Here is a 115,343-nt window from a genome sequence, read left to right as displayed (position 1 = left end):
ATGCGTACCTCGGGGCGCGGTACGGCCACGGGCACGTGGCCGGGCCCGGAGACGGGCACGGGCACGGAGACGGGCACGGGCACGGAGACGGGCACGGGCACCACGCCGGTGCCCTCGACCCGGTGCACGGCGTCGACCGAGCCCGCCAGCCGGCGCGGATCGTGATCGACGAAGACGACGCTCCCCCCGGCCGCCACCCGCTCCCGCACGGCCAGGTCCAGCTCCGCGCGGGCCTCCGCGTCGAGGCCGGTCCAGGCCTCGTCCAGCACCAGCAGCTCGGGGTCGGCGAGCAGCGCCTGGGCGACGGCGACCTTCTGGCTGGTCCCCTTGGACAGCTCGGTCAGCGGCGTACGGGCGTACTCCCCCGCCCCGAACCGCTCCAGCCAGTCCCGGGCACCGCGCTCGGCGGCCCCTCGGCCGAGCCCGTGGACGCGGCCGAGGTGGACGAGATAGCCGGTCGCCGTGAACGGCAACGCGGCCGGGAACCGTTCGGGCACGTACGCCGTGCGCGGCCGCCCCGTGACGCGCCCCTCGCTCGGCGCGTCGATCCCGGCGAGCAGTCGCATCAGCGTGGACTTTCCGGTGCCGTTGCCGCCCTCGATCCGGATCAGGGTGCGCGCGGGCACTTCGAGGCCCACCCCACGCAGCACCCACGGTCCGCGAAGGCCGTAACGGCGGCCTACTTCGGTGAGCTTCAGTTCGCCGACGCCTTCTGCGGGGTGGCCTCGCTGGGCCGGACGATGACGAACCCCTCGCCCTGGAGCATCAGTTGCACGGCCTCGCCGGATCCGCCGCGGATCATCGAGCCGATGGACTGCGAGCGGTGCAGCGACGTGTTCAGCTGGGCGCTCCAGCCGACGACCGCGTCGGTGTCGACGTACACGGGCTGCTGCCCGGTGACGGGGATGACGATCGGGCTGCCCTCGCAGATGACGCCGAGCTTGCCGTATCCGGTGAAGAGGCTGTTGAAGAGGCCGCCGCCGGTCATTCCGGCGCCCTTCACGGTCTTGATCTCGTACGACAGGGTCGGGTCGAAGCAGAGGACGTTACGGCCGTTGATGGTGAGCGCGTCGCCCTGCTCGATGTCGACGATGAAGCAGTTCGCGGCCTCGTGCGCGAACCAGGCCTCGCCCTGCCCGCGTACGGCCATGAGCGGCAGGCCCTCGCCGGTGACGGCGCGCTTCAGCATGCCGCCTATGCCCTGGCCCTTGCGTTCGAACTGAAGATTGCCGCGGAAGGCGATCATGGCGCCCTGTCGTGCGAACATCTCCCCGTTGACGGCGTACTTGATCGACTTGGCGTTCTGCAGGGTCATTCCGGGTGCGGTGGCCTGCTGCGCCATGTGCTCGGTGGCAAAGAGATCGCTCTTCATGCGGGGCATGGTCGCCCGGAGGGATCTGTTCCGCCAACATCCTCAAGTAGGAGCTTTGGCAGACTGTCCGGGTGAACAGCCAAGACAGCCCCTCCAGCTCCTCCCGCCCCTCCAGTTCCTCCAGTTCCTCCAGTTCCTCCAGTTCCTCCAGTTCCTTCAGTTCCTCCGGCAGCGACGGGGACGCGGCCCCGCAGTTCGTCCTCCCCCTCGTGGTCCGTATCGAGAAGGCCGACCCGCCGACCCGTACCGACGCCCTGGAGACCGCGGCCCGCGCGGTGCTGGTGATGCTCTCCGACGAACGTTCGCTCGGCGACGGCGAGTGGGCGCAGGCCATGCGGGACTGGCAGGACGCCCGGATCCGCAAGGTGGTGCGGCGGGCGCGCGGCGCGGAGTGGCGCAAGGCGTCGGAGCTTCCCGGCATCACGGTGACGGGCGGGTCGGCGGAGGTGCGGGTGTTCCCGCCGGTGCCACTCGACGGCTGGCCCAAGGCGCTGGCGAAGCTCCAGGTGTCGGGGACGGAGCTGGAGGACCCCGATGAAGATCCCGGGGAGGGGCTGCGGGGTGCGGACGGGCTGGAGAACGCCTGGCTCTATCTCAACCCCGAGCTGCACATGTCCACGGGCAAGGAGATGGCGCAGGTCGGCCACGGGGCGCAGTTGCTGTGGTGGGCCATGGACGAGCAGGAGCGCAAGGTGTGGCGGGAGGCCGGTTTCCCGCTGAAGGTACGCACCGCGCGCGCCGAGATCTGGGCGGAGATGACCACCAGCGGACTCCCGACGGTCCGCGACGCGGGCTTCACGGAGATCGCACCGGGCTCGTGCACCGTGGTCGGCGACTTTCCCATCTGGGAAGCGCTGGGGCTGCCGTGGGAGGAACGGGACGACACCGACTAGCGCGCGTCGGCTGAACAGAACCGGGCCCCGATACGTACCTCCCAATACTGCCAAGTAGGTTGAACCACCGGTTCGGTGCCGGTTGATTCTGCGGTACGCACAAACGGCTCGGGAGGCACACTTGTTGCGGCGCATCAACGGGACAGCACTCATCATCGCGGCCCTGGTCGTCACGGTCGGCGCGCTCGCGTTCCCCGTCTGGTCCTACGCCGACCGCTCCGGGACCGGGCAGGCGAACCTCAACGCCTCCAGCGTGGCCACGCAGTGGGGCCCGCTGTCCGCGACGGACCGCGACTTCCTGGTGAAGGTACGGCTGGCCGGGCTGTGGGAACTGCCCGCCGGCCAGCAGGCGATCGAACGCGCGCCGAGCCAGGCGATCAAGGACGCGGGCGACCATCTCGTGGTCGGGCACACGGACCTGGACGAGCGGGCGCGCAACGTGGCGGCGAAGCTGTCGGTGGAGCTGCCGAACCAGCCCACCGAGCAGCAGCAGGGCTGGCTGCGGGAGTTGTCGGCGGCGAGCGGACGCGAGTACGAGTGGAAGTTCGCGAACCTCCTGCGGATGGCGCACGGCAAGGTGTTCGCGCTGATCGCCCAGGTCCGGCACACGACCCGCAACACGCTGATACGGCAGCTGGCGAGCGACGCCAACCAGACCGTGCTGGACCACATCACCATGCTGGAGGGCACCGGCATGGTCGACTTCGACGCGATCGCCAACGACGCGGCGGGCCTGGCGACGGCGAGCCCGACGGGTCCGCCGCCGCCGAACGGCAATCTGCCCCCGGCGCCGTCGCCCGCGGGGCCGACGGGGCAGGACCAGTCGTTCACGTCCCGGCCGTCGACACAGCCCGGCCCGCCGACGGCGATCAACACCGACCGCCCGGCGGTCAGCCCCTAGATCGCGTCGTCGATCGCCCTCCCCCGGAGGGGCTGCCCTCCGGGGCTGTCCTCCGGAACCTCAAATCAACCTCTGAACGTCCCCTCCTCTGGATTCAGCAGGGTCCGGCGGGGCCATGACCCCTGCACACTCACAGAGGGCAGAGGAGGGGGACCCATGAAGAGACTCGACAGGCTCGGCACCGGTATCGGCTGGCGCCCGGAGATCGCGGAGACGGTGGAGGGGCTGCCGGGCCTCGACTGGGTCGAGGTCGTCGCGGAGAACATCTGTCCCGGCCACCTCCCCGACTCGCTGCTGCGGCTCCGGGAGCGCGGGGTCACCGTGATTCCGCACGGTGTCTCGCTGGGCCTCGGCGGGGCCGACCTTCCCGACGCGGCGCGGCTGGCGGCCCTCGCCGAGCGCGCCGAGGCGCTGGGCGCTCCGCTGGTCACCGAGCACATCGCCTTCGTCCGGGCCGGTGGCCCGCTCACCGCGTCCGCGCGGCTGGAGGCCGGTCATCTGCTGCCGGTCCCCCGCACGCGCGACGCGCTGGACGTGCTCTGCGAGAACGTCCGGATCGCGCAGGACGCCCTGCCCGTGCCGCTCGCACTGGAGAACATCGCCGCACTGGTCTCCTGGCCGGGCGATGAGCTGACGGAGGGCCAGTTCCTCGCGGAGCTGGTCGAGCGGACGGGCGTCCGCCTGCTCATCGACGTCGCGAACCTGCACACCAACCACATCAACCGCGGCGAGGACCCGCTGACCGCCCTCGACGAACTGCCCGTCGAGGCCATCGCGTACGTGCATGTCGCGGGCGGCCTGGAGCGCGACGGCGTCTGGCACGACACCCACGCCCATCCGGTGCCCCCGGCGGTCCTGGACATCCTCGCGGAACTCCGCGCCCGCACGGATCCGCCGGGCGTCCTCCTGGAGCGCGACGACGACTTCCCGCCGGCGGCCGAACTGGCCGCGGAACTGGCCGCGATCCGGGCGACACCGGCCACGTCAGCCGCGGCCCGGACCACACCCACCACGCCGGCCACGCCCCGGACGACACCCACCACATCGGCCACGGCCCGGACGATACCCACCACGTCGCCCACGACCCCGGCGGCCGCCCCCTCGACGGCGTCGGGCGTGCTGTCCGGCGTGGGTACGGTCGCTGTCCTGGCCCCGGTCGTCCCGCCGCGCGCGGCGGAGCGCACCGGCCCGGCGCGGCAGCGGATCGCCGTCGCGCAGGGGGCGTTGCTGGCGGCGCTGGTCGCGGGGGGACCCGTGCCGGAGGGCTTCGACGGGAAGCGGCTCAAGGTGCAGAGCCGGGCGCTGGCCGCGAAGCGGGCGGGCGTGGTGGCCAAGGTGGCTCCGGAGCTGCCGGAGATCCTCGGTGACCGCTACCGGGCCGCGTTCCTCGCGTACGCCGCCACCCGGCCCATGCGCGACGGCTACCGCAGGGACGCGCTCGATTTCGCCGAGCAGCTGCTGATCGCCGGGCGGCCGGAGGACGACCTCGCCCGGCGGCGGCTCACGCACTGGTGGCAGGACCGGGCAGGGGCCCGGCCGCCACGACGTTCTGTCCGATTCATCCGGGCGGCCCGTGCCGCCCTCGTCAGGAGGTGACTGCCATGTACACAATGCTGAACGTACTCGCCGTGCTGGTGACGATCGCCGCGGCCGTCTCCTCGACGCTGCTGATATCCGGCCTGGCCGCCGCTCGCCGCTCCGGCCCGCGCGGCTCCGTCCACGACCTCATGGAGGTCGCGTTCCTGAACGGCGGGCCCGCCCGCGTCGTCGACTCGGCGCTCGCCGCGATGACAGAGAACGGCCGGCTCGCGGTCGGCGGCCCCGGCATCGTCTCCGTACAGCGGCCCGAGGCCCACGACCCCGTCGAGCGGGCCGTGCTCCAGGAGGCCGCCGCCGCACCCAACGGGGCCCTGCACCACCTGCGGCTCGCCGTGATGCGCAGCCCCGCCGTGCAGGAGATCGGCGACGGGCTCGCGGCGCGCGGGCTGATGATCCCGCCCGGGGCTCTACGCCCGTGGCGCCGGCGGGCCATCGCCCAGGCGGTCTGCTCCGCGCTGCTGCTGCCGGTCTCGATCGTGCTGACGGTCGTGCAGTACACGGTGGGCGAGGATGCGGAATGGAGCATCCCGTTCATCGTGAAGATCCTGCCGGCCGCCTTCGCGGGCCTGCTCGTAGGGCTCATCTGCATGGCGAACGCGAGAGCCAGGGTCACCGGGGCGGGCAAGCGGGCAGTCGCCAGGTACCGCGCCGCGTACGCGCACGCATCCGGCGCGGGCCCTCTCGTGGCGCTGGGCGGGCTGCGTGCCCTGCCCGACCCGGTGCTCTACGGACAACTCGTCGCGGCCTCCGGGATGGTACGTACCGGCCAGGCGCGGACCACCTCCACCAGCGACTCGTCCTCCACCCACGCCCCGGCCCTGGTCGTGGTGTGGTGCGCCTCGTCGGAGCCCGGCTCCGACGGATCCGGCGGCGGTGGCTGCGGGGGCGCGAGCGGAAGTGACGGAGGCGGCGGCGGCAGTAGCTGCGGGAGCTCGTCCGGCGGTGGATCCAGCTGCGGCTCCAGCTCCGGCGGAGGCGGATCCAGCTGTGGCGGAGGGGGCTGCGGCGGAGGCAGCTAGTGCTGCGGATCGGGCCGGCCCGGCGGGAGCCTGGAGACAGGCCCTGAGGGCCGGCCGGCCGCCGTACGTCCGGATCGTGAAAACCCCGTGGCGCGGGATCGTGAACTCGCGTAGAACACCGGCATGTTCTGGGTCCCCCTCCTGCTCGTCGCCTGGGCCGCGGCCGGCCTCAGCTGCGCCCGGCTCTGTCTCGCCGCCGCCGACGCCGCCCGCGAAGACGCCGCCCGCGAAGACGACGCCCACCGCCTCCATGAGCGTGCGCACGAGCGCGAACTGAGCCTCTACGAAGCCGCCTTCCTCGCCGGCGGGCCGCACCGGGTGGCCGAGCTGACGATGATCGCCATGCACCGCGGGCGGCGGCTGCTGCTCGCGCACACCGGGTGGGCCACGGTCGTCGACCCGGAGGGCGCGGACGACCTGGAGCGTTCGGTGATCGGTGCGATCGGCCCGCAGGGCCAGTCCCGAATAGCCGCGCTACGGCACGCGGCGGCCGACGCCGACACCGTACGGGCGCTGGCGGACCGGCTCGTCGTGGCCGGGCTCGCCGTTCCCGACGCGGCGCGTGCGGGGGTCGCCACGGCGGTGCGGGGCGTACGGGCCGCGACGGCGCTCAATGTGGCGCTCGCGGCCGCGGCGCTGCTGATGCTCCCGCAGGAGCAGAGCCCGCCGGGGCCCGTCGCCGCGTGGTTCGCGCTCCCGCTCGTGCTTACCCTGGGCTGTCTCGTCATCGCCCGGATCGAGGTGTATCCGTACACCCGCTGGGCCTCCCCCGCGGGCCAGCGGCTGCTGCGCCGGATGTCCCGGGAATCAGAGGGCGGGGAGCGGGCGGTGCTGACCGCCGTCGCCGTGTGCGGCGTGAGCGCGCTGGACGACCCGGCGCTGCGCGCGGCCCTAGGGGACGGCCGCATGACGCCGACGCGGAGCCGCTGAAGAACGCCGGCGCTGCACCGCGGCCCTCGGGACGGCCGCATGACGCCGGACCGAAGCCGCTGAAGGACGCCGGCGCTGCGCCGCGTCACGCGCGGACGGCCGCATGACGCCGGAGCGGAACCTGAAGGACGCCGGTGCGGCGCGCGTCACGCGCGCCGCACCCGCAGCCGGACCCGGTGTCGCTGGACCAGCGGGCGGTCGGGCGTGTGCCGCCGTCCGCTGTCTGATCTTCCGGGTCAATGGGTGGCGAACCCGCCGTCAGGCGAGTCCGGCCACCAGGTCCGCAACGCTCTTGCGACGCCCCGTGTAGAACGGGACCTCTTCGCGGACGTGCATCCGGGCCTCGGAGGCACGGAGATGACGCATCAGGTCGACGATGCGGTACAGCTCGTCCGCCTCGAAGGCCAGCAGCCACTCGTAGTCACCGAGCGAGAACGACGCGACCGTGTTGGCGCGCACGTCCGGGTAGCCGCGGGCCATCTTGCCGTGGTCCGCGAGCATGCGGCGGCGGTCCTCGTCGGGCAGCAGGTACCAGTCGTACGAGCGCACGAAGGGGTAGACGGAGACGTAGTTGCGCGGCGTCTCGTCGGCGAGGAAGGCCGGGATGTGCGACTTGTTGAACTCGGCGGGGCGGTGCAGCGCCATGTTCGACCACACCGGCTCCAGCGCGCGGCCCAGCCTCGTGCGGCGGAAGAGGTTGTACGCCTCCTGGAGCTCGTCCGCGGTCTCGGCGTGCCACCAGATCATCAGGTCGGCGTCGGCACGCAGGCCGGACACGTCGTACGTACCGCGGACGGTGACGTCCTTGGCCGCGAGCTGGTCGAACAGCTCCTGAACCTCGTCGGCATAACCGGCGCGGTTCTCGGGCAGGACGTCGCGCAGCTTGAAGACGGACCACAGGGTGTAGCGGATGACCTCGTTGAGGTCCTTCGCCTTCTTACCGGCGTTCGGGATCTTTTCGGGCGCACTCATACGGCTATTCTCGCCCGTCACGGACAGTGCCCCGCACCAGGGGTGCCGTGGCGATGATCTCGTCCGCCGCGCGCTGTCCGCTGCCGACGCAGGCGGGGATGCCCACGCCGTCGTACGCCGCCCCGCAGACGCGCAGTCCGGGCAGCTTGGCCACCGCGTCCCGGACGCGGGCGACCCGGGCGAGATGCCCGACCGGGTACTGCGGCAGGCCGCCGATCCACCGGGTCACCTCGCTCGCGACGGGCCGGGCCGTGAGTCCGGTGGCCTCGCCGAGATCGCTCAGGGACACGTCCACGAGCTCGGAGTCCTCGCGGTGGAGGTGCTCCTCCTCGCCGTAGCGGCCGACGGAGGTGCGCAGCAGGACCAGGTCCGGTGCGGCGTCCGACACCCAGGACCACTTCTGGGCGGAGAAGGTGGAGGCCTTGATCGTGCGGCCGTCGACGGGCGGGACGAGGAAGCCGGAGCCCTCGGGCAGCCGCCCGGCCAGATCGGCGCGGCGGAAGGCGAGGGTGACCAGGGCCATCGACGCGTACTCGACGCCGCCGAGCTCGGCGGACGCGGCCGGCGACTCGGCGGCGAGCAGCTCGGAGGAGGCCCAGGCGGGGGTGGCGAGGACGACGGCGTCAGCGAGGAGCGACCGGCCGTCGGCGAGGACGATCCGCCACGCGGTCGCGTCCGTGGCGGAGCCGCGGGCCGTCCGGCGCAGCTCGTTGACGGGCGCGTTCGTCAGGATCTCCCCTCCCTGGGCGCGCACCGCTTCGGCGACGGCGAGCGGCAGTGTGCCGATGCCGCCGTCGATGCCCATGAAGACGGGCCCGGTCCGTTGCTGCTCGGCGGCCCGGCGCTGGACCTCGCGGACGGCTTCGAGGAGGGAGTGGTGGGTCCGTGCGGCGTCGAAGAGGGCGGGCACGGCGGCGCGCATGGAGATGCGGTACGCGTCGCCCGCGTACACGCCTCCGAGCAGCGGCTCGACGAGCCGGTCGACGACCTCGCGGCCGAGGCGCCGCGCGACGTACGTACCGACGGCGACGTCGTCACCGATCTCGGCCGGGGGCAGGTCCCGCTCGTGGCCGATGCGGGCGAGGCCCTCGGCGGAGAGCAGCCCGGCGAGTGCCTCCGGGTTGCCGGGGACGCCCATGACATGGCCCTTGGGCATGGGGCGCAGCGCGTCGCGGGTCCACACGGACGCGGTGGTCGTGGCCGGGGGCTGGAGCCGGTCCGCGAGACCCACGGCGCGGGCGAGCTCGACGCCCTCGGGGCGGCGGGCGAGGATCGACTCGGCGCCGAGGTCGACGGGGGCGCCCGCGATCTCGCCGGCCTTGAGCTTGCCGCCGAGCCTGCCGGAGGCCTCCAGCAGGGTCACGCGCACTCCGGCGGAGAGCAGCCGGTGCGCGGCCGAGAGGCCGGCGATGCCACCGCCGATGACGACGACATGGTCCTGCTGCCCCGTACGTGTGTCCGCGTTCATGCGTCCACTCTCTCAAACCGCCTGCCCCTGGCCGTAATGAGTCCCGACCGTGACCGCTTCGGGATCGGAAAGGCGCAACCCCCACCCCGGCCCCGCACGTCGAACCGTCACCATCACCACCGATCCCTGGGGGGACCGACATGCGCGCACGGCGCCATACGTTCGTGGCAGGACTGCTCATCGCGTCACTCGCGCTCGCGGGGTGCGGCGGGGCCGACGACAGCTCGGCGCTCTCCGACAGCAAAGCGGCGGCGCCGGCGCAGGGCGGGGCGGCCGCCGACTCGGGTGAATCCGCCGCGAAGCCGGTCGACGGGTCCGAACAGGCCGGGCGGCAGGAGAGGAAGCCCGCCCCGGTTGCCGCCGGGACGCACGTCATCCGCACCGCCGAGCTGTCGGTGGAGGTCAAGAACGCCACGAAGGCCCTGGCCACGGTCCGTACGGTGGTCGAGGGCGCGGGCGGCCATGTGGCCGACGAGAGCACCGAGCGGATCGACGACGCCCATGTGACGTCCCGCATCGTGCTGCGCGTTCCGCAGGACCGTTACTCCTCGGTGCTCGCCGACCTGGCGGGCACCGGGAAGCTGCTGTCCCGCAAGGCCAAGGCGGAGGACGTCACCGCTCAGGTGGTCGACGTGGAGAGCCGGATCGCGACCCAGCGGGCGAGCGTCGCGCGGGTGCGGGCGCTGATGGACCGGGCCGTCAGGCTGAGCGATGTGGTCACGCTGGAGGGCGAGCTGAGCAACCGTCAGGCGGAGCTGGAGTCGCTCCTCGCCCAGCAGGCGTCGCTGAAGGACCGTACGACGCTGGCGACGATCACGCTGGTGCTGTCCGAACCCGACCGGGAGGAACCTGCGAAGCCCGAGGACGACGGCCCCGGGTTCCTGGACGCGCTGAAGGGCGGCTGGGACGCGCTGGTGACGACCGTCCACTGGATCGCGGTGGTGCTGGGTGCGGTGGCGCCGTTCGCGGCCGTGCTCGCGGTGCTGTACGCGGTGTGGCGGTGGCTGGTCCGGCCCCGGTTGCGGAGGCGTTCCGGCCCTCGTCCGGCGACGCCCGAGGGAGACTGAACAGCCGCCCACCCGTAGCGTGTTCCCCATGGAACGACTTGTCGTCATCGGCGGCGACGCGGCGGGCATGTCCGCCGCGTCGCAGGCCCGCAGGCTGAAGGGCCCGCGCGAGCTGGAGATCGTCGCCTTCGAGCGCTCGCACTTCACCTCGTACTCCGCGTGCGGGATCCCCTACTGGGTCGGCGGCGATGTCACGGAGCGGGACGAGCTGATCGCGCGTACGCCCGAGGAGCACCGCGAGCGGGCCATCGACGTGCGGATGCGTACGGAGGTCACAGAGCTCGACATCGCGGGGCAGCGCGTCAGGTCCCGGGATCTGGAGTCGGGCGCCGAGTCGTGGACGGGCTACGACAAGCTCGTCCTCGCGACCGGCGCCCGGCCGGTGCGGCCCGCTCTGCCCGGTATCGACGCGCACGGGGTGCACGGGGTGCAGACCCTCGACGACGGCCAGGCGCTGCTGGACACGCTGCGGCGGACCCGGGGCCGGCGGGCGGTCGTCGTCGGCGCGGGCTACATCGGGGTGGAGATGGCCGAGGCGCTGCTCAAACGTGGCTTCGAGGTCACGGTGGTCAACCGGGGTGAGCAGCCGATGGCGACCCTCGACCCGGACATGGGCGCGCTGGTGCACGGCGCGATGGACGGCATGGGGATCGCGGTCGTCAACGGCGCCGAGGTCACCAAGATCCTGACCGGTCCGGACGGGAGGGTCCGCGCGGTCGCCACCGAGCGGGCCGAGTACCCGGCGGACGTGGTGGTGCTCGGCATCGGCGTGGAGCCGGAGACGACGCTCGCGGGCGCGGCCGGGCTGCCGCTCGGGGTGTACGGGGGGCTGCTCACCGATCTCGCCATGCGGGTACGGGGGTACGAGAACGTGTGGGCGGGCGGCGACTGTGTCGAGGTGCTGGACCTGGTCTCGGGCCGCGAACGCCATATCGCGCTCGGCACGCACGCCAACAAGCACGGCCAGGTCATCGGCTCGGGCGCGGGCGGCGGCTACGCGACCTTCCCGGGCGTCGTCGGTACGGCGGTGAGCAAGGTGTGCGACCTGGAGATCGCCCGGACCGGGCTGCGCGAGAAGGACGCCCGCGAGGTGGGGCTGCGGTACGTGACCGTGACCGTCGAGGCGACGAGCCGCGCGGGCTACTTCCCGGGCGCGGCGCCGATGACGGTGAAGATGCTCGCCGAGCGCCGTACGGGCCGGTTGCTGGGCGTCCAGATCGTCGGCCGTGAGGGTGCGGCGAAGCGGGTGGACATCGCGGCGGTCGCGCTGACGGCCGGGATGACGGTGGAGCGGATGACGGCCCTGGATCTGGGGTATGCCCCGCCGTTCTCGCCCGTGTGGGATCCGGTGCTGGTGGCGGCGCGGAAGGCGGTCGGGGCGGTGCGCGAGGCGGGTTAGTTTGTACGCTTATACGCCCCTGGGGGTTCGGCGGGTGAAGTCAGGCGTCCGGCAGAGTGATCCACGCTCGGGGGCGGCGCCCGGCGGGTCCTGAGCGGTTAACAGCCACTCGTGCTCAAGAACTCACTGCGCGCCCTGTGCGCCGCCTCACTCGTCATCGCTCCTGTCCTCATGGCCTCCCCGGCCCACGCCGTCGCCGTGTGCTCGGTCAACGGGGTGTCCCAGTCCGGGACGAACATCAACGGCACGGCCGGCAACGACATCATCGTCTGTTCCGCCGTGGACGTCGGCGACACCGTCAACGCGGGTGCGGGCGACGACAGGATCATCCTCAGCGGCAACGTCGAGGGCACCGTGAACGGCGGTTCCGGCCGGGATCTGATCGTCTCCAACGGGGTGGTGTGGCCCACCGGTGTCCTCGACGGGCAGGCCGGCAACGACGTCTTCGACCTCCGCGCCAACGTGGCCGGCCAGATCCTGGGCGGCGCCGACAGCGACACGGTCCGCCTCCCGCGGCGCATCGACACCAGCGGCCTGGTGGCCGGCCAGGCCGGCAACGACGTCATCGCGGTCAACCAGAACTTCGGCACTGTCGACGGAGGTGCCGGCTTCGACGCCTGCCTGGTCAACGACAACCAGGACACCGTCATCAACTGCAACCCCTGACAGCCGTACGGGTGCCCGCCGCCGTGCCGGAGTCGGCGCGGCGGCGGGCACCCGCATGTCAGATGTCAGCCGGGTCAGCGCGCGGTGCGCGTGTGCACGTACTCCACGAGGCGGGTCAGCGCGTCCGGGTCGGTCGTCGGCAGCACGCCGTGGCCGAGGTTGAAGACGTGGCCCTCCAGCCCCGCGGCCGCGTCCAGGACCTCCTGGGTCTTGGCCTCCACGGCCTCCTGGGTGGAGAACAGGACGGCCGGGTCCAGGTTGCCCTGGAGCGCCTTGCCGGGGCCGACGCGGCGGGCGGCCTCGTCGAGCGGTACGCGCCAGTCGACGCCGACGACATCCGCGCCGGCCTCGCCCATCAGGCCGAGCAGCTCGCCGGTGCCGACGCCGAAGTGGATGCGCGGGACGCCGTATTCCGCGACCGCGTCGAAGACCTTGGCCGAGGCGGGCATCACCGAACGCCGGTAGTCGGCGGGGGCCAGCGCGCCCACCCAGGAGTCGAAGAGCTGGACGGCCGAGGCACCCGCCTCGATCTGCACCTTGAGGAACGCCGAGGTGATCTCTGCGAGCCGGTCCAGCAGGTCGGCCCACAGCTGCGGGTCGCCGTACATGAGCGCCTTGGTGTGCTCGTGGTTGCGGGACGGGCCACCCTCGACGAGGTAGCTGGCGAGGGTGAAGGGCGCACCGGCGAAGCCGATGAGCGGGGTTTCGCCGAGCTCGCCGGTGAGCATGCCGATCGCCTCGGTGACGTACGCGACGTCGTCCGGGGTCAGCTCGCGCAGCCGCGCGAGGTCCTCCCGGCGGCGGATCGGCTCGGCGACGACCGGGCCGATGCCCGGCTTGATGTCGAGGTCGATGCCGATGGCCTTGAGCGGGACGACGATGTCGCTGAAGTAGATCGCGGCGTCGACCTTGTGGCGGCGTACGGGCTGCAGCGTGATCTCGGTGACGAGCTCGGGCCGCATGCACGACTCCAGCATCGGGATGCCTTCGCGCACCTTCAGGTACTCGGGCAGTGACCGCCCCGCCTGCCTCATGAACCAGACCGGGGTGTGCGGTACGGGCTCGCGTCGGCACGCCTTCAGGAAGGCGGAATCGTACGTCTTCGTCTGCTGGCCCGAAGGGCGGCGGTTGGCACTCACGCCCAGAATCTTCGCATGTGTGCGCAAGGAGCTTGCGCGCGCAGGGTGTCCTTCCCTGCGCGGGGCGCGCGTTCCGCCTACTCTTCCCCGCATGGCTGCGGCTCAGGGACATCTCTCCGATCATTCCGACGGCACCGGGGGCGGCGCGGACAGCGCGGAGCGGAACGCCGTCCCGCGCGCGTTCCGGCTCGCTGTCGAGGCACTGGGCGCGGCGCGGCTGCGACCGGAGATCGAGGTGGATCCGACCCGCCCGCCCCAGCGCCTCGCGCCGCACGCGTACGCCCTGGAGGCGGCGGTCGTCGACGGCGAGGAGGATCTCGCGGACGGCCGTCTCGTACTGCTGCACGACCCGTCGGGCCACGAGGCCTGGAAGGGCACCTTCCGGCTGGTGACGCTGGTCCGGGCGGAGCTGGAGCCGGAGATGGCAGCGGACCCGCTGCTGCCGGAGGTGTGCTGGTCCTGGCTGACCGGGGCGCTGGAGGCGCGGGGGCTGTCGTACGAGGAACCGAGCGGGACGGTCACCCGGGCGGGGTCTCACTACTTCGGAGGACTCGCGGACCGGCGTCCCGCGACGCAGATCGAGATCCGGGCCTCGTGGACGCCCCGGGAAGGGCGGGACGGGGCGCCGGACACGGCCGCGCATCTCGCGGCCTGGTGCGATCTGCTGTGCCAGGTGGCGGGTCTGCCGCCGTCGGGTGCGGACTCCGGGGCGGGCTCGGGCACGCATACGGGTTCGGGGGCGGGTGTCGTCTCGCTGCCTCAGCGGCGGGGGCCGCAGGCGCCGTAGCGACGGGTTCTACGGGGCGGTACGGGCCGACGGGGCGGGCCGACGGGCGGCGCGGGCAGGGCAGGGCAGGGCGGTACGGGCCGACGGGCTGCGCGGGCGGGCGAGGTGGCACGGACAGGACGGGCCGCGTCGCGGGCTGTCGAGAGGGCGCGGTCCGGGGTGAGCCACGGGTTCGAGTTCATGGTTTCAGCCGTGGGTTTGCGCCATGGGTTCAGACGGGCGCACTCATAAGATGATCGATCACGCGTCCGAATTGCCGGAAATGTTACTCACCAAATCGTGATCTTTCTCTAAAGGCGGGCGGGTTTGCTGCCGAAGAGGTGGTGACCCTTCAAGCACGGTTCGCCCCGGCTTCATCCCCGAGCCGGCTCCGTCCCGCATCCTTCTCAGGAGGCCTGGTGTCCGTTCTTCTCGAGCAGCCCGCAAGCCTGGTCGCCTACCGCCCGAACAAGCCGACGGCCATGGTCGTCGTGGCCGACCCGCGCGTCCGCTCCACCGTCACCCGCCACCTGTGGGCCCTCGGAGTACGTGACGTCATCGAGGCGTCGTCCATCGCGGAGGCCCGCCCCCGCGTCGGCAACCCGCGCGACATCTGCGTGGCCGACGTCCACCTGCCCGACGGTTCCGGGCTGACCCTGCTGTCCGAGACCCGCGCGGCGGGATGGCCCAACGGTCTCGCCCTCTCCGCGGCCGACGACATCGGCGCGGTCCGCAACGCGCTGGCGGGCGGGGTCAAGGGCTATGTCGTCACCGGTACGCGCACGAACCTCGGCCACCCCACCCGCCCCGGCGCCGCCCCCATCGGCTCGGCAGCCGCCCGGATGCACCGCCGTCCCCCCGGCGCCCCGAGCCATCCGGGCGGCTACCGCGAGCTCTCCGGCCGCGAGGTGGAGGTGCTCAGGCTCGTCGCCGAGGGCCAGTCGAACAAGGCGATCGGGGTCTCGATGGGCCTGTCCGCGCTGACCGTGAAGAGCCACCTCGCCCGGATCGCGCGCAAGCTCGGCACGGGCGACCGGGCCGGGATGGTCGCGGTGGCACTGCGTACCGGAATCATCCACTGACCGCTTCGCACGAGGTACGCACCTGTCGACGGAACGTTCCGTCGACAGGTGCCTTCCGTTCACAGATACCCTTGACAGGTGACCGACGCCCAAGAGACCGCAGCCGAGCCAGACCTGCGAACCCCCGGGGGCGGCCCCCCGGACGACGTCGAACCGGCGCCGATCCCCTTGCTGGAGCCGCGCGAGGGCATTCCTCCGGTGGTATCCACCCCTGAGGCCCTCGCCTCGGTGCTGGCCGCCTTCGCCGCCGGCAGCGGCCCCGTGGCCGTGGACGCCGAGCGGGCCTCCGGCTACCGGTACGGGCAGCGGGCGTATCTCGTACAGCTGCGCCGCGAGGGCGCGGGCACCGCGCTGATCGACCCCGTCGGCTGCCCCGATCTGTCCGGGCTCGGCGAGGTACTCGCCGGCACCGAGTGGATCCTGCACGCGGCCACCCAGGACCTGCCCTGCCTGCGCGAAATAGGCATGGTGCCGAGCGCGCTGTTCGACACCGAGCTGGCCGGGCGCCTCGCGGGATTCCCCCGGGTGGGTCTGGGCGCGATGGTCGAGTCGGTCCTCGGCTACGCGCTGGAGAAGGGCCACTCGGCGGTGGACTGGTCGACCCGGCCCCTGCCGGAGCCGTGGCTGCGGTACGCGGCGCTGGACGTGGAGCTGCTCGTCGACCTGCGGGACGCGCTGGAGAAGGAGCTGGACCGGCAGGGGAAGCTGGAGTGGGCGCGGCAGGAGTTCGACGCGATCGCGTCCGCCCCGCCCGCGCCGCCGCGCAAGGATCCGTGGCGGCGTACGTCGGGCATGCACAAGGTGCGGCGGCGGCGGCAGATGGCGGTCGTCCGGGAGCTGTGGACCGCGCGCGACGGCGTGGCGCAGCGGCGGGACGTGTCGCCCGGAAAGGTGCTCGGCGACGCGGCGATCGTCGAGGCGGCGCTGGCGCTTCCGGTGAACGTGCACGCGCTGACCGCGCTGCCCGGGTTCGGGCACCGGATGGGGCGGCGACAGCTGGAGCAGTGGCAGGCGGCCGTGGACCGGGCGCGGGCGCTCCCGGACGCGGAGCTGCCGCAGCCGGGGCAGCCGGTGGCGGGACCGCCGCCGCCCCGCTCCTGGGCGGACAAGGACCCGGCGGCGGCGGCCCGGCTGTCGGCGGCCCGCGCCTCGGTCTCGGAGCTCGCGGAGCGGTTGAACCTCCCGCAGGAGAACCTGATCACTCCGGACACGGTGCGGCGTGTGTGCTGGGAGCCGCCGAAGGAGGGGACCTCCGAGGCGGTCGCGGCCGCCCTGGCGGCGCTGGGCGCCCGCGCCTGGCAGATCGAGCAGGTGACCCCCCTGCTGACCCGGGCCCTCACCGCGACGGCCTGACGCTTCCGAACGCCCCCGGCACGGTCCGGGGGCGTTGCGCGTGGGCGGGTGGGCGCGAGGGCGCCTGCGGGGGGCTTCTTTCCCCTACCGGCCCTTCCCGGAACTGGGGCTCTGCCCCAGCCCCCGTTTGCGGGGCTCCGCCCCCGGACTCCCGCTCCTCAAACGCCGGAGGGGCTCAGAATGAGCCCGTGCTGTCCCCCACGCGGCGGAGCCGCAATTCGACACTACGGGAAGGGGCGGGTAGGGGAACAACCCCGCCGCAGGCGCCCCGCCCGTGTGACGTTCGCCGCTACCACCCCAGGGACTGGGCAACATGGTTACCCACAAGTAGCATGAGGGAAGCAAGCGCGCGCTTAGCCGTGCGCCCGCAGCAGTGCCATCCCGCACCCTGGAGGAGAGCCATCGTGCCTCGTACCGTCAGGGACGTCGTCTTCGTCGACGGCGTCCGCACCCCGTTCGGCAAGGCGGGCCCGAAGGGCATCTACCACGAGACCCGCGCCGACGATCTCGTCGTGAAGGCGATCCGGGAGCTGCTGCGCCGCAACCCCGGCCTCGACCCGGCGAAGATCGACGAGGTCGCCATCGCCGCCACGACGCAGATCGGCGACCAGGGTCTGACCATCGGCCGGACCGCCGGCATCCTCGCGGGCCTGCCGCAGTCCGTCCCCGGGTACTCCATCGACCGCATGTGCGCCGGTGCGCTGACCGCCGTGACCTCGGTCGCCGGCAGCGTCGCCTTCGGGGCGTACGACATCGCCGTGGCCGGTGGCGTCGAGCACATGGGCCGCCACCCGATGGGCGAGGGCGTCGACCCGAACCCGCGCTTCGTGTCGGAGAAGCTCGTCGACGAGTCCGCCCTCTTCATGGGCATGACCGCCGAGAACCTGCACGACCGCTACCCGACCATCACCAAGCAGCGCGCCGACGAGTACGCCGTGCGCTCGCAGGAGAAGGCCGCCAAGGCGTACGCCGACGGCAAGATCCAGCAGGACCTGGTGCCGATCTCCGTCCGCCGCACCAACGCCGACGCCGGCGAGACGGGCTGGGGCCTGGTCACCGCCGACGAGCCGATGCGCCCGGGTACGACCCTGGAGAACCTCTCCGGTCTGAAGACGCCGTTCCGCGTCCACGGCCGCGTCACCGCCGGTAACGCCGCGGGCCTGAACGACGGCGCCACCGCCTCGCTCATCGCCTCCGAGGACTTCGCCCGCGAGAACAACCTCCCGGTCAAGATGCGCCTGGTCTCCTACGCCTTCGCCGGCGTCGAGCCCGAGGTCATGGGCTACGGCCCGATCCCGGCCACCGAGAAGGCCCTCGCCCAGGCGGGTCTGTCCATCGAGGACATCGGCCTGTTCGAGATCAACGAGGCGTTCGCCGTCCAGGTCCTCGCGTTCCTGGAGCACTACGGCATCGCCGACGACGACGCCCGCGTCAACCAGTACGGCGGCGCCATCGCCTTCGGTCACCCGCTGGCCTCCTCCGGCGTCCGCCTGATGACCCAGCTGGCCCGCCAGTTCGAGGAGCAGCCGCACGTCCGCTACGGCCTGACCACCATGTGCGTCGGCTTCGGCATGGGCGCCACGGTCGTCTGGGAGAACCCGCACTTCGACACCAAGGGAGACTCCAAGTGAGCACCACCGCAGAGCTCCTGAAGGGCGCGGCCGAGCTGTTCCCCGACGAGGTCGTCACCCAGGCGCACGTCCGCCACCTCGACCTGCCGTTGGGCGCCGGGCGCTTCGCGCTGATCACGCTGGACAACGGCTTCGACCACACCAAGCCGACCACCTTCGGCCCGCAGTCCCTCGCCAACCTGAACGCGGCGATCGACCAGGTCGAGCAGGAGGCCACGGCCGGCACCATCGTCGGCGCGGGCCTGACCGGCAAGCCGTTCATCTTCGCGGTCGGCGCCGACCTCAAGGGCGTCGAGCTGCTGAAGAAGCACGACGAGGCCCTGGCCATCGGCAAGGGCGGCCACGACGTCTTCAAGCGTCTGTCCGCGCTGGCCGTCCCCACCTTCGCGTACTACAACGGCGCGGCGATGGGCGGCGGCGTCGAGGTCGGGCTGCACTGCTCGTACCGGACCGTGTCGAAGGCCCTTCCGGCCTTCTCGCTCCCCGAGGTCTTCCTCGGGCTGGTCCCGGGCTGGGGCGGCTGCGCGATCCTGCCGAACCTGATCGGTGCGGACAAGGCCGTCTCGGTCATCATCGAGAACTCGCTCAACCAGAACAAGCAGCTCAAGGGCGCGCAGGTCTTCGAGCTCGGCATCGCCGACGCGATCTTCGAGGGCGCCGACTTCCTGGAGCAGTCGCTGATCTGGACGGCGTCCGTCCTCAAGGGCGAGACCGTCGTCGAGCGCGCCGAGATCGACCGCGGTGAGGCCTGGGACCAGGCTGTCGCGCGCGGCCGGTTCATCGCCGACTCCAAGGTGCACGGCGCGGCCCCGGCCGCGTACCGCGCCCTCGACATCATCGCGGCGGCCAAGGACGGCGACCTCCAGAAGGGCTTCGACGCCGAGGACGTCGCGCTCGCCGACCTCATCATGGGCGGCGAACTGCGCTCCGGCATCTACGCGTTCAACCTGGTGCAGAAGCGCGCCAAGCGTCCCGCCGGTGCCCCGGACAAGAACCTGGCCCGCCCGGTCACCAAGGTCGGTGTCGTCGGCGCCGGTCTGATGGCCTCGCAGCTGGCGCTGCTGTTCCTGCGGCGCCTGGAGGTTCCGGTCGTCCTCACGGACATCGACCAGGAGCGCGTCGACAAGGGTGTGGGCTACGTCCACGCCGAGATCGAGAAGCTGCTGGGCAAGGGCCGGATCAACCAGGACAAGGCCAACCGCCTCAAGGCCCTGGTGACCGGTGTCCTGGACAAGGCCGAGGGCTTCGCGGACGCGGACTTCATCATCGAGGCCGTGTTCGAGGAGATGTCCGTCAAGCAGAAGGTGTTCGCGGAGGTCGAGGCCGTCGCCCCGGCGCACGCGATCCTCGCCACCAACACCTCCTCGCTGTCGGTCAGCGAGATGGCGTCGAAGCTCCAGCACCCGGAGCGCGTGGTCGGCTTCCACTTCTTCAACCCGGTCGCGATCCTCCCGCTCCTGGAGATCGTCCGCGGTGAGCAGACGGACGACGCCTCGCTCGCCACCGCGTTCGGTGTCGCGAAGAAGCTGAAGAAGACCGCGGTCCTCACCAAGGACGCCCCGGCGTTCGTCGTGAACCGCATCCTGACCCGCTTCATGGGCGAGATCCAGAACGTCATCGACGAGGGCACCCCGGTCGTCACCGCCGAGAAGGCGATCGAGCCGCTCGGCCTGCCGATGTCCCCGCTGGTGCTGCTGGAGCTGGTCGGACCGGCCATCGGTCTGCACGTCTCCGAGACCCTGAACCGCGCCTTCCCGGAGCGCTTCACGGTCTCCCCCAACCTGAAGGCGGTCGTCGAGGCCGGCAAGCGCGGCTTCTACGTCTACGACTCCGGCAAGCCGGAGCTGGACCCCGAGGTTGCCGCGCTCCTGGTCCAGGGCGACTCCGTCCTGACGGAGGAGCAGGTCCGCGCCCGCGTCCTGGACGCGGTGGCGCAGGAGATCGGTCTGATGCTGGAGGAGGGTGTCGTCGCCGAGGCGCAGGACATCGACCTCTGCCTGATCACGGGCGCGGGCTGGCCCTTCCACCTGGGCGGCATCACGCCGTACCTGGACCGCGAGGGCGTGAGCGAGCGCGTGAACGGGAAGAAGTTCCTGGCGCAGGGCGTGGCGAGCGTCCCGGCGTAAGGCTTGCAGCACGGCGAACGGGCCGTACGGGAGAGATCCCGTACGGCCCGTTCCGCGTGCCGGGGGCAGGCACCGCACTCCCGCGAGTCCGCCACAGGGCCGGATCAGCGTGCCAGGTGGTCCAGGAACGTGGTGATGAGCTTGAGCCATTCGTCGGGGCGTTCGGCGAACGGCAGGTGGCCGGTCGGAATCTCGACGAGTTCGGCGCCGGGGAGGGCGTCGGCCACTTCGCGGTGCAGATCGGGTGTGACCAGGAGGTCTTCGGCCGTGGAGATCACCAGGGTCGGCACGGTGACGAGGGGGAGGTCCTCGCGGACCTCGACGCGGGCGACGAGGTCGGCGTGTTCGGCAGATCCCGACGGGAGGGTCTGGGCGGTGGCCTGCACCAGGGCGTCGAGATCATCGCCTGGGACTGCTTCCAGTACTGAGGCGCCGAGCGCCAGGGGTACGAGGAACTGCGCCAGCGCCGCGTGGGCGCCGGAGGCGTGGAGGTCCCGCCAGTGTTCGGCGTTCAAGCGCAGGCGTGCGCTGGACCGGGCGAACGGGGCGGTCAGCACCAGGGCCGTGACGCGCGCGGGGTGGCGGGCGGCGGCACGGATCGCGACGGCGGTGCCCAGGGAGTAGCCGACGACCGCAAAGGTCTCCAGGCCTTCGGCGACCGCGGCGGCCACAAGCTGGTCGGCCAGTTCGTCCAGGTCGAGGGGCGTGAGCGAACGCGGGGTGCCGCCGGCGCCAGGGAAGTCGACACCGACGACCGTGCGGCCGACGGTGAGCCCGTCGAGGACCGGTCCGTAGTTGGCCGCGATGCTTCCACCGGCGCCGTGGGCGAGCAACAGTCCGGGACCCGTGCCATGGACGCTGCGGGCGAAGACGGGCTCGGGCAGGGTGATTTCAGGCATGGGAGTCCCTTCAAGAGTTTTGTAGCGGTCACTAAGAATCTGACCGTACCAGGTTTCTTAGCGGACGCTATAAAATGGGTCCATGACGAAGACTGGAGGCCGCCCGAGGGGCTTCGACCGCGACGCCGCCCTGGAACGGGCGCTGACCGAGTTCTGGCAGTACGGGTACGAGGCCACCTCGATCGCCTCGCTGACCTCGGCGATGGGCATCAATCCGCCCAGCCTGTACGGGGCCTTCGGGGACAAGCGGAAGCTCTTCACCGAAGCGGTACGGCACTACGGGCAGACCTACGGCGCGTTCGGCGGCCGCGCCCTGGCGGAGGAGGAAACGGCCCATGCCGCGGTACGCCGACTGCTCCATGAAGCCGCACAGGAATACACCGATCCCGGCCACCCGCCCGGCTGCATGGTCATCACCGCCGCGACGAACTGCACGCCGGCGGCCGAGGACGTCAAGGCCGAACTGCGCACCCTGCGCGAGGCGAGCAAACACGCCATCCGCGAGAAGATCCTTGCCGACCAGCGCGCCGGACACCTGGCCGCCTCCGTCGACGCGGCCGCGCTCGCGATGTTCTACGCGGCCGCACTGCAAGGCATGTCCACCCAGGCCTGCGACGGCGCCGGCCGAAGCGACCTGGAACGACTCGCCGATATCGCCATGACCGCCTGGCCGTCATAACGCCGCACGTCGCGATGCCCGTCGCCGCGCAGTGTGACCGCGGGTCCGGGCACGGCGCGGATCACGCGGCCGACCTCTCGGAGTGGTGAGGGCGGCCTTCTTACGCGCCCCCGAGCGCAGCCGCCTCAGCTCATCAGGCGCGGGGGTCCGGGGGCGGAGCCCCCGCAACGGGGTCTGGGGCGCAGCCCCGGTCGTGGGCAGGGGCGGGGCGGAGAGAAGAGCCCGTCCCAGGCCGTGTCTGACAAATACCGCCGTCCGCCCGCAGGGCGCCAGGCGGGATTTGTCAGACACGGCCTAGGCCCGTGGGCGCCGGTGCCGAAGCCGGTGCCCACGCCGACGGACCCGCCCGAGCCGACCCGGCCCCGGGTCAGAGCGTCGTCCACGCCTCCATCGCCAGGCCCGACTCGGCCTTCTGGCGGGTCACCCGCAGCGTGCCGTCCGCCGCCATTGCGGCCAGCACCACACGCCCGGTCGCGTCGAGCGCGAGGGACGGGGCGCCGACGCAGGGCTCACCCGTCGGGGTCCAGTCCGCACCCGCCGACTCGTCCTCGGTCGGGTACGCGGCCAGCGCCGGGCGCCCGTCCGGACCGAGCTGCGCCATGATCGTGCAGTCGTGGCCGTCGACCGGCGTGCGCAGCAGCGCGATGGGCCCCTTGCCGCCGGTGCCGCCCAGGGCGACCGGCGCGGCCATCCCCTCGCGCCAGGCGTGCACGGTGCCGGTGCCGGCCTCGCGCCAGTAGTGCGTCAGCCGTTCACGGCCGGTGCGCTCGGCGCTCAGCGAGCCGGGCTCGACGGACGCCTCGATGTCGTCGGCGCGCTCGAACGGCGCTCCGAGGGCGTCGTGGACCCAGCGCAGGACCCGGTCCGGCGTCGCGGCGACGATCTCCGTGAGACCGGTGTCGAGGAGGTGGGCGCTCGGCAGCCCCTGGACGTCGTTGCCCTTGAGGTCGGCCCACGAGCCCCAGCGGCCGTTCAGCGACTGGGGGCGGTGGGTGACGCCGCCGTCGGCGTTCCGTATGAACACGTGCAGGGCGCCCCGGGGGTCGACCAGCGCCGAGGGGAGGCCGATGCGCCCGGCCCGCTCCTTGTCCGTCGGATACGGGGTGCCCATCGGGTGCCACTGCCGCATGGGGCGCCCGGACTGGTACTGCATCGTCGTCGTCAGCTCGCCGGCGCACATACCGGTGAGGTGCACATAGCCGTCGGCCCCCTGCGCGAGGGCGAGGTAGGGCCGCAGACCGGGGACGGGGAAGAACTGGGGTCCCTGCCAGTCGGGCCCGCCCGGCAGCCGCTCCGTCCAGCGCAGGACGCCCTCGGCGGTCGGCGCGTAGGCGGTGAGCCGGCCGTCCTTGCCCCGCAGCAGCCAGCCGGTGGTGGGGGGCAGCGAGGGGTCCGCGGGGAGCGTGGGAGTCACCTGGTCCGAGCGACGCGGCCGCTTTCCGGTCGTCCCGGCCTCGTCCGTCCGACGCTTCGACCTCCGCGCAGACCGCAATGCCATGGCCCGTTGCCCACCTTCCCCGAGCGCCATGCAAGCGCTTGATTTACGTGACGATAACACTTGCCGAATCTCGCGATCCGTTTGCCCGCAGCCCTCTCTATGACACCCTCCTGACATGCGGATTCTCTTGATCGTCGATGCCGCGAACGTCGTCGGATCGGTGCCTGACGGCTGGTGGCGCGACCGCTTCGGCGCCACCCTACGGCTACGTGACGGACTCGTCACGTTCGCCCGCGAAGGCATTCCCGGCCACCCGGGTCCGGCCGAGGTCGTGCTGGTCGTCGAGGGGCGGGCGCGGGGCGTGGAGTCGCTGCCGGAGGTACGGGTCGAGTCCGCTCCGGGCAGCGGCGACGACCACATCGTGGAGCTCGTGCGGGCGGCGCCCGACCGTATCCGCGTCGTCGTGACGGCCGACCGCGGGCTGCGCGAGCGGGTCGAGGAGCTGGGGGCGGAATGCGCCGGGCCGCGTATGGTACGCCGGCCTCCCGGTGAGCACGGGCACGATCGTACGTAGGAGCCCCGCACATCCCGCCGTAGCGCGATGTGCGGGGCCCGGATCGTACGGGGACCGGATCCTGTGGAGACGGACGGCGTACGGGGACTGGTCAGGCGGATGTGTCGGACCGGCGGTGGAGACGGCTGTGCGAGCGTCCGTACAGGAAGTACACGACGACGCCGATCGCCATCCAGATGGCGAAGCGGATCCAGGTCTCGGCCGGGAGGTTGAGCATCAGCCACACCGTCGCGGCGATCGACAGGATCGGGATCAGCGGCACCCAGGGGGTGCGGAAGGCGCGGTGCAGATCGGGGCGGGTGCGGCGCAGGATGATGACGCCGAGGGCGACGACGACGAACGCGAAGAGCGTGCCGATGTTCACCAGGGTCGCCAGCTCGTTGATGCTGGTGAAGCCCGCGACGATGGCGATGACCACGCCGAGCAGGATGGTCGGGCGGTACGGGGTGCCGAAGCGCGGGTGGGTGATGGAGAAGAAGCGCGGCAGCAGTCCGTCGCGGCTCATCGCGAAGAACACCCGGGTCTGGCCGAGCAGCAGGATCATGCAGACGGTCGTGAGGCCGACGGCGGCCCCGAAGCTGATCACGCCCGCGTAGAAGGGGTGCCCGACGGCTTTGAACGCGTCGGCGAGCGGGGCGCTCACGGACAGCTCGCTGTAGTGCTGCATACCGGTCACGACGAGGGAGACGGCGACGTAGAGCACGGTGCAGATGAGGAGGGAGCCGAGGATGCCGCGGGGCATGTCGCGCTGCGGGAGCTTGGTCTCCTCGGCGGCGGTGGCGACGACGTCGAAGCCGATGAAGGCGAAGAAGACGACGCCGGCGGCGGTGAAGATGCCCATGACGCCGAAGTCGGTTGGCGTGAAACCGAACAGCACCTGCACCAGTGGGGCGTCGAGGCCGCCGCCCGCCGCCTGGGGCCGCGCGGGCGGGATGAAGGGCTGGTAGTTGGCGCCCTTGACGAAGAAGAGACCCGCGATGATCACGATCATGACGACGGTCACCTTGATGGCGACGACGACCGCGGTGATCCGGGCGGACAGCTTCACGCCGATGACCAGGACGACGGTCAGCAGCAGGACGAGGACGAAGGCCAGCACGTCGAAGGTGCCGCCGGGCACGTCGGGTCCGGACAGCGCGGCGGGCATGTCCCAGCCGACATTGGCCATCAGGGAGCGTACGTAGCCGGACCAGCCGACCGCGACGACCGCCGTGCCGAGCGCGAATTCCAGGACGAGGTCCCAGCCGATGATCCAGGCGGTCAGCTCGCCGAGAGAGGCGTACGAGAACGTGTACGCGGACCCCGCGACCGGGACGGTGGAGGCGAACTCGGCGTAGCAGAGCGCGGCCAGCGCGCAGACGACGCCGGCGGCGACGAAGGCGAGCGCGGTGGCAGGCCCCGCGGTCTCCTTGGCCACCTTGCCCGTGAGCACGAAGATGCCGGTGCCGATGATGACACCGACGCCGAAGACCGTCAGGTCCCAGGCGGAGAGGGTCTTCTTGAGTGCGTGCTCGGGCTCCTCGGTGTCCAGGATCGACTGCTCGACCGTCTTGGTCCGGAACAACCCGGACGACTGTGACTGCTGGCCCGTACTCACCGGCGTACCTCCGTACCCATCGGCCTCTGAGGGCCTGTCTTTCGGATCGTGCCGGGCTGATCCCAAAGGTGCCCTAGCCCCATGATCGAGAGGGGTGGGTCAACGTGCCCGTCGAGGGAGCGCGATTCACACGAAAGGGCCGGTCGGGCACCCATGCGGGTGGTCCGACCGGCCCAATGCCGTGGAGGCGGTTACGTCAGTCGCGCGCGGGCTCGGGTGCCTCGGCGGGGTCGCCGTCGAGGCGGCCGTCGAGCCGGGAGACCAGTCCGGTGACCTGGCGGGCGATGTCCGGGGCGGTCAGCCCGATCTCGGCCATGACCTCCTTGCGGGAGGCGTGGTCGAGGAAGCGCGGCGGGATGCCGAAGTCGCGCAGCGGTACGTCGACGCCCTGGTCGCGCAGCGCCTGGGAGACGGCGGAGCCGACGCCGCCGACGCGGCTGTTGTCCTCGACGGTGACGACGACGCGGTGCTGGTCGGCGAGCGGGGCGAGCTGCTCGTCCACGGGCTTGACCCAGCGGGGGTCGACGACGGTGGTGGAGATGCCCTGCTTGTCGAGGAGGTCCGCGATCTCCAGGCACATGGGGGCGAGCGCGCCCACGGACACGAGGAGGACGTCGGGCCGGTCGGTGCCGGGCTCCCGCAGGACGTCCATGCCGCCGACGCGGCGGACGGCCGGGACGGCGGGGCCGACGACGCCCTTGCTGTAGCGGACGACGGTCGGGGCGTCCTTGACGTCCACGGCCTCGCGGAGCTGGGCGCGCAGCTGCTCGGCGTCGCGCGGGGCGGCCATCCGCAGGGTCGGGACGACCTGGAGGATCGACATGTCCCACATGCCGTTGTGCGAGGCGCCGTCGTCGCCGGTGACACCGGCCCGGTCGAGGACGAAGGTGACTCCGCACTTGTGCAGGGCCACGTCCATCAGGACCTGGTCGAAGGCGCGGTTGAGGAAGGTCGCGTAGACGGCGAAGACGGGGTGGAGCCCGCCGGTGGCCAGGCCCGCGGCGGAGGTCGCGGCGTGCTGCTCGGCGATGCCGACGTCGTACACCCGGTCGGGGAAGGTCTCGGCGAACTTCTTCAGGCCGACGGGCTGGAGCATCGCCGCCGTGATCGCGACGATGTCCTTGCGGTCCTTGCCGAGCTTGACCATCTCGTCGCCGAAGACGGAGGTCCAGCTCGCGGCGGCGGTCTTGACGGGCAGGCCGGTGTCCGGGTGGATCGGCCCGATGCCGTGGAAACGGTCGGCCTCGTCCTGCTCCGCGTGCTGGTAGCCGCGGCCCTTCTCGGTGAGGCAGTGCACGATGACCGGGCCGCCGAAGCGCTTGGCGCGGGTCAGCGCGGACTCCAGGGCCTCGATGTCGTGGCCGTCGATGGGCCCGACGTACTTCAGGCCGAGGTCCTCGAACATGCCCTGCGGGGCGATGAAGTCCTTGAGGCCCTTCTTGGCGCCGTGCAGGGTCTCGAAGAGCGGCTTGCCGACGACCGGGGTGCGCTCCAGGATCTCCTTGCCGCGGGCGAGGAAGCGCTCGTAGCCGTCGGTGGTGCGCAGCGTCGCCAGGTGGTTCGCGAGGCCGCCGATGGTGGGGCCGTACGAGCGCTCGTTGTCGTTGACGACGATGACGAGGGGGCGGTCCTTGGCGTCGGCGATGTTGTTGAGCGCCTCCCAGGCCATGCCGCCGGTGAGCGCTCCGTCGCCGATGACGGCGACGACGTGGTCGTCCTTCTTCAGCACCTCGTTGGCCTTGGCGAGGCCGTCGGCCCAGCCGAGGACCGTGGAGGCGTGCGAGTTCTCGATGACGTCGTGCGCGGACTCGGCTCGCGAGGGGTAGCCGGACAGTCCGCCCTTGGCACGCAGGTTCGAGAAGTCCTGGCGGCCGGTGAGCAGCTTGTGGACGTAGGCCTGGTGGCCCGTGTCGAAGAGGACCTTGTCCTTCGGGGAGTCGAAGACACGGTGCAGGGCAATGGTCAGCTCGACCACACCGAGGTTGGGGCCGAGGTGGCCGCCGGTCTTGGAGACGGCGTCCACGAGAAAGGTCCGGATCTCTGCAGCCAGCTGGTCGAGCTGCTCCGGGCTCAGCCGGTCCAGATCGCGCGGTCCTTTGATACGGGTAAGCAATGTCACCCGTGCCTCCTTGCGTATGAGCCTGGTCGAGCTTGCCGATCTGCCGAGTCTAATGTTCCGATCACGGCCGCGTTCATCGGGCGGGGGTTGTGCTCATCACCCATGGGGGTGACACCGTGGAGCACGCACTGTGCCCGGCACCGGTTCCGGTGCCGGGCACAGTGTGCGGAAGATTACGCGCGGCCCGCGGTCTTCTGCGTGCGGCGGGAGACCGAGTCGAGGACCACGGCGCCGAGCAGCACCGCGCCGGTGATCATGTACTGCATGGACTGGCTGGAGCTGCCGTTCATGTACAGGCCCGTGATGATCGACTGGATCACCAGGATGCCCAGCAGGGCCGACCAGGGCGTGCCCCGCCCGCCGAAGAGGCTGGTGCCGCCGATGACGGCGGCCGCGATGACCAGCGGCAGGGTGTTGCCGCCGCCGAGGGTGCTGTCCGCGACGCCGGACTGCGAGGCGATGAACAGGCCTCCGAGGCCGGCGAGGAAGCCGGAGATGGTGAACACCGAGATCCGGATCCAGGCGACGTTGATGCCGGCCCGGCGGGCCGCCTCGATGCCGCCGCCGACCGCGAAGATCTGCCGGCCGTAGTTCGTACGACGGAGCACGAAGCCGGCGAGGACGATCACCGCGACGAAGACCGTGATGCCCAGGGGCAGCCCGCGCGACTGGTTGAGCACCCAGGCTCCGGTGTAGAGGAGCACGGCGAGGACGGCGGTGCGCAGCACGACCTCGCTGAGCGGGCGGTGCGGCAAGTCGACGGCCCGGCGGCGGGAGCGCTCGCGCAGGGAGGTGAGGGCGAAGCCTGCGACCCCGACCGTCGCCAGGCCGTAGGCGAAGGCGATGTCCTCGAAGTAGAAGTTGTTCAGGTTGTACACGACACCGTCGGAGAGGTTGTTCAGGCTCAGGGTGTTGCCGAGGACCTTCAGCTGCAGGCCCTGCCAGCCCAGCATGCCGGCCAGCGTGACCACGAACGCGGGCACGCCGATCTTGGCGAAGAAGAAGCCGTGCAGCGCGCCGATCGCGGCGGCGGCGGCGAGGCCGAGCAACACGGCCAGCCCCTCGTTCACACCCTGTTTGATGGCGAGGACGGCGGAGATCGCGGCGGTGACACCGGCGACGGAGCCGACGGACAGGTCGATCTCGCCGAGCAGCAGGACGAAGACGATGCCCACGGAGATGAGACCCGGGCCGACGATGTACTGCGCGATGTTGGTGAGGTTGTCCGGGGCGAGGAAGCGCCCGGTGGTGAACTCGAAGATCGCCCAGATGATGATGAGGCCGCATACGACGGGGACGGCGCCGAGCTCACCTCCGCGCATCTTGCGCTTGAACTCGGTCAGATAGCCGGCGAAGCCCTCCTCACGCACGAGCAGGCGCGGGTCGACGGCGGGGATGGCGCCCGGGGCGGCGGCGGAACCGTTCGTGCCGTCGGCCGGGATGCCGGCCTCGTCGGTACTCGAAGCCGTCCCGGGCTTCGTGGCCGTCTCGCTCCGCACAGCCTGCTCTGCCTGCGCTGTCTGCGCTGTCTTTTCGAGCTCGCTCACTTCGCTGCCTCCGCGGTGCGCGCCTTGCGACGGGTCACGGCGTTGTCCGTGGCGCCGGTGATCGCGGCGATGATCTCTTCCTGGGTGGTGTCCTGGACGCTGAAGACCCCGTTGTTGCGCCCGAGGCGCAGCACGGCCACCTCGTCGGCGACGGCCTTGACGTCGGCCATGTTGTGACTGATGAGGATCACCGCGAGGCCGCGCTCACGCAGCCGCTCGACCAGGTCGAGCACCTGTGCGGTCTGCTCGACGCCGAGGGCGGCGGTGGGCTCGTCGAGGATCACCAGCTTGGGGTCGCCGACCAGGGCGCGGGCGATGGCCACGACCTGGCGCTGACCGCCGGAGAGCGAGGCGATCGGGATGCGGACGCTGGGGATGCGGATGGACAGGGTGTCGAGGAGCTCCTTGGCGCGCTTCTCCATGGCCACCTCGTCGAGGACCTTCGCCCGGCCGAGTTCGCGGCCGAGGAACAGGTTGGCCACGACGTCCAGGTTGTCGCAGAGCGCGAGGTCCTGGTAGACGGTGGCGATACCGAGGTCCTGGGCGTCGTGCGGGCGCCCGATGGAGACGGTGCGGCCGTCCCACTCGATGACGCCGTCGTCGACGGGGTGGACTCCGGCGATCGTCTTGACCAGCGTCGACTTACCGGCACCGTTGTCGCCGACCAGGGCGACCACCTGGCCGGCGTGGACCTCCAGATCGACGTCGGTGAGCGCCTGTACAGCGCCGAAGCGCTTGGAGACGCCGCGCAACGCCAGTACGGGCGCAGCGGACATGTGAACCATCTCCCTCGGCTCGTGCCCGTGCGTGCGGTGCGCGGGACGGCCGGATGAAATCGTGCGGTGGATCGTGCGTGATGAGGGGTGGCCGGGTGCCGGGGCACGGGCCGCGGCCCGGCCGGCGCGTGAAGCGCCGACTGGGATGGCGTGTGGCCGCCATGACGTCACCGATGGCGCACCCGGCCCCGGCGGCGGGGCCGGAGAGGGGCCGGGGTGCACCGGTGCGGGTCCGCTACTTGATGCCCGCCTCGGCGCAGGCCTTGGCGAACTCGGGGGTGCAGATCTCGCTCACCTTGTAGAGCTGGTCCTTGACGACCGTGTTCGCGATGTCCTTCTTGGTGATGACCTGGGCGTCGATCAGCGCGGCCGGGATGCCCTTGGTGCTGGGGCTGTCGATCTTCTTGGTGGCCAGGGAGTCGATCTTCTCGCCCTTGAGCAGCTTGACCGCGACCTCGGCGGTCAGCTCGGCCTCGGGCTTGTACGGCTTGTAGATGCTGAAGGCCTGAGTGCCCTTCAGGATCCGCTGGATACCGGCGAGTTCCGCGTCCTGGCCGCCGACCGGTATGCCCTTGACGCCGGCCGACTCGAGGGCGGCGATGATGCCGCCGGCCATGCCGTCGTTGGCGGAGTAGACGGCGTCGAAGCCGTCCTTGCCGAGCTGGGTGATGGCGGTGCCCATCTTCTGGCCCGCGACGGCCGGGTCCCACTCGCCGGTCTGCTCGTAGACGACCTTCTTGACCTGCGTGTCCAGGACCGAGTGCGCACCCTTCTTGAACAGCGCGGCGTTCGGGTCGGACTCCTTGCCGTTGATCATGACGACATCGGAGTCCTTGGCCTTGCCGCCCAGGGCGCCCACGATGCCCTCGCCCTGCAGCCGGCCGATCTTCTCGTTGTCGAAGGAGACGTACGCGGAGACCTTGCCCTCGGCGAGACGGTCGTACGCGATGACCTTGATGCCCTTGGCGTCGGCGGCGTCGACCCAGGACTTGGTGGCGTGCGAGTCGACCGAGTCCAGGATGATGACCTTGACGCCGGAGGCGACGAGGTCATCGAACTGCTGCTTCTGGGTGGAGACGTTCTCGCCGGCGTTCTTGTAGTCGATCTTGCAGTCGGAGCAGAGCTCCTCGACCTTCGCCTTGATCAGCGGGTAGTCGAACGACTCGTAGCGCGTGGTCTTGGACTCCGGCAGGAGCAGACCGATCGTCTTGTTGTCGCCGTCGCTGCCCTTGTCGCCACCGGCCTTGCCGCAGGCGGTCATCGCGAGGGCCATGGATACCGCAGCGGCGCCTATGACGACGCGGCGCGTCATTGCGTTCATGAGGGGTGCCTCCCTGACGAGGCCGCGTCCTTGCGGCCGAGGTGGTCGAAGTCAACTCGGCCGCCAGACCAGCGTCAAGGAGTAAATCCTTAACGAGATGACAACGGTGCCATCTGTTTTCTAAGTGAAGGCAGGAGTCCCGGACGGGACCGAACTGTCGAGAAGGGTCGAATCACCCATTTCGCTGAGCACGAGCGCCAGCGCCCCCAGTACCTCCGCCCGCCCGCCCAACGCGCCGGGAAGGACCGAGAGTTGACGGGCCGCGCTGGGGATCGCGTACCGGGAGACCGAGTCACGGATCGGTGCGAGGACCAATTCTCCCGCTTCGGCGAGGTTTCCACCGAGAACGACCCGGCTGGGATTGAGCAGATTGCACAGGTTCGCCACGCCGCTGCCGATGTGCCGGCCGACGTCGGCGATGACCCGGCGGCAGCCCGGGTCGCCCTCGCGCGCGAGCTGCACCACGCGCTCCATGGTCAGATCGGGGCCGTGGCTGGGCTGGAGCAGCGGCAGGACGTACCGCGCGGCGGTGAAGGTCTCCAGGCAGCCCCGGTTGCCGCAGCGGCAGACGGGCCCCGACTCGTCCAGCGTGATGTGCCCGATCTCGCCGGCCGTGCCGCCGGGCCCCCGGTAGATCTGACCGCTGATGACCAGCCCGGCGCCGACACCGCTGGCGACCTTGATGTACGCGAGGTCCCTGACCCCGCGCCCGCTCCCCCACACCAGCTCGCCCAGCGCGCCGAGGTTCGCGTCGTTGTCGACGTACACGGGCACGCCGAGCCGGCCCGAGAGCTCGGCTCTGGGGTTGATACCGGTCCAGCCCGGCAGGATCGAGGTGGAGCCGAGCGTCCCGGACTCCACGTCGATCGGTCCGGGCACGCCGAGACCGACGCCGATGACCTTGTCCCGGCCGATGCCCGTGGCCTCGATCAGCCGGGTGACCAGCCGCTCCGCCCGGTCGAAGCCCTCGGCGGACGACGCGTCCACATCGAGCGGCTCGGCCTCCTCGGCGAGCACCTGATGGGCGAGATTCCCGACGGCGACCCGCAGGTGGGTGTGGCCGAAGTCGACCCCGATGACGATGCCGGCGTCCCCGCTCAGCGAGACGCTGCGGGCCCTGCGGCCGCCGGCCGAGGTGGGGGTCACCTCGACCGTTCCGCCGTCCTTCAGTTCGCGAACGATGTTGGAGACCGTGGCGGCGGAGAGGCCGGTGCTCCTGGCGATCTCGGCCTGTGTGAGCGAACCGGCCATCCGCACCGCACGTACGACGCGCTCGAGATTGGCCCGATGCAGAGATGTCTGCGACCCCGGAGTCTCCATCGACTCACACACTCCCGCTCTTTACTCCAACATGTGAACTCTAAGGGGAGCCTTTGGGGCCGCCCCCCGTCAAGAGCTGAGCGGGCTGGAGCGGAGCGTGGCGGGGCCGGAAGAGCTACTTGAGCGCCCCCGCGGTGAGACCGGACTGGACCTGCCGCTGGAAGACGGAGTACACGATGAGCACCGGCAGCATGGCGATCATCATGCCCGCCATCAGCGCGCCCCAGTCGTTCTCGTAGCCCTGCTGGAGCGCGATCATCGCCAGGCCCTGGGTCAGGACGTACTTGTCCTCCTGCTGGTTGAGCACCATCGGCAGCAGATACTGGTTCCACTGCCCCAGGAAGTTGAAGATGCCGATGCTGATCAGGCCCGGCTTGGCCATCGGCAGCATCACCTGGAAGAACGTCCGCGTGTGCGAGGCCCCGTCGATCAGCGCCGCCTCGGCCACCGAGGTGGGCAGGGTGCGGAAGAACGCCGTCATGAAGAAGACGGTGAACGGCAGCGAGTACGCGATGTAGACCAGGATCAGCCCCTGGTACGAGGCCAGGAGCGAGCTGCCCGGGAAGTCCCGCAGGACGAAGAAGAGCGGGATCACCAGCATGAACACGGGGAAGGACATACCGGCCACGAACAGGTAGTAGATGAGCCGGTTGCCGGGGAAGGTGAAGCGGGCCAGTACGTACGCGGCCATGGAGCCGAGCACCATCGTGCCGACGACGGAGCCGCCCACCACGATCACGGTGTTGATGAAGTACTGGCCCATGTTGGCGTCGTTCCACGCGTTGGACCAGTTCTCCCAGTGGAGGACGGTCGGCAGGCCCCAGGGATCGGACAGGATGCCGTTGCTGTCCTTGAAGGCGCTCCACAGCACCCACAGCAGCGGCACACCGACCATCAGCGCCCACAGCGCGAGGATGCCGTGCGAGAAGACGTTCAGCACGCCGCCCTCGGAGGTACGGCCGCGCGTCGGCCCGAGCGTCCTGGTGACCGTGGCCGGAGCATCCTCCTTGGCCACCACTTCGATCTCTTCGGTCGTCATCGCCCGTACCCCTAGTACTCGATCCGCTCACGTCGCGCGAAGCGCATCGTGAGGACTGCGAACGTCATCGTGACCACGAGCATCGCGACGCCCATGGCGGAGGCGTAACCGAACTGGCTGTCGCGGAAGGCCGTCAGATAGAGCCTCAGCGGCATGACGTCGGTGGCGCCGTCCGGGCCGCCCATGTTCACCGACATGATCTGGACCAGCGCGAAGGCGTCGAGGGCGATGATGCCCATGTACACCCAGCCGGTCTGCACGGTGTCCCACAGCAGCGGCAGGGTGATCCTGAAGAAGGTGTGGAAGCGGTTCGCGCCGTCGAGCAGGGCCGCCTCGTACATGTCGCGCGGGATGGACGCCATCGCGGCGGAGAAGAGCACCACGTAGAAGCCGACGTGGCCCCAGACCATGACCGCGCTGATGCACCAGAGCGCGAGGCTCTTCTCCCCCAGCCAGGAATTCTGCAGGCTGTCCAGGCCCACGGCGCCGAGCAGCGAGTTCAGCATGCCGTCGGCCGGGTCGGGATTGTAGATGTTGAACCAGATGACGGCGATGATCGTGACGGAGATGACCTGGGGGAAGAAGAAGACGAACTTGTAGAACTTCGACCCGGCCACGCCCGTGACCACTTCGTTCTTTCTGCGCCGGCCGCCCACATTGAGCATGAAGGCGAAGAACAGTCCGAGGCCGAGTGTGACGACCGGGACCAGCGCCAGCATGTAGACGTTGTGGCGCAGCGCGTTCCAGAAGTCGTCGCTCTCCCAGAGCCGCTGGAAGTTGTCCAGACCCACGAACTCGGCGGTGCCCACGAGTCCGGACCAGTCGGTCATCGAGATCTGGAACGCCTGAACGAATGGCGAGATCACGAAGACCGCGTAGATGATCACGGGCAGGGCCAGGAAGCCCACGATGAATCGGTATTTGCCGTGTTGCATGGTGCTTCCCGGCCTTCCCCTCTTCTGGTCTGCTTTTCAGGGCTCGGTTCTCCTCCGGGGCGCTTGAGCGCGCGTCGACGGTCGATCGTGCTCGGTCCTTCGTTCCTCAGGACCTCCGCGCGTTCTCCCTTTCGACGCCCGCGCGCCCCTTCGGCTCACTCGCCGAGCGGTCTGGTCAGGACGTGCGCTTGAACTTGGTGACCGAGTCGTCCTTGGCGACCTTGTCGCACTCCGCCTGGGTCTTCTTGATCCAGTCGGCGGCCTTCAGCTCGCCCGTGAGCAGCTGGCCGGTCAGGCCGCCGATCTTCTCGTCGGTGAGCGCCGGGTACCACTCCTGGAGCTGAAGGCTGATCAGGTTGTCACCCGCCTCCTTGAAGGCCTTGCTCGCGGAGGCGAGGCCCGGTGAGAGCGTCATGCCCTCGGTGGCGCCCACGACACAGGTCAGCGACTTCACCTTGGTCGCGAAGTTCTGGGCGTGCTTCTTGGAGAGCATGATCCGCAGCAGCTCCATGCCGCCCGCCGGGTTCTTGCCCTTGCTGGCGACGAGGTACGGCTCGCTCGGCTCGCCGCGCAGGGTGCCGTGCGGCATCTTGTCGCCGGTGCCGTCGAAGAGCGCGCCGACGGCCATGCCGAAGTCCTTCGGCGTGGTCGGGGCAGCCTCGTTCTCGACCCAGGAGCCGTTCGGGATGAAGACGGCCTTGCCCTTGTTCCAGGCGGTCTGCGACTGGATGTGGGTCAGGCCCTGGCTGCCTTCGAGGAAGTACTTCTTGGCCGCGAGCTCCTCGTAGTGCTCCACGACCTCCTTGACCGCGTCGTTCTTCGTCCAGGCGTTGGGCTCCAGGTTGTCGATCGCGATCCACCCCTCCATGCCGCCGATCTTGGCGATCTGGGCGAAGAGGTTGAAGTGCACGTAGTACGGATACTTGCCCGCGTACGTCCAGGGCGCGATCCCGGCCTTCTTGATCTCGCCGCAGAGCGTGACCATCTCGCTGAGGGTCTTCGGGTACGTCCAGCCCTTGTCGGCGAGCAGCTTCTGGGAGTACCAGGTGCCGTAGATCGTGAAGGCGTAGTACAGCACGTCGAAGGTGTCGCCGTGCTTGCCCTTCTCGATCGTGCTCGGGTGGATCGTGTCCCGGACCTTCTTGGCCGGGTCGTCCAGGGAACCGGCGTCGAGCAGGGCCGTGAGGTCCTGGAGCTGACCCTGCGTGGACAGCTTGTTCATGTCCAGGTGGTCGGCGCCGGAGTTGTCGATGACGTCCGGCGGGTTGCCGCCCGCGAACCTCGGGGTCAGCTTCGGGCCGACCTGCTGCGTCCCGGTGTGCTTGACCTCGGCGCCGTACGTGCTCTTGTAGTCGGCCTCGGCGTCCTTGGCGTACTGGTCGCCCAGACCGCCCTTGAAGATGAACGCCTCCAGCGCGACGCCCTTCTCCACACCGAGCGGGTTCTTCTCGGACTTGGCGCCGCCAGGGGCCTTGGTCTGCTTCTCACCGCTGCCGCCGCCACCGGTGGCACAGGCCGACAGGAAACTCATCGTCGGAACGGTGATCAGGCCGAGTGCCGCGGAACGCTTGATCAGATCACGGCGGCCGAGACCGCCGTTCTTGTGTGCGGAGGTGGATCCCATGCGCAAGTCCTCGCCTTCTCCAGGACTCAGGCGGTGTACCGGTCGCCCGTCCTTCTCGCCTGAGGCGAAGGGCCCCGCCACCGCGGTCATTTGCTGAAGCTGGTCGTGCAGGGGGTGCAGTGCCCCGGCGGGGCGGACGCCGACAGGTATAGTCCACTTCTGGTCATCGGAGCAAGATCGAGAGCAAGGTTGGCCGGCAGTCTTTCCCGAGTTGAGACCTCGTGGATATCCAGGACGCGGATCGACGCGCGGTATCGGCGAAAAGTCATCGGAATGGTTGATTCCGAACCCCCACACACCGTCAACACCCTTGACATCACCGCGCACTTACCTCCCTACTGGAGCTTGCGCAATTCACTGACAACGTTGTCTGAATCGCTTCCTCGGGAGGAATGGCTCGGCATGCAGCCCAGAACCGGATCCCGGCACAGATACGTCCGGACGGCCGCCATGGCGGCGGCCGCTTCCCTGTTGATAGTGACCATACGGTCGGCCGGCGTCACACCCCACTCCGAACCCGCCGCCTCGGCCCGGGAATTCTCCACCTCGTTCGAAGCGGACGAGGCCCAGCCCGACTGGCGGAACACCGTGGAAACGGGTCCCGACGGACGCAAGCGGGCATCAGGAGTCGACGGAGGCTTCTCCACCGGAATCCCCGGCAACGTCACCGACAAGGTCGTCGAGGTGCGCGCCAGCGGCGAGAACACCGGGGCCGGGGAGACGAAGGAGAATCTGGTCGATCTCCAGCCCGGCACCAAATGGCTGACGTTCGCACCGACGGGCTGGGCCGAGTTCGACCTGTCCGAACCGGTCGAGGTCGTCACCTACGCCCTGACGTCGGCGAACGACTTCGACGAGCGCGACCCCGCGGACTGGTCCCTCAAGGGCTCGACGGACGGCAAGGAGTGGAAGGTCCTCGACACCCGCGAGGGCCAGCGCTTCGAGAAGCGTTTCGAGACGAAGACGTACGACGTCCCCGCCGCCGACGCCGCCCCGTACGCCCACTACCGGCTGGAGATCACCGGGAACAACGGTGCCCCGGACATCCTCCAGCTCGCCGACGTCCAGTTCTCGAACGGCGACACCGCGCCCCCGGCCCCGGCCGACATGCGCAGCCAGGTCGACCGCGGCCCCGCCGGCTCCCCCACGGCGAAGGCCCATGCCGGCTTCACCGGGAAGCGCGCGCTGAAGTACGCCGGTACGCACAAGCCGGACGGCCGCGCGTACTCGTACAACAAGGTCTTCGACGTCGACATGCCCGTGCGGCGCGACACCGGGCTGTCGTACCGGGTGTTCCCCTCGCTGCCCGAGACGGATCTGAGCTACCCGGCCACGCATGTGGCCGTCGATCTCGCGTTCACCGACGGCACCTATCTGAGTGACCTCAAGGCGCGCGACGCGCACGGCGGTCTGCTGACCCCACGGGGTCAGGCCGCGGCGAAGCGGCTCTACGTCAACCAGTGGAACCAGGTGGACTCCCTGATCGGCGCGGTCGCGGCCGGAAAGACGGTGGACCGGATCCTGGTGGCGTACGACTCCCCCAAGGGCCCGGCGCAGTTCCAGGGCTGGATCGACGACATCCGCCTCGCTCCCCGGGCGCCCGAGGAGCCGCTCGCCCATCCGTCGGACTACGCCTCGACGATCCGCGGCACGAACTCCAGTGGTTCGTTCTCGCGCGGCAACAACTTCCCGGCGACCGCCGTCCCGCACGGCTTCAACTTCTGGTCCCCGGTGACCAACGCGGGATCACTGAGCTGGCTGTACGAGTACGCGCGGGCGAACAACGCGGACAACCTGCCGACCGTGCAGGCGTTCAGCGCGAGCCATGAGCCGAGCCCGTGGATGGGCGACCGGCAGACCTTCCAGCTGATGCCGTCCGCGGCGGCCGGTACGCCGGACCCGGCGCGCGGCGCCCGTGCGCTCCCCTTCCGCCATGAGAAGGAGACGGCCCGTCCGCACTACTACGGAGTGACCTTCGAGAACGGGCTGAAGGCGGAGATCGCTCCCGCCGATCACGCCGCGATGATGCGCTTCACCTATCCGGGTGAGAACGCGGCGGTGATCTTCGACAACGTCACCGACCAGGCCGGGCTCACCCTCGACCCGGCGACCAGTTCCTTCACCGGCTATTCGGACGTCAAGAGCGGCCTGTCGACGGGCGCCACCCGGCTGTTCGTGTACGGCGTCTTCGACGCGCCGGTCACCTCGTCCGCCGCGCAGGGCGTGAAGGGACACCTCCGCTTCGACGCGGGCAAGGACCGTACCGTCACCCTGCGGACAGCGACCTCGCTCATCAGCGTGGCGCAGGCGAAGAAGAACCTGGCGCAGGAGATCCCGGCCTCGGCGGACTTCGCCCGGGTCAAGGACCGTGCCCGGGGCGCATGGGACGAGATCCTCGGCCGGGTACGGGTCGAGGGCGCCACCCACGACCAGCTGGTGACCCTCTACTCCTCGCTGTACCGGCTCTACCTGTACCCGAACTCCGGCTTCGAGAAGGTCGACGGGACGTACAAGTACGCGAGCCCGTTCTCGCCGCAGACCGGGCCCGACACACCGACCCACACCGGCGCGAAGATCGTCGAGGGCAAGGTCTACGTCAACAACGGTTTCTGGGACACCTATCGGACGACCTGGCCCGCGTACTCCTTCCTCACCCCGAAGAAGGCGGGCGAGCTGGTGAACGGCTTCGTCCAGCAGTACAAGGACGGCGGCTGGATCTCCCGCTGGTCCTCCCCCGGCTACGCCGATCTGATGACCGGCACCTCGTCCGACGTCGCCTTCGCCGACGCGTACGTCAAGGGCGTCCGGGGCTTCGACGCGGAGGCGGCGTACGAGGCCGCGCTGAAGAACGCGACCGTCGTGCCGCCCAGCAAGGGCGTGGGCCGCAAGGGCATGGAGAGCTCTCCGTTCCTCGGATACGCCTCCACGGAGACCCACGAGGGCCTGTCCTGGTCGCTGGAGGGCTACCTCAACGACTACGGCCTCTCCAAGATGGCCGACGCCCTCTACGCGAAGACCAAGAAGGCCCGCTACAAGGAGGAATCGGCCTACTTCCTCAACCGTGCCCGCAACTACGTCAGCCTCTTCGACGCCAGGGCCGGCTTCTTCCAGGGCCGGAACCTGAAGGGCGACTGGCGGGTCCCCTCGGAGAAGTACGACCCGAGGATCTGGGGCTACGACTACACCGAGACGAACGGCTGGGGATACGCCTTCACCGCGCCCCAGGACTCACGGGGTCTGGCCAACCTCTACGGCGGCCGCCCGGCGCTCGGGAAGAAGCTGGACACGTATTTCGCCACTCCGGAGACGGCGTCCCCCGAGTTCGTCGGCTCGTACGGCAGCGTCATCCATGAGATGACGGAGGCCAGGGACGTACGGATGGGGATGTACGGGCACTCCAACCAGGTCGCCCACCACGTCCCCTACATGTACAACGCGGCCTCGCAGCCCTGGAAGACGCAGGCGAAGGTGCGCGAGGTGCTCTCCCGCCTCTACGTCGGCAGCGAGATCGGGCAGGGCTACCACGGCGACGAGGACAACGGCGAGCAGTCCGCCTGGTTCCTGTTCTCCGCGCTCGGCTTCTATCCGCTGGTGATGGGCAGCGGGGAGTACGCGATCGGCTCACCGCTCTTCACCAAGGCCACCGTGCGTCTGGACAACGGCCGCGAGCTGGTGGTGAAGGCCCCGGAGAACAGCGCACGGAACATCTACGTGCAGGGCCTGAGGGTGAACGGAAAGCCCTGGAAGTCCACCGCCCTGCCGCACGCGCTCCTCGCCCGCGGCGGAACGCTGGAGTTCGACATGGGCCCGAGGCCCTCGGCGTGGGGCACGGGCAAGAACGCCGCCCCCGTCTCGGTCACCCGGGACGACAAGGTCCCCGCGCCGCGCCGGGACGCGATCAGCGGCCCCGGCGCGCTGTTCGACAACTCCTCCGGTACGCGGGCGGAGCTCGGGACCCAGGTGGAGCTGCCGGTCGCCGGGGGGACGCGAGCGGTGCAGTACACGCTCACCTCGTCGGCGAAGGACACGGCACCGCTGAGCTGGGTGCTGCAGGGATCACGTGACGGCACGACCTGGACCGATCTGGACCGGCGGTCGGGCGAGTTCTTCACGTGGGACAAGCAGACCCGGGTCTTCACGGTGGCGCGACCGGGGGCGTACGAGAAGTACCGGCTGGTCCTGACCGATGCCGGTACGGGTGCCAAGGGCAGCCCGGCACCTGGTGGTGCCCCGGGCGGCGGTGGTGCCTTCACGGCGACGCTCGCGGAGATCGAGCTGCTCGCGTGACGCGGACGTGAGGATGACCCGGGCCCCGGCCCGGGTCGTCCGAACGATGTAGCGACGGGCACCGCCAGGATCGGCCCTGTCGTCGATCCGCCGGGCACCCCTCGCCGCCTAGCGTGTGTGCAGGGGGCACCCCCCTCGCACACGGACGGAAGGCGGCACCACCATGCCGGACACCGACATCTCCTTGTTGCTCGACGAACTGGCCCGCGTCGCGGGGCTGCCGCTGGAGCGCGGCGAGACCCTCCCCGCCCGCGCCTACACCTCCCCCGACTTCCACCGGCTGGAACGGGAGCGGATCTTCCAGGGCGACTGGCTGTGCGCCGGGCACATCGATCAGGTCGCCGCGCCCGGGGACTACCTGCGGGTCGATCTGCCCGGCGACCCCCTGGTCATCACCCGCGACGAGGACGGCGAGCTGCACGCCCTGTCCCGGGTGTGCCGGCACCGCTTCATGGACGTACTGCCGCCGGAGACGACCCCGGACCGCGGCAGCCTCACCCGGCTGACCTGCCCGTACCACACCTGGACGTACAAGCTGAACGGCGAGTACGCGGGGCAGCTGCACGGGGCGCCGCTGATGAACCGGGTCGAATTCGACCGGGCCGCCTGCCGGCTGCCGCGCCACCGGCTGGAGGTGTGCCACGGCCTGATCATGGTCAACGCCGATCCGGCCGCCGAGGCGCTCGGCCCGCAGCTCACGGGCCTCGGCGCGAAGCTGGCGCCGTACGGGATCGACGACCTGGTCGTGGCGTACACGGTGCGCTGGGAGGGCATCCCGGCGAACTGGAAGGTGGCCGTCGAGAACGGCTCGGAGAACTACCACCACATGGGTACGCACGCGGGCTCGCTGGAGCGGATCGTGCCCGGCAAGGGCACCGTCGTCGAGGAGAGCGACGGCCGCTGGTTCGCGATGGACACACCGTTCGCGGCCGCGGCGGCGGAGCTTTCGTCACTGTCGCCGTTGATCCCCGGGCTGGGCGCCGCCGAGCTGTCCGGGATGAGGATCGCGGGCATCTTCCCGAATCTGGTCATGGCACTCCTCCCGGACAGCGTCACGTTCTTCCGCTGGATCCCGACCGGCCCGGACAGCCATGACACGCTGGCGACCGTGCTCGTACCGCAGGAGGCCAGGAAGGCCCCGGGATTCGAGGCGTACGTACAGCAGTCCCGGGAGACGCTGAAGCTGATCCAGGGTGAGGATCTCGTCGCCATCCGGGGCGTCCAGCGGGGCCTCGCAACCGATCCGGGGCCTTCGGGCGGGCGGTTCTCCCATCTGGAGCGGCCGCTGTGGCAGTTCCAGCGGTATCTGGCGGGGCGCCTTTGCTGACGGCTCGCCCAAACAGGTTGGCCGATGGCTGCCCCAAGTCCGGAAAAGGAAGAGGGAACTCCAGGTCGCCTGGCCCTCGTTGTCTGCCTGTTCTCGGCTGGAGGGAACTTTGGCGACCGGTCTGGAACGCCGCTGCGGCGGTGGGGCCTTCGGGCCTGCTACGAGAGGCGAGCTGCCAGGGGTCATACGATCTCGCGAGGGCCGCCGCATTGTCACCGATGGCCTCCCTCGACCTGCTGGAGTCGGTGGCGGAGGAGCACAGGAACTCATGACCAGCACACAGGATCTGAGCCGCGCGGCCTGGCGCACGTCGTCCTACAGCGACGGCACGGGCGGCAGCTGCGTCGAAGTCGCCGACAACGTTCCCGGCATCCTCCCTGTCCGCGACAGCAAGGCCCCCGAGGGTCCGGCGCTCGCGTTCCGGGCCGAGGGCTGGGCGTCGTTCGTCACCGCCGTCAAGGACGGCACCATCTGACCCGGCCGCGCCGTTACGCCGAAGGGCCGCACTCCCCGTGAGGGGGGTGCGGCCCTTCGCTGCTACCGGATCCTTCAGCCGCGGATCAGGCTGCGCAGCACGTACTGCATGATGCCGCCGTTGCGGTAGTAGTCCGCCTCACCGGGGGTGTCGATGCGGACGACCGCGTCGAACTCGACACCGGTGTCGGTGGTGACCTTGACCGTGCTCGGCGTGGTGCCCTCGTTCAGCTCGGTGATGCCGGTGATGGAGAAGGTCTCCTCGCCGGTCAGGCCGAGCGAGTCGGCCGTCTGGCCGGCCGGGAACTGGAGCGGCAGGACGCCCATGCCGATGAGGTTCGAGCGGTGGATGCGCTCGTACGACTCGGTGATGACGGCCTTGACGCCGAGGAGCGCGGTGCCCTTGGCGGCCCAGTCGCGGGACGAGCCGGAGCCGTACTCCTTGCCGCCCAGGATGACCAGCGGGGTGCCGGCGGCCTGGTAGTTCTGCGAGGCGTCGTAGATGAACGACACCGGGGCGTCGGCCTGGGTGAAGTCGCGGGTGTAGCCGCCCTCGGTGCCCGGCGCGATCTGGTTGCGCAGGCGGATGTTGGCGAACGTGCCGCGGATCATGACCTCGTGGTTGCCTCGGCGCGAGCCGTAGGAGTTGAAGTCACGACGCTCCACACCGTGCTCGGTGAGGTACTGGCCGGCCGGGGTGTCGGCCTTGATGGCACCGGCCGGGGAGATGTGGTCGGTGGTGACCGAGTCGCCGAGCTTGGCCAGCACGCGGGCGCCGGCGATGTCGGTGACCGGGGTGGTCTCCATCGTCATGCCCTCGAAGTACGGGGGCTTGCGGACGTAGGTGGACTGCGCGTCCCACTCGAAGGTGTTGCCGGTCGGGATCGGCAGCGCCTGCCACTGGGCGTCGCCCGCGAAGACGTCGCTGTAGGACTTGTTGAACATGTCCTCGCCGATGGCGTTGGCGACGACGTCGTTGACCTCGGCCTCGGACGGCCAGATGTCCTTCAGGAAGACCGGGTTGCCCTCGGTGTCCGTGCCGAGCGCGTCCTTGGTGATGTCCACCTTCATGGAGCCCGCGAGCGCGTACGCGACGACCAGCGGCGGGGAGGCCAGGTAGTTCATCTTGACGTCGGGGTTGATGCGCCCCTCGAAGTTGCGGTTGCCCGAGAGCACCGAGGTCACGGCCAGGTCGTGCTCGTTGACGGCCTTGGAGACCTCCTCCGGCAGCGGGCCGGAGTTGCCGATGCAGGTGGTGCAGCCGTAGCCGACGAGGTTGAAGCCGACCTTGTCGAGGTACGGGGTCAGGCCCGCCTTGTCGAAGTAGTCGGTGACGACCTTCGAGCCCGGGGCGAGGGTGGTCTTGACCCACGGCTTGCGGGTCAGGCCCTTCTCCACGGCCTTCTTCGCGACGAGCGCGGCGGCGACCATGACGTACGGGTTCGAGGTGTTGGTGCAGGAGGTGATCGCGGCGACGGTGACGGCGCCGTGGTCGATCGTGTAGGTCGTGCCGTCGGGGGCGGTCACCTCGACCGGGTTCGACGGGACGCCGTTGCTGACGGCCGGGGCGTCGGAGGCCGGGAAGGACTCCTGGCCAGCCTCGTCGGCGGTGTCGACGTAGTTGCGGACGTCCTGGGCGAACTGCGCGGCGGCGTCGGCGAGGACGATGCGGTCCTGCGGACGCTTCGGGCCGGCGATGGACGGGACGACCGTGGAGAGGTCGAGCTCCAGCTTCTCGGAGAAGTCGGGCTCGGCGGACGGGTCCAGCCAGAGGCCCTGCTCCTTGGCGTACGCCTCGACGAGCGCGACCTGCTGCTCGGAGCGGCCGGTCAGCTTGAGGTAGTTCAGGGTCTCGCCGTCGATCGGGAAGATCGCGGCGGTGGAGCCGAACTCCGGCGACATGTTGCCGATGGTGGCGCGGTTGGCGAGCGAGGTGGCGGCGACGCCCTCACCGTAGAACTCGACGAACTTGCCGACGACGCCGTGCTTGCGCAGCATCTCGGTGATCGTGAGGACGAGGTCGGTGGCGGTGGTGCCGGCCGGGAGCTCGCCGGTCAGCTTGAAGCCGACGACGCGCGGGATGAGCATGGAGACCGGCTGGCCGAGCATGGCGGCCTCGGCCTCGATGCCGCCGACGCCCCAGCCGAGCACGCCGAGGCCGTTGACCATGGTGGTGTGCGAGTCGGTGCCGACGAGGGTGTCGGGGTACGCCTGACCGCCCCGGACCATGACGGTGCGGGCCAGGTGCTCGATGTTCACCTGGTGGACAATGCCGGTGCCGGGCGGGACGACCTTGAACTCGTCGAAGGCGGTCTGGCCCCAGCGCAGGAACTGGTAGCGCTCCTTGTTGCGGCCGTACTCCAGCTCGACGTTCTGGCCGAAGGCGTCCTTGGTGCCGAACTTGTCGGCGATGACGGAGTGGTCGATGACCAGCTCGGCGGGCGCGAGCGGGTTGATCTTCGCCGGGTCGCCGCCGAGCTCCTTGACGGCCTCACGCATGGTGGCGAGGTCCACGACACAGGGCACGCCGGTGAAGTCCTGCATGATCACGCGGGCCGGCGTGAACTGGATCTCCTGGCTCGGCTGCGCCTGGGAGTCCCAGCCGCCGAGCGCCCGGATGTGGTCGGCGGTGATGTTCGCGCCGTCCTCGGTACGGAGCAGGTTCTCCAGCAGGACCTTGAGGCTGTAAGGGAGGCGCGCGGAGCCCTCGACCTTGTCCAGCCGGAAGATCTCGTAGGACTCGTCGCCCACGCGCAGCGTGCTGCGGGCGTCGAAGCTGTTCGCCGACACGACAGTCTCCTTCATCAATGTGCGCGTTACTGACCGCATCCTGCCGCCTGCGTCTTCTCAGCGATCCGCTAAGGTAAGGCTTAGTTAGGTCACCCTTACTTAGTGATCCCGGACGGAAGGTGGTGCGGTACGCCTTCGGCAGATATCTCGATGTCGAGATAACTCTAATACATGACCGCCGTCCGGTCATGCCCGGTCGCCCCTGTGTCCTGCGACACCCGCACGCGAGGCACCCTCGGATGCTCCGTCACCCGAACAGCCCACCCCCGCGCGATCACATCTCATATCTGAGATAGCCTCCAGCCATGGCAGACGACTACCTCGTACGTATCGGCAAGCTCATCCGTGACGCCCGTCAGCACCGGGGCTGGACACAGACGCAGCTTGCCGAGGCCCTCAGCACCAGTCAGAGCGCCGTCAATCGCATCGAACGCGGCAACCAGAACATCAGCCTTGAGATGATTGCCCGTATCGGTGAGGCGCTCGACAGCGAGATCGTGTCGCTCGGCTACGCCGGTCCCATGCATCTGCGGGTCGTCGGCGGACGGCGGTTGTCCGGGGCCATCGACGTCAGGACGAGCAAGAACGCCTGTGTCGCGCTGCTGTGTGCCTCGCTGCTGAACAAGGGCCGTACGGTACTGCGCAAGGTGGCCCGCATCGAGGAGGTCTACCGGCTTCTGGAGGTCCTCAACTCCATCGGCGTCCGCACCCGTTGGATCAACGAGGGCACCGACCTCGAAATCGTCCCGCCGGCCCGTCTCGACATGGACACCATCGACGCCGAGGCCGCGCGCCGGACCCGGTCGATCATCATGTTCCTCGGGCCGCTGCTGCACCGGCTGGACACCTTCCGGCTGCCCTACGCGGGCGGTTGCGACCTCGGTACGCGCACAATCGAGCCGCACATGATCGCGCTGCGCCGCTTCGGGCTCGACATCACCGCCACCGAGGGGCTCTACCACGCCGTCGTCGACCGGACGACGACGCCGGGCCGCCCGATCGTCCTGACCGAGCGCGGCGACACCGTGACCGAGAACGCCCTGCTGGCCGCCGCCCGCCACGACGGCGTCACCGTCATCCGCAACGCCTCCTCCAACTACATGGTCCAGGACCTGTGTTTCTTCCTGGAGGCACTGGGCGTACGGGTCGACGGCATCGGCACCACGACGCTGACCGTGCACGGCGTGGCGACCATCGACGTGGACGTCGACTACTCCCCCTCCGAGGACCCGGTCGAGGCGATGAGCCTGCTCGCCGCCGCCGTCGTCACGGAATCCCGGCTGACGATCCGCCGGGTCCCGATCGAGTTCATGGAGATCGAGCTCGCGGTGCTGGAGGAGATGGGCCTCGACCACGACCGTACGGCGGAGTACACGGCGGACAACGGTCGTACCAGGCTGGTCGACCTGACGGTCCGGCCCTCCAAGCTGGAGGCGCCGATCGACAAGATCCACCCGATGCCCTTCCCCGGCCTCAACATCGACAACGTCCCGTTCTTCGCGGCCATCGCCGCCGTCGCCCAGGGCCAGACCCTCATCCACGACTGGGTCTACGACAACCGCGCCATCTATCTGACCGACCTCAACCGCCTCGGGGGCCGCCTCCAGCTCCTCGACCCGCACCGCGTCCTCGTCGAGGGCCCCACCCGCTGGCGCGCGGCCGAGATGATGTGCCCGCCGGCACTGCGGCCCGCGGTCGTCGTGCTGCTCGCGATGATGGCGGCGGAGGGTACGTCCGTGCTGCGCAACGTGTACGTCATCAACCGCGGGTACGAGGAGCTCGCGGAGCGCCTCAACTCGGTGGGGGCGCAGATCGAGATTTTCCGCGACATCTGACCGGCCCGCGCTCCCCGGCGCCTCGGCCGTACGAAGGCCCCGCTCTGCGCACTGCGGGGCCTTCACGGTTCCAGGTCGACACGGTCGGCCGGGCGGCGCACGATGGGAAGGGAAGTGGCCGAGAGCGGCGCCCGTGACGCAAAGCCGCCGGGACCGAATGCGCTCAAGGGACTGTTGCCGGATACGCAGGCGCAGGCGCAGGAGGCCAAGCAGCTCGCCTACGACACCGCCTACAACGCGGCGATCAAGAAGTACTGCCCCTAGGCCCAGCCGTCTTCCCTGCCCGTGTCGACGCGCCAGGCGCCTCGGCACGGGCACCGACGCGGATCCGCTTCATTGCCGCGGCCTCATGACGCGTCCTCACGTGGCCGCCCGCCGCACCAACCAGCCCTCATCGAGGGGAACAGTCATGTATCGACGTACCCGCATCGCCGTCCTCACCGCTCTCGTCGCCTCGGCGACCGCCCTGGGCCCCGTGGCGCTCACCCAGTCGTCGGCGGCCGCCCCGACCGCCACATGCTCGCTGTCAGGTCTGCTCCCCAACGGAAAGGTGCACGTCTCCGGGGGCGGGTACGAGCCGGGTCGTGTCTTCGTGTTCAACTCGACGGAGCTGGAAGGCGCCAGTGTCGAGGTCATGAACGGCGGGTTCACGCTCAAGGACCAGACGAACGGCAAGTACATCATCTTCCAGAACAACAAGCAGACCGAGTGTCTCAACAGTCCGGCCGTCGAGAAGCCCGGCAACTGAGAGCTCGCACAGATGGGCGAGTTCAAGGGCGCCGATTCGGGCGGTTGTCCCAGCGGTGGGTTGTCCAGGCGCGTCGGATGAGGCTGCGGACGGTGATGATCACATCGGCGAGATCGAAGAAGGCGTCGATCACAGCAGCGCGGCGTTCGTAGCAGCGGGCGAGGCGGTGGAAGGTGTGCTGCCAGGCGTGAGTGCGCTCCACGCGTCAGCGCCGGCTCGCTTGGATCGGCGCTTTCTCGCTCTTGTGCGCGATGCGACCGCGCAGGCCGCGTTCGTCGAGAAGGGCGCGGGTTTTGTCCGAGTCGTGGCCGGCGTCCAGGTGCACGGTGATGTCGAGCAGGTCGTGTCAGGACCTGGAGCAGTTTGTCGAAGATGATCCGGTCGCCGATGCGAGGGCGGTGGCAGCGCAGCGGATGATCCGGGTGGTAGGTCGGCCGCTCGGGCAGGAGTGTTGAGAATTGTTCCCACAGCGGTTCGGCCGGCCAGGACGGCAATACAGGCACGGGCCTTCCAGGTGATCACTGGGTGTCACAGCCTCATGCTCGAGGCCGATGCGTTCGGGTCAGCCTCCGTACCTCTGCGGGCTGTTCTGCCTGCCGGTCGAGCGGCCCGTGGCGTGCGGGATGTGCATGGCGTGCGACCGCGGGAAGGGGCGAAGACTCCGTGCGGGTCTTCGCCCCGGGACGAAGGTCAGGCGGTTTCGGTGGGGAGGCCGGCCTCGGTCCAGTCCTGGATGCCCTCGCGGTACTTGCGGACGTTGGTGTAGCCGATGGCGGTGAGTCGGTCGGCGACCTGTCCGCTATTGGGGCACGCCGGGTTGGAGCAGTAGGTGACGATCGCGGCGTCGCGGTCGGGGAGCACGGCGGGCGCCTGGGCGTCGACGTGGGCCGGGATCAGCGCCAGGGCGCCGGGCAGGTGCTGCTGGGCGTAGTACTCGCCGCCAAGCGTGTCGACGACGGTCACGGCGCCGGCCTCGATCGCTGCTGCCAGCTCGTCGCGGGTGATGAGTGCGGTCATGTCACTACCTCCAAGGGAATCGGACTACAGTCCTGTTATGGCTCACGACAGTAACGGACTGCGGTCCGGTTCGGCAATGCCGTTGGAACTGCTGCGGACGCCGCCGCCCAAGGAGCGCGCGGACGCGGCCCGCAACCGGGTCGCGGTACTGGAGGCGGCCGCCAGGCTGTTCGCCGAGCAGGGCGTCGAGGCGGTGTCGATGGATCAGGTGGCCGCAGCCGCCGGCGTCGGCAAAGGCACCCTGTTCCGCCGGTTCGGCGACAAGTCAGGGCTGGCCGCCGCGCTGCTGGACTCCCGCGAGCGTGTGCTGCAGGAGGCGGTCTTGCACGGGCCACCCCCGCTCGGCCCCGGGGCCCCGGCGGGCGAGCGCCTGGCCGCGTTCCTCAACGCCTACTTCGACTACCTGCTGGAGCATCTGGCGCTGGTCCGGATGTCCGAAACCGCCTCCCCTGGTGCCCGATACCGGATCGGGGCCTACCGGTTCTGGCACCGTCATGTGGCGATCCTCCTGGCCACCGCACCCGACCCGGACCACACCGCCCACGCCCTGCTCGCCGCGCTGGCGGCCGACCACATCGCCGCACTCCTGCCAGAACTCGGCGAACAGCGGATACGCAGCGGCCTTCTCCACCTCGCCCACTCGGCGATGTGACGATCCCGTCCCGCCAGCCAGGGCTCAGCCCGCCCCATGACCCTCGCCCATCTGCGCAAGTTCTGAACAACGGGCGGCAGCGGGAGAGCGTTCGCCCAGCCGGCACCGTGCGCTCAGTCGCTGGGGCTACGCGAGCTGACGCGGCACGCAAAGGCTCACCTTCGCCGTCGCGGCGCAGGGGTGCCCGTTGCCTCCCTGGTCCATGCGTGGAGACTTGGATCTTCCACTCGCCTGATCAGAGAGACCACTATGGACGCCAACACCCCCGTCCCGCCGGCCGCTCCGCCATTCCCTCCGCCCCTCCCCGGCGAGAAGCCGAAGCGGAGCCGCAGCCCCTTCAAGATCATCGCGGGCTGTATAGCCGTCGCCTCGCTCGTCGCCACAGCGGTCTTCACCGGCCTCATCTACGTCCAGACCCCGGACACCATCGAGGAGATCGAGCAGGACAACCGCCTGCGCACATGCGTCTACGCCCACGAGGACCCCGAAACCTGGGGTGAGGAGACGGACGGCCTCGACTGCCACGAGCTCTACGGCATGCCCAAGGAGGCCTGGGACAGCACCTACGGCATCAAGGCCGAGGAGAAGGAAGACAGCAGCTCGTCCAGCGACGACAGCAGCTCGTCCAGTGACAGCGGCGACGATCCCCTGGACTACTAGGCCGTCCCTGGCGCACCAGGACATCGAGCAAGGGCGGAGCCCGGGCACCGACGCGGTCGAGACGGTCGCGTCGGCCCCGGCCTTCCGGTAGGGCACCGGCTCGCGCACATGCGCGCTCTGCCGCCTACCAGTTGATCCGCCCCACGACCCAGTCCCGTAGCGCCGTTTCGTCGGCCGGCAGCTCCTCGTCGGCCGGGCATGGCGTCAGGACCAGCACGAAGTGCGTGAGATAGCCGTACGGACCGTGGTCCTCCAAGGGGCTGACGACGACGGCGTGCTCCCCGCTGCGCCATATCCGGCACAGGGCGAACGGCCCCATGCTGAAGGACTCGTCGGTGCGCAGGGTCCGCTCCGGCGGGCGGCCGAGCACCTCGCTCACCGTGCCGGCCGCCTCGGCGAGCACCGCCTCGCAGTCGTCGAGCGTCGGGTCCGCCCGAAACCGCCATCCGAGCTCGTCCGCCCACGCGCGGACGTCGCCGGTCAGCCACTCCACGTTGTTCAGCCCGTCCGGATCGTACGGATACGCCTGTGCGAAGACCAGATTGAACGTCGCCTTCTCGTTGCCCAGCGGATTGTCCGCGTCGTACGACAGCACGTGCCCGTGCCGCGTGCGCTCCGCCTCGCACACGAGGTCCGTGAAATCCCAGCCCAGGACCTTCGAGCTGTGATCGAGGAACTCCTCGTCGGGCACGGGGGCCATCGTGGGGAGCGCCAGCAGCTCACGGACGGCGGTCGTGGTCAGGGTGGAGGCGGCGAGCGCTTTCACGGTCATGGCATCGACCGTACGCGCCGCCTCTGACAGTCTCCGGGTACCGAGCGGTCACCTCCGAGGGGTGTGGTCGCCGTTGAGGCGCTCGATGTCCGAACGGCGCGTCTGGATGACGAAGAGGGCGATCAGCACGGCGACGGACGCGAACACCGCACCCACGGTGAAGGCCGACGAGGCGCCGGTGGTGAGGATCTTGTCGGCGCCGGACGTGCCGAACGACGTGATCAGGATGGACAGTCCGAGCGAGCCGCCGATCTGCTGATGCGCACTGAGGAGTCCGGCGGCCGCGCCCGATTCGTGGGTGGGGACGTCGGAGAGCGCCGTCAGGGTGAGCGAGACGAACTCCATGCCCATGCCGAGGCTGAAGAGGAGCAGCGGGCCGAGGACGCTGCCCGGATAGGTGGAGTGGGCGTCGGCCCGCGTCAGCCAGGTCAGGCCCGCCACCACGAGCAGGCCTCCGGTCACCATGAACGGCTTGGGGCCGTAGCGCGGCAGGAGGTGCGACGTCGTGGCCGCGCTCAGCGCGACGACCGTGCTGACAGGCAGGAAGGCGAGGCCGGTGTGGAGCGGGCCGAAGCCGAGGACGTTCTGTACGAAGAGGGTCAGGAAGAAGAACATGCCGAACATCGCGGCGGCGAGGCAGAGCATCATCCCGTACGCCCCCGCCCTGTTGCGGTCGGCGAACAGGTGGAGCGGGGTGATCGGCTGTCTGGAGCGGCGTTCGACGAGGAGGAACAGCGCGAGGAGCGTCACCGCCCCGATGAACGCCGCCACCGTGAGCCCGTCCCGCCAGCCGTGCTGCGCCGCGCGGACGAAGCCGTACACCAGGAGCACCATGCCGGCCGTGGACAGCAGCGCGCCCGCGAGGTCGAAGCGGCCGGGACGGCGCTCGGACTCCCTGATCCAGCGGGGCGTGGCGAGCACGACGAGGAGACCGATGGGCACGTTGACGAACAGCACCCAGCGCCAGTCGGCCCATTCGATGAGCACCCCGCCCACGAGCAGACCGATGGCGCCGCCGCCGGCCGAGACGGCGGCGAAGACGCCGAAGGCCCGGTTGCGTTCCGGGCCTTCTCTGAAGGTCGTGCTGATCAGGGCGAGGGCGGTCGGGGAGGCGATGGCGCCGCCCACGCCCTGGAGGGCGCGGGCGGCGAGGAACTGTGCGGAGTTCTGGGCCAGTCCGCCGAGCAGCGAGGCGAGGACGAAGAGCAGGACCCCGAAGGCGAACACCCGGCGGCGGCCGAGGATGTCGCCCGCTCGGCCGCCGAGGAGGAGCAGGCCGCCGAAGGTGAGCGTGTACGCGTTCACCACCCAGGAGAGGTTCGCCGTGGAGAAGGCCAGGGAGCGCTGGATGTGCGGCAGCGCGATGTTCACGACGGTGACGTCGAGGACCACCATCAGCTGACAGGAGGCGATGACGAACAACGCCATCGGGCTGCCGTCGCCCCGCTCCGGGGCGGTGGCGCGCGGTCTGGTGGGAATCGGCTGCGAGCTGGGCATGGCGCGTACGCCCTTGGCGGAGGGTCGGCGGACGGCTGAGTCCGCCATTCGACCGTAGGCCGCGGCCGGAGGCCTCGCCAGTCGAGTCGCCCGTCGAGCCGCCGGTCTAGTCACCTGCCGGTCAGGCGGCCTGTCAGGCGGTCGATCACGCGGTCGGGTCGCCGGCCCGGCGGGCGGGCCCGGGACGCGGCGGCTTCACGGCAGTACGGCGATTCCGTCCAGTTCGACGAGCGCCTGCTCGTCCCAGAGGCGTACGGCCCCGATGACCGCCATCGCGGGGTAGTCGCGACCCGCCAGCCGGTGCCAGACCCGCCCCAGTTCGGCCGCGTGGGCCCGGTAGTCGGCGACGTCGACGGCGTAGACGGTGACGCGGGCCAGGTCGTGCGGGGTGCCGCCGGTCGCGGCCAGGGCGGCGAGGAGGTTGGAGAGGGCCGTCTCGAACTGGTCGACCAGGCCGGTCCCGATGACCTTGCCCTCGGCGTCGAGTGCGGTCTGCCCGGCCAGGAAGACCAGCCGGGAGCCGGTCGCGGCGACCGCGTGCGAGAAACCGCTGGCGGGGGACAGTCCGGGTGGGTTGATCCGTTCAAGACTCATCGGGCGTCGGCGTCCTTCCCTGCTGCGCGGATGCGTAGAGCTCCTTCGCGATGATGCTCAGCTGGACCTCGCTGGCACCTTCGTAGATCCTCGGCGCCCGGACCTCCCGGTAGAGGTGTTCGAGCAGATGGCCGCGCTGGAGGGCGCGGGCCCCGTGGAGTTGCACGGCGGTGTCGACGACGTACTGCGCGGTCTCGGTCGCGAACAGTTTCGCCATGGCGGAGCGCTGTGGCACATCCGCCGCGCCGGAGTCGTACGCGGCCGCCGCCGCGTAGACGAGCAGCCGGGCCGCCTCCGTGCGGGTGGCCATCTCGGCCGCCCTGTGCGAGACGGCCTGGAGGTCCTTCAGCCGCCCGCCGAAGGCGACCCGCTCGGTGGTGTGCGTGAGTGTCGCGTCGAGCGCGGCCTGCGCCATGCCGAGGGCGAAGGCGCCGACGCTGGGGCGGAACAGGTTCAGGGTCGTCATGGCGACCCGGAAACCGCCGCCCGGCTCGCCGATGACGTCGTCGCGGGTGACGGGGACGCCGTCGAAGGTGAGGGCGCCGATCGGGTGCGGGGAGAGCATCTCCAGCGCGCTGCCGGTGAGTCCGGGGCGGTCGGCGGGGACAAGGAAGGCGGTGACGCCCCGGGCGCCGGGGCGCTCACCCGTGCGGGCGAAGACGGTGTAGAAGTCGGCTTCGGGGGCGTTGGAGATCCAGCGTTTCTCGCCGGTCAGCCGCCAGCCGGTGCCGCCTGCGCCGGTGGTGGTGCTGCCGCCGGTGCCTGCGCTGGTGCCGGTGTCGGGGGCCGCTTCGAGTGCGAGCGCGGCGGCGTCGGATCCGGCGTCCGGCTCGCTGAGCGCGAAGGCGGCGACGGCGCGGCCCGCGATCACCTCCGGCAGCCAGCGTTCGCGCTGCGCGGCGGTGCCGGCCTGGACGAGCGGGTACGTACCGAGGCCCTGGAGCGCGAGCGCGGTCTCGGCCTCCGTACAGCCGTGGGCGAGCGATTCGCGCAGCAGGCACAGATCGAGGGCGCCGCCATCGCTGAACAGGCGCTTCAGCAGGCCGAGTTCGCCGAGTGCGGCAAGGAGCGGGCGGTTGACGCGGCCGGGCTCGCCCTTCTCCGCGAGGGGTCGCAGACGCTCGGCGGCCAAAGTGCGCAACGTGGCGCACCAGGCGATTTGTACCGGATCGAGAGAGAATGCGGACATCCGAGCCCCCTCTTGCGACGCGTTGACGTATCTATCGCGTACCGTTGACTGTCGTCACCATCACGATACGCTCCATGTGCGACCCCACCACGACAAGGGGGCGAACATGGAGCTGACACCCTCGGCCCACCGCGACACCTTCGCGCGCGACCATCTCCCGCCCGCCGAGCAGTGGCCCCGGCTGCTTCTCGACCCGCCCGAACTGCCCGAGCTGCGCTATCCGCAGCGGCTCAACTGCGGGGCGGAGCTGCTGGACGCGACGATCGCGCGGTACGGGGCCGACCGGCCGGTCTTCCGCGACGGGAGCACCGGGGCGGTCTGGACGTACGGTGAACTGCGCGACCACGTCGACCGGATCGCGCACGTCCTGGAGCACGACCTGGGCGTGGAGCCGGGCGGCAGGGTGCTGCTGCGCGGCCCGACCACCCCCTGGCTCGCGGCCTGCTGGCTCGCGGTGATGAAGGCGGGCGCGGTCGCCGTCACCGTACTGGCCCAGCAGCGCGCGCAGGAGCTCGCCACGATGTGCGCGATCGCACGGGTCGGGCACGCGCTGTGCGACATCCGCTCGGTCGACGACCTGGTCAAGGCCGAGGTGCCGGGCCTGCGGATCACGGCGTACGGCGGGGACGCGCCGGACGATCTGCTGCGGCTGGCGGACGGGAAACCGTCGTCGTACACCCCCGTGGCCACCGCCGCCGACGATGTCGCGCTGATCGCGTTCACCAGCGGCACCACCGGACGGCCCAAGGGGTGCATGCACTTCCACCGGGATGTGCTGGCCGTCGCCGACACGTTCGCGGCGCGGGTGCTGAGGCCCACGCCCTACGACGTCTTCGCGGGCAGCCCGCCGCTCGGCTTCACCTTCGGGCTCGGCGGGCTGGTGATCTTCCCGCTTCGGGCGGGGGCGTCGGCGCTGCTGCTCGAACAGGCGGGCCCCAGGCAGCTGCTGCCCGCCATCGCCGAGCACCGGGTCTCGGTCCTGTTCACGGCGCCGACGGCGTACCGGCTGATGCTGGACGAGCTCGACGCGTACGACGTGGCATCCCTGCGGCGGTGCGTGTCGGCCGGCGAGAACCTGCCGGCCGCGACCTGGCAGGCGTGGCACGAACGGACCGGACTGCGCATCATCAACGGCATCGGCGCCACCGAACTGCTGCACATCTTCATCTCCGCGGCGGACGGGGACATCCGTCCGGGCACGACGGGGGTGCCGGTGCCCGGCTGGCAGGCGCGGGTGGTGGACCGCGACGGCGAACCCGTGCCCGACGGGGAGCCGGGGCTGCTCGCCGTGCGCGGACCGGTCGGCTGCCGGTATCTGTCGGACCCCCGGCAGAGCGAGTACGTGCGGGGCGGCTGGAACCTCACCGGCGACACGTACGTACGGGAGCCCGACGGGTGGTTCCGCTACGTCGCCCGCGCCGACGACATGATCATCTCGGCCGGGTACAACATCGCGGGCCCGGAGGTCGAGGACGCGCTGCTGGACCACCCCGCCGTGGTGGAGGCGGCGGTGGTCGGCCGCCCCGACGAACTGCGGGGCCGGATCGTGGCGGCGTACGTGGTGGTGCGCGAGGGGGTCGGGCGCGACGAGGCGACGGCGGAGGAACTGCGCGAGCACGTCAGGGCCCGGCTGGTGCCGTACAAGTGCCCGCGCGCGATCGTCTTCCTCGACGCGCTCCCCCGCACGCCCACGGGCAAGCTCCAGCGCTTCCGGCTGCGGGACCCGGAGCCGCGGGCCCTAGAGTGATCACGTGGCCGAGCAGCACACCCCCCGTTCCCTGATCGTCACCCTGTACGGCGCGTACGTACGCGAGCGCGCCGGATCGCTGGCCGTGGCGGAGCTGATCCGTCTGCTGGGCGCGGTCGGTGTCGACGCGCCGTCCGTACGCTCGTCGGTCTCCCGGCTCAAGCGGCGCGGGCTGCTCGTCGCGCAGCGCACGGCGGGCGGGGCCGCCGGATACGCCCTGTCGGACGACGCCCGCCAGCTCCTCGACGACGGCGACCGCCGCATCTACGGGCACCCGGCGCCGGAGCTCTCCGACGGCTGGGTGCTGGCGGTCTTCTCCGTCCCCGAGGCCGAACGCCACAAGCGTCACCTGCTGCGATCCCGGCTGGCCCGGCTGGGCTTCGGCACGGCCGCGCCCGGCGTGTGGATCGCCCCCGCCCGCTTCTACGAGGAGACCCGCCACACCCTGCGCCGCCTCCAGCTCGACCCGTACGTCGACCTGTTCCGCGGCGAGCACCTGGGCTTCACCGCGACGGCGGAGGCGGTCGGGCGCTGGTGGGACCTGGCGGCCGTCGCGAAGCAGCACGAGGAGTTCCTGGACGCCCACGAACCGGTCCTGCGGGCCTGGGAGTCGCGCACCGGCGCCCCGGCCGACGAGGCCTACCGCGACTACCTCCTCGCCCTCGACTCCTGGCGTCGACTGCCGTACGCGGACCCCGGCCTGCCGGAGGAGCTCCTTCCGTCGGGCTGGCCGGGCGCGCGCTCGGCGGCGGTCTTCGCGGGGCTGCACGAGCGGCTGCGGGACGCGGGGGCACAGTTCGTGGAACCGGACGACCCGGCGGCGGCGTGAGCGGGCTCTCACCGGCGCTGCGGCAGTATTACGGCAGCGTGAGGCGCGGCTTCGGCGCGTCCGTGCGGCCCGTCGGGGGTTTGCGGCTGCCCGCGCGGTACGGGAGCGGCCAGGGGGCGGCCGGGCCGGTGTAGTTCTGGTCGGCGGCGGCGTGCAGGGTCCAGTGGGGGTCGTAGAGGTGGGGGCGGGCCAGGGCGCAGAGGTCGGCGCGGCCCGCGAGGAGCAGGGAGTTGACGTCGTCCCAGGAGGAGATCGCGCCGACGGCGATGACCGGGACGCGCAGGGTGTTGCGGATGCGGTCGGCGTACGGGGTCTGGTACGAGCGGCCGTATTCGGGGCGTTCGTCGGGGACGACCTGGCCGGTGGAGACGTCGATGGCGTCGGCGCCGTGCTCGGCGAAGGCGCGGGCGATCCGGACGGCGTCGGCGGCGGTGGTGCCGCCCGCCGCCCAGTCGGTGGCGGAGATCCGGACCGTCATGGGCCGGTCGTCGGGCCAGACGGCGCGGACCGCGTCGAAGACTTCGAGCGGGAAGCGCAGCCGGGCGGCGAGGGAACCACCGTAGGCGTCGGTGCGTTGATTGGTCAGCGGGGAGAGGAAGCCGGAGAGCAGGTAGCCGTGCGCGCAGTGGAGTTCCAGCAGGTCGAAGCCACTGCGCGCGGCGCGGGTGGCGGCCGCGGTGAACTGGCCGCGGATGTCGGCGAGTCCGGCCTGGTCGAGCTGGTGCGGGATCTGGTTGACGCCGGGGCGGTACGGGAGCGGTGAGGCGGCGACGAGGGGCCAGTTGCCGTCGGGGAGCGGGGCGTCCATCTCCTGCCACATGAGCCGGGTGGAGCCCTTGCGGCCGGAGTGGCCGAGCTGGACGCCGATGGCGGTGCCCGGCGAGCGAGCGTGGACGAAGTCGGTGATCCGGCGCCAGGCGGCGGCCTGTTCGTCGGTGTAGAGGCCGGCGCAGCCCGGGGTGATGCGGCCCTGTGCGCTGACGCAGACCATCTCGGTCATGACCAGTCCCGCGCCGCCGAGGGCGCGGGCGCCGAGGTGGACGAGGTGGAAGTCGCCGGGGACGCCGTCCTCGGCGGAGTACATGTCCATGGGTGAGACGACGACACGGTTGCGCAGGGTCAGTCCGCGCAGCCGGAAGGGGGTGAACATCGGGGGCGTGTCCGGCGCACTGCCGAAGTCCCGCTCGACGGAGGCGGTGAAGTCGGGGTCGCGCAGCCGCAGGTTGTCGTGCGTGACGCGGCGGCTGCGGGTGAGGAGGTTGAACGCGAACTGGGTGGGTGGCTGGCCGAGATAGGTGGCGAGGTCCTCGAACCAGCGCAGGCTGGCGGCGGCGGCACGCTGGGTGGATTCGACGACGGGCCGGCGCTCGGCTTCGTACGCGGCGAGTGCCTCGGGGAGTGCGGGCTGCTCCTCGATGCAGGCGGCGAGGGCGAGCGCGTCCTCGACGGCGAGTTTGGTGCCGGAGCCGATGGAGAAGTGCGCCGTGTGGGCGGCGTCGCCGAGCAGCACCGTGTTGCCGTGGGACCAGCGGTCGTTGACGACGGTGCGGAAGGCGGTCCAGGTGGAGGCGTTGCCCCGCAGGGGCCGTCCGCCGAGGGCGTCGGCGAAGATTTTGGCGCACCGTTCGGCGGACTGCTGCTCGTCGCACTCGTCGAGCCCGGCGGCCCGCCAGACCTCCTCGCGCATCTCCACGATGACGGTGCTGCGGCCGGATTGATCCTGCGGCCCGGAGAGGCTGGTCGAGGGGCGGTGGTCCGGCGACGGGCGGGAGAAGGGGTAGCCGTGCAGCTGCATCACGCCGTGCTCGGTCTCGGCGACCTCGAAGCGGAACGCGTCGAAGGCGAAGTCCGCGGCGAGCCAGATGTAGCGGCAGCGGTGGGTGGTGATGCGGGGGTTGAACGTCTCCGCGTGCGCGGCGCGGGTGAGGCTGTGTACGCCGTCGGCGGCGATGACGAGATCGTGGGTGGCGGCGAGCTCGGCGGCGGGCGGCGCCTGCGTGCGGAACCGGAGCCGTACGCCGAGCTCCGCGCACCGCCCGTGCAGGATCTCCAGCAGCCGCCGTCGGCCGAGCGCGGCGAAACCGTGCCCGCCCGAGGTGAGGGTGCGGCCCCGGTGGACGATGTCGATGTCGTCCCAGCGTACGAACTCGTCCTGGAGCGCCCGGTAGACGGCGGGGTCGGCGTGCTCGATGCCGCCGAGGGTCTCGTCCGAGAGGACGACACCGAAGCCGAAGGTGTCGTCGGGGGCGTTGCGCTCCCACACGGTGATCTCGCGGTCGGGGTCGAGCCGCTTCAGCAGGGCTGCGGCGTACAGCCCACCGGGTCCGCCGCCGATGACGGCGACGCGGAGGGGGGCGTCGTCCGCGGCGGGCCGCTGCCCGCCCCGCGCTCCCCCGGAGCTTCGCCCGGACATCGGGGACCGGGGCTGCGCCCCGAACCCCGTTGCGGGCGCCGCGTCCCCGATCCGCCCTGCGTCGGCCGCCGGCGGGGCTCCTTCTGAGCCCGCCCGGGGCGCCGAGGGCTCGCCCTCCACGCGGCGGAGTGGCACCTCGGCACTGCGGGGAGGCTCGGGTTGCGGGGTCGGCTCGCCGTCGGCGTCGGAGGTGCCGCGGGGCTCGCCCGCGTACGACGGCATCGTCACCGCCCCCGCCACTTCGGCGCGCGTTTCTCCGTGAACGCCGCGTGGAACTCCGCGTAGTCCTCGCCGTTCATCAGCAGCGCCTGCGTCGCCGCGTCCAGCTCCACCGCCGCGGCGAGCGGCATGTCCAGCTCCGCCGTGAGCAGTGCCTTGGTCTGGGCGTACGCGAGGGCGGGGCCGTCCGCGAGGCGCCGGGCGAGGGCCTCGGCCGCCTGGTGGGCCCGGCCCTCCTCGGCCAGCTCGCTGATCAGGCCGATCCGCTCGGCCTCGGCGGCCCGGACCGGCTCGCCCAGCATCAGCAGCCGCGTGGCGTGGCCGAGCCCGACGACCCGCGGCAGCAGATACGCCGCGCCCATGTCGCCGCCGGACAGCCCGACCTTGGTGAAGAGGAACGAGAACCGGGCGGACGGATCGGCGACCCGGAAGTCCGCGGCGAGCGCGAGCACCGCGCCCGCACCCGCCGCGACGCCGTGCACGGCCGCGATCACGGGGAAGGGGCATTCGCGCAGGGCCCGTACGACCTGCCCGGTCATCCGGTTGAAGTCGAGGAGCTGGGCGGTGTCCATGGCGAGCGTGGCACCGATGATGTCGTCGACATCGCCGCCGGAGCAGAACCCGCGCCCCTCGCCGCCGAGGACCAGGGCGCGCACCGATCGCTCCCGGGACAGTTCGGCGAGCAGGTCGCGCAGGTCGGCATAGGCGCCGAAGGTGAGCGCGTTGAGCTTCTCGGGGCGGTCGAGCGTGACCGTGGCGACGCCGTCCTGCCTGGTCAGCCGTAGATGTCGCCACTCGTCGGTGTGGGACGCGGAGCTGGGGAACGGGCTCATGGACGCGGCCTCCCTCGGGCTGCCGGCTACTGCCTGCCCCACGAAGCTATCACCCGGATATGACTTCCGTCACGAGAACGCGATAGGGGCATGGTGTGAGCGTGGCAGGGGCGCGATATGCCGCGGTGGCGCGGGGCGCGTGTGACCAAGGTCCCGTCGGAGACCGCCGAGCGGCCCTGGCCGGGCGATTTTCATTCCGTAAAGTTTAAGGAGAAAGCATTGCCCCGCAGCACCGCGAACGGAAACACCTGCCATGTCCGAAGCCGCCGCCACGGCGACCGCCACCACGGCCCACACGGCCGACACGTGGCGCATCGCGCTGCCGCACACCACCGCGGCCGTGCCGATCGCGCGTGCCCTGGTCCGTACGGTGCTCGCGGACGTCGAGGCTCCGGCGGACATCGACACGGCCGAGCTGCTCACGGCGGAGCTCGTCGCCAACGCGGTGGAACACACTCCCGGCCCGGAACCGGTCGAGCTGGTCGTGGAGCCGCTGCCGATGGGCTGCCAGGTCGAGGTGCACGACCCCGACCCCGCCCCGCCGGGCGAGCTCGGCCGCCCGCACGCGCCCGGCTCCGAGCGGCCCGATCCCTGGCAGGAGCACGGGCGCGGACTGCTCCTCGTCCGCACCCTGAGCACAGCCTGCGGCCACCGCCCCACCAGGTACGGCAAGGCGGTGTGGTTCACGCTGGGCGGCGCGGCACCCGTGGCCTGACCGTACGGCTGTCAGGCCGGGGCGGGAGCCGCGGCCATCGTCGCCACCAGTACCGCCTTGATCGTGTGCATACGGTTCTCGGCCTCGTCGAACACCACCGAGTGGGCGGACTCGAACACCTCGTCGGAGACCTCCAGCTCCGTCAGACCGTGGCGCTCGTATATCTCGCGGCCCACCTTGGTACCGAGGTCGTGGAAGGCCGGCAGGCAGTGCAGGAACTTCACGTCCGGGTTCCCCGTCGCCCGCAGCACGTCCATGGTCACGGAGTACGGGGCGAGCACCTTGATCCGCTCGTCCCAGACCTCCTTGGGCTCACCCATGGAGACCCAGACGTCGGTCGCGACGAAGTCCGCGCCGGCGACGCCCTCGGTGACGTCCTCGGTGAGGGTGACCCTGGCCCCGCTGGTCGCGGCGGCCGCACGCGCGGCGGCGACGACCTCGTCGGACGGCCAATAAGCCCTGGGCGCCACGATCCGTACGTCCATACCCAGCAGCGCACCGGTCACCAGGTAGGAGTTGCCCATGTTGAAGCGGGCGTCGCCGAGGTAGGCGAAGGCGATACCGGTGAGCGGCTTGTCGCTGTGCTCGGTCATGGTGAGCACGTCGGCGAGCATCTGGGTGGGGTGCCAGTCGTCGGTGAGACCGTTGAAGACCGGTACGCCCGCGTGCGCGGCGAGCTCCTCGACGGCGTCCTGGCTGTCCCCGCGGTACTCGATCCCGTCGAACATCCGGCCGAGCACCCTGGCAGTGTCCTTGACCGACTCCTTGTGTCCCATCTGGGAGCCGGAGGGGTCGAGGTACGTCGTCGAGGCGCCCTGATCGGCGGCGGCGACCTCGAAGGCGCAGCGGGTACGGGTCGAGGTCTTCTCGAAGATCAGCGCGATGTTCTTGCCACGCAGTCGCTGGACCTCGCCGCCGGCGCGCTTGGCGGCCTTGAGCTCGGCGGCCAGATCGACCAGGCCGCGGAACTCCTCGGCGGTGAAGTCCAGCTCCTTGAGGAAGTGGCGGCCTGCGAGGTGTGTCGCCATGGTGGCTGCTCCTGGGTCACGAATGAGGGGACTCCTGGAAGTCTATACGAAGCACTGTATTGCTATACGGTCACCCCGGCGTCGCCGCACGTTCACCTCCGCCGCCTCCGCTTCGCTACGCGTCAGCCCTCCCCTCGTCCACCGCGTCCCGCTCCACGGGACAGCTCATACAGCGCGGACCGCCGCGGCCCCGGCCCAGTTCGCTGCCCGGGATCTCGATGACCTCGATGCCCTGCTTGCGCAGATGGGTGTTGGTGGTGACGTTGCGTTCGTACGCCACGACCACCCCGGGCTCGACGGCCAGCACGTTGCACCCGTCGTCCCACTGCTCCCGCTCCGCCGAGTGCACGTCCTGAGTCGCCGTGAGGACCCTGATGTCCCGCAGCCCGAGTGCCGCGGCGATGGCGGTGTGCATGTGCTCGGGCGGGTGGTCGGTGACACGCAGGGCCTGCTGCCCGTCGGCCGGTTCGATCGTGTACGAGCGCAGCATGCCCAGGCCCGCGTACTGGGTGAAGACATCGCGGTCGACCATGGTCATCACCGTATCGAGGTGCATGAACGCCCGCCGCTTGGGCATGTCCAGCGCCACGATCGTCCGTGCGGAACCGGCCGCGAACAGCCTGTGGGCCAGCATCTCGACCGCCTGCGGGGTGGTGCGCTCGCTCATCCCGATGAGCACCGCGCCATTGCCGATGACCAGGACGTCGCCGCCCTCGATGGTGGAGGGGTAGTCGTCCTGGCCTTCCGACCAGTGGTGGAAGTCGCCCGCCTCCGGACCCGTGAACAGCGGATGGTGCTTGTAGATCGCCTCGAAGTGCACGGTCTCCCGCTGCCGGGCGGGCCAGCGCATCGCGTTGATGGACACCCCGTCGTAGATCCAGGCGGACGTGTCGCGGGTGAAGAGGTGGTTGGGCAGCGGGTCGAGCAGGAAGTCGTCGAGATCCATGACGTGGAAGCGGACGGACGTCGGCTCGGAGTGGCCCGCGAGGAACTCCCGCTTGGTCATCCCCCCGACCAGCGCCTCGACCAGGTCCGGCGTGGACAACGCGTCGAACGCGGCCCGCAGATGGTCCGTGGCCAGGGGGCCGTACTCCTTCTCGTCGAAGACCCGGTCCAGGACCAGCTTCCTGGCCGCCGGGATCTCCAGGGCCTCGCGCAGCAGATCGCCGAAGAGATGCACCTCGACACCCCGGTCGCGCAGCACATCCGCGAACCCGTCGTGCTCGTGGCGGGCACGGCGCACCCAGAGGAGGTCGTCGAACAGCAGCGCGTCCTTGTTGGTGGGGGTGAGCCGCTTCAGCTCCAGGTCAGGCCTGTGCAGTATGACCCGGCGCAGCCGCCCGGTCTCGGAGTCGACATGGAATCCCATGTCCCCATCCTCACCGGGGGGACCCCCGTTCACTCGGCGAACGCACGGACTGATGTCCCGCCGCTGCCGGCGTCACCGGGACGACACCGGCATCAGGCCGACGAAGAGCAGCGACGCGGCCGTGACGACGAGTCCGATGCCGGAGTCGCCGTCCACCTGGGGACAGCACGGCGAAGCCGACGGCCGCGATCGTGACGCCGAGGCGCTCAACCCAGGCCGAGGACGGCCCCCGGCTCCCCGCGCAGGACCGGGGCCACGATTCCGGCCTGGGGCAACGCGGTTCCGGGGAGGCCGAAGTCGGCCCCGCCGGGCGCCGTCAGGGGCGGTTGGGCCTCCGCGCCCGGGGTGACCGTCGTCAGGTCCGAGACGGGGACCACGAGCTGAGCCGTGCCGCTCTCCCTCTCACTCAGGGGGTGGGGCAGCGGAAGCCCGACCCGCGTCGGCGGAAGCTCGGTGGTCACGGGCACCTGGGGCAGGAGGCCCGCGGGCAGCATCCGGCCCTTCACGTAGCGCGGGCCCTCGGGCACGCCCGGCAGGGGGACCGGCACCCCCGTCCTCAGCGTGGGCGCGTCCAGGGGCAGGGCGTGCTCCAGGCCGCCCAGGGGTACGGCCACGGGCACATGCGTCCCGGCCGCGGCGGACGGCGCCGCCACCGCCGCGGCCACGCACGTCATGAACACACCGAGGCTCCCGCGCACGATCAACTTCATGCTGTCTTCCGTCCTTCCAGAAATCGCGGACACTCCGCTGCCCGGAAGAACGAGCCCAAGGCCGTGATCCCCCCGGTCGTTCCCCCGAGTGCAGTAACGGCCCGGCACTCGGGGGATGAACAGGAGAAATGACCGGTCGGCGTCAGAGCCGGGGGTCGACCGGCTCCGACTCCAGCGCGAGCACCGCGAAGACCGCCTCGTGGACCCGCCACAGCGGCTCACCGTCGGCCAGCCGGTCCAGCGCCTCCAGACCGAGCGCGTACTCACGCAGCGCCAGCGACCGCTTGTGGCCGAGGAACCGGCTGCGCAGCCGGGTCAGGTTGTCCGGTCGCGTGTACTCGGGGCCGTAGATGATCCGCAGGTACTCGCGCCCGCGGACCTTGATGCCGGGCTGGACGAGCCGGCCCTTGCCGTCCCGCACGAGGGACTCGAGCGGCTTGACGACCATGCCCTCGCCGCCCGTGCCGGTCAGCTCCAGCCACCAGTCGACACCCGCGCGCATCGACTCCTCGTCACTCGTGTCGACGACGAGCCGGCGGGTGCGCTGGAGCAGTCCGGATCCGGCACCCGGTGCTGTCGCGGCGTCCGCGTCCACCAGCCGGTCCAGCCACGCCAGTTGCTCGTCGTGCGGCACGGCAGCCAGCGAGCGGCCCTGCACGGCGAGGATCTGGAACGGTGCGAGGCGCACTCCGTCCAGTCCCTCTGTCGTCCAGCAGTACCGCCGGTACGCCTCGGTGAAGGCGGCCGCGTCCGCGGCCCGCTCACGCTGGCGCTCCAGCAGTCCGCCCGTGTCGACACCGCGCGCGACCGCCGCTTCGAGGGCGGCCGTGACGCCCGGGAAGACCGCGGCGGAGGCGGCGCCGACGGCGGCGTACTGCTTGCGCAGCAGTCCGGACGCCTTGAGCGACCAGGGCATCAGCTCCGCGTCGAGCAGCAGCCAGTCCGTCCGGAGCTCGTCCCAGAGCCCGGCTCCGGTGATGGCCGTGCGCAGCCGGTCGAGGATCTGCTCGGTGACGGCGTCGTCGTCGAAGAAGGGACGGCCGGTTCGGGTGTGCAGCGAACCCGTGGGCCCTTCCACACCGAATCGCTCGCGCGCCGCCTCGGCATCCCGGCAGACCAGGGCGACCGCCCGCGAACCCATGTGCTTCTCCTCGCACACGACCCGCTGGACGCCGTCCGCCTTGTACTGCGCGAACGCCTCGGCCGGGTGCTCCAGGAAGGGTCCGTCAGCGTCTCCGCCGCGGGCCTCCTCCCCCGAGGTCGCGGTGGGGGCCATCGTCGGCGGGAGGTACACGAGCAGCCGCGGGTCGACCGCGAACCGGCTCATCACCTCCAGTGCCGCCGCCGCGTTCTCCTCGCGCACCGCGATCCGGCTCATGTGGCGGGTCTCCACGATCCGCCGGCCGTGCACGTCGGCGAGGTCGAGCGGACGGCCCTGGTGTCCGCCGGGTGCCTCGGTCGCGAGCGGCTTGACCGGCTCGTACCAGACCTTCTCGGCCGGTACGTCGACCAGTTCACGCTCGGGCCAGCGCAGCGCGGTCATCCTGCCGCCGAAGACGGCCCCCGTGTCCAGGCAGATCGTGTTGTTGACCCATGAGGTGTTGGGCACGGGAGTGTGGCCGTAGACCACAGCGGCCCGGCCGCGGTAGTCCTCGGCCCACGGGTAGCGCACGGGCAGGCCGAACTCGTCGGTCTCGCCGGTCGTGTCGCCGTACAGCGCGTGCGAGCGGACCCGGCCGGAGGTGCGGCCGTGGTACTTCTCAGGCAGTCCGGCGTGGCAGACGACGAGCTTGCCCTCGTCGAGCACGTAGTGGCTGACGAGTCCGTCGATGAACTCCCGGACCTGCGCGCGGAACTCGTCGCTCTCCTTGTCCAGCTGCTCGATGGTCTCGGCGAGCCCGTGGGTGTGCTGGACCTGCCTTCCCTTGAGCCAGCGTCCGAGCTTGTTCTCGTGGTTGCCGGGCACGCACAGCGCGTTGCCCGCGGCCACCATGCCCATCACCAGTCGCAGCACGCCGGGGCTGTCCGGCCCACGGTCGACGAGGTCACCGACGAACACGGCGGTCCGACCGTCAGGGTGTGCTCCGTCCACATAACCGAGCTTCGCGAGCAGCGTCTCCAGCTCGGAGCGGCAGCCGTGGATGTCGCCGATGATGTCGAACGGACCCGTCAGGTGGCGCAGGTCGTTGTAGCGCCTCTCCAGGACGACCTCCGCCGCCTCGACCTCCTCCACGCTGCGCAGCACGTGCACCTTGCGGAAGCCCTCGCGCTCGAGGCCGCGCAGCGAGCGGCGCAGCTCGCGCCGGTGGCGCTGGATCACGTGACCGGGCATTCCGGCCCGGTCCGGGCGCTGCGCGTTCCTCTCGGCGCACACCGCTTCGGGCATGTCGAGGACGATCGCGATCGGCAGCACGTCGTGCTGCCGGGCCAGCTGGACGAGCTGTCTGCGGCTTTCCTGCTGCACGTTGGTCGCGTCGACGACGGTCAGCCGGCCGGCGGCGAGCCGCTTGCCGACGATGTAGTGCAGGACGTCGAAGGCGTCGCTGCTCGCGCTCTGGTCGTTCTCGTCGTCGGCGACCAGTCCGCGGCAGAAGTCCGAGGAGATCACCTCGGTGGGCTTGAAGTGCTTGCGGGCGAACGTGGACTTGCCGGAGCCGGTGGCACCGACGAGGACCACGAGGGACAGGTCGGTGACGGGCAGTGTGCGGGTGGTGGTGGTCATGCCGCCTCCACCTCCTTCGTGGTCGCGCTGGTCATGGTGAATACGGCCATCTGGGTGGGGGCGCCCACTTCGGGGTCGTCGTCGCCGACGCCCACGAACGCGACGCCGTATCCGTGCCGCACGGCGACCTGCTCCGCCCACCGGCGGAATTCCTCGCGGGTCCATTCGAAGCGGTGGTCGCTGTGGCGTACGTGCCCGGCGGGCAGCGACTCCCAGCGCACGTTGTACTCGACGTTCGGCGTGGTCACGATCACGGTGCGGGGGCGTGCGGAGCCGAACACCGCGTATTCCAGGGCGGGCAGGCGGGGCAGGTCGAGATGCTCGATGACCTCGCTGAGAACGGCCGCGTCATAGCCGCCGAGCCGCTTGTCGGTGTACGTGAGCGAGCCCTGGAACAGGGTGACCCGCTCGGACTGCCGCTCGCCCATGCGGTCCAGCCGGAGCCGGCGGGCCGCGACGGCGAGGGCGCGCGCCGATACGTCCACGCCGACGATCTCAGTGAACCGCACGTCCTTCAGCAGCGCCTGGACCAGCTGGCCCTGTCCACAGCCGAGGTCGAGCACCGTGCTCGCGCCGGCCGCGCGCAGCGCCGTCAGGATGGCCTCGCGCCGGTGCTCGGCGAGCGGCACGGGCCGCTCCTCCGTGTCTCTCGTCTCGTCCACGGCGTTGTCGACGTCCTCGACCTCGAGGTCGTCGCTCTCGGCCAGCCGCACCAGCTCCAGGCGCTCCATCGCCTGCCGGGTCAGCCCCCAGCGGCGCGAGAGGTACCGGCTGGTGATCAGCTGCTGCTCGGGGTGCTCGGCCAGCCAGCCCTCTCCCGCGCGCAGCAGTTTGTCGACCTCGTCGGGGGCGACCCAGTAGTGCTTGGCGTCGTCGAGGACCGGCAGCAGGACGTACAGCTGGCGCAGGGCGTCGGCGAGCCGCAGCTCGCCCTCCAGCACGAGGCGGACGTACCGCGAGTCGCCCCACTCCGGGAACTGCTCGTCCAGCGCCACCGGCTGCGCCTCGACGGAGGTCCAGCCGAGCGGTCCGAACAGCTTGTGGACCAGCTCGGCCCCGCCGCGCGCGGGCAGCGCGGGGACCTCGATGCGCAGCGGCAGGGTGCTTTCCGCCCGCTCCGGCATCGCCTGGCACACACCGCGCAGGGCGCTCTTGAACACCGTGCTCATCGCGACCGAGAGCAGCGACGATGCGGCGTACGGCCGGTCGTTGACGTATTGCGCGAGCGCGGAGTCGGGCGCGCCGCCGCGGCCCTTGCCCTTGCCCCGCCGCACGAGCGCCACGGGGTCCACCTCCAGCAGCAGCGCGGCGGTGCAGCGCTCGGCGGTGGCCTCCGGGTAGAGGACATGGGCCGTGCCGTGCGAGGTGGAGAACGTCTGCGCCTTGTCGGGATGCTTGTGCAGCAGAAAGCCCAGATCGGTGGCGGGACGCTCGGGGGTGCCGGTGGTGCTGATCGTCAGGAACACGCGTCCGAGTATCTCCCTCCCTGTCCCGATGTGACCAGGCAATTTCGTCACGGCCCTGTACCTGTACGGGCCGCGAGCGCGGCGATACGGTCCGGGCCCACGCGGCAGCATCCGCCCACCAGGCGCGCGCCGGCCCCGGTCCAGTCGCGCGCCTCGGCCGGGTCGAAGGTGACATCGCCCCGCCAGGCCCGCGCGGCGGCGTCCCAGCGCTCGCCGCTGTTGGGGTAGACGACGACCGGTTTTCCCGTCTCCCGGGCCGCGAGCGCCACGGCACGGCCGGCGTCGGCGGGCTCGCAGCAGTTCACCCCGACGGCTATCACCTGATCGTTGTACGCGGCGAGGGCGAAGGCGGCCGCGAGGTCCTGACCGGCCCGGGTGCGCTCCCCCGCGATGGTGTACGAGAGCCAGAGGGGCACGCCGCACCCCTCGGCCGCCAGCAGCAGCGCCACCGCCTCGTCGGTGTCCGGCACCGTCTCCAGAGCGAGCACGTCGGGGCGGGCCGCGGCCAGCGTCTCGATCCTGGGCCGGTGGAACTCCTCCAGCTCCCGCACGGTCAGCCCGTACCGGCCGCGGTACTCGCTGCCGTCCGCGAGCATCGCCCCGTACGGACCGGCCGACGCCGCGACCCAGACCTCCTGATCGGCGCGCTCGGCCGCGGCGCGGGCCAGCTCCACGCTGCGGGCCAGCAGGGCGGCGGTCTCGCCGCGGCCCACCCCGCGCCGGGCGAAGCCCTCGAACGTCGCCTGGTAGCTGGAAGTGATGAGCACCTGTGCACCCGCCCGCGCGTACGCCGTGTGGGCGGCCTCGATCTGTTCGGGGCCGTCGGCGAGCAGCCGCGCCGACCAGAGCTCGTCGGACAGGTCGCAGCCCTGCGACTGAAGCTGGTTGGACAGGCCGCCGTCGAGGACGAGCGGCCCTTCGGCGAGGGCTGCGGCGAGGGTGCGGGCGGGCTTCACTGGTACTCCCGGGGGTGCTCTCAGCCCAGCTGGGACTGGACCTGGACGGAGACGAGCTCCAGGTGGTCGAGATCCCGCAGGTCGAGGACCTGGAGATAGACGCGGGACGACCCGATCGCGGCGTAGCGCCCGAGCTTGTCCACGACCTCGGCGGGCGAGCCCGCCAGGCCGTTGGTCTTGAGCTCCGCCACCTCGCGGCCGATGGCGGCCGCCCTGCGCGCCACCTCCGCGTCGTCCTTGCCGACGCATACGACGAGGGCGTTGGAGTACACGAGGTCGTCGGCCTTGCGTCCGGCCTCCTCGGCGGCGGCCCGGACCCGGCCGAACTGCCGCTCGCTGTCCTCCAGCGACGCGAACGGCATGTTGAACTCGTCGGCGTACCGCGCGGCCAGCCGGGGGGTGCGGCTCGGCCCGTGGCCGCCGATGAGAACCGGCACCTTGGCCTGGGCGGGCTTGGGCAGCGCGGGTGAGTCGGTCAGCCGGTAGTGCCTGCCCTCGTACGAGAACGTCTCGCCGGGCTTCGTTGCCCACAGCCCGGTCACGATGGCGAGCTGCTCCTCCAGCCGGGCGGACCTCTCCTTGGGGAAGGGGATGCCGTACGCCTTGTGCTCCTCCTCGAACCAGCCCGCGCCGAGGCCGAGCTCGACCCTGCCGCCCGACATCTGGTCGACCTGGGCCACCTGGATGGCCAGCACGCCGGGCTGCCGGAAGGTGCCGGCCGTCATGAGGGTGCCGATCCTGATCCGCTTGGTCTCCCGGGCGAGGCCGGCCAGGGTGATCCAGGCGTCGGTGGGGCCGGGCAGCCCGTCGCCCGATCCCATCTTCAGATAGTGATCCGACCGGAAGAAGGCGTCGAAGCCGAGGTCCTCGGTGGCCCTTGCCACCGTCAGCAGGGTGTCGTAGGAGGCCCCTTGCTGGGGCTCTGTGAAGATTCGGAGGTCCATGCATCCATCCTGCACCGTCGAACGTGCGTCAACCCCGACGTGCCGTCGGGTGAATATCCGTCAACGCGGCGGGCGCCGTCGTCCATGCCAGTGACCCGGTCGGACCGTGATCGTTGCCCTCGGCGGAGCCGGACCGCCCGGCCCGCGCGCCGGCGGAAGCTGCCGGTGCGCTTTCGTACGTGCCGCCCTTCCCGCGCCGGGAGGGGCCTGGGCCGAGGAGGCCACCATGTCCGAGGAAGCCATGCCCGAGCAGAGGGGCGCCGAGGCACCCAAGGGGCTGCTGCAGCAGATGGAGGAGCTGATGGCGTCGCTCTCCGCGGATCTGTCACAGCTGGACGCGGACCTCCAGTCCCGGGACGCCGTGTCCGCCCCCGCCCCGGACGACGGCGCCCGGGGCTGAACGTGGGGGTGCTCCGTACCCCCACACCCTGCCGGGGCCGCATCCGCCGCCCGGTCCCGTCGCCGGGCGCCCCGGCACCCTCGGGCGGACCGGCGCCCGGACCGTGACGAGCCGTCACTGCCATCAGGGCGGGCTCGTCGCCGGGTCGGGAGGGTGGAGGCGGTCGGGGTCGCGGGGGCGGGTGCGGTCGCGTAAGGAAAGGCGGCGGAGCAGGGCACGGACGCGGTCGTTCGATTCGTCGGCCGCGTCGATCGCCTCGATGCACTGCCAGTAGAGCCCCTCCTCGTCCGTGGCGCACGCCACTCCGACGAGGGCGATGCCGACCTCCCCGAGCAGGGTGCTCAGGCCGGTCAACGCCTTCTGGAGATCGGAGACTTCGGACAGCTGGGCCGCTCTCGGCACGCCACCGCACGGGTGGTCCAGCGGTCCGCAGCCGCGCGCGCCGGCCTCACAGAGGCCGCGCGCCTCGCCTCTCAGCTCCTGTGGTCCGTGCAGGGCCAGTCGGCCCCCCAGCGCCTGGGCGAGGGCCTGGGCCTGCCAGGCCTCCGCCACGACATCCAGCGCATCCCGGCTCTGCGCCAGTGCGTGCCGGCCGGTCGCGATGAGCCGCTCCGCTTCCATGTGCGCCGCCCCCGTTCGTACGACTTTCTGCCCACTGAGTCACTACCCAGAGTGAAGGCGCTCCAGACGAAAAGCCAGAGGAATTCGGAAATCTGTGGACAGGAAGCCGGTTGGGGAGAGGTCGATCACTCCGTAGAGTGACGAAGCCGTCATGACGAGTCGTCCGACGGCCGCCCGGCCGCCGGGAACCGCAGTTCGTTCCGGTCGATCTTCGCGGCGAGGGCGGCCAGCGCGTCGACCCCGAGCACCTCGCAGAACTGCAGCAAATAGGCGAGGACATCCGCGACTTCGTCCGCCACCCGGTGCGCCTTGTCCGGGTCGTCCATCACCCGGGCGGACTCCTCCGGCGTCAGCCACTGGAAGATCTCGACCAGTTCGGCGGCCTCGACGGTCAACGCCACCGCGAGGTTCTTCGGCGTGTGGTACGGCCCCCAGTCCCGCGCCGCCGCGAACTCGGCCAGTCTGCGCTGAAGTGTCTTCACGTCAAGTTCTGTCACGGCACCAGATCTACACCAGGTCCACCACGGTCACCCCCTCGATTCCGCGCACGGACGTGCTGTCGCTCACCGCCCCCACCAGCCGCACATGCCCTCCCGCGCAGATCTCCCCGGCCAGCGAGGCCAGTTCCCTCAGCTGGGCCCGGTCCAGGCAGCGGTCCAGACCGTCGGCGAGGACCGTGAGCGACTGCAGCGCGCCGGGGACCTCCGCCGGCTGGTCCATGGCCAGCACGCCCGGTCCGGTGAGCAGGACCAGAGCGAGCGCCAGATAGCGCAACTCGCCGTCGCCGAGCCGTCCGAGCGGAGTGGCGCGGCGGCCTGCGGCCCGGCCGAGGACCGCCCGGACCGTCCCGTCCGGCAGCTCCTCGACGCCCACGTCCGAGACCGGTCCGGCACAGCCCGCCCGCGCCACCTCGATCAGGCGCGCATGACGCCTGCCGCACTCGCTGCGCGTGCGGTGCAGCACCGCCGCCAGGTTGTCGCAGCCGCGCCGCAGCCGCCCCTCCCCCGGCGCCACCGGCTCGCGCATCAGCGGGGGCTGCGGATCGCACGGAAACACCGAACGGAGCCCCAGCACCACCTGCTCGGCGGCCGCCAGCACACGCAGCTCCCCGTCCGTCCGGCCGGCGACGCGCAGCGGGAGCAGCGCCGTACCGAGCCGGTCGTCAGGCAGCGGGGCACGGGTGACGGTGGCGCTGCCCGCCGTGTGCCAGGCGGCCTGCACGACGGAGCGGGCGGGGTCGCGCAGCGCCGTGCTCAGCAACGTCCGTCCGTCGCTGGTCAAACGCTCGCCGACGACGCGCAGTTCCGGCTCCGCCTGGACGGCGAGATCGAGCCGTACGCGGCCGGCCGGGCCGTCGACCGCACAGCCGAGCCTGAATCCCCGGCGGCCCTGGGCGTCCACGCCCGTCCGCTCGGGCACGCACTCCGCCGGATCGGGGAACACCTCGCCGAGCCCGGCCCCCGAGCCCAGCCGCGCCAGCGCCTCGCACGCGCGCAGCGCCTGCGACTTCCCGCTGCCGCTCGGACCCGCGAACAGTGTCACCGGGCCGAGGCGGAACGCGGCCCCGCGGTGCGACGCGAAGGCGGAGAGCCTGAGTTCGGTGACCGCCGGGCGTAGGCCCGCCGCCGGTCGTGGGCCGGGGGCGGGGTTCGGGCCGGGGGCCGGGCTCGGGCCAGGGACTGGGCTCGGGCTGGGTGCGTCCATGTGGGGGACGCTACGCAGGGCCTCGTACAGCGAATCGTTCCGCCAGAAAGGGCGTCCTACGAACGAGCGACTACGTATGGGGGATGGCCGCCGCGGCGGCCCCCTCGACCTCCGTGCCGACCGGTGCGAGCAGGAAGACATTGCGGTCGACCCGGTGCATCGCGCTGCCGAGACCGAAGACGACACCGCTGCTGAAGTCCAGGATGCGCTTGGCCACTTCGGTGTCCGCGCCGGTCAGATCCAGCAGCACCGGGATCTGGGCGATGAGGTACTCGGCGACCTCGCGCGCGTCCGCGAAGACCTGCACCCGCAGGACGATCATGCGGCGCTGCTCGGCCTCGGCGGCGGCAGCCGCTTCGGCCGCCCGGTGCCCCCTCGGGACGGTGCGGTGGTCCACTCGCGACGGCCACTCGTTACGACCGCGCAGGGGGACGACCTGGGCCAGGCCCTCCCACTGCGCGTCGGTGACGTCGTATCTCTCGTACCTGCTCATGGGACCATCCTCGCGCCCCTCACCCGTTCGGCCCAACAACGACACGAGGGGACCGCTTCGGTTTTCGAGGGGCTCAGTTCTCGAAGCGGTAGCCCATGCCGGGGGCGGTGATGAGGTGGCGGGGGTGCGAGGGGTCACGTTCGAGCTTGCGTCGCAACTGGGCCATGTAGACCCGCAGATAGTTGCTCTGCGTTCCGTAGGCGGGACCCCAGACCTCCTGGAGCAGCTGTCTCTGGCCGACGAGCCGGCCTCGGTTGCGGATCAGGACCTCCAGTAAATGCCACTCGGTGGGAGTGAGACGGACATCGTTCCCGTCCCGCCTGACCTTCTTGGCCAGCAGGTCGACGGTGAACGCCGCGGTCCTGACGATCAGCGACCGGTCACCGGCGGCTCCCGTGGCCGCCGGTGTGGTCCTGCGGGTCGCCGCCCGCAGCCGGGCGAGGAGTTCGTCCATGCTGAACGGTTTGGTGATGTAGTCGTCGGCTCCCGCGTCGAGCGCCGCGACCTTCTCGTCGGAGGTCCGGCGGGCGGAGACCACCAGGACGGGCACGCGGCTCCAGGCGCGCAGCGCGCGCAGTACGTCGGTGCCGTCCATGTCGGGCAGTCCGAGGTCGAGCAGGACGACGTCCGGGGAGTGCTCCCCGACGAGCCTGAGGGCCGTACTCCCGTCCGCCGCGGTGAGGCACTCGAACTGCCGTGCCTTGAGGTTGATCACGAGAGCCCGTGCGAGCTGCGGGTCGTCCTCGACCACCAGCACCCGGGTCATCGGCAGGCCTTTCTGTCGTACGGTCCCGGGCGGCGGGCGGTGGTCCGTCCGCCGCCCGGGCGTCGGGTCACTTCTTCGTGAGCTGCTTCAACGCGATGTTGAGCTCGAGGACGTTGACGCGGGGCTCACCGATGAAGCCGAGGATCCGGCTGTCGGTGTGGTCGGCGACGAGCTTCTCGACCTGCTCGACGTCGAGGTTGTTCTTCTCGGCGACCCGGTGGGCCTGGAGCTTCGCGTACTCCGGGGAGATGTGCGGGTCCAGGCCGGAGCCGGAGGAGGTGACGGCGTCGGCCGGCACGTCCGAGGGCTTGACCTTGTAGGTGGCGGTGGAGGTGTCCTTGACCACGGCGGCCCTGGCATCCTTCACCCACTGGATCAGTTCGGCGTTGTCGCCGGATCGGTTCGTCGCGCCGGAGAGGATCAGCTTGTACTGGGTGTTGACGCTGTTGGTTCCGAGACCGTTGGACGGGCGGGGCTGGAACCACTTCAGGTCCGGTGCCGCCGTCTCCTCGCCCTTCTCCAGCGGCAGGTTGTAGGTCTGGCCGATCAGCGAGGAGCCGACGACCTTGCCGTCCGACGTGATCTCGGAGCCGTTGGCCTGGTCGCTGAACAGGCCCTGGGCGACTCCCGTGACGACGAGGGGGTAGATGATGCCCGTCACCACGGTGAGGACGAGCAGGGCACGCAACCCGGCCCAGATCAGCCGCGCCGCGTTTCCCAACGAGTTGTTCATGGCGATCAGCACGCTTTCTGGTTAACGCAGCCCGGGGATGAGGGAGATGAGCAGGTCGATGATCTTGATGCCGATGAACGGGGCGATCAGGCCGCCGAGGCCGTAGATCCCGAGGTTGCGGCGGAGCATCTTGTCCGCGCTGGTCGGCCGGTAGCGCACGCCCTTGAGCGCGAGCGGCACCAGCGCGACGATGATCAGCGCGTTGAAGATGACCGCGGACAGGATCGCGGACTCGGGCGAGGACAACTGCATGATGTTCAGCTTGTCCAGGCCCGGGTACACCACCGCGAACATCGCGGGGATGATCGCGAAGTACTTCGCCACGTCATTGGCGATCGAGAAGGTCGTCAGCGCGCCGCGCGTGATGAGCAGCTGCTTGCCGATCTCGACGATCTCGATGAGCTTGGTCGGGTTGGAGTCGAGGTCCACCATGTTCCCGGCCTCCTTGGCGGCCGAGGTACCGGTGTTCATCGCCACACCCACGTCCGCCTGGGCGAGAGCCGGGGCGTCGTTCGTACCGTCACCCGTCATCGCGACGAGCTTGCCGCCGGCCTGCTCCCGCTTGATGAGCGCCATCTTGTCCTCGGGGGTGGCCTCGGCGAGGAAGTCGTCCACGCCCGCCTCCTCCGCGATCGCCCTGGCGGTCAGCGGGTTGTCACCCGTGATCATGACGGTCTTGATGCCCATGCGGCGCAGCTCGTCGAACCGCTCGCGCATGCCGTCCTTGACGACGTCCTTGAGGTGGATGACACCCAGGATCCGGGCGCCCTTGTCGCCGTCCTCGGCCGCGACGAGCAGCGGCGTGCCGCCCTGCTCCGAAATGCGGTTCGCGACCTGGTCGGCGTCGTCGGCGACGGTGCCGCCGCGCTCCTGGACCCAGGCGATGACCGAGGCCGTGGCGCCCTTGCGGACCTTGTGCCCGTCGACGTCCACACCCGACATTCGGGTCTGGGCGGTGAACGGAACCCAGGTGGCGTGCTCCAGCTCGCCCTGGTGGCGCTCGCGCAGGCCGTACTTCTCCTTGGCGAGCACGACGACCGAGCGGCCTTCCGGCGTCTCGTCGGCGAGCGACGAGAGCTGCGCGGCGTCGGCGAGCTCGGCGGCGGTGGCGCCGCCGACCGGGACGAACTCGGCGGCCTGGCGGTTGCCGAGGGTGATCGTGCCGGTCTTGTCGAGCAGCAGCGTCGACACGTCACCGGCGGCCTCGACCGCGCGGCCCGACATCGCCAGCACGTTGCGCTGGACGAGGCGGTCCATACCGGCGATGCCGATCGCGGAGAGCAGCGCGCCGATCGTGGTGGGGATCAGGCAGACCAGCAGCGCGACGAGAACGATCATCGTCTGCGGCGCTTTCGCGTACGTCGCGAACGGCTGCAGGGTCACGACCGCGAGCAGGAAGACGATCGTCAGCGAGGCGAGCAGGATGTTCAGCGCGATCTCGTTGGGCGTCTTCTGGCGCGCGGCGCCCTCGACCAGGTTGATCATCCGGTCGATGAAGGTCTCGCCCGGCTTCGTCGTGATCTTGATGACGATCCGGTCGGACAGCACCTTCGTACCGCCGGTGACGGCCGAGCGGTCGCCGCCCGACTCGCGGATGACCGGAGCGGACTCGCCGGTGATGGCGGACTCGTCCACCGAGGCCACGCCCTCGACGACGTCACCGTCGCCGGGGATGATGTCGCCGGCCTCACAGACGACCAGGTCGCCGATGCGCAGGTCGGTGCCCGGCACCTGCTCCTCGGACGTGCCGTCCTTGGACAGGCGGCGCGCCACGGTGTCGGTCTTGGCCTTGCGCAGGGTGTCCGCCTGCGCCTTGCCGCGGCCCTCGGCCACGGCCTCCGCCAGGTTGGCGAAGATCGTGGTGAGCCAGAGCCAGGCGGTGATGGCCCAGCCGAACCAGTCGGTCGGGTTCGTGATCGCGAAGACCGTGGTCAGCACGGAGCCGATCAGGACCACGAACATCACGGGGGACTTGACCATCACCCGGGGGTCGAGCTTGCGGATCGCGTCCGGGAAGGACTTGACCAGCTGCTTGGGGTCGAACAGACCCGCTCCGACGCGGCCCGCGTCGGGCTTGTGGCCGGTCGGCACATCGCTGTGCGGCGCCCGGGTCGGCGCGGACGTCGGATTGGGTGTCATGGAGCCGGGCTCCTCTTGCTTCTTCGTGTCGGTCGTCATGACGCCAGCCCCTCGGCGAGCGGACCCAGCGCCAGGGCCGGGAAGTAGGTCAGACCGGTGATGATCAGGATCGTGCCGACCAGCAGGCCCGTGAAGAGCGGCTTGTGGGTCTGCAGCGTGCCCGCGGTGGCGGGGACCGGCTTCTGCTCGGCGAGCGAGCCCGCGAGCGCCAGGACGAACACCATCGGGAGGAAGCGGCCGAGCAGCATGGCCAGACCGATCGTGGTGTTGAACCACTCCGTGTCGGCGTTGAGGCCGGCGAACGCGGAGCCGTTGTTGTTGGCACCGGAGGTGTAGGCGTACAGGACCTCGGAGAAGCCGTGCGCACCGGAGTTGGTCATCGACTCGGGCGGGGTCGGCAGGGCCATCGCCGCGGCGGTGAAGCAGAGCACCAGCGCCGGGGTGACGAGGATGTAGAGCGCCGCGAGCTTGATCTCGCGGGTGCCGATCTTCTTGCCCAGGTACTCGGGCGTACGGCCGACCATCAGGCCCGCGATGAACACCGCGATGACGGCCATGATCAGCATGCCGTAGAGGCCGGATCCGACACCGCCGGGGGCGATCTCGCCCAGCTGCATGCCGAGCATGGTGATGCCGCCGCCGAAGCCGGTGAACGAGGAGTGGAAGGAGTTGACCGCGCCGGTCGAGGTCAGGGTCGTGGCCACGGCGAAGATCGACGAGCCGCCGATGCCGAACCGGGTCTCCTTGCCCTCCATGGCGCCGCCCGCGAGATCGAACGCGGGGCCACCGTGGTGGAACTCGGTCCACATCATCAGGGCGGTGAAGCCGACCCAGATGAGGCCCATCGCGGCCAGGATCGCGTAGCCCTGCTTGACCGAGCCGACCATCCTGCCGAAGGTGCGGGTCAGCGCGAACGGGATCAGCAGGATGAGGAAGATCTCGAAGAGGTTCGAGAGCGGGTTCGGGTTCTCGAAGGGGTGGGCCGAGTTGGCGTTGAAGTAACCGCCACCGTTGGTGCCCAGCTCCTTGATGACCTCCTGGGAGGCGACGGCGCCGCCGTTCCACTGCTGCGAGCCCCCCATGAACTGGCCGACCTCGTGGATGCCGGAGAAGTTCTGGATGGCGCCCATCGCGACCAGCAGGACCGCTCCGATCACGGAGATCGGGAGCAGGATGCGGACGACGCCGCGGACCAGGTCGGCCCAGAAGTTGCCCAGCTCACCGGTGCGGGACCGGGCGAAACCGCGGACGAGCGCGACCGCGACGGCGATGCCCACGGCGGCGGAGACGAAGTTCTGCACCGCGAGGCCGCCGGTCTGCACGACGTGGCCCATGGCCTGCTCGCCGTAGTACGACTGCCAGTTGGTGTTCGCCACGAAGGACGCGGCGGTGTTGAACGCCTGGTCCGGGTCGATGGCCTGGAAGCCGAGCGAGCCGGGCAAGCTGCCCTGGACGCGCTGCAGCAGGTAGAGGAAGAGGACGCCGGCCACGGAGAAGGCGAGGACACCGCGCAGGTAGGCGGGCCAGCGCATCTCTGCGTTCGGATTGGCGCCTATGGCCTTGTAGATCCACTTCTCCACGCGGAGGTGCTTGGTGGAGGAGTAGACGCGGGCCATGTAGTCGCCCAGCGGACGGTACGCCAGTGCGAGCGCGGCGATCAGCGCGAGCAGCTGGAGCACACCGGCAAGAACGGGGCTCATCGACTCAGAACCTCTCCGGCTTGACGAGGGCGAGGACGAGGTAGCCCAGCAGGGCGGCGGCCACGATCAGGCCGACGATGTTCTCGGCAGTCACAGCTTTGCCACCCCCTTGGCGATGAGAGCCACCAGCGCGAAGACCGCGATCGTGGTGACGACGAAGGCCACGTCGGCCATCGTGTGCTCCTTGGTGAGGCTCGGAACGAATCTGACCTGAAGAGGAAACCTCCGGATCGGGGGGATCAGCGCGCCGTTGACGGTGCCCTTACGGCCACTGACACGCCCTTGACGCGACTCTTACGCGTCCGCCGTCCGGGACGGGAAATGCCAGGCGGGGATCGGGGTGCGGCGCCCCGGGATACGCCCGGAGGATGCCGCCCGGCCGTCGGAGAGGGCGGTTTCCGGTCACCAGCGGACGGGCCGGCGCGCCGATGGCCCCGGTACGTCCGTACGCAGCCCGCCGGCGCGGGGGCGCCCCTGCGCCGGGCCCGTACGGACACGGTCGCGCTGCGGCTACGCCACTGGCGTACGGCACCGACCTGGACCGGGCCCAGACCGAGGCCCGTGGCGGCGACCGACCTCACCGTGCTCGTGCACGACCGCACCGCCGAGTGCCGTCTCGGTCCGCCCGGGCATGTGCGACACCACGCTGCTCCCGCTCTACGCCCACCAGGGGCCTCCCATGTAGCCCGCCGGTGCGATCCGGCGACCGAGATCGTCATCCGGCGTCACAGCCGGAACCGCAGCCGGCAGATCGCCGCGTCCGTGTCGCGGCGCACCGCGTGTGCGACGACCGCGCCGCGCTGGTTCTGCAGGACGCGCTGCCACAGGTGCGCCGGCTCGACCTCGGGGATCAGCACGGTGATCCGTACACCGGGTTCGGACCCCTCCAGGTCCCGTACGTACCCGGCCACCGGGCGGCCCAGATCGCGCCGGTCCGATGTGACCCGGACCAGCGGGACGCCCGGGTTCCACAGCGCCCAGTCGCGCTCCAGCGCCTCGGTCCGCTCACGGTCCTCCGGGTCCGGGTGGCAGACCGTGACGGCCCGCACCTCGTCGCCGAGCGACACGGCGGCGCTGAGGCCCTCGCTGGTGAGCCGGGTCAGGGAGGAGACGGGGACGATCACGACGGACCGTTCGCGGTGCGGGGGTTCGGGGATACGGCCGAGGCCGAGGCGCGCGCCGATCCGGCCGTACGCGCTGTGCACCACCTCGAAGACGGCGACGAGCAGGGGCAGCGCGACGACGATCAGCCAGGCGCCGTCGTGGAACTTGGTGGCGGTGACGACGACCGCGCTGACCCCGGTGAGGAGCGCGCCCAGCCCGTTGAGCACGGCCTTGGCCGCCCAGCGCGGACCGCGCGCCTTGCGCCAGTGCAGGACCATGCCGGTCTGAGCGATGGTGAAGCCGACGAAGACACCGATCGCGAAGAGCGGCACCAGGGTGTTGGTGTCGCCGCCGGAGAACACCAGCAGCGCGGCGGACACGAGAGCCAGGGCGAGTACGCCGTGCCGGTGGACCTGGCGGTCGGCCTTCAGCCCGAAGACGTGCGGCAGGTAGTTGTCGCGGGCCAGCAGCTTCAGCAGCACCGGCAGCCCGCCGAACGAGGTGTTGGCGGAGAGCGCGAGCAGCGTCATCGTCGCGAACTGGATGACGTAGAAGGCCCAGTTGTGGCCGACGGACGCGTCGGCGAGCTGGGCGAGGACGGTGACACCCTCCACCGGCTGGAGCCCGAAGCGGGAGATCAGCACGGACAGGCCGATCAGCATCACGCCGAGCAGGGCACCCAGCGCGATCTCGGCGTGCTGGGCTCGGCGGGCGGCGGGGGCCCGGAAGGAGGGGACGGCGTTGGCGATGGCCTCGACGCCGGTCAGGGCCGAACAGCCCGAGGCGAACGCCTTGAGCAGGAGCAGCGCGCCGATGGTGGTCGCGTTGTCGGCGAGTACGGAGGCTTGCCCGGCGGCGGCCTCGGTGGAGACCGGCCCGTCGCGGAAGAGGCCGACCGCGATCAGTACCAGGATCGAGCCGATGAACACGACCGTCGGCACGATGAACGCGCGCGCCGAGTCGACGATGCCGCGCAGATTGACGCCCGTGATCAGGACGAGGACGACGAGGCAGAGCGTGAGGCGGTCGTCGTAGAGCTCGGGGAAGGCGGAGGTGAGCGCGGCGACACCGGCGGTGACCGCGACGGCCACGTTGAGGACGTAGTCCAGGACGAGCGAGGCGGCGGCGACCAGGCTGGTGCGGCGGCCGAGGTGTGCCTTGGCGACCGCGTAGCTGCCGCCGCCGTCCGGGAAGGCGGCGATGACCTGCCGGTACGAGGCGACCAGCACGGCCAGCAGCGCGGCGATCGCGAGCGTGACGGGGAGGGTGAAGCCGAGCCCGTGCGCGCCGGCCGCGGCCAGGACGAGGACGATCGCCTCCGGTCCGTACGCCACGGACGCCATCGCGTCGAGCGAGAGCGCGGCGAGGCCGGTGACGGCGTGAGCTTGTGGCGCGCGTGGGTATCCGGGGGTTCCTCGACGCCGGTCTCAGCGGGGGTCTCGGTGGCCAGGGCGGACATAGGGTGGGGCTCCTTTTGTTCAGGTCCGCTCAGCGTGGGGTCGTTTCCGGACGGCAGCGCACGCTTCTGGCGCGTTCTTGTCGCAGATCGCCCGGGTCTTCACGTCTTCTTAATGCCGAGCGCCGGATCCCGTCAGGCACTCGTCAGCGGTCCGTCAAGTCGGGCCGTGGGCACGTCCTCTGTGTCTACCGTCGCCGCCATGGGACGACGTATCGCGCGATCCGTGCCACCGTTCGCGATGGCCCCCACCGCCCACGACACCACCTGGCCCCGGGAGGCCCGTGACGCGCTCTGCTGCGCCGCGCTGCTCCTCGGCCTGCTCCTGGTGGTCGACGCCGGAGCCACGTGTCTGAACTGGGCCCGCGCCCTGCTGTGGACGGCTCTCGCCGCCCTGTTCCTCGTCGTCCTGATCCCGCCGCGGGTCTCCGCGGGCGAGGGCTGGCTCGCCTCCCAGGGCCTGCTGCGCCGGAGTGTGGTCCGCACGGACCGCCTGGTCTCGGCCCGCTGGTCGAGCGGCGTCGCCCAGCGCCTGGTCCTGCGCGACGCGGCCGGCGCCCGGGTCGAGGTCGACCCCCGGGTGTTCGTCGCCAACCCGGCGCTGTGGCACGTGGTCTCCGAGAACGCGCGGTCCGCTCTCGCGCGGGGGACGCTGTTGTGCGGGGCGACGGCGCTGCGGCAGCTGGCGGAGCGGGTCGACCGCGAGACCGCGCGCGAGGTCTTCAAGGCGTCGGGGCTGGACTAGGACAGCGACGGAGCCGACCCGCGTACGCCGGAACAAGGCATGCCGGACAGGCTCGGCGAAGCCCTGCGCCCGCGGCCTTCTCGACAGGCGCCGCCTTCCGCGTCACGCTCGCGTCACGCTCCCGTTGCGCCCTCTGCGCCAGCATGGCTGCGACCGATATGTGCTCCGCGAAGGAGAAGGCGATGAGGAAGAGGGTCGTGTCCGCAGCGGTGGCGACTGCCGTGGCGTTGAGTGGGTGGACCGCCGTCACCATGTCGACGGCCGGGGAGGCCGGGGCGGTTGTTCCCAGTGCCACATGCATGGTCACAGAAGGGCCTGGTGGTCTTTACGGGGTGTCGGGCACCGGCTTCAAGGCGGGTGAGACGGTCACCGTCCGGGGTGTGACGAGCAAGAAGATACGCGTGACCAAGGCGATCAGCGACGGCTTCTTCGAGGTCACCGGAATGCCCAATGACAACTACCGCGTCTACGCGGCGTCCGGGCGAGCGGCCTGTCTGAGGTTCGTCTCGGACGAGGAGGCCGCGATCACCTGCAAACTCACCAAGGGGCCGGGGCAGAACTACGGAATATCCGGACGCGGGTTCCCCGAGGTCGAGACGGTCACGCTGAAGAACTCGAAGGGCGAGACGGTGACCACCACCACGACGACCACGGGTGGCTACTTCGAGTTCTCGTGGTATCCCAACGACACGTACACCGTGACCTCGAAGTTCGCCAAGGTGACCTGTCCCAAGGCCACCGAAACCACCGACGGGGGATAGCGGCGCCGGCACTCCGGAGTCCTGATCGGACGCCCCCGGGGCTGCTGTCATGTCTGGAGCCATGTGCTTGAGGCGCCTGGACACGGTGGGCGGTGGGCCTCAGGGCCCGGACGCAGTTGGACGGCACAACAGTGGCCACCCCGCCTCACCACGCGGGACACGGCCCCGAACGCGATCGCGTCGATCGCCTGCCTGTGAGCACCCCGCGTGATGAGTCCCGTGGCGGCGCTCCTTCGCCGCGAACGATGAGGCCGCGGTCCTCAGGACCACGGCCTCATCGTCTCGCATGCGCTGCCGTACCGAACCGGTCCGGCCGGTCAGGCCCTACTCGGCCGCCGCCCGGAAGCCCCGCAGGCGCAGGCTGTTGCCGACCACGAAGACCGACGAGAACGCCATCGCCGCCCCCGCGATCATCGGGTTCAGCAGTCCGGCCGCGGCCAGCGGCAGCGCGGCCACGTTGTACGCGAAGGCCCAGAACAGGTTCGACTTGATCGTGCCCAGGGTCTTGCGCGCCAGCCGGATCGCGTCGGCGGCCGCCCGCAGGTCACCGCGTACCAGCGTCAGGTCGCCGGCCTCGATCGCGGCGTCCGTGCCCGTGCCCATCGCCAGGCCCAGGTCGGCCTGGGCGAGTGCCGCCGCGTCGTTGACGCCGTCGCCGACCATGGCGACGCTGCGGCCCTCCGCCTGGAGGCGCTTGACCACGTCGACCTTGTCCTGGGGCATGACCTCGGCGATGACCTCGTCGATGCCCACCTCACGGGCCACCGACTCCGCGACGGCCTGGTTGTCGCCGGTGAGCAGGATCGGAGTGAGGCCGAGTGCGCGCAGTCGGCGGATCGCCTCGGGGCTGGTCTCCTTGATGGCGTCGGCGACCTCCAGGACCGCCCGCGCCGCGCCGTCCCAGGCGACCGCGATGGCGGTACGCCCGGCCGCCTCGGCCTCGGACTTGGCCCGCTCGAGGTCCACCGGAAGGTCGATCGCCCACTCGCCGAGCAGCTTCTCGCGGCCGACGAGGACGGCGTGGCCCTCGACGACGCCCTGGACGCCGAGTCCGGGGACGTTGGCGAAGTCCTCGGGGGTGGGGAGCGTACCCGCCCTGGACGCGGCGCCGGTGGCGACGGCCTGGGCGATGGGGTGCTCGGAGGCGTGCTCCAGGGCGCCGGCCAGCCGCAGGACCTGCCGCTCGTCCTCGCCTTCGGCGGTGTGGACGGCCAGGAGGGTCATCCGGCCCGTGGTGACGGTGCCGGTCTTGTCGAGGACGATGGTGTCGATCTTGCGCGTGGTCTCCAGCACCTCGGGGCCCTTGATGAGGATGCCGAGCTGGGCGCCGCGTCCCGTGCCGACCATGAGGGCGGTGGGGGTGGCCAGGCCCAGGGCGCACGGGCAGGCGATGATCAGTACGGCGACGGCGGCGGTGAACGCCGCGGTCAGCCCCTCGCCGCTGCCCAGCCAGAAGCCGAGCGTGCCGATCGCGAGCGCGATCACGACCGGGACGAAGACCGCGGAGATGCGGTCCGCGAGCCGCTGCGCCGCGGCCTTGCCGTTCTGCGCGTCCTCCACCAGCTTGGCCATCCTGGCCAGTTGGGTGTCGGCACCGACCCGGGTGGCCTCGACGACCAGGCGGCCGCCCGCGTTCAGCGTGGCACCGGTGACGGAGTCGCCGGTGCCGACCTCCACCGGCACGGACTCACCCGTGAGCATGGAGGCGTCGACGGCCGACGATCCTTCGACGACGGTGCCGTCGGTTGCGATCTTCTCGCCGGGGCGGACCAGGAAGCGGTCGCCCACCGCCAGTTCGGCTGTGGGGATGAGGACCTCGCGGCCGTCCCGCAGCACGGTCACTTCCTTGGCGCCCAGCTCCAGCAGCGCCTTGAGGGCGGCGCCCGCCTTCCGCTTGGAGCGGGCCTCGAAGTACCGGCCGGCCAGGATGAACGCGGTGACTCCGGCCGCGGCCTCCAGGTAGATGTTGCCCGCGCCGTCGCTGCGGCCGATGCTCAGCTCGAAGGGGTGGGTCATACCCGGCGTGCCGGCGGTCCCGAAGAACAGCGCCCACAGCGACCACAGGAACGCGGCCGTCGTGCCGACCGAGATCAGGGTGTCCATAGTGGCCGCGCCGTGCCGGGCGTTGGTCCAGGCGGCCCGGTGGAAGGGGAGGGCGCCCCAGACGACGACGGGGGCGGCGAGGGTCAGCGAGAGCCACTGCCAGTTGGTGAACTGGAGGGCGGGGATCATCGCCATCAGTACGACGGGCAGCGCGAGCCCGGCCGACACCAGCACCCGGCCGCGGAGCGCGGCGAGCTCGGCGGCGGCCCGCGCCTCACGCGCGGCTTCGGCGGCGGCGCGTGGATCCGCGGAGCCGCGGGGCGGCGGGGGCGGCGGCGAAGCGGTGTCGGCCGCCTCCCCGGCATCGATCCCAGCGACCCCAGCGACCCCAGTAGCCTCGATGGCCTCGGTCGTCGCGGCCCCGAGCGGCTCGGCCGTGTACCCGGTCTTCTCCACGGTGGCGATGAGGTCCGCCACGTCGAGACCGTCACCGAAGGTGACCCGCGCCTTCTCGGTGGCGTAGTTGACGGTGGCCTCGACGCCGTCCATGCGGTTGAGCTTCTTCTCGATGCGGGCCGCGCACGAGGCGCAGGTCATGCCCCCGATGGCGAGCTCGACACGGGCGGCGCCGGAAGTCGTCGTGGTCATCGTTGCTGCTCCTCGGAACGGTGTCTGCACCAGCATATACCCGCAGGGGGTATCCAACGACGTCATGTATACCCCCTCCCCGTATCCATGGCAAGCATTTCGCAGGCTTGGCTAAATACCCTGGGGGGGTATAGTGGGCAGCATGAATACCGCAGCCAGGATCACCGCGTTCGCCGTCGCGCTCGCCGCGACGTTCGCCGTCACCTACGGAGTGGGCCAGGCGGTCGGCCCCGTCGCCGACTCCCCCGCACAGCACGTGGAGCACCCCGTGGAACAGAAGCCCGATCACGGCACGGGGCACTGACGACTTGCGTGCGCCCGGGGCCGGGCGCACGCTCGTACTGTCGTTCGGAGGTGAACCCCTATGTTGAAGACCGCTGTCGGATGGCATGTCGAGCTGGAATTCCAGGAGGACACCCATCGCACCCGCGCGGCCGCCCTCGTACGGCTGCCCGACGGATCCGAGGTACGGGCTCACGGATACGCGAGCCGCCACCCCTCCGACTCCAACCAGCCGAGGGTCGGCGAGGAGATCGCGGGGGCCAGAGCACTCAACGAACTGGCCATGAAACTGCTCACCAAGGCACACGGCGAGATCGACGAGGACTCCGGCCGGACTTCGCGCCCGCTCGTCTGACCTCGGCGCCACCGGCAGCCGAGCGTCAGCCGGCCGCCGTCAGCAGCCGACGATCGGTTGCCGCGCAGTCAGTCCACGGCCGTCGATCGTCGGCCATCAGTCCACCGCCGTCAGTCGTCGGCCGTCAGTCCTCGGCCGTCAGGAACTGCGTGGCCGCCAGCTCCGCGTACAGCGCGTCGGCGGTGGTCAGTTCGGCGTGCGTGCCCACGGCCCGCACCGTACCCGCGTCCATGACCACGATCCGGTCGGCCATCGTCACCGTGGACAGCCGGTGGGCGACCACGAGCACCGTCGTGCTCTCGGCCGCCGCCGCGACGGTGTCGCGCAGAGCCGCCTCGTTCACGGCGTCCAGCTGCGAGGTGGCCTCGTCCAGAAGCAGCAGGCGCGGGCGGCGCAGCAGCGCACGGGCGATCGCGACACGCTGGCGTTCACCGCCGGAGAGTTTGGTGCCGCGGTGACCGACCAGGGTCTCCAGGCCGTTCGGCAGGCGCGCGACGAGCCCGTCGAGCCGCGTCGTGCCCAGGACCTCGCGCAGCTCCTCCTCCGTGGCGTCGGGGGCGCCGAGCAGCAGGTTGTCCCGCAGGGAGCCGGACAGGACCGGCGCGTCCTGCTCGACGTAACCGATGGCGGCGCGCAACTGCTGGATGTCCCAGTCCCGTACGTCGCGCCCGTCGAGGAGGACGCTGCCGCCCGTCGGCTCGTAGAACCGCTCGATGAGGGAGAAGACCGTGGTCTTGCCCGCGCCGGAGGGGCCGACGAAAGCTGTCATACCGCGCGGCGGAATCGTGAAGCCGACCCCTCGATGGATCTCCGGCAGATCGGGGGCGTAACGGAAGTGGACCTCGTCGAAGGCGAGTGAGGCGGGCGTCGCGCCGGGCTCGGGCAGCTCGGCCGCCGGGCGGTGCGGTTCGGTGGGCAGCCGCTCGGCCTCCTGGATACGGGCCACGGCGGCCGCGCCCACCTGGTAGTCGGTGACCGCGCCCACGAGTTGGCTGATCGGCGGCATCAGATAGAAGACGTACATCAGGAACGCGATGAGCGTGCCGATGTCGATCGCGCCCGACGCCACCCGGGCGCCGCCGACGGCGAGGACCGTGAGGAAGGCGATCTGGGAGGCGAGCCCCGCGGTGTTCCCGGCGAGCGCCTCCCACTTGGCGGCGCGTACGCTCGCCCGCCAGGACTCCTTGGCCGCGTCGTGGATACGTATCTCCTCGCGGTGCTCGGCGCCGGCCGCCTTCACGGTGCGCAGCGCCCCGAGCATCCGTTCCAGTGCCGCGCCCATCAGCCCCACCGACTCCTGGGCACGCTTGCTGGCCTTGTTGATACGGGGGACCAGCACGCCGATCACGGCTCCGGCGAAGACGAGCACGCCGAGGGCGACGAGGAGCAGCACCGCGTCGAGCACGCCCATCATGACCACGGTCGCGATCAGGGTGAGCGCTCCGGTGACCGCGCCGACGAGCGAGTCGGTGGTGACGGACCGCAGCAGGGTGGTGTCGGACGTCACCCGCGACATCAGGTCGCCTGGTTCGGCGTGGTCCACGGCGGAGACGCGCAGCCGCAGCAGATGGGAGACGAGTCGTTGCCGGGCGGTGAGCACGACGGACTCGGCGGTGCGCCGCAGGACGTACGCGCCGACCGCCCCGATCGCGGCGTTGGCGAGCACGAGGCCGGTCATCGCCAGCAGCGGGCCGGTCACCGGGAGGTCGTCGCCGAGGTTGTCGACGAGGCGCTTGGCGGCGAGCGGCAGGATGAGGCCGGTCGCTCCGGTGGCCAGGCTCAGCAGCGCGCCGAGGAACAGCCAGCGTTTGTACGGGCGTACGTAGCCGAGCAGCACGCGCCAGGCCGCCGGGCCGGCGGGCGGGTTGGCCGCCGCCTCCGGCTTCGCTGTGGGCTCCGACGGGTCATCGGCCGAACTGTCCTGGCGGGGCAAGGTGTGGGAATCCGTCACATCGCGTCAGCCTGCCCGGACTGGCGACGGGCCACAAGCGAATAGCTGCCGGATCGCTCAGGCCGCGACGCTGCGCAGATCCTGCCGCACGGTGATGGCGTTGAGCCGGATCGCGTACGTGGCCCTGTCCTCGGGGGTCAGGGACCGGGTCGCCGCCCCGTCGAGCGCGAGGGTCACGTCGAGGCAGAAGACGACGGCCCAGACGGAGTCCTCGGTCTCGTCGTCCTGGAGCGCGAACAGCAGGTCGTAGAAGTAACTCGTGCTGTCCGCGCTCTCCGCGTGGAAGGCGAGGTGGGACGAGCCCTCCTGCGCACCGAGGTTCACGAAGGCGTCGGTGAGGGCCTCTTCGGCCTTCCGCCAGAAGGCTTCGTTGGCGAACGGACGTGACAGGGCCTGGCGCAGGGACTCCGTGAGCGAGTGGGCGAGCACGCTCACCGGCGTCGTCTCCTGAAGACCGAAACCGGGGACGAACTTGACGAGCGAGGCGTCCGGGAGCGCGCCGGCAGCCTGCCGTATGCGGGCGAAGTCGAAGTCCGGGGAGGCCGGGTCGATCGCCTGCTGGATGGTGTCCGCGATGTCCTGGGCCTGCCCCAGGTGGGACGGGTCGACCTCGAAGATCCGCTTGAACTGGTTGGCCATGGGCTCCTCCTGGACGAGTCATTGGTGATCACTCAGGGAGGGTCAGTATGCCGTCCGGTCAACGATCGCAACATCGCCGTCTCACAGCGCGACCAGGGGGCCTCGGGGGGAAGCCCGGGGAAGGCTCAGGAGTGGTGGATCGCACCGGCGATGTCCGTCAGCGGCGCGCCGCTGCCGCCCCAGCGCAGGGCGACGATCTCCGCGGCGACGGAGACGGCCACCTCCTCCGGGGTACGGGCCCCGAGGTCGAGGCCCACGGGCGAGCGCAGCCGCGTGAGTTCCGGTGTGCCGAGCCCGGCCTCGCGCAGCCGTTTCGCCCGGTCGTCGTGCGTTCGGCGGCTGCCCATGGCGCCGATGTACGCGGCGGGGCGGCGCAGCGCCTCCTCCAGCAGCGGGACGTCGAACTTCGGGTCGTGGGTCAGTACGCAGATCACCGTGCGCGCGTCGGTCTCCGTGTCGCGCAGATAGCGGTGCGGCCAGTCGACCACGACCTCGACGCCCTCGGGGAAGCGCCTGGGCGTGGCGAACACGGGCCGTGCGTCGCACACCGTGACCCGGTAGCCGAGGAACGCGCCGATCCGGGCGACGGCGGCGGCGTAGTCGATCGCGCCGAAGACGAGCATCCGGGGCGGCGGCGCGAACGAGTGCAGGAAGACGGTGACGGCGTCCTCGCGGCGCCCGCCGTCCGGCCCGTAGTGGCGGAGCATGGTGACGCCCTGCGCGAGTTCGCCGCGCGCGTCGGCGGTGACGGCCGTGTCCAGCCCCTCCGATCCGAGTGAGCCGCCCACCGCGTCCGGCCACACGGCGAGCGCGGCGCCGCGCCGGGCCGGGCCGTCGGTCACCGTCGCCACGGTCACCGGGCGGTGCGCGGCCACCGCACCGGCGACCGCGCCGAAGGACGGATCGGTGCGGGGCGACACGTCCCGTACGAGCAGGGTGATCGAGCCCCCGCAGGTCAGCCCGACCGCGAAGGCGTCCTCGTCGCTGTACCCGAAGGTTTCGAGGCGCGCCTCCCCGTCGGCGAGCACCTCCTTGGCGAGCTCGAACACCGCGGCCTCCACACAGCCGCCGGACACACTGCCGACGACCTCGTCGTCCGGCCCGACCGCCATGGCGGCGCCGGGGCCGCGCGGGGCGCTCTGGCTGACGGCGACGACGGTGGCGAGCGCGAAGGGCTTGCCGCCCGCGTACCAGCGGCTCAGCGCGGGCAGGATGTCACGCATCTCGCCGCGCCGCCAAGATCGTTCCGGGGGTGCGGCGGACGTCCTCGCCGTGTGCGCCGTTCACCGTCACCGAGATGCGGGTCATGAGCCCTCCCAGGGGACCGGGCAGGCAGTACCGGCCGCTTTGTCACCGGCCGCTTTGTCGTGACATCTCCCACGTTAGAACCGCGCCGGTACCGCCGCGACCGCCCTGCGACGGCCGACGGTTCCTGTTCCTGTGCCTGCCCTGTGCCTGCCCTGTTCCTGTCCTGCTCCTATTCCTGGCCGGGCACCGTCACCGGGGCGCGCTCGGGTGTCAGGAGGTCGGTCAGATGCCGGGCCGACGCGTCCCAGGACCAGGATTCCCGGACCCACTGGCGGCCCGCCGTACCCATCTCGGCGGCCCGGTCGGCGTCGGTCAGTATCCGGGTGAGCGCGCCCGCCACCGCCGCCGGGTCGGTGCCGTCCACGACGTCGCCGGTCCTGCCGTCGAGCACGGTGTCCGGAGCGCCGCCGGAATCGCCGACGACGACCGGCAGACCGCTCGCCGACGCCTCCAGGAACACGATCCCGAGCCCCTCCGCCTCCAGACCGGCCTTGCGGGTGCGGCACGGCATCGCGAAGACGTCCGCGGCGGCGTAGTAGCGCGGCGTCTCGGAGTGCGTCTTGCCGCCCGCGAAGACGACCGAGCCGTCGGCGATGTGGCTCCGGGCCAGCTTGCGCAGCCGCGCCTCGTCGGGCCCCTGGCCGACCAGCAGCAGCACCGCGTCCGGGACCTCGCGCCGGATCAGGGGCAGGGCGCGGATCAGCGTGTCCTGGCCCTTGCGCGGGACCATCCTGGCCACGCACACGATCACCCGCTTGCCCTGCAGGCCGAGTTCGGTGCGCAGGTCGGTGGCGGTGTCGTAGTCGTCCTCGGCGTCGGGCCGGTAGACCGCGACGTCGACGCCGGGGACGAGGCGGCTCATCCGCGCGTGCGGGCCGAGGGCGGACTCGATCCGGTCGCGGGTGTACTGGCCGAGGTAGGTGACGACGTCCACGCCGTCGCCTATCCGCCGCATCATCCGGCGTGCGCCGGGAATCCTGGCCCACCAGATCTCATGGCCGTGGGTGGTCGCCACCATGCGCCGTATGCCACTGCGGCGCAGGGCCGGTGCCATCAGGGCGAGCGGCGCCGCCGCTCCGAACCAGACCCGGTCGCAGCCGTGGGCCTCGGCTATCTCGATGGCCTTCCTGGTGACCCGCCGGGTCGGCAGGAGCATGCCCGTGGAGTCCCGTACGACCGGAAACGGAAGGGTCGCGTCATACGCGGTGTCGCCCGGCTCGTGCGAGGTGTAGACGACGACGTCGTCGTGCGGCATGCGCGTGACCATGGCGTGCACGAATGTCTCGATCCCGCCCTGGCGGGGCGGGAAGTCGTTGGTGATGACGAGGGTCGAGCCCATGGATCTGTCAGTTCCTTCAGCTGGAGTGAATCGGTCGAGCCGTGAAGAGATAGTTGCGGCAGTCGTCCGTGACCTCGGTCACGGGCTCCCAACCCCGGTTCCGCCAGCGGTACATTCCGTAGTCGAACTCGCCCAGCCGTCCCACCAGACCGGTCGCGTTCATGCCGTACTTCGCGAGGTGGCGGTCCTCGATCTCCAACAGGAGGGCGGGGCGGTGGCGCAGCAGGGTGTTCCGGGCCCCTGACAGCACCGCCGCCTCCGCCCCCTCGACATCGGCCTTGATGAAGTCGACCCTGTCGAGCCCCATGTGGTGGCACAGGCCGTCCACCGTCCGCACCGGGGTGGCCACCGGCCTGGAGCCGGTGAATTCGACGTTGGGGCCGGGCCCCGACGCGCCCTCGGTGAGGTAGGCGCGGCCGTGGACGGGCAGCAGACGACGGCGGGGCACACTCATCGTGCCCTGGCGCTGCGCTCGCTCGCCGAGGGCCGTGCGATGGACGGTGACGTTGTCGCAGCCGAGGGCGGCGGCCGTGGTGCGCAGCCACTGCGCGGGGCCGTGCAGCGGCTCGACGCTGTGCACCGCCCCGGACGGCCCGGCCAGCGCCGACAGGCTCCAGGTGTAAAGACCGTATTCGGCACCTACGTCGAGGCAGACAGCACCCGGCCGCACCAACGGCCGCAACCCCGCCACCTCGTCCTCCACGAAAGGCCAACGGCCTGACGCCCAGCGCAGCGCGAGCGCCACCGATGCCACCCGCACCCTCGCGTGCCGGCGACCACCGGACTGGGCACGTATCGGACCGTTCCGGCGCATCGATGTGTCAGTCATGTCCTGAAATACCCCCACGCCCCCGTCGTTTTCCTCCCCCTGCGGGCAGCTGCTTCTTGGGCGCGACTGTCCGACCGGAGGGTAACACCACGGCTCGTCCCGGCCTCCGACACCGGCCCGCCTGCCGCCGCGGCGATCCACGTGCGAGTCGGCCGTGCGCCTCAGCCGTGCGCGCGAGCAGGCACGTCAGCCGGTGCCGGGCGTCCGCAGGACGTCGGGGACGTCCCTTTGGGTCTGAAGGGCGGCGTCGGCCACCTCGACGGAGTGCTCGAGCACCGCGTCCGTCAACCGACGGCGGCGCGCCGGCCAAGTGCGGCCGCAGATGCCGGGCAGGTGCCCGCCGGCCGAAGCCGGCGGGCACCCTCCGGGCTCGAGGCCCGGGTTACGTGAGCGTCGGGGCCTGCTCACGTACGGCGGAGAAGCGGCCGACCTTGTCGATCACGTCGGCGCTGTACAGCCGGATCGCCTGCTGCATCGCGAACTCGGCCATGTAGCCGCGGAACTCGTCCAATGGCTCCTCCGCGAGGTTCAGCATGCGCCGGTTGGCGACGACCGCGGGGCCCCGAAGACGTTCGAGGCTGCGCTCGGCGGCCAGGTCGAGCTCGTCGGCGTCGTGGACCTCGTCGATCAGAAGGCTCGCTTCGGGATCGGTCGCCCGGATCCGGCGTCCCTCAAGGACGATCTGGCGCGACAGACGCGGTCCGCAGTACCGGGTCAGCCGGAAACTGGAGGCACCGGGAATGATTCCCTCCTGCGCGGCCGGGAGACTGATGTACGAGTCCGAAGCCGCGAGGACGTGGTCGAACGCGAGGAGCAGCTGCGCACCGCCGCCGATCGCGAACGTGTCCACCACGGCGACCCAGGGCTTTTGCCGGGTCCGGGACTGCCAGACCGCCTCGTCCTCGATCAGCACACCCCGCAGGAGTTTGTGGATGTAGCCGAGTTCGCGGCGGAGCAGGAAGTCCACCAGTGAGATGCCGCCCCCGTGCAGGGCTTTGAGGTTGATGCCGGCGCTGAACACCCGCTTGCCCCGGTATCGGGGGTGGGTCATCTCGCCGCCGCGCAGCAGGCTGACCTCGACGCCCGGGTCGAGCAGTGCGAGGTCGACCGCGGTCTCCATGTCGTCGACCTGCCGGTTGTCCTCCGCGTTCAGGCAGTCGTCACGGCACATGGTCAGCCGCGCGACACCGCCGCTCCGCTCCAGCCGTACGGATCCCAGGTCGACCGTTCCGGTCTCGGTGAATTCGGGCAGAAGGCCGAGCGCGCGGGGCGTCGGCCGCAGCATCGCGTCGAGCAGATGCGAACCTGCCGTCGGGGAGCGCAGGATCCGGCTGAAGAAGATGCCCTGATCGACCTCGTGGCCCTCCTTGCCGGACTGCGGCCGCTCCCGTTCGGCGGCGAGCCGCCCCTCGTCGGGGATGAGTCCGGGAAAGGCGGCGGCAGCCGCCCGAGAGAGCTCCGCGAGGCGCAGGTGGCGTCTGCGACCGTCGGTGAGCTCGTCATAGACGGCGTCGGCGTGCGCGTCCATGAAGGCGCGGCGCAGTACCCGCGCGGTGTCCTTCGCCGCCTCTCCCGCGGCCCGCTGCTCCGCCGACCGGTGCTCCGGTTCGGGCAGCCCCGCCAGCAGCCGCTCGGTGCGGTCCGCTGCCCGGGCGAGCGCCTGCCGGGCGTCGGCGATGCCGGCCGAGACGTCCCGGAGGCCGTCGCGCAACCCGGGCCGGAGCTCGCCCCCTGCCGTGGCGCCGCCCGTCACGACGCCGCCCCGGAGGAGGCCCTCCGCAGCGCACGGTCGCAGGCCGCCAGGTGAACGCCGAGGGCCTCCTCGAAGCTGGTGGTGGAGGCGTCGAACATCAGCTGCCGCCGTATGGCCAGCTCCGTCCCCGAGAAGGTGCTGGCCACTTCGGCTGCCGCCGCCAGAGCACTGGTCGCGTCGCCGGTCACCTCGTCGATCAGTTGCAGGGCCAGCGCGTCCCCGGCCTCGACGGGGGCTCCGAAGAGCACCGCCCTGCGGATCGCGGCCGCGTTCGCTCCCTGGTGGGCGAGCCGGTACAGCGCCATGCCCGGCCAGGTGGCCCCGTCGCCGACGGGCAGCCTCAGACGCACCGACTCCGTCGCGATGCGGTAGTCGGTGGCGAGCAGCGCGTCCAGGGCCAGTCCTCCGCATTCCCCGTCGGCGACCGCGATGACGGTCGCGGGCAGGCGTTCCAGCCGACGCAGGACGCGTTCCCACTTGCTGACCAGCGACACCGTCAGATCGCTCGGCCAGGGCCCCTCGGGAGCTCCCGTCACCTCAACGATCAGTCTGCCGCCGCTGTCGCCGTCCTCGGCGCTGTCGCAGACGGCTCCGACGGCCGCGACCGCCTCGGCCGACAGCGGCTGCGTACCGTCGATCCTGAGTACCAGGTCGTCTGTCATCTGCTCCCCGTTCACCATTGGATCAGCGCTGTCTCGATGGTCGAACCCGGGCCCATGGTCATCAGTACGCCGTACTCGCCGGGCTTCGCGACACCTTCCCGGAGCAGCCGCTCGTACGAGAACAGGAACGAGCCGCTCGACAGGTTGCCGTAGTCACGCAGGACTTCTGTGGTGTGCCGCACGTCGTGGCGGGTGAGGCCGAGGTTGACCCGGACCGCGTCGATGACCTTCTTGCCGCCGGAGTGCACGAGCCAGTGGTCGATGTCCCTGCGGCGCAGACCGGCGCCGGACAACAGGCGATCGATGACCTGTTCGGCGTTGGCGCCGACCACGTACGGGACGTGCGGATCGAGGTAGAAGCTGAACTTCCCCTGCTCGTCGTCCCAGTCGTAGCGCATCGCGTCGATCGCGTCGGTGATGAGGTGGCTGGCGAAGGACAGCAGGCGCGCCCCCGACGATGTGGCCGCCATGTCGACGCGCGGCTCGGGCGGACCGGCGGCGTCAGGGGTGTCGGCGACCAGGGCGACGGCGGCCGCGCCGTCGCCGAAGAGGCTGTTCACGACGGCGGTTCGCATGGTCGAGTCGATGACGTAGGCGGCGGAGCAGGCCTCCGCGCACACCATGACGGCGACTTGTCCGGGGTGGGCCACGGACCAGGCGGCTGTGGCGTTGAGAGCGTTCAGGCCCGCGTTGCAGCCCATCCCCACGACATCCACCCGGTGACATCCGGGGTCTATCCCCATGTCGCGGATGAGGAGGGCGCTCAGACCGGGGGTGAGGAAACCGGTCGTGGTCACGCAGCACAGGTAGTCGATGTCCGACAGCTCGATGCCGGCGTTGTCCAGGCACTCCCGCACGGCCCTCGCGCCCATGTCGAGTGCGAGCCTCTTGTGCTTGGCGAGCAGCTCTCCCTGGATCTCGGGGAGGCAGGTGCCCTCGGCATCCTGCGGGGGGAGCGTGAGGAAGCGCCGCTCGATCGCGCTGTTGAGGAAGACGGAGCGGATTTTGGGGTCAGTGATCCGGAATATGTCGAGCAGTTCCCGCTGCGAATACGAATTCGCTGTTACGGCAGTTCCGACACCGACGATACTCGCGGGGTTCTGGGTGTTCTTCTGATCGAGTTCCGACAGTTCCAACAGGTCGGCACCGGCGAGGACGGAGCTCGTGGTCATCGGAATGTCCACCCCCACATACGGGGCTTTGTGCGCGGACGACGTACTGCTGTCAGCATTTCGATCGGCCTTCCAGCTAATGAGGGACAGGCGGTTTCCGATCCGGGCCTCGGTCTCGACGACCGGGCCGCGCCACTGCGAACGCAGTGCGCACCCGCAGCACTATGACGCCATGCCGCTCCACAGAACAAGGCTCACCGACCAAGCGGTCAGTCGGGCACTCCGGGGAGACGACAACGGCGTCGTTCAACTGCCGCACCACAGCAGTTGAACGACGCCGCCGTCCGACGCGGAAATTTCCCGCATTACCGCGCGCCGCACGAAATAGCGCGTCGTCAGTCCTCGGTCCAGCCGTGCTTCTCCGCGAACTTCACCAGCTCATGGCGGATCTCCAGGATCTGCTCTCCCGTCAGCCACGGGCCCGCCTTCAGCAGGAGCTCGGTCACCTCCCGGGAGTACTCCTCCTTGCCGAGCACGTCACACGTCGAGTCGGGCCTCGCCGGCGGCGCCTCGGCTCCGTGGGCGAGCCGGACGGACGACGCCTTCAAGCCGCGGTCACCGTCCTCGATCTCGAACTCGACCTCCAGTCCGGATCGTATGTACGACTCCGGTATCAGCAGGTCGTTCACGTGCAGGAAGACGTCGTCGCCACCCGAATCGGGAGCGATGAACCCGTAACCCCGCGTACCGTCGAACCTGACCACGCGCCCAGCAGCCATGCCAACCCCCAACAAGATCGGGCCCCTTGCCCTGACAACACCGCTGGATCGTAGCCGCGCCGGATCGGCTCCGCGACGTGTACGCGGTCCGGAACACCGCGACACTGCCGGACCACTCGCCAACACGTTCCCATTTCGGCGCGGTCACATTATCTTGGAGATTCCGCGAAGGACATCGCCTCGCACAGCAGGACGCCCGCCCCCGGTGCGTGCGTCATCCTCCGGTCCCAGTTCCCTACATCCACAGGATGACCCGGCCGGGAAGTTACGTCGCCCGATTGACGCGAGGACCGTCCGGGCGTCTCTAGCTTCTTTCCATGACCATTGAAGACAGCACGGACCACGTCGTCGTACGGCTGGACAGTGTGCGCAAGGAATTCGGCGACGCAGTGGCGCTGGGCGGCGTGTCGTTGGAGATCCGCACCGGTGAGGCGGTCGCGGTCATGGGGCCTTCGGGCAGTGGTAAGTCCACACTGCTCAACATGGTCGCCGGGCTGGACCGCCCGACGTCCGGGAGGGTCGTCGTCCTCGGCGAGGACCTGGGCACCCTCAACGAAAAGGGTCTCTCACTCTTCCGGCGCCATCGGATCGGCATGGTCTTCCAGTTCTTCAACCTCCTGGACGATCTGCCGGCTCTGGACAACGTCGCGCTCGCCGGACAGCTGACGGGTACCCCGGCCCGGCAGGCACGCAAGCGTGCGCTGGAGCTCCTCGACGAGCTCGGCATCGCGGGCCGGAAGGACATCTATCCGGCAGCGCTCAGTGGCGGCGAGCGCCAGCGGGTCGCCGTCGCCCGGGCCCTGATGAACCGGCCGTCGCTGCTGCTGGCCGACGAGCCGACCGGCGCCCTTGACAGTCGCTCCGGCGAGCAGGTGATGGACCTGCTGCTCGACCTGAACCAGATCGGCCAGACGCTGCTCATGGTGACGCACGACGAGCGCCTGGCGGCGCGATGCGCCAGCCGTGTGATCGAGGTCGCCGACGGCAGACTGGCCCGCGAGCGCAGTCTGGAGCGAAGCGCGTGAGGGCCGTTTGGCGCGCCGCGCGCGCGGCCGTGCGGCGGCGTCGGCTCCAGACCGTCGTCATCGGCGTCGTCATCCTGCTCTCCACGACGTCGATCGTCGTCGCGCTGGGCCTGCTCGAGTCCGCCTCGGCGCCTTACGACCGCGGCTTCGCTGGTCAGCGCGGCGCCCATGCCGTCGCGGCCTTCGACACCCGCAAGGCCTCGGAAGCACAGCTCACTCAGGCCGCGGAGCGGTCGGGAGTCGAGGCGGTCGCGGGCCCGTTCGAGCAGGCCGTCCTGAACGTCCCCGAGGGCATCACCCCCCTCGTCCGGGGTCCCCAGACCGTGGTGGGACGCCCGGATCCGGGAGCATCGGTGGACCGCCTGGACCTGTGGCAGGGTCGCTGGGCCACCGCGCCCGGCGAGATCGTCCTGCACCGGTATCCCCCGGGCGACAGCGCACTCCCCTTCGGCTCGAAGGAGGAGCCGCTTCCTGTCGGCGAGACGATCCAGGTCCCCGGGAAGCCGGCGCTCACCGTCGTCGGCTACGCGTACAGCCTGAGCAAGACGGCGGACGCGTGGGTCTCGCCCGAGCAGATCGAAGCCCTGCGCCCGACGTCCGCCCAGATGCTCTACCGCTTCTCCTCCTCGGCGACCGACTCCGACATCGAGGCAGGCGTCGCCTCGGTCGTCGAAGGGCTGCCGGAAGGATCGTTCGTCGGCTCCAGGTCCTATCTCGTCATCAAACGGGAGGTCGCCTCGGCGCTGGGCGTGTACGTGCCCTTCCTGATGGTCTTCGGGTGTCTCGGTCTCCTGGCGGCGGTCCTGATCGTCGGCAACGTGATCAGCGGCGCGGTCGTCTCGGGATTCCGGCACATCGGGATCCTCAAGGCCCTGGGATTCACTCCACGGGACGTGGTCGCGGTCTATCTCCTGATGGTCTCCGTACCGGCGGTCCTCGGCTGCGTGCTGGGCACCCTCCTCGGCAATCTCGCGGCGCGACCGCTACTCGTCGACGCCTTCAGAGGGATGGGCCTGGGGAACGTCGGCATCAGCCCCCTGGTGAATGTCGTCGCCCTGCTGGGGATGCCCGCCGTCGTCGTCCTCGCCGCGCTCATCCCCGCCGTGCGTGCCCATCGGCTGCCGGCGGCCGAGGCGATCAGCGCGGGCAGCGCACCACGCACCGGACACGGGCTGCGGGTCCAGCGCCGGCTCAGCGGCACGCGGCTGCCCCGCTCCGTCAGCCTGGGCCTGGGCCTGCCGTTCACGCGTCCCGGCCGCACGGCCCTGACCATGGCGGCGATCGTTCTCGGCGTGACGACCGTGACGTTCGCGACGGGGCTGGTCAGCACGGTGGGCGCGTACGCGGACACCTCGGCGCACAAGGGAGCCGTCCAGGTCGTGGTGGAGCGGGGTGACCCGATGGCGCAGGTCGAGTCGAAGAAGGGTGATACGGAGACGGAGGCGATGCTGCGCTCGCTGGACGGTACGGCCGAGGTGACCGCCGGCCTGAACCTCTCGCTCTCGATGGCCGGGTCCACGCAGGAGGTCGAAGGCCGGTTCTTCCGAGGGGACTCCTCGGAGCTGGGCTTCCGGGAAGAGATCGTCAAGGGGCGCTGGCTGGACAAGCCCGGTGAGGTCGTGGTCCCGTCGGCGTTCCTCAAGGAACGTGGCCTGGCGGTCGGCGACCGGGTCACGCTGGAGAAGGACGGCAAGCAGACACGGGTCACGGTCGTCGGCGCGACCATGTCCGGCGATCCCGCCGCCCTCTTCTCCGACTGGGGGACGCTCACCCCGCTCGCGCCGACGTACAAGCCCATCCAGATCCAGTATCAGGTCAAGCTCGCACCCGGTACGGATATCGACGCCTACATGAACGCGGTCAAAAAGGCCGACCCCGAGCTCTACCCGAAGGACGCCACCGACACGGCCAACGCCTTCGCGCTGACCATGGTCAGCCTCGCGACCGCCCTGACCGTGATGCTCGGGACGGTCGCCGCGCTCGGCGTCTTCAACACCGTTGTCCTCAACACCCGCGAGCGCCGTCGTGACCTGGGGATGCTCAAGTCCATCGGAATGACGCCCCGCCAGGTGATCGTGATGATGCTGACGTCGATGGCCGCTCTCGGAGTCGCCGGGGGACTGCTCGGGATTCCTCTGGGGGTCGCCGCCCATCGTCTGATCGTGCCGGTGGCCGTCGAAGCGGCGAACATCGACATCCCGGATTTCCTGATGGACGTCTGGCACGCGCCGTCACTCATCCTGCTGGCTCTCACGGGGACCGTGCTCGCACTGCTCGGCGCGTTCGTTCCGTCCAGATCGGCAGCGCGCCTCACGATTGCGGAGGCACTGCGCAACGAGTGATCGTCCAGCGCGGAAACCGAAGGAAGCCGTGGCGGCCGACGACGTGCCAGTCGTCGGCCGCCACGGCTTTTCGCCCGGTACGCCCCCGGATCCCGGCCGTTCGGTTGAACACTCCACTCCGAGGAGCCGCCGTGCGAGGATCGCGCTCACTCGACTCCCGATCTCTGTCCGGCCTTTCGGCCGAAAAGGAGCCCCAGTGGAGACAACCGCCCTCAGCCGCGTTGATGTGGATCGAGCCGAACGGCGACTGGCCGGCCGGTTATGGAAGACCCCGGTCGTACGCTGCGACCAATTGGACGCGCTCGCGGGCGCGCGCTTGTGGCTGAAGGCCGAGAACCTGCAGCGCGGCGGGTCGTTCAAGGTCCGGGGAGCCCTGCTGGCCGTCGAACGGCTGGCAGCCGCGGGAAGCCGGGGAGTGATCGCACAGAGCACGGGGAATCACGCGATCGCGGTCGCCCTGGCCGCCGCGGAGCACAAACTGCCCACCGTGGTGGTACTGCCGTCCGACGCGCCGCCGACCAAGATCCGGCGCATCCGGGAAACCGGCGCCGAGGCCGTGCTCGTCGGCACGACGCTCGCCGAGCGGGTGGCCGTGGTGGAAGAGCTGCGCGAGCGGTACGCGTACGACGTGGTCGATCCGTATCAGAATCGCGATGTGGTCGCCGGTCAGGGAACCGCCACGGCGGAACTGATCAGCCAAGTCGCCGCGGCAGGCGGCCGGCTGGACGCCGTGGTGGTACCCATCGGCGGCGGCAGCGCGATCGCCGGCGCCTGCCTGGCGTCCTGCGGGCACGATCTGGCGGTGGTCGGGGCGGAGCCGGAAACCGTGCCCGCGTTCACCGCCGCACTCGACGCGGGCGGACCCGTGACGGTGCCCGCGAGGCCCACCATCGCCGACGGGCTCCGCCCCGATCGCATCGGCAGCCTCCCCTTCGAACTCTCGCACCGGACCATCGCCTCGGTCATCACGGTGCCGGAGACTGCCATCGCCGAGGCGTTGCGAGTGGCCCTCCTGCACGCACGGCTGCTCATCGAGCCCGCGGCGGCCACCGCGCTCGCCGCGGCTCTGGACTACGCCTCCGGCCACGCCACCGATGTCGGGGTGCTGCTCAGCGGCGGGAACATCGAGCCCGGCCTGGTCGCGTCATTGTTGACGGACCACTCCGGCCGGGCCCGATGACCCACGGCGGCTGAGTCTCAGTCCTCCAGTTCCAGCCAGTCCGATGTGGCGGACCACACCCGGGCCAGCATCTCAGGCAGGGACAAGTCGTAGTGATCGCACGGAAGGCCGACCTCCGTGATCTCTCCGGTCACATGAGGCTGCCAGGCTTCGACGGTGGGCGCGCCCTCCGGCTTGCTCTCCTCCGCGACGATCAGCAGAGCGTTCCCGTCGAACCTCCCGAACTCATGGGCGCGCCCGATCACTCCGTTGTTCTGGAACACTCGCGCCAGGGTCCTGAACTCCTCGTCCGACGTCGCCTCGAAGACATGACCGGCTTCCCGGCGCACCATGTCGACCAGGAGTTCCAGCTCGGCGGCCGGATCACGCTCGGGCTCGGGCTCCGGCTCGCCGGCGTCAGCGTCCCCGCCCCCGTCCGTCTTCCGGACCGGCGGGAACGCGTCCATGATGACCAGCGCCGCCACCTCTTCCCCCGCGGCCCGCAGCTGGACGGCGATCTCGTGCGCGACCGTTCCTCCGAAGGACCATCCCAGCAGGTGGTACGGGCCGCTCTCCTGCACCGTACGCAGCTGTGCGATGTAGTCCGCCGCCATCTCCTCCACCGAGCCGGCGAGGCCGTCCGTTCCGGCGAGGCCGCGCGCCTGAAGTCCGTACAGCGGAATGTCCTTCGGGACGTACCGGGCCAGTGGCATGTAGCACCAGCTCAGCCCTCCCGCGGGGTGGACGGCGAAGAAGGGCGGCCGGGTTCCGTCCTCCCGGATCGGCAGCAGCACATCGAGCGAGTCCTGTACGGACGAGAGGCTCATCCGCTTCATGAGTCCGGTGACGGTCGGGGCCGCGAACACGTCGCGCACCGCGATCGTCACTCCTCGAGCCCGCAACCGCTCCACGAGCTGAACCGCGCGCAGCGAATGCCCTCCCAGCGCGAAGAAGTCCTCGTCGACCCCGACCGTCTCCACGCCGAGGACCTCGGCGAACATCTCGCACAGGTTCGCCTCGAGCGCGGTGACGGACCTGTCCGCCTCGGCCCGGCCGGTGTACTCGGGGGCCGGCAGCGCCTTACGGTTCAGTTTGCCGTTCGGCATCAGCGGCACACGTTCGATCACCACCACCGCCGCGGGCACCATGTACCCGGGCAGCCGTTCCTGGGCCGCCGCGCGAACCGCCTCGCCGAGCGCGTCGCCGAGCGCCTCGCCCTTGTCGCCGTCGTCCCGTGCGGTGTCCGCGGCAGGAACCACGTACCCCACCAGCTGCTTGTCGCCCGGGGCCTCCTCGCGCACCACCACCACGGCCTGCGCCACCGAGGGGTGCGAAGCCAGCACGGTCTCGATCTCGCCCAGCTCGACCCGGAAGCCCCGGATCTTCACCTGGTCGTCGGCGCGGCCGACGAATTCGAGGTCACCGTCCGCGCTCCACCTCACCACGTCGCCCGAGCGGTACATACGCTCACCGGGGGCGCCGAACGGGCAGGCCACGAAACGTCCGGCCGACAGTCCGGGCCGTCCCAGGTAACCACGTGCCAGGCCGGCACCCGCGATGTAGAGCTCTCCGGCGACACCCGGCGCCACCGGGGCGAGCCCCTCGTCGAGCACGTACACCTGCGTGTTTCCGATGGGTCCGCCGATCGAGGTCGGGTTGCCTCCGGCGTCCCGTCCGGTCAGCTTGGCGGTCGACCAGACCGTGGTCTCGGTGGGCCCGTAGAGGTTGGTCAGCGAGCCCGCCCGGTCCAGCAGCGTGCGTGCCAGTTCGTCGGGCAGCGCCTCCGCGCCGATCAGCACGCCCACACGCGTCCAGTCCAGCGGGTCGTCGGTGTCGGAGACCAGGCCGCGCCACAGACTCGGCGTGGCGTGCACGATCGTGGCGCCGGACGAGCGGATCAGTGCCCGCAGCGCCCAGGGGTCGAGCACCTGGTCCTGTGAGGCGAGCACCATCTTCGTGCCGTTGACGAGCGGCAGATAGAACTCCAGGCCCGCCATGTCGCAGCCGACGGTACTGACCGCCAGCAGGCGGTCGTCCGCGCCGAGCGCGAAGCGGTCCTGCATCGACGCCAGGAAGTTGACGATCGCCCGGTGTTCGACGAGCACACCCTTGGGGCGCCCGGTGGACCCGGAGGTGTAGATCACCCACATCGGGTGCTCGGGCAGCAGGACGCTGCCACGGTCCTCCGCGGTCAGGGCGCCGTCCGCGAAGCGGGTCAGCTCGTCGACCACCGCCGGGGCGTCGACCATCACCACGGGCACGCCGCTTCGGCCCTCGGGGTCGATGTCGAACTCGGCCAGCCGTCCGCGCAGGGTCTCGCTGGTCAGCAGGCACACCGCGCCCGAGTCGGCGAGCACGAACGCGGTCCGCTCGGACGGATAGGCCGGGTCGATGGGCAGATAGGCGGCCCCCGCCTTGATGACCGCCAGCAGCGTCACGACCAGATCAACGGTGCGTTCGAACACCACCGCGACCACCTGCTCCGGCCCCACGCCCCTGCCGATGAGGTACCGCGCCAGCCGGTTGGCCCGCGCGTCCAGCTGGGCGAAACTCAGCTCCACGTCGCCGAATTCCAGGGCGATCGCCTCGGGGGTGCGGGCGACCTGCGCGTCGAACAGCTCGACCACCGTCGAGTCCGGCACCTCGGCCGCGGTGTCGTTCCACTCGGTGAGCACGCGCCGGCGCTCCCCCTCGGCCAGTACGTCCAGTTCACTCAGCCGCACGGCCGGGTCGGCGGCCAGTGTCTCCAGCACGCGCACCCAGCGCTCGGCGATCCGCTCGACCGAAGCGGGCTCGAACAGGTCCGAGGACCCGACAACACCGCCCCGCAGACCCGCCGGCGCTCCCTGGGCGTCGATCACCTCACCGATGCTCACGTCGAGGTCGAACTTCGCCACCGCGGTGCCGCCGACCGGAGCCGCACCGCCGGCGCCGAGACCGGGCAGGTCCAGTACCGCGTCCGCGGTGTTCTGCAGCAGCAGCATCACCTGGAACAGCGGATGGCGCGCCAGCGAACGGGCCGGGGCGAGCTCCTCGACCAGCCGCTCGAAGGGCACGTCCGGGTGGGCGAAGGCGCCGAGACCGGCGTCCCTCACCCGCACCAGCGCCTCCTCGAACGTCGGGTCCCCGGACAGATCCGTGCGCAGCGCAAAGGTGTTGACGAAGTACCCCACCAGGTCGTCGAGCGCCTCGTCCGTCCGGCCTGCCATCGCCGAGCCGATCGGAATGTCGGTCCCCGCCCCCAGCCGGGACAGCAGCATCGCCAGCGAGGCCTGCAGCACCATGAACAGCGTCACGCCTTCGGCCCGCGCGATCTCCAGCAGCCGCTCATGCACCTCGGCAGGGACCTGGAACGGCACACGGTGGCCGCGATAGCTCGCCACCGGCGGACGTACCCGGTCGGCCGGCAGCTCCAGCTCTTCGGGGATGCCGTCCAGCGTCTGTCGCCAGTAAGCGATCTGACGCGACATCAGACTGCTGGGATCCTCGCCGTCCCCGAGCAGCTCGCGCTGCCACAGGGCGTAGTCCGCGTACTGCACCGGCAGCGGCTCCCACAGCGGCGCCCGGCCCGCGCACCGCGCCTCGTACGCCACGGAGACGTCCCTGGCCAGCGGGGCCCACGACCAGCCGTCGCCCGCGATGTGGTGCACCACCACCATGAGCACGTGCTCGTCAGGTCCGGCCGTGAACAGCCAGGCCCGGATCGGGACTTCCACAGCCAGGTCGAACGCGTGCCCCGCCGCCTCCGCGACCGCACGGTCGAGATCCGCGGCGGGTACCTCCACCACCGACAGCTCCCACGCCAGCTCCGCCATGCCCAGCACCTGCTGGTACGGCTCCCCGTCGGCCATCGGGTAGATCGTGCGCAGGACCTCGTGCCGCCCGAGGACGTCCCGGAAGGCCGCCTTCATCGCCTCGCTGTCCACGTCACCGGAGAGCCGCACCGGCATGGGGATGTTGTACGTGGCGCTCGGGCCTTCCACCTGTCCGATGAGCCACAGCCGTCGCTGTCCGTACGACAGCGGCACCCGCTCGGGCCGCTCCCGGGCCGCCAGCGGCGCCCTGGCCCGGCCCGCGTCGTCCAGCCGGGCCGCGAGCCCGGCCGCGGTCGGTGTCTCGAACAGCACCCGGATCTCGACTTCGACGCCGAGTACGGTACGGATCCGGCTGACCAGCCGGACCGCGAGCAGCGAGTGCCCACCCAGCGCGAAGAAGTCGTCGTCCACGCCGACCGAGGGAAGGCCCAGCACATCGGCGAAGGCCGCGCACAGGATCTCCTCGCGCACATTGGCGGGTCGTCGGCCGGTGCTCGAGGTGGAGCCGTATTCGGGGGCGGGCAGGCCCTTGCGGTCCAGCTTTCCGTTCGCTGTCAGGGGCAGCCCTTCGAGCACGACCACCGCCGAGGGCACCATGTGCTCGGGCAGCCGCTGCGCGGCGAACTTCCTTACGGAGTCCGGCAGTCCGGCGTTGTCGTCGGGGTCGGGGTCGGCGGGTACGACGTACGCGATCAGCCGGACATCGCCGGGGACGTCCTCGCGGGGGACGACCACCGCCTGCGCCACTTCCGGGTGGGCGGTCAGGGTGGCCTGGACCTCACCGGGTTCGATGCGGAATCCGCGGACCTTGACCTGCTCGTCGGCCCGGCCGGAGAACACCAGCTTCCCGTCGGGCAGCCTGCGGGCCCGGTCACCGGTCCGGTACATCCGCTCGCCGGCAGTGCCGTACGGGCATGCCACGAACCGTTCGCCGGTCAGTCCCGCGCGTCCCAGATAGCCACGCGCGAGACCCGCACCGGCCACATACAGCTCACCGGTCACACCGACCGGTAGGGGGGCCAGCGACTCGTCGAGGACGTACAGGCGGGTGTTGGCGATCGGCTCCCCGATCGGGACCACACCCTCGTCCGTCATCCGCGGGGACAGACGTGTCGTGGCGACACCGATGGTGGTCTCGGTCGGTCCGTAGTGGTTGAACACCTCTCGGGTCCCGGCCACCTCGAGGAGCTGTCCGACCCACGTCGAGGAGGCCGCCTCACCGCCGAGGACGAGGGACTTGGCGGGCAGCACGCCCTCCAGGCCCCCGTCGGCGCCCAGCGCCGACAGATGCGACGGCACCGCCTTCAGGTAGTCGATCCGGTGTTCCGCGAAATACGCCGTCACCGCGGCCGGGTCGGTGACCGCCTCCGCGTCGAGGATGTGCAACTGCCCACCCGTGGCCAGACTCGCGAACACCAACGTGTTGCCCAGGTCGGTCGCCTGCGCCTGCAACAGCGCGTACCGACCACCCTCCTCACCCAGCCCGACACGCCCCGGCACCGACGACACATAGTTCGCGAGCGAGCCATGGGTGACAGCCACACCCTTCGGCCGCCCCGTCGAACCCGACGTATAGATCACATAGGCCAGCCCACCCGGCACCACCGACACCCCGGGAACGGTGGCCGGGGCCGCCGCCAGCTGCCCCGCGACCAGCGGACCGTCCACCGCGACCAGGCGCGCGCGTCCGGCCGGCAGCTCGTCGAGGATCTCCTCGGTGGTCAGCGTCAGCGCCGCCCGGCTGTCGGCCAGCATGAAGGCGACCCGTTCCGCGGGCTGTTCCGGATCGATCGGCAGATAGCCGGCGCCGGCCTTCCACACCCCGAGGATCCCCGCGATCATCTCCTCGCCCCGCGGCAGGCACAGGCCCACCACCGACTCCGCACCCACGCCCTGCGTGTTCAGGTAGTGGGCGAACCGGTTCGCCCGCGTGTCCAGCTCCGCGTACGACACCTCGCGGCCGCCGGCGACGATCGCCACCGCGTCCGGAGTCCGCGCCACCTGCGCCTCGAACAGCCCGATCACCGACTCCGCGGTCGCCTCCGCCGCCGTGTCGTTCCAGTCCGTGAGAACGCGCCGGCGCTCATCCTCGTCGAGCACGTCCACCGCGTTCAGCCGCACGCCCGGATCGGCGGTCACCACGTCGAGCACCCGTGCCCAACGCGCTGCGATCCGCAGGGCGGAGTCCGGCTCGAACAGGTCCGCCGCGGCGATCACCACACCGTGCAGCCCGGCCGGCTTCCCCTCGTCGTCGAACGCCTCACCCACGATCACGTCCAGGTCGAACTTGGCCGCCACCTCCTCCGACGAGCGGGCCGGTGCTCCCCCGACCCGTACTCCGGACAGGTCGAGGATGGCGTCCGCGGTGTTCTGGAGCGTGAGGACGACCTGGAACAGCGGGTGGCGGGCCAGCGAGCGGACCGGGGCCAGCTCCTCCACCAGTCGCTCGAACGGCACGTCCTGGTGCGCGAACGCCGAGAGGCCCGTCTCCCGGACCCGCGCCAGCACCTGCCGGAACGTCGGGTCCCCGGACAGGTCGGTGCGTATCACCAGCGTGTTGACGAAGCAGCCGACCAGATCGTCCAGGGCCTCGTCGGTGCGTCCCGCGATCGCCGATCCGATCGGGACGTCCGTACCGGCGCCGAGCCGGGAGAACAGCACCGCGAGCGCGGCCTGCAGCACCATGAACACCGTGACGCCCTCGGCCCGTGCCACCTGGACCATCCGCGCGTGCACCTCGGCGGGCACCTCCACGGGCACCTTGTGGCCGCGATGGCTGGCCACCGCGGGCCGTGGACGGTCGAAGGGCAGCGCGAGCTCCTCAGGTGCGCCGTCCAGCGCGTCACGCCAGTAGGTGACCTGTCGGGAGATCACGCTGTCGGTGTCCTGCTCGTCGCCCAGCAGCTCGCGCTGCCAGAGCGCGTAGTCGGCGTACTGCACCGGCAGCGCCGCCCACTGCGGGGCCCGGCCCGCGCGCCGCGCCTCGTACGCCACGGAGAGGTCCCTGGCCAGCGGTTCCCTCGACCAGCCGTCGGTCGCGATGTGGTGCACGACCACGACCAGTACCTGCTCGTCGGGCCCGGCCGAGTACAGCCACGCCCGGAACGGCACGTCCACCGAGAGGTCGAACGCGTGCCTGCTCGCCGCCGCGACCGCGTGGTCCAACTCCGCCGGGGCAACCTCCACCACCGACAGATCCCAGGCCAGATCCTCCAGATCCAGCACCTGCTGGTAGGGCTCGCCGTCGGCCGTCGGGAAGACCGTCCGCAGCACCTCGTGCCGCCCCAGGACATCCCGCAGGGCCTGGCCCAGCGCGGCCCGGTCCACATCTCCGGTCAGCCGCATCGCGACGGGCACGTTGTACGTGGCGCTCGGGCCCTCCAGCTGCCCGATGAACCAGAGCCGACGCTGCGCGAACGACAGCGGTACCCGTTCCGGGCGCGCCCCGGCCGTCAGCGGCGCCCTGGCCGCGTCGATTCCACTGAGCCGCGCCGCGAGACCGGCCACCGTCGGCGTCTCGAACAGCACCCTCAGCGGCAGTTCGACACCGAGTACCGCTCGCACCCGGCTCACCAGCCGCACCGCCAGCAGCGAATGACCGCCCAGGCGGAAGAAATCGTCGTCCACTCCGACGCTCTCCAGCCCCAGCACCTCCGCGAACGCGGCGCACAGGATCTCCTCCCGGGGGCCGGCCGGACCACGGCCCTCGCCCGCCGCGTACTCCGGCGCGGGCAGCGCCTTGCGGTCCAGCTTGCCGTTGGACGAGAGCGGCAGCGCGTCGAGTACGACGACGGCGGAGGGCACCAGATGGCTCGGCAGCCGGTCGGCCACGAACGCGAGTACGGCAGCGGGTAGTCCGGCGTTGTCGTCGGGGTCGGGGTCGGCGGGTACGACGTAGGCGACCAGCCGCCTGTCCCCGGGGCTGTCCTCGCGCGCCACCACGGCGGCCTGCGCGATACCGGGGTACGCCGTGAGCGCGGTCTCGATCTCGCCGGGTTCGATCCGGAAGCCGCGTATCTTGACCTGCTCGTCGGCCCGGCCCAGATACTCCAGCTGCCCGTCCGCGTTCCAGCGCACCAGATCGCCGGTCCGGTACAGCCGCTCGCCCGCGGCGCCGAAGGGATCGGCCACGAAGCGCTCACCGGTCAGGCTCGCGCGTCCCAGATAGCCGCGCGCAAGGCCCGCACCCGCGACATACAGCTCTCCGGCCACGCCGACCGGCACCGGCGACATGGCCCCGTCGAGTACGAACGCACGGGCGTTGGCGATGGGCCGGCCGATCGGCGGAGCCCCCTCCACCGCGCCATCGGCGAACCACGCCGTCGAGTACACCGTCGCCTCGGTCGGGCCGTAGATATTGGCGACCCGCACACCCGGCAACGCGTCCTGAATGCCGCGTACCACCGAGGCGGACAACGCCTCACCCGCCAGGACCACGGTCCGCGCCCCGGCCCCGACTCCACCCAGTACCTGGGAGAACGCCGACGGCACGGCGCTGATCACGCTCAGGGGCTCGTTTTCGGCTCCACGGTCGGCCAGCGCCAGCACATCCCGCACCAGCTCGATGGTGCCGCCCGACACCAGCGGCCCGAACACCTCGAACACCGACACGTCGAAGCTGAGCGACGTCGACGCCAGCACCCGGGAGAAGTCCGCCGACGAGAACTCCGCCGCAGCCCACGACAGCAGACTCACCACCGAGCGGTGCTCGACCACCACACCCTTCGGCACACCCGTCGACCCCGACGTATAGATCACGTACGCCGGATGCTCCGACAGCAACGTGCCCGTACGCTCGCCGTCCGCGAGCACCCCACCGCCGAGAGCGGCCAGCTCCGCGACCACCTCCGGATCGTCGAGAGCCACCACCGGTACTCCCGGCCGGTCCGCCAGACGTACGTCCCCACCGGTCAGCACGACCGCCGCGCCCGCGTCGGCGAGTGTGAACGCGATGCGCTCCGCCGGGTACGCCGGGTCCAGCGGCAGATACGCGCCGCCCGCCTTGAGCACCCCCAGCAGCGCCACCACGGCATCCACGCCGCGCTCCAGCAGCATGCCCACCACGGATTCCGGTCCCACACCGTGCCGGACCAGGTAGCGCGCCAGCCGGTTCGCCCGGGCGTCAAGGTCCGCATACGACACCTCCGCGCCCTCGAACACGAGCGCCACCGCATCCGGAGTCCGCGCCGCCTGCGCCTCGAACAGACGGGGAATCGTCGAAGCCTCGACCTCCTCCCGGGTGTCGTTCCACTCCACGAGCACCCGGTGCCGCTCGTCCTCGCCCAGCACCTGGACCGAGGCCAGCGGGAGGTCCGCACCGCCGTCCAGCGCTTCTCCCAGCGCCGTGACGAGGTTGTCCGCCGCGGTGCGCAGCAGTACACACACCGCTCCCGGGTCGATCGAGGCCACCGCGTCGACAGCCAGCCTGATCCCGGCCCCGTCACCGTCGTCGTCGACCGAAACGGTCAGCGGGTAGTTCGTACGCTCCCGCGAGAACAGCGTCGTGATCCCCGCGAGCCCCCCGTTCCGGCTCTCGTCCGTGTCCTGGCCGGGGGCGCGGCCGGGGTTGTGCCGGTAGTTGAACAGCGCGGTGAACAGCGGCACATCCGCCGGCACACCACTGGCCTGCTGCGCCAGGGCCAGCGGGGCGTGCTCATGCTCGAGGAGCTCCGCCAGCTGCCCGCGCATGGCGGACACCGCCGCCAGCACGCCCGCCTCACCCACGCGCGCCCGTACCGGCAGTGTGTTCATGAACGGGCCCGGGACCCGGTCGGCGCCCGCGCCCGCGTTCATCCGGCCGAACAGCACCGTCCCGAACACCACATCGTCACGGCCGCTGACCGCAGCCAGCGTCCGGGCCCACGCCACATGCAGCAGCGTCGCGGGGCTCGCGCCCAGCCGCCGTGCCGTCTCCCGTACACGTACCGTCAGTTCGGGCGAGAACTCCAGCCCGGCCCGCTCCACCCCGGCGCCATCGCCTCGGGCGTCGACCACTCCGAACGGTGCGGTCGGCTCGGTGACGTCCCCGAGCCGTTCCGCGAAGAACCGCTCGTGCTCGGAGCGCCGCACCCCGCCTCGCGCCTGAGCGACGAAGTTCCGGAACGGCAGCGGCTCGGCCAGCTCGCCCCCGCGCCCGTCGAGGAACGCTTCCACCTCGTCCAACAGGACCGCCAGTGCCGTGTGGTCCTGCACCATGTGGTGCACCCGCACCAGCGCCAGCCACTGGCCCTGGCTCTGGCCCTGGCCCGGAACCGCCGCCGCGTGCACGTCGATCAGTGGCGCCCGGCCCAGATCCATCGACAGGCCACCGGCGGCGAGCAGCTCGGCCGCCGGGTCCGCTCCCTGCGGATCCAGCACCACTTCCTTGATCGGGAGCACGGCTCGACGCCACACCACCTGCACCGGCTCCGGCAGTCCGTCCCAGACCACGCCGGTGCGGAAGATGTCGTGCCGGTCGATCACCCGCTGCAACGCGTCGGTGAAGGCGTCGAGCCGCTCGCGGGACCGGAACTCCAGCACCGTCGGTGTGACGTACGCGTCCTCGCCCCCGTCGGCGAGCAGGTGGTGGAAGAGCAGTCCTTCCTGGAGCGGGGCCAGGGGGTACGCGTCCGCGACATTGGCCGCCCCGCCGTCCACGACCGCGGTGATCCGCTCGATCTCCTCGGCGGAGAGTCGCACCAGCGGCAGCATCTCCGGCGTGATCTCCACGGCGTCCCCGGGAATGAGATTCGCCGGTACGTCCACCCGCTCGGCACCGGCCGCCGCGGCGAGGCCCGCCGGCGTCGGCGTCTGGAACAGCGCCCGCACCGATACGGACACGCCACGCACCCGCAGCCACTCCACCAGCGACACCACCAGCAGCGAGTGCCCGCCGAGCCGGAAGAAGTCGTCGTCCACCCCGACCTGCTCCAGGCCGAGCACCTCCGCGAACGCGGCGCACAGGATCTCCTCGCGCGCGTTCGCCGGGGCACGGCCCTCGCCCGCCGTGTACTCGGGCGCGGGCAGTGCCTTGCGGTCCAGCTTGCCGTTGGACGTCAGCGGCAGCGCGTCGAGTACGACCACGGCGGAGGGCACCATGTGGGCGGGCAGCCGCCCGGCCACGAACCCGCGTACCGCGTCGGGCAGCGTTTCCCGCCCCGCGCCGGCCGTTCCGTCGCCGGGTACGACGTAGGCGACCAGGCGCTTGTCTCCCGGGCTGTCCTCACGTACCGCGACCACGGCCTGGGCGACGGCGATGTGCTCGGTCAGTACGGTCTCGATCTCACCGGGTTCGATCCGGAAGCCGCGTATCTTGACCTGCTCGTCGGCCCGGCCCAGATACTCCAGCTGCCCGTCCGCGTTCCAGCGGACACGGTCACCGGTCCGGTACAGCCGCGAACCCGGTGCGCCGAAGGGATCCGCCACGAAGCGCTCACCGGTCAGACCCGCGCGATTCAGATAGCCACGTGCGAGGCCCGCACCCGCGATGTACAAATCACCGGACACGCCCACCGGCACCGGCGACATGGCCCCGTCGAGCACGAACGCACGGGCGTTGGCGATCGGCCGGCCGATCGGCGGAGCCCCCTCCACCGCGCCATCGGCGAACCACGCCGTCGAGTACACCGTCGCCTCGGTCGGGCCGTAGATATTGGCGACCCGCACACCCGGCAACGCGTCCTGAATGGTCCGCACCACGGGGGCGGAAAGACCTTCACCCGCCAGGACCACCGTCCGCGCCCGGGTCTCCACCCCACCCCCGGCCAGCACCTGCGACAGTGCGGACGGCACGGCGCTGATCAGGCTCAGCGGCTCGTTGTCGGCTCCACGGTCGGCCAGCGCCAGCACATCCCGCACCAGCTCGATGGTGCCGCCCGACACCAGCGGCCCGAACACCTCGAACACCGACACGTCGAAGCTCAACGACGTCGACGCCAGCACCCGGGAGAAGTCCGCCGACGAGAACTCCGCCGCAGCCCACGACAGCAGACTCACCACCGAGCGGTGCTCGACCACCACACCCTTCGGCACACCCGTCGAACCCGACGTATAGATCACATACGCCGGATGCTCCGACAGCAACGTGCCCGTACGCTCGCCGTCCGCGAGCACCCCACCGTCGAGAGCGGCCAGCTCCGCGACCACCTCCGGTGAATCGACGATCACCACCGTCGCGGCCGACTCCGGCACCGCCTCGGCCGTGTTCTCCGCCGCCAGAACGACCTGCGCACCGGCGTCGGCGAGCATGAAGGCAATCCGCTCACCCGGGTAGGCCGGATCCAGCGGCAGATACGCGCCGCCCGCCTTCAGCACGCCCAACAACGCGACCAGCAGATCAATCCCGCGCTCGAACGCCACCCCCACCACGGACTCCGGCCCCACACCCTGCCGGACCAGATGGCGCGCCAGCCGGTTCGCCCGGGCGTCAAGGTCCGCGTACGAAACCTCGACCCCGTCGGAAATGACGGCCACCGCATCCGGAGTCCGCGCCACCTGCGCCTCGAACAGACCGGGAATCGTCGAAGCCTCGACCTCCGCGCCGGTGTCGTTCCACTCCACCAGCACCCGACGCCGCTCTTCCGCGTCAAGCACATCCAGGGCACCGACCCGAACCCGCGGATCGGACGCCAGCAGTTCCAGCACCCGCGTCCAGCGCTCGGCCAGCCGGTCGGCGGTGAGGGCATCGAAGAGGTCCGCCGCCACGATCAGCACGCCCCGCAGCCCCGCCGGTGCGCCCTTCGCGTCGAACACCTCCCCCATGTTCACCTCGACGTCGAACTTCGCCACCTGCGCGCCCGCCGCCAAACCAGCGGACGTCCCCCCAGCACGCACGCCCGGGAGATCCACGTCCGCCTGCGCGTAGTTCTCGACCGAAAGCATCACTTGGAACAGCGGGTGGCGGCCCAGCGATCGGGTCGGGGCGAGTTCCTCCACCAGGCGCTCGAACGGCACGTCCTGGTGCGCGAAGGCCTCCCATCCGGCTTCCCGCACGCGTGACAGCGCCTCGACGAACGTCGGGTTCCCCGACAGATCCGTGCGCAGCACCAGCGTGTTGACGAAGAACCCCACCAGATCGTCCAACGCCACGTCGGTGCGCCCGGCCACCGCGGCACCGATCGGGATGTCGGTGCCCGCACCCAGCCGGGAGAGCAGCGTGGCCAGAGCGGCCTGCAGCACCATGAAGACGGTCGCGCCCTCGGCCCGTGCCAGCTCCGCCAGCCGCGCATGCACCTCGGCCGGGATCTCCAGCGGCACGATGTGGGCCTGGTAGCCGGCCATCGCCGGACGCGGGCGGTCGAAGGGAAGCTCCAACTCCTCCGGAGCCCCGTCCAGCGCTGCTCGCCAATAGGCGACCTGGCGCGAGATCACGCTGTCGGAATCCTGGTCATCGCCCAGCAGCTCGCGCTGCCAGAGCGCGTAGTCCGCGTACTGCACCGGCAACGGCTCCCACTCCGGGGCCCGCCCCTCACAGCGCGCCGCGTACGCGGTGGAAATGTCGCGGGCCAGTGGTCCTCTCGACCAGCCGTCGCCCGCGATGTGGTGCACCACAACCAGCAGCACGTGCTCGTCGGGGCCGGTCGCGAACAGCCATGCCCGGATCGGCGCCTCTGCCGCCAGGTCGAACGCGTGCCCCGCCGCTTCGGCGACCGTGTCCGAAAGGTCCTCCGGGGCCGTCTCGACCACGGTCAGCTGCCACTCCAGATCCTCGAGATCCAGGATGTGCTGGTACGGCTCGCCCTGGGCCATGGGGAAGACCGTGCGCAGCACCTCGTGCCGCCCCATGACGTCCCGCAGGGCCGCGTTGAGTGCCGCCCGGTCCACCTGGCCGGACAGCCGCAGCGCCATCGGAATGTTGTAAATGGCGCTCGGACCTTCGAGCTGCCAGAGGAACCACAACCGGCGCTGTGCAAATGACAATGGAATCATCAGGAGTCCTCCCGCTTGCGCATCGGCCGCAGCGCCGGCCTAGCTGACTTTTGTTTACCGATCTGCTGCGCAAGCTCGGCCACTGTCGGCGCGTCCAACAGCACCCGCAGCGGCAGCTCCACGCCCAACTGCGCACGAATCAAACTGACCAATCTGACCGCCAGCAGGGAATGCCCGCCCAGTTCGAAGAAGTCGTCGTCGACCCCCACGCTCCGCACCCCCAGCACCTCCGCGAACGCGGCACACAGAAGCTCCTCCTGCTGGTTGGCCGGCTCCCGGCCGGTCCCCGCTGCGGCTTGTTCCGGGGCGGGCAGGGCCTTGCGGTCGAGCTTTCCGTTCGATGTGAGCGGCAGCGTGTCGAGTACGACGAAGGCGGACGGCACCATGTAGTCCGGGAGCCGGCGCCCGGTGAACTCCTTCACCACGCCGGACAGATCGCCGCTGTCGCCGTCCTTGTCCCCGTCTGCGGGTACGAGGTAGGCCACCAGGCGCTTGTCGCCCGGTACGTCCTCCCGCGCGATCACCGCGGCCTGCGCCACCAACGGATGCGACGCCAGCACCCCCTGAACCTCACCCGGCTCGATCCGGAACCCACGGATCTTCACCTGCTCATCCACACGCCCCAAAAACTCCAACTGCCCGTCCGCATTCCACCGAACCCGATCCCCCGTCCGATACATCCGCTCACCAGCGCCCGCATACGGACTCGCCACAAACCGCTCCGCTGTCA

General features: G+C 70.9%; 84 protein-coding genes and 3 pseudogenes (1 of these 87 running past the window's edge). 33 read left to right on the top strand and 54 right to left on the bottom strand.

All coding sequences use genetic code 11. The features are described from left to right. Together ABT342_RS15335 and ABT342_RS15330 are read right to left on the bottom strand one after the other, a co-directional pair. On the bottom strand, positions 1-650 hold the beginning of the coding sequence (locus tag ABT342_RS15335) for an ATP-binding cassette domain-containing protein (protein WP_351572677.1). Its footprint begins 946 nt before the window's first position; only the first 650 of its 1,596 coding nucleotides appear in the window; it begins with the start codon at positions 648-650; its stop codon lies beyond the left edge, outside the window. A gap of 44 nt (positions 651-694) precedes the next feature. Continuing rightward, positions 695-1,372 carry an AIM24 family protein gene (locus tag ABT342_RS15330; protein WP_351572675.1) on the bottom strand — a complete coding sequence of 226 codons (678 nt, stop codon included), beginning with the start codon at positions 1,370-1,372 and terminating at the stop codon, positions 695-697. A 71-nt stretch (positions 1,373-1,443) separates the two neighbouring features. On the opposite strand from ABT342_RS15330, the gene ABT342_RS15325 reads away from it, so the two are divergent. The 5 genes from ABT342_RS15325 (at position 1,444) to ABT342_RS15305 (ending at position 6,714) form a co-directional block, all read left to right on the top strand. Next, positions 1,444-2,265 carry an aminoacyl-tRNA hydrolase gene (locus tag ABT342_RS15325; protein ID WP_351572672.1) on the top strand — a complete coding sequence of 274 codons (822 nt, stop codon included), beginning with the start codon at positions 1,444-1,446 and terminating at the stop codon, positions 2,263-2,265. Between the two features lie 124 nt (positions 2,266-2,389). After that, positions 2,390-3,166: a DUF4142 domain-containing protein gene (locus ABT342_RS15320; RefSeq protein ID WP_351572829.1), complete on the top strand. Its 777-nt coding sequence runs from the start codon at positions 2,390-2,392 to the stop codon at positions 3,164-3,166. Positions 3,167-3,322: 156 nt separating this feature from the next. Further along, a complete protein-coding gene (locus ABT342_RS15315) occupies positions 3,323-4,762 on the top strand; it encodes an MbnB/TglH/ChrH family RiPP precursor modification enzyme (protein WP_351572670.1) in 1,440 nt (479 codons plus the stop codon). Between the two features lie 5 nt (positions 4,763-4,767). Further along, positions 4,768-5,784, top strand: a complete 1,017-nt coding sequence (locus ABT342_RS15310; RefSeq protein ID WP_351572668.1) for a TIGR04222 domain-containing membrane protein — start codon at positions 4,768-4,770, stop codon at positions 5,782-5,784. Positions 5,785-5,907: 123 nt separating this feature from the next. Then, positions 5,908-6,714, top strand: a complete 807-nt coding sequence (locus ABT342_RS15305; RefSeq protein ID WP_351572665.1) for a TIGR04222 domain-containing membrane protein — start codon at positions 5,908-5,910, stop codon at positions 6,712-6,714. Between the two features lie 258 nt (positions 6,715-6,972). On the opposite strand, the gene hemQ is transcribed toward ABT342_RS15305, so the two are convergent. Both hemQ and hemG read right to left on the bottom strand, forming a co-directional pair. Beyond that, positions 6,973-7,686 carry a hydrogen peroxide-dependent heme synthase gene (gene hemQ, locus ABT342_RS15300; protein ID WP_351572662.1) on the bottom strand — a complete coding sequence of 238 codons (714 nt, stop codon included), beginning with the start codon at positions 7,684-7,686 and terminating at the stop codon, positions 6,973-6,975. A gap of 4 nt (positions 7,687-7,690) precedes the next feature. Next, complete coding sequence (gene hemG / locus ABT342_RS15295; RefSeq protein WP_351572660.1) at positions 7,691-9,154, bottom strand: protoporphyrinogen oxidase; 1,464 nt, start codon at positions 9,152-9,154, stop codon at positions 7,691-7,693. A 140-nt stretch (positions 9,155-9,294) separates the two neighbouring features. Here hemG and ABT342_RS15290 point away from each other — a divergent pair, with 140 nt between their 5' ends. From ABT342_RS15290 to ABT342_RS15280, 3 genes are all read left to right on the top strand, one after another. Then, positions 9,295-10,221, top strand: coding sequence for a DUF4349 domain-containing protein (locus ABT342_RS15290; protein ID WP_351572657.1), 927 nt, complete (start codon positions 9,295-9,297; stop codon positions 10,219-10,221). Positions 10,222-10,249: 28 nt separating this feature from the next. Then, positions 10,250-11,620, top strand: a complete 1,371-nt coding sequence (locus ABT342_RS15285; RefSeq protein WP_351572654.1) for an FAD-dependent oxidoreductase — start codon at positions 10,250-10,252, stop codon at positions 11,618-11,620. 111 nt (positions 11,621-11,731) lie between these two features. Next, a complete protein-coding gene (locus ABT342_RS15280) occupies positions 11,732-12,286 on the top strand; it encodes a hypothetical protein (protein ID WP_351572652.1) in 555 nt (184 codons plus the stop codon). Between the two features lie 74 nt (positions 12,287-12,360). Here the strand turns inward: ABT342_RS15280 and hemE are convergent, their stop codons facing one another. Further along, the gene (gene hemE / locus ABT342_RS15275; RefSeq protein WP_351572649.1) at positions 12,361-13,425 is read right to left on the bottom strand and encodes a uroporphyrinogen decarboxylase; all 1,065 of its coding nucleotides are present in this window, start codon (positions 13,423-13,425) and stop codon (positions 12,361-12,363) included. Positions 13,426-13,516: 91 nt separating this feature from the next. On the opposite strand from hemE, the gene ABT342_RS15270 reads away from it, so the two are divergent. From ABT342_RS15270 to ABT342_RS15250, 5 genes are all read left to right on the top strand, one after another. Continuing rightward, positions 13,517-14,212: a DUF3000 domain-containing protein gene (locus ABT342_RS15270; RefSeq protein ID WP_351572647.1), complete on the top strand. Its 696-nt coding sequence runs from the start codon at positions 13,517-13,519 to the stop codon at positions 14,210-14,212. Positions 14,213-14,610: 398 nt separating this feature from the next. Further along, the gene (locus ABT342_RS15265; RefSeq protein ID WP_351572645.1) at positions 14,611-15,273 is read left to right on the top strand and encodes a LuxR C-terminal-related transcriptional regulator; all 663 of its coding nucleotides are present in this window, start codon (positions 14,611-14,613) and stop codon (positions 15,271-15,273) included. Between the two features lie 78 nt (positions 15,274-15,351). Continuing rightward, the gene (locus ABT342_RS15260) at positions 15,352-16,626 is read left to right on the top strand and encodes an HRDC domain-containing protein (RefSeq protein WP_351572642.1); all 1,275 of its coding nucleotides are present in this window, start codon (positions 15,352-15,354) and stop codon (positions 16,624-16,626) included. Positions 16,627-17,030: 404 nt separating this feature from the next. Then, a complete protein-coding gene (locus ABT342_RS15255) occupies positions 17,031-18,257 on the top strand; it encodes a thiolase family protein (RefSeq protein ID WP_351572639.1) in 1,227 nt (408 codons plus the stop codon). Beyond that, positions 18,254-20,383, top strand: a complete 2,130-nt coding sequence (locus ABT342_RS15250) for a 3-hydroxyacyl-CoA dehydrogenase NAD-binding domain-containing protein (protein ID WP_351572636.1) — start codon at positions 18,254-18,256, stop codon at positions 20,381-20,383. The genes ABT342_RS15255 and ABT342_RS15250 overlap by 4 nt, the downstream gene beginning before the upstream one ends. A 104-nt stretch (positions 20,384-20,487) precedes the next feature. On the opposite strand, the gene ABT342_RS15245 is transcribed toward ABT342_RS15250, so the two are convergent. Beyond that, positions 20,488-21,282: an alpha/beta fold hydrolase gene (locus ABT342_RS15245; protein WP_351572633.1), complete on the bottom strand. Its 795-nt coding sequence runs from the start codon at positions 21,280-21,282 to the stop codon at positions 20,488-20,490. 82 nt (positions 21,283-21,364) lie between these two features. On the opposite strand from ABT342_RS15245, the gene ABT342_RS15240 reads away from it, so the two are divergent. Beyond that, positions 21,365-21,961 (top strand): TetR/AcrR family transcriptional regulator, encoded by a 597-nt coding sequence (locus ABT342_RS15240; RefSeq protein WP_351572631.1) that lies wholly within the window; start codon positions 21,365-21,367, stop codon positions 21,959-21,961. A gap of 367 nt (positions 21,962-22,328) precedes the next feature. Here the strand turns inward: ABT342_RS15240 and ABT342_RS15235 are convergent, their stop codons facing one another. Continuing rightward, positions 22,329-23,459 carry a PLL family lectin gene (locus ABT342_RS15235; RefSeq protein WP_351572628.1) on the bottom strand — a complete coding sequence of 377 codons (1,131 nt, stop codon included), beginning with the start codon at positions 23,457-23,459 and terminating at the stop codon, positions 22,329-22,331. Positions 23,460-23,574: 115 nt separating this feature from the next. Between ABT342_RS15235 and ABT342_RS15230 the strand changes: the two genes are divergently transcribed. Further along, entirely contained in the window at positions 23,575-23,973 is a 399-nt protein-coding gene (locus tag ABT342_RS15230; protein ID WP_351572625.1) for a PIN domain-containing protein, read from the top strand. 91 nt (positions 23,974-24,064) lie between these two features. On the opposite strand, the gene ABT342_RS15225 is transcribed toward ABT342_RS15230, so the two are convergent. The 9 genes from ABT342_RS15225 to ngcE all read right to left on the bottom strand — a co-directional run bounded on the left by ABT342_RS15225 (position 24,065) and on the right by ngcE (position 36,251). Further along, entirely contained in the window at positions 24,065-25,570 is a 1,506-nt protein-coding gene (locus ABT342_RS15225) for an amino acid permease (protein ID WP_351572623.1), read from the bottom strand. A 196-nt stretch (positions 25,571-25,766) separates the two neighbouring features. Then, on the bottom strand, positions 25,767-27,689 hold the full coding sequence (gene dxs, locus ABT342_RS15220; RefSeq protein WP_351572621.1) for a 1-deoxy-D-xylulose-5-phosphate synthase: 1,923 nt from the start codon (positions 27,687-27,689) through the stop codon (positions 25,767-25,769). A gap of 173 nt (positions 27,690-27,862) precedes the next feature. Next, a complete protein-coding gene (locus ABT342_RS15215; protein WP_351572826.1) occupies positions 27,863-29,131 on the bottom strand; it encodes a sugar ABC transporter permease in 1,269 nt (422 codons plus the stop codon). Between the two features lie 101 nt (positions 29,132-29,232). Beyond that, positions 29,233-30,021, bottom strand: coding sequence for an ATP-binding cassette domain-containing protein (locus ABT342_RS15210; protein ID WP_351572618.1), 789 nt, complete (start codon positions 30,019-30,021; stop codon positions 29,233-29,235). 226 nt (positions 30,022-30,247) lie between these two features. Next, positions 30,248-31,333: a substrate-binding domain-containing protein gene (locus ABT342_RS15205; protein WP_351572615.1), complete on the bottom strand. Its 1,086-nt coding sequence runs from the start codon at positions 31,331-31,333 to the stop codon at positions 30,248-30,250. 120 nt (positions 31,334-31,453) lie between these two features. Further along, on the bottom strand, positions 31,454-32,653 hold the full coding sequence (locus tag ABT342_RS15200) for an ROK family transcriptional regulator (RefSeq protein WP_351572613.1): 1,200 nt from the start codon (positions 32,651-32,653) through the stop codon (positions 31,454-31,456). 115 nt (positions 32,654-32,768) lie between these two features. Further along, positions 32,769-33,692: a carbohydrate ABC transporter permease gene (locus tag ABT342_RS15195; protein WP_351572610.1), complete on the bottom strand. Its 924-nt coding sequence runs from the start codon at positions 33,690-33,692 to the stop codon at positions 32,769-32,771. An 11-nt stretch (positions 33,693-33,703) separates the two neighbouring features. Beyond that, positions 33,704-34,627 (bottom strand): carbohydrate ABC transporter permease, encoded by a 924-nt coding sequence (locus ABT342_RS15190; RefSeq protein WP_351572607.1) that lies wholly within the window; start codon positions 34,625-34,627, stop codon positions 33,704-33,706. Between the two features lie 175 nt (positions 34,628-34,802). Next, positions 34,803-36,251: an N-acetylglucosamine/diacetylchitobiose ABC transporter substrate-binding protein gene (gene ngcE / locus ABT342_RS15185; protein ID WP_351572605.1), complete on the bottom strand. Its 1,449-nt coding sequence runs from the start codon at positions 36,249-36,251 to the stop codon at positions 34,803-34,805. Positions 36,252-36,653: 402 nt separating this feature from the next. Here ngcE and ABT342_RS15180 point away from each other — a divergent pair, with 402 nt between their 5' ends. The 3 genes from ABT342_RS15180 to ABT342_RS15170 all read left to right on the top strand — a co-directional run bounded on the left by ABT342_RS15180 (position 36,654) and on the right by ABT342_RS15170 (position 42,340). After that, positions 36,654-40,538: a GH92 family glycosyl hydrolase gene (locus ABT342_RS15180; RefSeq protein WP_351572603.1), complete on the top strand. Its 3,885-nt coding sequence runs from the start codon at positions 36,654-36,656 to the stop codon at positions 40,536-40,538. A gap of 163 nt (positions 40,539-40,701) precedes the next feature. Beyond that, complete coding sequence (locus ABT342_RS15175; protein ID WP_351572600.1) at positions 40,702-41,865, top strand: aromatic ring-hydroxylating oxygenase subunit alpha; 1,164 nt, start codon at positions 40,702-40,704, stop codon at positions 41,863-41,865. A 268-nt stretch (positions 41,866-42,133) separates the two neighbouring features. Further along, positions 42,134-42,340 carry a DUF397 domain-containing protein gene (locus ABT342_RS15170; protein WP_351572597.1) on the top strand — a complete coding sequence of 69 codons (207 nt, stop codon included), beginning with the start codon at positions 42,134-42,136 and terminating at the stop codon, positions 42,338-42,340. A gap of 74 nt (positions 42,341-42,414) precedes the next feature. Here the strand turns inward: ABT342_RS15170 and acnA are convergent, their stop codons facing one another. Continuing rightward, positions 42,415-45,129, bottom strand: coding sequence for an aconitate hydratase AcnA (acnA, locus tag ABT342_RS15165; RefSeq protein WP_351572594.1), 2,715 nt, complete (start codon positions 45,127-45,129; stop codon positions 42,415-42,417). A 305-nt stretch (positions 45,130-45,434) separates the two neighbouring features. On the opposite strand from acnA, the gene ABT342_RS15160 reads away from it, so the two are divergent. Both ABT342_RS15160 and ABT342_RS15155 read left to right on the top strand, forming a co-directional pair. After that, positions 45,435-46,964, top strand: coding sequence for a helix-turn-helix domain-containing protein (locus tag ABT342_RS15160; RefSeq protein WP_351572592.1), 1,530 nt, complete (start codon positions 45,435-45,437; stop codon positions 46,962-46,964). A gap of 409 nt (positions 46,965-47,373) precedes the next feature. Continuing rightward, positions 47,374-47,712 (top strand): hypothetical protein, encoded by a 339-nt coding sequence (locus ABT342_RS15155; RefSeq protein ID WP_351572589.1) that lies wholly within the window; start codon positions 47,374-47,376, stop codon positions 47,710-47,712. A gap of 22 nt (positions 47,713-47,734) precedes the next feature. Here the strand turns inward: ABT342_RS15155 and ABT342_RS15150 are convergent. Both ABT342_RS15150 and ABT342_RS15145 read right to left on the bottom strand, forming a co-directional pair. Then, a pseudogene (locus ABT342_RS15150) lies at positions 47,735-48,215 on the bottom strand (transposase). A 187-nt stretch (positions 48,216-48,402) separates the two neighbouring features. Beyond that, positions 48,403-48,729, bottom strand: coding sequence for a rhodanese-like domain-containing protein (locus tag ABT342_RS15145; protein ID WP_351572586.1), 327 nt, complete (start codon positions 48,727-48,729; stop codon positions 48,403-48,405). A 37-nt stretch (positions 48,730-48,766) separates the two neighbouring features. Between ABT342_RS15145 and ABT342_RS15140 the strand changes: the two genes are divergently transcribed. After that, on the top strand, positions 48,767-49,381 hold the full coding sequence (locus tag ABT342_RS15140) for a TetR/AcrR family transcriptional regulator (protein ID WP_351572583.1): 615 nt from the start codon (positions 48,767-48,769) through the stop codon (positions 49,379-49,381). A gap of 249 nt (positions 49,382-49,630) precedes the next feature. Then, positions 49,631-50,041 carry a hypothetical protein gene (locus ABT342_RS15135; protein WP_351572580.1) on the top strand — a complete coding sequence of 137 codons (411 nt, stop codon included), beginning with the start codon at positions 49,631-49,633 and terminating at the stop codon, positions 50,039-50,041. A gap of 124 nt (positions 50,042-50,165) precedes the next feature. On the opposite strand, the gene ABT342_RS15130 is transcribed toward ABT342_RS15135, so the two are convergent. The 4 genes from ABT342_RS15130 to ABT342_RS15115 all read right to left on the bottom strand — a co-directional run bounded on the left by ABT342_RS15130 (position 50,166) and on the right by ABT342_RS15115 (position 54,093). Beyond that, positions 50,166-50,813, bottom strand: coding sequence for a hypothetical protein (locus ABT342_RS15130; RefSeq protein WP_351572577.1), 648 nt, complete (start codon positions 50,811-50,813; stop codon positions 50,166-50,168). 48 nt (positions 50,814-50,861) lie between these two features. Further along, positions 50,862-52,241: an MFS transporter gene (locus tag ABT342_RS15125; RefSeq protein ID WP_351572823.1), complete on the bottom strand. Its 1,380-nt coding sequence runs from the start codon at positions 52,239-52,241 to the stop codon at positions 50,862-50,864. A gap of 264 nt (positions 52,242-52,505) precedes the next feature. After that, positions 52,506-52,904: a RidA family protein gene (locus tag ABT342_RS15120; RefSeq protein WP_351572574.1), complete on the bottom strand. Its 399-nt coding sequence runs from the start codon at positions 52,902-52,904 to the stop codon at positions 52,506-52,508. Next, the gene (locus ABT342_RS15115; protein WP_351572571.1) at positions 52,894-54,093 is read right to left on the bottom strand and encodes an acyl-CoA dehydrogenase family protein; all 1,200 of its coding nucleotides are present in this window, start codon (positions 54,091-54,093) and stop codon (positions 52,894-52,896) included. Before ABT342_RS15115 ends, ABT342_RS15120 begins: the two co-directional genes overlap by 11 nt. A 106-nt stretch (positions 54,094-54,199) precedes the next feature. Here ABT342_RS15115 and ABT342_RS15110 point away from each other — a divergent pair, with 106 nt between their 5' ends. Then, positions 54,200-55,840: an AMP-binding protein gene (locus ABT342_RS15110; protein ID WP_351572569.1), complete on the top strand. Its 1,641-nt coding sequence runs from the start codon at positions 54,200-54,202 to the stop codon at positions 55,838-55,840. 4 nt (positions 55,841-55,844) lie between these two features. Continuing rightward, positions 55,845-56,669, top strand: a complete 825-nt coding sequence (locus tag ABT342_RS15105) for a PaaX family transcriptional regulator (protein WP_351572566.1) — start codon at positions 55,845-55,847, stop codon at positions 56,667-56,669. A 28-nt stretch (positions 56,670-56,697) separates the two neighbouring features. On the opposite strand, the gene ABT342_RS15100 is transcribed toward ABT342_RS15105, so the two are convergent. Together ABT342_RS15100 and ABT342_RS15095 are read right to left on the bottom strand one after the other, a co-directional pair. Further along, positions 56,698-59,082 (bottom strand): bifunctional salicylyl-CoA 5-hydroxylase/oxidoreductase, encoded by a 2,385-nt coding sequence (locus ABT342_RS15100; protein ID WP_351572563.1) that lies wholly within the window; start codon positions 59,080-59,082, stop codon positions 56,698-56,700. Between the two features lie 224 nt (positions 59,083-59,306). Further along, a complete protein-coding gene (locus ABT342_RS15095; RefSeq protein WP_351572561.1) occupies positions 59,307-60,134 on the bottom strand; it encodes an enoyl-CoA hydratase family protein in 828 nt (275 codons plus the stop codon). 253 nt (positions 60,135-60,387) lie between these two features. Here ABT342_RS15095 and ABT342_RS15090 point away from each other — a divergent pair, with 253 nt between their 5' ends. Next, positions 60,388-60,849 (top strand): ATP-binding protein, encoded by a 462-nt coding sequence (locus ABT342_RS15090; RefSeq protein WP_351572558.1) that lies wholly within the window; start codon positions 60,388-60,390, stop codon positions 60,847-60,849. 11 nt (positions 60,850-60,860) lie between these two features. On the opposite strand, the gene argF is transcribed toward ABT342_RS15090, so the two are convergent. The 7 genes from argF to ABT342_RS15055 all read right to left on the bottom strand — a co-directional run bounded on the left by argF (position 60,861) and on the right by ABT342_RS15055 (position 70,044). After that, positions 60,861-61,877 carry an ornithine carbamoyltransferase gene (argF, locus tag ABT342_RS15085; protein WP_351572555.1) on the bottom strand — a complete coding sequence of 339 codons (1,017 nt, stop codon included), beginning with the start codon at positions 61,875-61,877 and terminating at the stop codon, positions 60,861-60,863. A 115-nt stretch (positions 61,878-61,992) separates the two neighbouring features. Continuing rightward, positions 61,993-63,246 carry an arginine deiminase gene (locus ABT342_RS15080; protein WP_351572553.1) on the bottom strand — a complete coding sequence of 418 codons (1,254 nt, stop codon included), beginning with the start codon at positions 63,244-63,246 and terminating at the stop codon, positions 61,993-61,995. A gap of 206 nt (positions 63,247-63,452) precedes the next feature. Then, positions 63,453-63,956 carry a hypothetical protein gene (locus ABT342_RS15075; RefSeq protein WP_351572550.1) on the bottom strand — a complete coding sequence of 168 codons (504 nt, stop codon included), beginning with the start codon at positions 63,954-63,956 and terminating at the stop codon, positions 63,453-63,455. 142 nt (positions 63,957-64,098) lie between these two features. Next, positions 64,099-66,678: a polynucleotide kinase-phosphatase gene (locus ABT342_RS15070; RefSeq protein WP_351572548.1), complete on the bottom strand. Its 2,580-nt coding sequence runs from the start codon at positions 66,676-66,678 to the stop codon at positions 64,099-64,101. After that, positions 66,675-68,144: a 3' terminal RNA ribose 2'-O-methyltransferase Hen1 gene (locus ABT342_RS15065; protein WP_351572545.1), complete on the bottom strand. Its 1,470-nt coding sequence runs from the start codon at positions 68,142-68,144 to the stop codon at positions 66,675-66,677. The genes ABT342_RS15070 and ABT342_RS15065 overlap by 4 nt, the downstream gene beginning before the upstream one ends. A gap of 47 nt (positions 68,145-68,191) precedes the next feature. Next, positions 68,192-69,100, bottom strand: a complete 909-nt coding sequence (gene mmuM / locus ABT342_RS15060; RefSeq protein ID WP_351572542.1) for a homocysteine S-methyltransferase — start codon at positions 69,098-69,100, stop codon at positions 68,192-68,194. A 20-nt stretch (positions 69,101-69,120) separates the two neighbouring features. Then, on the bottom strand, positions 69,121-70,044 hold the full coding sequence (locus tag ABT342_RS15055) for an LLM class F420-dependent oxidoreductase (protein WP_351572539.1): 924 nt from the start codon (positions 70,042-70,044) through the stop codon (positions 69,121-69,123). Between the two features lie 226 nt (positions 70,045-70,270). Between ABT342_RS15055 and ABT342_RS15050 the strand changes: the two genes are divergently transcribed. Beyond that, positions 70,271-70,444: a hypothetical protein gene (locus ABT342_RS15050; protein WP_351572536.1), complete on the top strand. Its 174-nt coding sequence runs from the start codon at positions 70,271-70,273 to the stop codon at positions 70,442-70,444. 123 nt (positions 70,445-70,567) lie between these two features. Here ABT342_RS15050 and ABT342_RS15045 read toward each other — a convergent pair whose 3' ends face one another. From ABT342_RS15045 to ABT342_RS15000, 10 genes and pseudogenes are all read right to left on the bottom strand, one after another. Then, complete coding sequence (locus tag ABT342_RS15045) at positions 70,568-71,065, bottom strand: DUF6099 family protein (RefSeq protein ID WP_351572533.1); 498 nt, start codon at positions 71,063-71,065, stop codon at positions 70,568-70,570. Positions 71,066-71,214: 149 nt separating this feature from the next. Continuing rightward, positions 71,215-71,562, bottom strand: coding sequence for a nucleotide pyrophosphohydrolase (locus ABT342_RS15040; protein ID WP_351572530.1), 348 nt, complete (start codon positions 71,560-71,562; stop codon positions 71,215-71,217). Positions 71,563-71,572: 10 nt separating this feature from the next. Continuing rightward, positions 71,573-72,769: an AAA family ATPase gene (locus ABT342_RS15035; RefSeq protein WP_351572527.1), complete on the bottom strand. Its 1,197-nt coding sequence runs from the start codon at positions 72,767-72,769 to the stop codon at positions 71,573-71,575. 70 nt (positions 72,770-72,839) lie between these two features. Next, positions 72,840-73,262: a cell division protein SepF gene (locus ABT342_RS15030; protein WP_351572525.1), complete on the bottom strand. Its 423-nt coding sequence runs from the start codon at positions 73,260-73,262 to the stop codon at positions 72,840-72,842. 73 nt (positions 73,263-73,335) lie between these two features. Then, on the bottom strand, positions 73,336-74,028 hold the full coding sequence (locus ABT342_RS15025) for a response regulator (protein WP_351572523.1): 693 nt from the start codon (positions 74,026-74,028) through the stop codon (positions 73,336-73,338). Positions 74,029-74,095: 67 nt separating this feature from the next. Next, complete coding sequence (locus tag ABT342_RS15020; RefSeq protein ID WP_351572521.1) at positions 74,096-74,761, bottom strand: potassium-transporting ATPase subunit C; 666 nt, start codon at positions 74,759-74,761, stop codon at positions 74,096-74,098. Positions 74,762-74,782: 21 nt separating this feature from the next. Beyond that, a complete protein-coding gene (kdpB, locus tag ABT342_RS15015; protein WP_351572518.1) occupies positions 74,783-76,939 on the bottom strand; it encodes a potassium-transporting ATPase subunit KdpB in 2,157 nt (718 codons plus the stop codon). Continuing rightward, positions 76,936-78,600, bottom strand: coding sequence for a potassium-transporting ATPase subunit KdpA (kdpA, locus tag ABT342_RS15010; protein WP_351572515.1), 1,665 nt, complete (start codon positions 78,598-78,600; stop codon positions 76,936-76,938). The genes kdpB and kdpA overlap by 4 nt, the downstream gene beginning before the upstream one ends. 4 nt (positions 78,601-78,604) lie before the next feature. After that, positions 78,605-78,694, bottom strand: a complete 90-nt coding sequence (kdpF, locus tag ABT342_RS15005; RefSeq protein ID WP_290353327.1) for a K(+)-transporting ATPase subunit F — start codon at positions 78,692-78,694, stop codon at positions 78,605-78,607. Positions 78,695-79,325: 631 nt separating this feature from the next. Next, positions 79,326-81,163: pseudogene (locus ABT342_RS15000) on the bottom strand (APC family permease). 199 nt (positions 81,164-81,362) lie between these two features. Here ABT342_RS15000 and ABT342_RS14995 point away from each other — a divergent pair. Together ABT342_RS14995 and ABT342_RS14990 are read left to right on the top strand one after the other, a co-directional pair. Then, positions 81,363-81,905 carry a hypothetical protein gene (locus ABT342_RS14995; RefSeq protein ID WP_351572512.1) on the top strand — a complete coding sequence of 181 codons (543 nt, stop codon included), beginning with the start codon at positions 81,363-81,365 and terminating at the stop codon, positions 81,903-81,905. 182 nt (positions 81,906-82,087) lie between these two features. Next, positions 82,088-82,666 (top strand): hypothetical protein, encoded by a 579-nt coding sequence (locus ABT342_RS14990; RefSeq protein ID WP_351572509.1) that lies wholly within the window; start codon positions 82,088-82,090, stop codon positions 82,664-82,666. 324 nt (positions 82,667-82,990) lie between these two features. On the opposite strand, the gene ABT342_RS14985 is transcribed toward ABT342_RS14990, so the two are convergent. Then, the gene (locus tag ABT342_RS14985; RefSeq protein ID WP_351572507.1) at positions 82,991-85,357 is read right to left on the bottom strand and encodes a heavy metal translocating P-type ATPase; all 2,367 of its coding nucleotides are present in this window, start codon (positions 85,355-85,357) and stop codon (positions 82,991-82,993) included. A 142-nt stretch (positions 85,358-85,499) separates the two neighbouring features. On the opposite strand from ABT342_RS14985, the gene ABT342_RS14980 reads away from it, so the two are divergent. Both ABT342_RS14980 and ABT342_RS14975 read left to right on the top strand, forming a co-directional pair. Next, the gene (locus ABT342_RS14980; RefSeq protein WP_351572504.1) at positions 85,500-85,661 is read left to right on the top strand and encodes a hypothetical protein; all 162 of its coding nucleotides are present in this window, start codon (positions 85,500-85,502) and stop codon (positions 85,659-85,661) included. 60 nt (positions 85,662-85,721) lie between these two features. Further along, positions 85,722-85,994, top strand: coding sequence for a DUF1876 domain-containing protein (locus ABT342_RS14975; RefSeq protein ID WP_351572501.1), 273 nt, complete (start codon positions 85,722-85,724; stop codon positions 85,992-85,994). 124 nt (positions 85,995-86,118) lie between these two features. On the opposite strand, the gene ABT342_RS14970 is transcribed toward ABT342_RS14975, so the two are convergent. From ABT342_RS14970 to ABT342_RS14930, 9 genes are all read right to left on the bottom strand, one after another. Next, the gene (locus ABT342_RS14970; protein WP_351572820.1) at positions 86,119-87,831 is read right to left on the bottom strand and encodes an ABC transporter ATP-binding protein; all 1,713 of its coding nucleotides are present in this window, start codon (positions 87,829-87,831) and stop codon (positions 86,119-86,121) included. A gap of 171 nt (positions 87,832-88,002) precedes the next feature. After that, on the bottom strand, positions 88,003-88,584 hold the full coding sequence (locus ABT342_RS14965) for a Type-2Aa cytolytic delta-endotoxin (protein ID WP_351572498.1): 582 nt from the start codon (positions 88,582-88,584) through the stop codon (positions 88,003-88,005). 125 nt (positions 88,585-88,709) lie between these two features. Next, the gene (locus tag ABT342_RS14960) at positions 88,710-89,807 is read right to left on the bottom strand and encodes an XdhC family protein (RefSeq protein WP_351572496.1); all 1,098 of its coding nucleotides are present in this window, start codon (positions 89,805-89,807) and stop codon (positions 88,710-88,712) included. 254 nt (positions 89,808-90,061) lie between these two features. Then, positions 90,062-91,231 (bottom strand): glycosyltransferase family 4 protein, encoded by a 1,170-nt coding sequence (locus ABT342_RS14955; RefSeq protein WP_351572493.1) that lies wholly within the window; start codon positions 91,229-91,231, stop codon positions 90,062-90,064. 16 nt (positions 91,232-91,247) lie between these two features. Further along, complete coding sequence (locus tag ABT342_RS14950) at positions 91,248-92,060, bottom strand: FkbM family methyltransferase (protein WP_351572490.1); 813 nt, start codon at positions 92,058-92,060, stop codon at positions 91,248-91,250. 382 nt (positions 92,061-92,442) lie between these two features. Next, positions 92,443-93,738 (bottom strand): (3,5-dihydroxyphenyl)acetyl-CoA 1,2-dioxygenase DpgC, encoded by a 1,296-nt coding sequence (gene dpgC / locus ABT342_RS14945; protein ID WP_502965540.1) that lies wholly within the window; start codon positions 93,736-93,738, stop codon positions 92,443-92,445. 71 nt (positions 93,739-93,809) lie between these two features. Further along, positions 93,810-94,475, bottom strand: coding sequence for an enoyl-CoA-hydratase DpgB (gene dpgB, locus ABT342_RS14940; RefSeq protein WP_351572488.1), 666 nt, complete (start codon positions 94,473-94,475; stop codon positions 93,810-93,812). Between the two features lie 11 nt (positions 94,476-94,486). Beyond that, on the bottom strand, positions 94,487-95,647 hold the full coding sequence (dpgA, locus tag ABT342_RS14935; RefSeq protein ID WP_351572486.1) for a 3,5-dihydroxyphenylacetyl-CoA synthase DpgA: 1,161 nt from the start codon (positions 95,645-95,647) through the stop codon (positions 94,487-94,489). Between the two features lie 335 nt (positions 95,648-95,982). After that, the gene (locus ABT342_RS14930) at positions 95,983-96,366 is read right to left on the bottom strand and encodes a cold-shock protein (protein WP_351572484.1); all 384 of its coding nucleotides are present in this window, start codon (positions 96,364-96,366) and stop codon (positions 95,983-95,985) included. 317 nt (positions 96,367-96,683) lie between these two features. Here ABT342_RS14930 and ABT342_RS14925 point away from each other — a divergent pair, with 317 nt between their 5' ends. The 3 genes from ABT342_RS14925 (at position 96,684) to ABT342_RS14915 (ending at position 100,913) form a co-directional block, all read left to right on the top strand. After that, on the top strand, positions 96,684-97,391 hold the full coding sequence (locus ABT342_RS14925; protein ID WP_351572481.1) for an ABC transporter ATP-binding protein: 708 nt from the start codon (positions 96,684-96,686) through the stop codon (positions 97,389-97,391). Continuing rightward, positions 97,388-99,733 carry an ABC transporter permease gene (locus tag ABT342_RS14920; RefSeq protein WP_351572478.1) on the top strand — a complete coding sequence of 782 codons (2,346 nt, stop codon included), beginning with the start codon at positions 97,388-97,390 and terminating at the stop codon, positions 99,731-99,733. Before ABT342_RS14925 ends, ABT342_RS14920 begins: the two co-directional genes overlap by 4 nt. Before the next feature lie 196 nt (positions 99,734-99,929). Then, complete coding sequence (locus ABT342_RS14915; protein WP_351572475.1) at positions 99,930-100,913, top strand: threonine ammonia-lyase; 984 nt, start codon at positions 99,930-99,932, stop codon at positions 100,911-100,913. A gap of 17 nt (positions 100,914-100,930) precedes the next feature. On the opposite strand, the gene ABT342_RS14910 is transcribed toward ABT342_RS14915, so the two are convergent. Together ABT342_RS14910 and ABT342_RS38230 are read right to left on the bottom strand one after the other, a co-directional pair. Then, positions 100,931-113,179: an amino acid adenylation domain-containing protein gene (locus ABT342_RS14910; protein WP_502965539.1), complete on the bottom strand. Its 12,249-nt coding sequence runs from the start codon at positions 113,177-113,179 to the stop codon at positions 100,931-100,933. Positions 113,180-113,311: 132 nt separating this feature from the next. After that, a pseudogene (locus tag ABT342_RS38230) lies at positions 113,312-115,343 on the bottom strand (condensation domain-containing protein); the annotation flags it as partial.

It is taken from the genome of Streptomyces sp. NPDC000410 (genome assembly GCF_040300305.1).
Lineage (GTDB): Bacteria > Actinomycetota > Actinomycetes > Streptomycetales > Streptomycetaceae > Streptomyces.
Note: the sequence above shows the minus strand (reverse complement) of the source record. Positions and strands in the feature narration are given on the sequence as shown.

Bases quoted from the DNA above. Each gene is read 5' to 3' on its own strand.
- ABT342_RS15170 (WP_351572597.1), top strand. From the start codon at position 42,134: ATGACCAGCACACAGGATCTGAGCCGCGCGGCCTGGCGCACGTCGTCC.
- dpgB (WP_351572488.1), bottom strand. From the start codon at position 94,475: ATGACAGACGACCTGGTACTCAGGATCGACGGTACGCAGCCGCTGTCG.
- ABT342_RS15245 (WP_351572633.1), bottom strand. From the start codon at position 21,282: ATGCCTGAAATCACCCTGCCCGAGCCCGTCTTCGCCCGCAGCGTCCAT.
- ABT342_RS14930 (WP_351572484.1), bottom strand. From the start codon at position 96,366: ATGGCTGCTGGGCGCGTGGTCAGGTTCGACGGTACGCGGGGTTACGGG.
- ABT342_RS15080 (WP_351572553.1), bottom strand. From the start codon at position 63,246: ATGGGATTCCATGTCGACTCCGAGACCGGGCGGCTGCGCCGGGTCATA.
- ABT342_RS15290 (WP_351572657.1), top strand. From the start codon at position 9,295: ATGCGCGCACGGCGCCATACGTTCGTGGCAGGACTGCTCATCGCGTCA.
- ABT342_RS15180 (WP_351572603.1), top strand. From the start codon at position 36,654: ATGCAGCCCAGAACCGGATCCCGGCACAGATACGTCCGGACGGCCGCC.
- ABT342_RS14965 (WP_351572498.1), bottom strand. From the start codon at position 88,584: ATGGCCAACCAGTTCAAGCGGATCTTCGAGGTCGACCCGTCCCACCTG.
- ABT342_RS14955 (WP_351572493.1), bottom strand. From the start codon at position 91,231: ATGGGCTCGACCCTCGTCATCACCAACGACTTCCCGCCCCGCCAGGGC.
- ABT342_RS15020 (WP_351572521.1), bottom strand. From the start codon at position 74,761: ATGAACAACTCGTTGGGAAACGCGGCGCGGCTGATCTGGGCCGGGTTG.
- kdpA (WP_351572515.1), bottom strand. From the start codon at position 78,600: ATGAGCCCCGTTCTTGCCGGTGTGCTCCAGCTGCTCGCGCTGATCGCC.
- ABT342_RS15095 (WP_351572561.1), bottom strand. From the start codon at position 60,134: ATGAGCCCGTTCCCCAGCTCCGCGTCCCACACCGACGAGTGGCGACAT.
- hemG (WP_351572660.1), bottom strand. From the start codon at position 9,154: ATGAACGCGGACACACGTACGGGGCAGCAGGACCATGTCGTCGTCATC.
- ABT342_RS14960 (WP_351572496.1), bottom strand. From the start codon at position 89,807: ATGCGTGACATCCTGCCCGCGCTGAGCCGCTGGTACGCGGGCGGCAAG.
- ABT342_RS14950 (WP_351572490.1), bottom strand. From the start codon at position 92,060: ATGACTGACACATCGATGCGCCGGAACGGTCCGATACGTGCCCAGTCC.
- ABT342_RS15210 (WP_351572618.1), bottom strand. From the start codon at position 30,021: ATGGTTCACATGTCCGCTGCGCCCGTACTGGCGTTGCGCGGCGTCTCC.
- ABT342_RS15315 (WP_351572670.1), top strand. From the start codon at position 3,323: ATGAAGAGACTCGACAGGCTCGGCACCGGTATCGGCTGGCGCCCGGAG.
- ABT342_RS15310 (WP_351572668.1), top strand. From the start codon at position 4,768: ATGTACACAATGCTGAACGTACTCGCCGTGCTGGTGACGATCGCCGCG.
- kdpB (WP_351572518.1), bottom strand. From the start codon at position 76,939: ATGACGACCGACACGAAGAAGCAAGAGGAGCCCGGCTCCATGACACCC.
- ABT342_RS15330 (WP_351572675.1), bottom strand. From the start codon at position 1,372: ATGAAGAGCGATCTCTTTGCCACCGAGCACATGGCGCAGCAGGCCACC.
- ABT342_RS15135 (WP_351572580.1), top strand. From the start codon at position 49,631: ATGGACGCCAACACCCCCGTCCCGCCGGCCGCTCCGCCATTCCCTCCG.
- ABT342_RS15120 (WP_351572574.1), bottom strand. From the start codon at position 52,904: ATGAGTCTTGAACGGATCAACCCACCCGGACTGTCCCCCGCCAGCGGT.
- ABT342_RS15045 (WP_351572533.1), bottom strand. From the start codon at position 71,065: ATGGAAGCGGAGCGGCTCATCGCGACCGGCCGGCACGCACTGGCGCAG.
- ABT342_RS15075 (WP_351572550.1), bottom strand. From the start codon at position 63,956: ATGAAGTTGATCGTGCGCGGGAGCCTCGGTGTGTTCATGACGTGCGTG.
- ABT342_RS15200 (WP_351572613.1), bottom strand. From the start codon at position 32,653: ATGGAGACTCCGGGGTCGCAGACATCTCTGCATCGGGCCAATCTCGAG.
- ABT342_RS15090 (WP_351572558.1), top strand. From the start codon at position 60,388: ATGTCCGAAGCCGCCGCCACGGCGACCGCCACCACGGCCCACACGGCC.
- ABT342_RS15285 (WP_351572654.1), top strand. From the start codon at position 10,250: ATGGAACGACTTGTCGTCATCGGCGGCGACGCGGCGGGCATGTCCGCC.
- ABT342_RS15205 (WP_351572615.1), bottom strand. From the start codon at position 31,333: ATGAACGCAATGACGCGCCGCGTCGTCATAGGCGCCGCTGCGGTATCC.
- ABT342_RS15190 (WP_351572607.1), bottom strand. From the start codon at position 34,627: ATGCAACACGGCAAATACCGATTCATCGTGGGCTTCCTGGCCCTGCCC.
- ABT342_RS15130 (WP_351572577.1), bottom strand. From the start codon at position 50,813: ATGACCGTGAAAGCGCTCGCCGCCTCCACCCTGACCACGACCGCCGTC.
- ABT342_RS15030 (WP_351572525.1), bottom strand. From the start codon at position 73,262: ATGAGCAGGTACGAGAGATACGACGTCACCGACGCGCAGTGGGAGGGC.
- ABT342_RS15125 (WP_351572823.1), bottom strand. From the start codon at position 52,241: ATGGCGTTGTTCGTCATCGCCTCCTGTCAGCTGATGGTGGTCCTCGAC.
- ABT342_RS15035 (WP_351572527.1), bottom strand. From the start codon at position 72,769: ATGGACGCACCCAGCCCGAGCCCAGTCCCTGGCCCGAGCCCGGCCCCC.
- ABT342_RS15155 (WP_351572589.1), top strand. From the start codon at position 47,374: ATGTATCGACGTACCCGCATCGCCGTCCTCACCGCTCTCGTCGCCTCG.
- ABT342_RS15235 (WP_351572628.1), bottom strand. From the start codon at position 23,459: ATGGCATTGCGGTCTGCGCGGAGGTCGAAGCGTCGGACGGACGAGGCC.
- ABT342_RS14980 (WP_351572504.1), top strand. From the start codon at position 85,500: ATGAATACCGCAGCCAGGATCACCGCGTTCGCCGTCGCGCTCGCCGCG.
- ABT342_RS15195 (WP_351572610.1), bottom strand. From the start codon at position 33,692: ATGACGACCGAAGAGATCGAAGTGGTGGCCAAGGAGGATGCTCCGGCC.
- ABT342_RS14975 (WP_351572501.1), top strand. From the start codon at position 85,722: ATGTTGAAGACCGCTGTCGGATGGCATGTCGAGCTGGAATTCCAGGAG.
- ABT342_RS15160 (WP_351572592.1), top strand. From the start codon at position 45,435: ATGGCAGACGACTACCTCGTACGTATCGGCAAGCTCATCCGTGACGCC.
- ABT342_RS15025 (WP_351572523.1), bottom strand. From the start codon at position 74,028: ATGACCCGGGTGCTGGTGGTCGAGGACGACCCGCAGCTCGCACGGGCT.
- ABT342_RS15240 (WP_351572631.1), top strand. From the start codon at position 21,365: ATGACGAAGACTGGAGGCCGCCCGAGGGGCTTCGACCGCGACGCCGCC.
- ABT342_RS15070 (WP_351572548.1), bottom strand. From the start codon at position 66,678: ATGACCACCACCACCCGCACACTGCCCGTCACCGACCTGTCCCTCGTG.
- ABT342_RS15305 (WP_351572665.1), top strand. From the start codon at position 5,908: ATGTTCTGGGTCCCCCTCCTGCTCGTCGCCTGGGCCGCGGCCGGCCTC.
- ABT342_RS15140 (WP_351572583.1), top strand. From the start codon at position 48,767: ATGGCTCACGACAGTAACGGACTGCGGTCCGGTTCGGCAATGCCGTTG.
- ABT342_RS14985 (WP_351572507.1), bottom strand. From the start codon at position 85,357: ATGACCACGACGACTTCCGGCGCCGCCCGTGTCGAGCTCGCCATCGGG.
- ABT342_RS14990 (WP_351572509.1), top strand. From the start codon at position 82,088: ATGAGGAAGAGGGTCGTGTCCGCAGCGGTGGCGACTGCCGTGGCGTTG.
- ABT342_RS15110 (WP_351572569.1), top strand. From the start codon at position 54,200: ATGGAGCTGACACCCTCGGCCCACCGCGACACCTTCGCGCGCGACCAT.
- ABT342_RS15115 (WP_351572571.1), bottom strand. From the start codon at position 54,093: ATGTCCGCATTCTCTCTCGATCCGGTACAAATCGCCTGGTGCGCCACG.
- ABT342_RS15050 (WP_351572536.1), top strand. From the start codon at position 70,271: ATGTCCGAGGAAGCCATGCCCGAGCAGAGGGGCGCCGAGGCACCCAAG.
- hemQ (WP_351572662.1), bottom strand. From the start codon at position 7,686: ATGAGTGCGCCCGAAAAGATCCCGAACGCCGGTAAGAAGGCGAAGGAC.
- argF (WP_351572555.1), bottom strand. From the start codon at position 61,877: ATGGCGACACACCTCGCAGGCCGCCACTTCCTCAAGGAGCTGGACTTC.
- ABT342_RS15055 (WP_351572539.1), bottom strand. From the start codon at position 70,044: ATGGACCTCCGAATCTTCACAGAGCCCCAGCAAGGGGCCTCCTACGAC.
- dpgA (WP_351572486.1), bottom strand. From the start codon at position 95,647: ATGACCACGAGCTCCGTCCTCGCCGGTGCCGACCTGTTGGAACTGTCG.
- ABT342_RS14925 (WP_351572481.1), top strand. From the start codon at position 96,684: ATGACCATTGAAGACAGCACGGACCACGTCGTCGTACGGCTGGACAGT.
- ABT342_RS15145 (WP_351572586.1), bottom strand. From the start codon at position 48,729: ATGACCGCACTCATCACCCGCGACGAGCTGGCAGCAGCGATCGAGGCC.
- ABT342_RS15175 (WP_351572600.1), top strand. From the start codon at position 40,702: ATGCCGGACACCGACATCTCCTTGTTGCTCGACGAACTGGCCCGCGTC.
- ngcE (WP_351572605.1), bottom strand. From the start codon at position 36,251: ATGGGATCCACCTCCGCACACAAGAACGGCGGTCTCGGCCGCCGTGAT.
- ABT342_RS14995 (WP_351572512.1), top strand. From the start codon at position 81,363: ATGGGACGACGTATCGCGCGATCCGTGCCACCGTTCGCGATGGCCCCC.
- ABT342_RS15100 (WP_351572563.1), bottom strand. From the start codon at position 59,082: ATGTCCGGGCGAAGCTCCGGGGGAGCGCGGGGCGGGCAGCGGCCCGCC.
- ABT342_RS15270 (WP_351572647.1), top strand. From the start codon at position 13,517: ATGGCTGCGGCTCAGGGACATCTCTCCGATCATTCCGACGGCACCGGG.
- ABT342_RS15230 (WP_351572625.1), top strand. From the start codon at position 23,575: ATGCGGATTCTCTTGATCGTCGATGCCGCGAACGTCGTCGGATCGGTG.